The sequence below is a fragment of the Streptomyces rhizosphaerihabitans genome (assembly GCF_025399795.1).
GTDB classification, from domain to species: Bacteria; Actinomycetota; Actinomycetes; order Streptomycetales; family Streptomycetaceae; genus Streptomyces; species Streptomyces rhizosphaerihabitans.
Genome location: NZ_JAODTZ010000012.1, coordinates 115,344 through 210,149, shown reverse-complemented (window position 1 = coordinate 210,149; position 94,806 = coordinate 115,344). Strand labels below are relative to the sequence as shown.

Below are 94,806 nucleotides of genomic sequence, written 5' to 3'. Positions count from 1 at the left end.
AGACGGCCAAGCCGCAGGGAGCAGGCCGGGCGGGCCGGCGCGGGCGCCCGGTGCCGGGCCGCCTCACCGTCCGACCGCGTACCCCTGCATCCCGCGCGGATTGGCCCCCGCCGACAGGACACCCGTCGCGGGATTCCGGGCCACCGCGCACAGCCGTCCCTCGGACCAGGACTCGGCGACCGTGACGTCGTGGCCCCGGCGGCGCAGCTCCTCGACGACCATCTCGTCCGTGCGGGACTCGACGGTGAGGCTGCCGGGACGCATGCCGCGCGGGTGGAAGGAGCTGGGGAAGCTGTCGTTGTGCCAGTTCGGGGCGTCGATCGCGCCCTGGAGGTCGAGTCCGCCGCGCACCTGCGGGCGCAGCGCCACGGACAGGAAGAAGTGCGTCTGCCACTGGTCCTGCTGGTCGCCGCCGGGGGTGCCGAACGCCATGACCGGCACACCGTCGCGCAGCGCCAGGGAGGGTGTCAGCGTGGTGCGCGGGCGGCGGCCCGGGGTCAGGGAGTTGGGCAGTCCCTCCTCCAGCCAGGCCATCTGGAGCCGGGTGCCGAGCGGGAAGCCCAGTTCGGGGACGACCGGGTTGGACTGGAGCCAGCCGCCGCTGGGGGTGGCGGCGACCATGTTGCCCCAGCGGTCGACGACGTCCAGGTGGCAGGTGTCGCCCCGGGTGCCGCCGTCGGATGCCACCTCGGGTTCCGCCGCCGCGCGGGCCATGGTGGGCTCACCGGCGCCCGGCGCCGCGAGGGCGTCGAAGCCGGGCTCCCCGGTGGCCACCGCACGCGCGTGCCCGCTCAGCCGTGGATCACGGCCGCCCGGACTGCCGGGACGCAGCTCGTACGACGCCTTGTCCCCGACGAACGCCCGCCGGGCGGCGTTGTAGGGCTCCGAGAGCAGTTCGTCGAGTGGCACCTCGGCCGCGTCGCCGTACCAGGCCTCCCGGTCGGCCATGGCGAGCTTGCAGCCCTCGACGAGCAGGTGGACGTACTCGGCGGAACCGTAGCGGGGCAGTTCGGGCGGGAGCAGCGCCAGTTGCTGGAGCAGGACCGGGCCCTGGCTCCAGGGGCCCGCCTTGCACAGGGTCCAGCCCCGCCAGTCGTACGTCGCGGGGGCCTCGTAGGTCGCGGACCAGCCGGCCAGGTCGGCGGCCGTCAGGGTGCCGGTGTGACGCTCCCCGCTGGTGTCCATGGTGGGCCGCCGGGCCTGCCGGACCAGGGCCTCGGCGATGAAGCCGGAGCGCCACACCTCCCGTGCCGCGTCGATCTCGGCGACCCGGTCCCCGGCACCGGAGACCTCGTCGAGCAGCCGTCGCCAGGTCGCGGCGAGAGCCGGATTGCGGAACAGCTCGCCGGGACGCGGCGACCTGCCGTCCGGCAGATACACCTGGGCCGACGAGGTCCACTCCGTCTCGAACAGCGCCCGTACGGCGTCCACCGTCTCGCCGACGCGCTCCACGGGCGCGTGCCCGTCCTCGGCGTATCCGATGGCGTACTTCAGGACGTCCGCGAGCGGCTTGGTGCCGTGGTCGCGCAGCAGCATCATCCAGGCGTCGAACGCGCCCGGCACGGCGGCGGCGAGCGGGCCCGTGCCGGGTACGAGATCGAGACCGAGTCCCCTGTAGTGGGCGATCGTCGCTCCGGCGGGTGCGACGCCCTGTCCGCACAGCACCCGCACGGCACCGTCCGCGGGGGCGAGGATGATCGGGACCTCGCCCGCGGGTCCGTTGAGGTGGGGTTCGACGACGTGCAGGACGAATCCGGCCGCGACGGCGGCGTCGTAGGCGTTGCCGCCGTCCTCCAGGACGGCCATCGCGGACTGCGAGGCGAGCCAGTGCGTGGAGGACACCATGCCGAAGGTGCCCTGGAGGGTGGGTCGGGTCGTGAACATGCCTGCCACCTCACGGATATGGAGCGATCAACCTCGGTCCCGACTATGACATTCACCCGGGCCAGGGCGGCAGGGCGGGCGTGCGGTCCGGGGAGAGCCAGATGGAGGGGTGGGACCGAGCCGCCGTGCGGGTCTCGGAGCGGACCGGCCGACCGACCGGCGTTCAGGACGCGGGCGTCCAGGCCGTGGTCCCCAGCGTGTTCTCCGGACCGATGTCGAGGTAGTCCGGCAGCCGCAGGGTGACGGCGTCCTGCCCCTTCTGCGGTGCGACGCGCAGATACACGCCGTGCTGGGCAGCCATCCGCCAGTAGAGGGCCGCGTGTGCGCTGTCGCCCGGGTTCAGCGTGAAGGGCTCCGGACCGGGGTCGGCGGGCGCCATGGGCACCTTGTCCGTCCCCAGCACGCTGTGCACCCCGGTGATCGGGGCGCCCTCCTCGTCGAGGACCTGGGCGATGGCCGGGTAGCCGTTCACCTTGTACGGCCGCTTGCCGCAGTCGGTGAGGGTCAGTGTCACGGCACGCAGGCCCATGGCCGCGTCGACGAGTCCGGTGTCGAGTCGCAGGCCGGACGGCGGACAGCCGCGGTCCTGTTGCAGCGGCGGGGCTTTCGACGACCCGGGCACCACGATGACGAGAGGATCGCCGGTGGAGGTCCCGGCCGCGTGCGGGGCGTGGGAGGCGTCGGTCCCGACGACGCTCGGTACCGGGTCCGGGGCGGATGTCTGTCCAGGGTCGCGCTCACGGTCGATCTCGGCGGACAGCCCGCAGCCGCCGGTGGCCGTGGAGATCAGGCAGGCGAGGACGACCGGGCGGATCCACTTCGCACGGAGACCGACGGCCGGGCGCGTACGGCCACCGCGCGGAGGTACGGCGACGGCGGGGGCGCCGGACCGCCTCGGAAGCTCGGCGGCGGCTGCCGCGCCGGCCCGTTTCGGGCTTGTCGCGATCACGGGCCGATCATGGCACGGAAGCCCGGCGGAGGGCATCACCGCTCCCGCCCTCGTGCCGTCACCAGGCCCGACTCGTAGGCGAAGACGACGAGTTGGGCCCGGTCGCGAGCGGCCAGCTTCGTCATCGCGCGGCTGATGTGGGTCTTGGCCGTCAGGGGGCTGATGACCATGTGCGCGGCGATCTCCTCGTTGCTCAGGCCACGCGCGGCGAGCGCGGTGACCTCGCGTTCACGGCGGGTGAGGCCTTCGAGGCCCGGCGCCGTGGCCCGGTCGGGAGGCCGGGCCACGAACTCCCCGATGAGGGTTCGGGTCACCGAAGGCGACAGCAGCGCCTCGCCGTGGGCGACGACTTCGATGGCCTGGAGCAGATCGGCGGGCTCGGTGTCCTTGAGCAGAAACCCGCTCGCCCCGGCCCGCAGCGCCTCGAAGACGTACTCGTCCAGGCCGTAGTTGGTGAGGATGACGACGCGCACATCGGCGAGCTCCGGGTCGGCGGCGATACGACGGGTCGCCTCGATGCCCGTCATCACGGGCATCTGCACGTCGACCAGGGCGACATCCGGCAGTTCGGCGCGGACCAGGGCGAGCCCCTGTGCCCCGTCGGCCGCCTCGCCGACCACCTCGATGCCCTCCTCCGCGTCCAGCAGAGCGCGGAAACCGGCGCGCATGAGGGCCTGGTCGTCGACCAGGGCGACCCTGATCAGGCGGGCCGCCGCAGTCGGCGCGTCCGGGTCGCTCATCGCGCCTCTCCCGGCGCGTACAGGGGCAGTTCGGCCCGGACCGAGAAGCCGCCCTCCGCGCGCGGGGCGGCCCGCAGGGTGCCGCCGAGGGCGGTGACGCGTTCACGCATGCCGATGAGGCCGATGCCCGGGGTGGGCGGCCGGGACAGCCGAGCCATGCCGTCGTCGTACACGCCGATCGTCAACTCGTCGGATTGATATGCAAGTTCGACCGTCACCTTGGCGGGGCCCGCGTGCCGGGCGGCGTTCGTCAGGGCCTCCTGGACGATGCGGTACGCGGCACGGTCCACGGTCGCCGCGAGCGGGCGTTCCTCTCCGGTCACCCGCAGATCGACGGCGAGCCCGGCTGCTCGGGCCCTCTCGACCAGCAGCGCCGGCGTGCCGGTCGGCTCGTCGGTGCGCAACACCTCAAGCGTGGCGCGCAGTTCACGCATCGCCTCACCGCCGGCCTGCTGGATGGCGAGCAGTGCGGGCGGCACCTCCTCGCCGCGCTTGCGCGCCAGATGGACGGCGACTCCCGCCTGGAGCTTGACGATCGAGATGCTGTGCGTGAGCGAGTCGTGCAACTCACGTGCGATGCGCAGGCGTTCCTCGCCGGCGCGGCGCAACGCCACTTCCTCGCGGGTCCGTTCGGCCTCCAGGGCGCGCTGTTCGGTCTGACGCAGGTAGGCCCGCCAGTTGCGGTCGGCGAGGCCTGTGACCAGGGCGCACAGGAACCAGCCGGCGAGCAGCAGCGTCCGCTCCACCGCTTCCCTCGTCCCCGGGCCCGTCGCCACGAATCCGGCCAGGAACACGGCGCTCGCGAGCGCCGCGACGCCCCGGTGGCCGGCTCTGGCGGCCGTGTGCACCGCGCTCAGGACAGGAAGGGCGGACAGGGTGCCGGGATGGGCGTGCACGACGTAGCCCGTGGTGGTGGCGGTGGTGATCGCCAGTACGGCGCGCGGGGCTGCGCGGTGGGCAGCCAGCGTCAGCGAACCGAGGGCGATCAGGGTGTAGTCGAGGGCGGTGGCGCCGCCGCCGAACGCGGCCGCGGTCACCACGAGGCCGCCGACCACGACCGCGAGGGCCACGTCGGTCAGACGCCCGCGGACGACTGGGTCGAGCTGCATGTCCGGCACTCTATGCGGGCGTGCCGACCACCGCGTCAGCCCTGCGGACGGATGTCCGGCTACTCCCGTGGGAGTAGCCGGCGCCGGGCGCCGGGCCGACGACGGTAGCCCGGATCACCCTCGGCCGTACGACGCCCGCGACGCCTCCTCCGGGCCATCGTTGACCGTGGTCGCCGGCCGTCCGGCAACCACCCGGTCCACTCAGGAGGCACCCATGGCCATGTCCATCTCCACCCCCTTCCGGTACACCACCCCGCCCCCACGGAAGTCCGCCACCGGCGCGACCGCCGACGCCTACACCCAGCTGGCGTCGGACTTCGGCATGGAGCGTCCGGCCACCTTCGTCGTCCTCTCCTCCGCGCCCGAACTGCTCACCGCCACATGGGCGTTGACGCGGGAGTCGCTGATCGCGGGTGCAGGCGACCGGACCGGGAAGGAACTCGCCGCGCTCGGAGTGTCGTTGGCCAACCGGTGCCCCTTCTGCGTGGACGCGCACACGATGCTGCTGCACGCCACCGGGGACCATTCCCTCGCCGAGGCGATCGCGCGCGGGGAGACACCCTCGGACGAGCGGCAGGCACGCGTGCTGGCCTGGGGCCGGGCGAGCCGGACGCCCGGAGCACCGGAGTTGGCGCCGTATCCGTTCCCCGCCGCGCACGCTCCGGCGTACATCGGCACCATGCTCACCTTCCACTTCATCAACCGGATCGCGTCGGCGCTGCTGACGGAGAACCTCCTGCCGGGCAACGCGCAACGGTTCCGCGCGGTACGGAGTCTGGGTGGGCGATCGCTGGCCGGGACCGTGCGCCGCCGGCCCGCCCCGGGCGCGGGTCTCACGCTGCTCGACGCCCCGGGTCCGGGTCCCGACTGGGCACGGGACACCTCCGTCGGCCCCGCTTACGCCGCACTGCGCGACGCCGCCACCGCGGGCGGAGGACTGCTCGACGAGGCGGACCGTGCTCTCGTACGGGAAACGCTCCGGGGATGGGACGGCGCGCACCCGTCACTCGCGTGGGAGGGTCTCCCGGACCGTTCACGTCCGGGCGCGCGGCTGGCGCTGCTGGCCGCTCTCGCCCCGTACCGCATCACGGACGAGGACGTGACAGCATGGCGCAAACCCGACTATTCCGACCGCCACTTGGTGCGCCTCGTGGCCTACGGCGCGTTCGCGGCCGTCGACCGGGTCGAGCGGGGCCTCCCGGTCCACACCCCGAAGCGGTAGCCGTGACCGCGATGCGACGGAATGACGGAATGCAGAGCGGATAGCGATCATCGGGGCGAACAAAACAGGCATCTTGCCACAGGGTCAGTCAATCAACGCCAAGGTGAGTCACTGTCACTACACGGGCACAAGGTCGGTTGACCCTTCCGCACCACAGCGTCTCGTGTGACACTGGCGTCCCGTCCGCAGTGCGGACCATCTCCGCACCATCCCCCACGAGAAGTGCGCTTTGGGTTCTCTTCCTCTGCCGCTCGCGCTCGCCGCGCGCCTGCTGCCGGTCGCTTTGCTCGCCTCCGCGGGCTGGGCTCTGGCCGCGGGCCCGTCCGCAGCGACCCCCAACGCCGAGGACAAATCGTCACAGAAGCAGAAAAACGGCTCATCGTCGGCTCCTTCGGCGTCGGCTGCCGTCAAGACGTTCGCCGCGTCGCCCGCGCCCTGTGGCGGCATCCAGGTCTCGACGATCAAGTCTCTGGTCCCCGGCGCCAAGACAGCCGGCCAGGAAATCGCGTCGACCGACAAGGCGCTGCGCCGCACCTGCTCGTGGAACGCGCTGAAGGGCTTCGACTACCGCTGGCTCGACGTCTCGTACGAGATCAAGGACTCGGACGCCGCGGCACAGAAGGCCTACAAGGACCGCGTCGCCGACAAGCGCGGCGGCGGGGCGGTGCCGGGTGTCGGCGACTCCGCCTACTCCGTGGTCAACCTCAGTACCGAGGACAAGCAGCAGACCCGCGAGGGCGTGGTGATCGTCCAGGCGTCCAACGCTCTCGTGGTCGTCACCTACAACGGCAGTGACTTCGAGACCAAGAAGGCGCCCGGCACCGACGAGATCAACAAGGGTGCCATCAAGGCGGCCAAGGACGCGACGGCGGCGCTGAAGGCCGGCCAGAAGAGCTGAAGGACGGCCAGAAGAACTGGCCGTCCTCCGGTCGCCGCGGTCAGACCGTGGTTCTGCCCTTTCCGCGCAGCAGCATCAGGACCACGTACAGCGCCATCGACGTGCCGAGGCCGACCGCCCATCCGTAGTCGGCGAGCGATTCCAGCGCCGGGACGGGCCGTCCGTCGATCAGCGGGTGGAAGTCCGCGCCGCCGACGGCCAGGACGCCGCCGGTGACGAAGGCGACCACGGCCCGCCAGTTCCAGCCGCCGTCGTACCAGTAGCGGCCGCCCACCCGATACAGGTCGGCGAGGTCGAGCTTGGTGCGGCGCAGGATCCAGTAGTCGGCGATGAGGATGCCGGCAACCGTCCCGAGCAGACCGCCGACGAGACCGAGCCAGGTGAAGATGTAGCCCTGCGGGTCGGAGTACAGCTTCCACGGGAAGATCAGCACGCCGAGGACACAGGTGGCGAGCGCGCCGGTACGGAAGTTGATCTTCCGGGGTGCGATGTTGGAGAAGTCGAAGGCCGGCGAGACCAGGTTGGCCGCGATGTTCACGGACAGCGTCGCGACCAGCACGGTGACCAGCGCGAAGATGATGCCGACGACGTTGTCCGTCTTGGCCGCCAGTTGGACCGGGTCCCAGACGGCCTTGCCGTACACGGCCTGCGAGCCCGAGGTCACCATGACGGACAGGAAGGCGAAGAGCGTCATGGTGGTGGGAAGCCCGAGCGCCTGCCCCCAGGTCTGCGCCTTCTGGCTCTTGCCGTACCGGGTGAAGTCCGGGATGTTCAGCGACAGGGTGGACCAGAAGCCGATCATGCCCATCAGCGAGGGCCAGAACAGCTTCCAGAAGTCACCGCCCCAGCCGAGCTTCGACGGCTGGTCGAGCAGCGGCCCGAAGCCACCGGCCTTGCTGCTCATCCACCACAGCATCACGCCGGCGCCGACGAGCACGAAGGGCGCGGCCCAGTTCTCGAACCGGCGGATGGTCTCCATGCCCCGGTAGATGATCGCGACCTGGAGTACCCAGAAGATCGCGAAGGACAGCCACATCGTCCACGCGTAGCCGCCGATGTGCGAGGCGTTCGCCCAGCTGTCGCCGAAGAGCTTCCCGGCGAGGAAGTAGATCGCCTCGCCGCCGATCCAGGTCTGGATGCCGAACCAGCCGCATGCCACCAACGCCCGCACGACAGCGGGGAGGTTGGCCCCGCGGACGCCGAAGGAGGCACGGGCGAAGACCGGGAAGGGGATGCCGTACTTCGGTCCCGCATGCCCGGTGAGCAGCATCGGGACGAGCACGATCAGGTTGGCGAGGGCGATGGTGAGGACGGCCTGCTTCCAGTCCATGCCGACGGCTATCAGGCCCGAAGCCAGCGTCCAGGAAGCGGTGTTGTGGGCCATGCCGACCCACAGGGCCGAGAAGTTGTACGTGGTCCAGGTCCGCTTCTCGACCGGAACCGGCAGCAGGTCTTCGTTGGCGTAGGGGCCGGTCGGGGCGGGAGCGTCGGGCGCGATCTCCACCCGGCCGTCGGGGAGCGTGACTTGTCCGGCGGGCGGGCTGTCCGGGGGGACGGTTTCTGTCATGAGCAGGCCAATCAATGAGGAGTGACGGGAAAGGCCGTGCGGGGACGGACTGGGGGGTGCGCGGGGAGCGCCCTGATCCCCTTCCCGGGACGGCGGGAAGGGGAGAACGAGGAACGGGCCTTCGGTTACTGCCCGTTGATGCCGGGGATGACCCGCGTTCCGTACGCGTCGATGGTGGCCTCCTGGGCGTCGTGCATGTCGTAGACCGCGAACTGGTCGACGCCCAGCTCACGCAGCGCGTTCAGCTTCTCGATGTGCCGCTCGGGCGTGCCGATCAGACAGAACCGGTCGACGATCTCGTCGGGCACGAACGCCGTGTCGGGGTTGTCGGCCCGTCCGTGGTGGGAGTAGTCGTACCCCTCACGGGCCTTGATGTACTCGGTGAGTTCGTCGGGTACGGCGGCCGAGTGCTCGCCGTACTTGGAGACCAGGTCGGCGACGTGGTTGCCGACCATGCCGCCGAACCAGCGGCACTGCTCGCGGGCGTGGGCGAGCGCCTCGGGCGAGTCGTCCTCGGTGATGTACGCGGGCGCGGCCACGCAGATCTTCACCTCGGCGGGATCGCGCCCGGCCCCTGCCGCCGCGTCCTTGACGGCCTTGACCATGTACTCGGTGAGGTAGAGGTCGGCGAGCTGGAGGATGAAGCCGTCGGCCTCCTCGCCGGTCATCTTGAGGGCCTTCGGACCGTACGCGGCCATCCAGACGGGCAGTTCGGCACCCGGCTTGACCCAGGGGAACTTGATGACCGTGCCGCCGAGGTCGGCCTCGTCGCCCCGGCCGAGGGCGCGGATGACCTTCATCGCACCGCTTATGCGGGCGAGCGTGTTGGGCTTGCGTCCTGCGACGCGCATCGCCGAGTCGCCTCGCCCGATCCCGCACACCGTGCGGTTGCCGTACATGTCGTTGAGCGTCGCGAAGGTGGAGGCGGTGACCTCCCAGGTCCGGGTGCCCGGGTTGGTGACCATCGGGCCGACCGTCAGCTTCTCGGTGTTGGCGAGAATCTGGCTGTAGATCACGAAGGGTTCCTGCCAGAGCACGGCCGAGTCGAAGGTCCAGCCGTACGTGAAGCCGTTGGCCTCGGCCCGCTTCATCAGCTCGATGACGCGGGAGGCCGGGGGGTCTGTCTGCAGGACGAGTCCGAAGTCCATTGGCGCCACTCCTGGTCGCTCAGAGAAGGTACTGACAGGTGGAACGGGGGGTGTAGACACCGTGGCCCGCGCGTCCGGTGAACTCCCGCTCGGTGATGACCGGTTCGCCACGCGAGAGCACGGTGTCGACCCGTCCGGTGACGCGCTTGCCCTCGTACGCCGAGTAGTCGACGTTCATGTGGTGGGTCTCGACCGACATGATCTGCTCGGCGTGCGGGTCGTAGATGACGACGTCGGCGTCGGCACCGGGCGCGATGGTGCCCTTCTTCGGGTACAGGCCGAACATCCGTGCCGGGGTGGCACAGGCGATCTCGATCCAGCGGCGCCGGGAGATGTGTCCGTCGACGACGGCCTGGTGGAGCAGGTCCATGCGGTTCTCGACGCCGGGAAGGCCGTTGGGGATCTTCGAGAAGTCGCCGCGGCCGAGCTCCTTCTGGCCGGTGAAGCAGAACGGGCAGTGGTCCGTGGAGACGACCTGGAGGTCGTTGGTGCGCAGACCGCGCCAGAGGGCCGTCTGGTGCTCCTTGGGCCGAAGCGGCGTACTGCACACGTACTTCGCGCCCTCGAAGTCCGGTTCCGCGAGGTTGTCGGTCGACAGGAACAGGTACTGGGGGCAGGTCTCGCCGAAGACGTTCAGACCCTCGTCGCGCGCGCGGGCGATCTCGGCGACCGCTTCGGTGGCGGAGACGTGCACGACGTAGAGCGGGGCGCCGGCGACCTGGGCGAGCTTGATGGCGCGGTGGGTGGCCTCGGCCTCCAGGAGCGCCTTGCGCACCTCCCCGTGGTAGCGCGGGTCGGTCTCGCCGCGGGCCAGCGCCTGTTCGACGAGCACGTCGATCGCGATGCCGTTCTCGGCGTGCATCATGATGAGCCCGCCGTTCTCGGCGGAGCGCTGCATGGCGCGCAGGATCTGGCCGTCGTCGCTGTAGAAGACGCCCGGGTAGGCCATGAACTGCTTGAAGGAGGTGACGCCCTCCTCGACCAGCAGGTCCATCTCCTTGAGCGTCTCCTGGTTCACGTCGGAGACGATCATGTGGAAGCCGTAGTCGATGGCGCACTTGCCGTCGGCCTTGGCGTTCCACGCGTCGAGTCCCTCGCGCAGGGAGCGGCCGACGCTCTGGACCGCGAAGTCGATGATGGTGGTGGTGCCGCCCCAGGCGGCGGCCCGGGTGCCGGTCTCGAAGGTGTCGGAGGCGAAGGTGCCGCCGAAGGGCAGTTCCATGTGGGTGTGGGCGTCGACGCCGCCCGGGATCACGTACTTGCCGGTGGCGTCTATGGCGCGCTCGGCCGTCCACGACTCGGCCGCGGGCGTGCCGCTCGCGGCGAGGGCGGCGATCCGGCCGTCCTCGATCAGGACGTCGGCGTGGATCTCGTCGGACGCGGTGATGACGAGACCACCCCGGATGACGGTACGGCTCATGCTCCCTCTCCTTCCGGTCGTGCGTGCGCTGAGGGGGTTGAGAGGCTGTCAGGGACTGGGGTCGGCACTGTTTCCTGGCGAGAAGGCTCGTGAGGCGGTCCGCGAGCGGGACCGTGCGGACCGCCGTGCCGCGGGTTGCTCCGGGCGCCGCCGTCCGGCGCCCGGAGCCGGTCCGGGCCCGCGGCACGGGGAGGCCCTAGGGCGCGGTCAGCGGCCCGTAGGCACCCGGAGCGCGGTCGCGGTAGAACTGCCACCGGTCGCGGACCTCGCGGAGTTTGGCCATGTCCAGGTCGCGGACGACGAGTTCGGTCTCCTTGTCGCTCGCCACCTCGCCGACGAACTGCGCTTCGGGGTCCACGAAGTACGAGGTCCCGTAGAAGTCGTTGTCGCCGTACTCCTCGACGCCCACACGGTTGATCGCGCCCACGAAGTACTCGTTGGCGACGGCCGCGGCCGGCTGCTCCAGCTGCCAGAGGTAGCCGGACAGACCGCGTGAGGTGGCCGACGGGTTGAAGACGATCTCGGCACCCGCGAGGCCGAGCGCCCGCCAGCCTTCCGGGAAGTGCCGGTCGTAGCAGATGTAGACGCCGATCCGGCCGACGGCCGTGTCGAAGACCGACCAGCCGGAGTTCCCGGGACGGAAGTAGAACTTCTCCCAGAATCCGGGGACTTGGGGAATGTGGGTCTTGCGGTACTTGCCCAGGTAGGAGCCGTCGGCGTCGATCACGGCCGCGGTGTTGTACAGGACGCCGGGCTGTTCCTCCTCGTACATCGGCAGTACGAGGACGAGGCCCAGTTCCTTCGCCAGCGCCTGGAAGCGCCGCACGATCGGACCTTCGGGGATCTGCTCGGCGTACGCGTAGAACTCCTTGTCCTGGACCTGGCAGAAGTACGGTCCGTAGAACAGCTCTTGGAAGCACAGGACCTGGGCGCCCTGCGCGGCCGCGTCGCGGGCCGCCTGCTCGTGGACCTGGATCATCGATTCCTTGTCGCCGGTCCATGCGGTCTGGAAGACGGCGGCGCGGATCACTCTGCTCATCGGGACCTCCGGTCGCTCGGTGTGCGAGGAGCCTAGAAAGCCCGGACGGCCGCTTTGAGTTGCACCGTGTCACGTCTGAAGTGCTGTGCCGTTCCACGGTGTCACCTCCGCGTGGTCCCGTGTTTCACCTGAGTCGTCGTGTGTTTCACCGCTGTTGCCCATGAGGTCTTCACCGTTGCTGCCCATCGGGTCTTCACCGTTGTTGTGCGTCGTGCGCGAGCAGGGCGATATGGACGGAGGCGGCCTGTTCGAAGTCGTCGAGGTCGACGCCGAGGCGCGCCTGTATGACCTCCAGACGGCGGTAGAGCGCGGGCCGGCTGACGTGATGGAGCTGTGCGGTGCGGGACTTGTTGCGGCCGGTGGCGAGATAGGTCCGCAGGACGGGCAGCAGCCGCGGGTCCGCCTGTGCCCCGCAGAGCAGCCCGTCGAGTTCCCGTTCCGCGAAGGACTGGACGTGCGGGTCGTCCCGGAGCAGCCGGACAAGGCCGCGCAGGTGGACGTCACGCAGCCGCACCAGCGCGGGCCGGTCCTGGTCGACGGGTGTGTCGGCGGCGGCCTCGGCGACGTGCAGGGCTTCGCGCAGTCCGGCGGGGACGTCGTCCCAGGCGGTACGGGGTCCGGCGGCGGCCACGGTGGTGGGGACGCCGGTCTCGTGCCGCAGCCGCAGGGCGAAGTGCGCGGCCAGGGCGTCCGCGTCCTGGTCCCGGGCGAGGCTGAGCAGCAGGGCGGTGGCTCCGTCGGAGAGCTCGGCGACAAGCCCCGGCAGCCCCAGCAGCCTTAGTACACGGTCGAGTTGGGCGGGGTCGCCGTTGCACACCACCAGGGGGACGAAGGTGCGGCGGTTGACGGGCAGTCCGGCGGCCCGCGCTCGCGGCAGGAGCTGACGGGCCGGTACGACACCGCTCACCAGGTCGGTCAGCAGGCCCTGCGCGGACTCCTCCTCCCAGGTGTGGGCGGACCCGCCGAGCATGCGGTGCAGGACCAGGGCTTCGGCGGCGCGGTCGGCGAGCAGCCGTCCGGTCGCCGTGTCGCCCCGGTGGCCGCACAGCACGATGCGGCCCCATCTCTCTCCGCGTCCGCCCAGTTCGGCGCGGATCCATCCGTCGCCCTCGGTGCCGCCCGCCTGCCGGGCGATGCGGTCCCAGTCGCGCAGGACGTCGTCGACGGCGGAGCGTTCGCCGGCGGTGGCGAGGACCCGGTGGGCGAGGTTGGTGACGACGACGGGGCAGGCGGCGTGCACGGCGATCTCGTCGAGCATGCGCTGGAGCGGGGCACCGGTGGTGATGAGTCCGGTGAGCGCGGTGCGTACGGCCTCGGAGAGGCTCACGGCGGCGAACTTGCTCCGCACCAGCCGGGACTGGACCTCCTCCGTCAACTCGGCGAAGGGGAAGGGCCGGTGAAGGACGACCATCGGCAGTCCGCAGCGTTCGGCGGCCCGGCGCATCACGTCCGGGGGTGCGGGGAAGGCCCGGCCGAGTCCGAGGACGACGGCCGCGGCCTCGGCGCGGTGCAGCGAGCGGATGTACTCGGCCTGGGCGTCCGGGTCGCCCGCGAGCAACACCCCTGTGGTGAGGACCATTTCGCCGCCGCTGAGCATGACGCCCACGTCGGCGGCCTCGGCGACGTGCACCCAGCGGACGGACCGGTCGAGGTGGCCGGCGCCGGCCACCACCTCGGGTTCTCCGGCGAGCACCCGGTCCAGGGCGAGGACCTGACGTACCGACAGAGCGGGTTCCAAGGTGGTGGTCATGGCGGCGTTCCCCTTTTTCTGTGGCTCGGTTCGCCTCCGGAGCGCTGCGGCCGGTGTCGAGGACCCGACGCGTACCCGGTCCTTCGGGTCTTCGCGCGCCGGGGCTCTCGTCACCGCCCGCCCCTTCGGCTCACTCGCCCTTGCTCACGATCTGTTACTGGGCCCGCCTCAGAGCGCGTTCCAGGATCGCCGCGCCCTCCTCCGCCTCCGCGACGGTGAGCGAGAGCGGCGGTGCGATGCGCAGCACGCTGGTGTCGTGAGCGCCGCCCTTGCCGATCAACAGGCCTTCCTCGCGGGCCGCTTCGAGTACGGCCGCGGCTCCTTGGGGGTTCGCCCGGTCGGTGCCGGGCTCGACCAGTTCGACGCCGATCATCAGTCCGCGCCCGCGCACCTCGCGCACTCCGTCGAACTGCGCGGCGATCGCGCGGAGCCGTTCGATGAGCAGGCCGCCGACGCGCCGGGCGTTGCCCTGGAGGTCGTGTTCGAGGAGGTAGGTGAGGTTCGCCAGTCCCGCCGCCATCGTGACCGGTGAACCGCCGAAGGTCGAGATGGAGTTGGAGTCGAGGCTGTTCATGATCTCGGCGCGGGCGACGACACCGCCGATGGACGTGCCGTTGCCGATGCCCTTGGCGAAGGTGAGCATGTCGGGCGGTCCGGCGGCGGCGTGGGCCTGCCAGCCCCAGAAGTGCTCGCCGGTGCGGCCCCAGCCTGTCTGCACCTCGTCGGAGATCCAGAGGATGCCGTGCTCCTGGAGGACTTCGCGGAAGGCCGCGTACAGGCCGTCGGGCGGTGCGGTGAAGCCGCCGACGCCCTGGACGGGTTCGGCGATCAGCGCTGCCGGCGGGCGCACATGGCCGAGCAGGTCCTTGAGGTCCTCGACACAGGCGGCGATGAACTCCGCGTCGCCGAGGCCGGCGTACGGGCCACGCGTCCGGACGCCGCCGTGCACGTACAGCGTCTGGAGCGGTGACAGGGAGGTGGGTGACCAGCCCTTGTTGCCGGTGATCCCGACCGCGCTGAACGAGCGGCCGTGGTAGCTGTTGCGCATGGCCAGGATCTGGTTGCTCCGCCGGAGGGCGGTGGCGAGCAGCAGGGCGGTGTCGTTGGCCTCCGTGCCGGAGGTGGTGAAGAAGACGCGGGCGTCGGGGATGCCGGACAACTGGGCGATGCGCTCGGCGAGTTCGACCATCGGCCGGTTGAGGTAGAGCGTCGAGGAGTGGATGATCCGGCCGGCCTGCTCGCTGACCGCCTTCGTCACCTCGGGCAGGGCGTGGGCGGTCATCGTGGTGAGGATGCCGCCGAAGAAGTCGAGGTACTTGTTGCCCTTGGCGTCCCAGACGTGGCGGCCCTCACCGTGGGTGATCTCGATCGGGTCCTCGTAGTAGAGGGCGAGCCAGTCGGGCAGGACGGCCTGGTGGCGGGTGTACAGGTCGGTCATGGCTGCACCAGCCCTTCGTAGGCGTCGGGGCGCCGGTCGCGGTAGAACGCCCACTGCTGGCGTACTTCCTCGATGAGGCCGAAGTCCAGGTCCCGGACGATGAGTTCCTCGGCCTTGTCGCTCGCCGTCTCGCCGACGAACTGTCCGCGCGGGTCGACGAAGTACGAGGTTCCGTAGAAGTCGTTGTCGCCGTACTCCTCCTGACCGACCCGGTTGATCGCGGCGATGAAGTACTCGTTGGCGACGGCCGCAGCGGGCTGTTCCAGCTGCCAGAGGTGGGCGGAGAGGCCGCGGGAGGTGGCGGAGGGGTTGTACACGAGCTGGGCACCGTTCAGGCCGAGCTGCCGCCAGCCTTCGGGGAAGTGCCGGTCGTAGCAGATGTAGACGCCGATCCGGCCGACGGCCGTGTCGAAGACGGGCCAGCCGAGGTTGCCGGGCTTGAAGTAGTACTTCTCCCAGAAGCCCTTCACCTGCGGGATGTGGTGCTTGCGGTACTTGCCGAGATAGGTGCCGTCGGCGTCGATCACGGCCGCGGTGTTGTAGTAGAAGCCGGACTGCTCGACCTCGAACACGGGGACGACGATCACCATGCCGGTCTCGCGCGCGAGCTCCTTCATACGGGTGACGGTGGGCCCGTCGGGGACCGGTTCCGCCCAGCTGTAGTGCTCCGGCTCCTGGACCTGGCAGAAGTAGGGGGCGTTGAAGACTTCCTGGAATCCGATGACCTTGGCACCCTGCCGGGCTGCCTCGCGGGCGTGTTCCTCGTGCTTGGCGACCATGGATGCGGTGTCACCGGTCCAGGTGGCCTGGACCAGGGCGGCACGTACGACGTTGGCCATGAGCTGCTCCTTCGACGGGACGTCAGAGAGCCTCTACGCCCGTAGACAAAGGCTGTAGAGGCTCGAAAGTAAGCCCCCCGGACAGCCTTGCCAAGACCATCGTCGTTAACCCGCTGAGTCGATCACGTTTCTGACCCCCACGGGTGAGTGACGTGGCCGATGGGGCCGGACGGTGCGGCCGATCGGAGGACCGGACGGTCGCCCGCGCCCGCGCGCGCCCCGCCGTCCGCGGGCGGGGCGGGGGCGGCCGGACGGCGTGGCCGTCCTGCCGGGCGGGCGGTCACGCCGTGAAGCCTGCGACGCGCAGGGCATGGACCAGGTCCCATTGACATTCGTCGGACACGCTCCCGGCCGCCTTCAGGAGGAGCGGCACGAGGCGCTGCGGGTCCGTCTCGGCGCTGCGGGCGGCCTCCTCCGGGGTGCGTACGCGGACGTAGGCGTCCAGGAGGGCGCCGATCTCGCGTCCGCGGCCCTCGTCGGCGAGCCCGAGTACGGCGGCCCCGATCTCGGGTGCGGGCCGGGTGACGCCCTGGCGCAGCATCTGCCGGCCGTCGGCGGTGCGGCCGCTGGCGGTGAGCGCGTCGGCCGCGGCGACCAGCCGGTCGGCGGGCAGCGAGGCCGCCTCCCACAGCAGGGTGGCCCAGTCCGCGTCGAGGCCGGCGCGGTGGAGTTCGGCGGCGAGCAGGGGGAAGCGTGCGGGTGGCCAGTACGCCGCTTCCACGAGCAGGGCGTGCGCCTCGCCGCTGCGGCCCTCGCTCCGCAGCCGCGTGAGGGCCCCGACGATCTCCGCGGTGAGCTGTCGCGCGCCCTCGTCCGGCGACTCCGTCTCCGTCGTCGTCCGCGGGGGCGCGGGTTCCTCGGCGGCCCCCGCGAAGCGTGCGCCGCGGGGCGTACGCCCGCCCTGCGAGGGCGGGGCGGGCGACACCGGCGCCGTCTGTGGGGCGGCCGCTGGCGCCGGGTCGGGCGCCGTCATACCGGCGAAGCGGGCGCTGCCCCTGGGGCGCGGCGCACGCCTGCCGTGCGCGGGCGGTGCGGGCGGTGCGGGCGGCACCGGCGCCGTCTCCGGTACGGCCATGGGCGCCGACTCCGGCGCCGTCATGCCGGCGAAGCGGGCGCTGCCCCGGGGGCGGAGCTTGGAGCGTTGCTCCGGGGCGGGAGGCGCGGGGTGCTCCGGGGGAGGCGCGGGACGCTCAGGGGCGGGCCGGGAGCCGTCGGCGTGTCCGGCAGGCGCATAGGCGTCTTCAGGGCGCGTGGTCGGGTCGTACGCCCGCCCTTGCCGCCTTAAGACGCCCGGCGCGCCCCCGACTTCGCGCCCGGGGCCGCCACCTTCACGCCCGGCGTACGGTCCCTCGCGCCCGGCGTGCGTGGCGTACGCGTCCGCGCCGGAGCGCACGCCGGGAGTTCCCGCCTCCGGGCCGCGCCGGGCGCCTCCCGTTTCGGTCGGGCCCCCTGAGGACTGGTCCCATTCGGACGGATCCCCTTCGGACGGGCGTCCTTCGTACAGGCCTCCTTCGGGCGGGTCTCCTTCGGAGGGTTCCGCCCAGTTCTCCGGCTGACGCGGCCATACGGCGTCCCCGGTGGCGGGGGCCGGAAAGCTCAGCGCGCCCTGCGCGCGGGTGCGCAGGGCGCGCCGGTCGACGTCGTCCATGCGGTGACGCAGCTCGGTGCAGCGCGCGGTGGCGCGTTCGTGATCGTCCTGGGCCCAGGCGAGGTCCAGGCGGATCGCCTCGGCCTCTTCCCGGGAGGCGGCCGAGGGGAGCAGCCTGTTCAGTTCGGCCTGGCGTTCGGCGGCGTAGCGCTGTTCGCGGAGCATGACGTCGAGGCGGTCGCCGAGGGCGTCCCGGCCACCCGGACGGGCGTCGTACGCGGCCAGCGAGGCGCCGTGCAGGACGCGGGCCCGTCGGGTCTCCTGAGCGGCGGCACGCTCCCCGTACTCCGCGAGGACGTCCTGGAGGAGTGCCTCCACGACGTCCCAGGGCGGCACCTCCCAGCCTTCCAGGCACGCCCGCATACCGTCTGGGTCGCGTTGCCAGAAGACTCCGCACCAGCCGCCGCCGCGGTCGAGTCGGTCCACCAGCCCGTTCAGGTACCGCGCGAACTCCAGTACCTGTCCCGGGAGTTGTTCTACAGCCATCACCCAACTCCCCGCCCGACGTGAGTACTCCGACCCGATAGAAAACACCAGCCGTGTTACGGATCGACTACGGGGAGTTTTCGGCACGGACGCGGAGCTCTCGACGACGGACACATCGACGTGTTCCCGTACGGGCGCGCCGAGTGCGGGAGGGGACCCTGCACCCCTCCCCCGTCCGCCTGTCCCAGCCGAGCCACCAGGCACCTACCGCGCACTCCGCACACGCCCGCAGTGCCGGGCGCGTACGGACCGGCACCCGGCACGCCCGGACGCCGACGCCCGGCAGACCGGCAGACCGGCAGACCGGCAGACCGGCAGACCGGCAGCAGTGAAGGGTGCCGCACCGGAGGGAGTTCGTCCGAAGCCCTCGTACGTCCGCCGTACCGGCGGGAGTTCGGGCCGGGCCCTCGTACACGCGGGAGCGGCCCGACGCACGGCGGGCAGGGGCCCTCCCCCGTGCCGGACCCGCCCGAACTCCCGCCGGAGCGGTGGACGTTGCGGCGGCCTCAGACGCGGCACGCCTCCCCCGCGCCCGCGCGGGGCAGGACCAGCCGGATGAGGGCGGCGACGCCTTCGTCGTCGTTGCTGGGCAGCACGATGTCGGCTGCCCGCAGGGCGTCCTCGTGGGCGTTGGCGACGGCGGCGGCGAGGCCGGCCGCGCGCAGCATGGGGATGTCGTTGGGCATGTCACCGACGGCGGCGGTGTGTTCCAGCGGGAGTCCGCGCCGCTCGGCGAGCGACCGCAGCGCCTCCCCCTTGTCGACGCCGGGGGCGGACAGTTCGAGGAAGTCGCCGGTGGACCTCGTGATCACCACGCGGTCACCGACGACCGCGCCGAGCACGGCGGCCAGTTCATCCACGAGCAGCATCGGGTGGGCGACGAGGATCTTGACCACCGGGTCCCCGTCCACCGGCGCGGACCCGCCCTCCAGCGTCACGTGACACCAGGGGTTCGGCACCAGCCGCACGAAGGCCGCCTCCAGCCGGAGTCCGGACACGGAGTCGACGCCCACCGCGGCTCCGGGCACCGCGTCCCGTACCGCGCGCAGGATTCCCGCCGCGTCGCCGGGGCCGAACCCCCGGCAGTCCAGCAACCGCCCGGACGCGACGTCCACGGTCACCGCGCCGTTGCTGCACACCACGGGCCCCGTGAGCCCGTAGCGCCGGGCCAGGTCCAGGGTGTCCCGGACGGGCCGTCCCGTCACCCCCACCACCGCGACACCGGCCCGCCCCGCCTCCGCGAGCGTGCTCAGGGTGCGCTCGCGGATGGCGCCGGCCGAGTCGAGCAGGGTGCCGTCGAGGTCGGTGCAGACGAGCCGCACGACAGTGCGGGCGCGACGTCCGCGTCCGGCCGTGGGTTCCGTACGGGTGGAAAGCCGCGCCTCGCCGGGAGGCGGCTCCTGCGAAGTCGCCACGCCGGAGCGGGCGTTGGTGTTCGACATGGCCGGAGGCTAATGACTACGCGCGTAGACGACAAGGGGATATTCCATGAATTCAACAATCTCTTGATCATGCTCTTGATCACGCTCTCGATCACGCACGACCGTCGGCACGCGAGACCGGGGCGCGCGACCGCACCCACTCCTCCACCGAAACCGACCGAATGGGCCTCCGACCAGGCACGACCGCCCACCGAGCACCGCCCACCGGCAGGGGTGGCCGACCGGGACCAACATCGGGCGGTCAGGCCGCCGGTACCAACGCGCACCGCACGACGAGGTCGTCCATCGAGATTCCGAGGACCCGCGCCAGCGCGGCGACCGTGAAGAAGGCCGGCGTGGGCGCCCGCCCGGTCTCGATCTTGCGCAGTGTCTCCGCGGAAATCCCGGCCACCCCCGCGATGTCCGCCATGCTGCGGCCTCCACGGGCTTCGCGCAGCAACCGGCCGAGCCGCTCGCCGCGTTCGCGCTCTTCGGGGGTCAGGGGGGTTCGCACCATGACCCCATTCTAATACCGGTATAATAATTGGCATGGTGGAACTGAAGACGGACACGTCGATCGACGAGATGTACGCGGCCGGCCAGGTCGTTGGCAAGGCACTCACGGCGGTGCGGGAGGCGGCCGGTGTGGGTGTCTCCCTGCTGGAGCTGGACGAGGTGGCGCACCAGGTCCTGCGCGACGCGGGCGCGAAGTCGCCTTTCCTCGGCTATCGCCCCTCCTTCGCGCCCACGCCCTTCCCCGCGGTCATCTGCGCCTCCGTGAACGAGGCGATCGTGCACGGCATCCCGACGAAGCACCGGCTGCGCGACGGCGACCTGGTCTCCATCGACTTCGGCGCCGAACTGGGCGGCTGGGTGGGCGACTCGGCGATCAGCTTCATCGTCGGCAGGCCGCGCGCCGCCGACGTGCGGCTCGTGGAGACCGCCGAGCGGGCCCTGGCCGCGGGTATCGAGGCGGCCGTCGTCGGCAACCGCATCGGGGACATAGCGCACGCCGTCGGCACGGTGTGCCGCGGGGCGGGGTACGGAATTCCGGACGGTTTCGGCGGGCACGGCGTGGGCCGCCGGATGCACGAGGACCCGCCCGTCCCGAACGAGGGCCGCCCCGGCCGCGGCCTGCCCCTGCGGCACGGGATGGTCCTCGCCATCGAGCCCATGCTCATCGGCGGCGGCACGGACGGTTATCACGCGGCCCCCGACGGCTGGACGCTGCGCACCGACGACGGCTCCCGAGCAGCCCACGCGGAACACACGGTGGCCATCACGGACTCCGGCCCGCGCATCCTGACGGCGCGCTGACCGCCCGGGCGTCGACCGCCGCGAGGCGGAAGGGCGTTCCGGCCCCGCGGCACGAGCGCTACGGAGCGGGCCGCACGACCATGGCCGATCCTCCGCCCCGCCGGACCGTCTCCGCCGCGGCCAGCCACTTGCCGTTCGCGAGGCGCTGGACGCCCGTTGCCGCGCCGATCTCCGGGTTCACCTTGAAGGAGTGGCCGATGGCTTCGAGCTGCGCCCTCAACGGGCTGTCGTACAGGCCGGGTTCGAGCTCGGTCTGGGCGGCGTTGCGCTGGCTGGCGCGTGGCGTGGCGATCGCGTCGACCAGCGGGAGACCCCGGTCGACGAACTCGGTCAGTGTCTGCAGAACGGTCGTGATGATGCTCGCGCCGCCCGGCGAACCGAGCGCCACGACGGGCTTGCCGTACCGGTCGAGCACGATGGTCGGCGAGATCGACGAGCGCGGGCGCTTGCCGGGACCCGGCAGATTGGGGTCGTGCACGGCCGGGTTGGCCGGCGCGAGGGAGAAGTCCGTCAGCTCGTTGTTGAGGAGGAAGCCGCGTCCCGGGACGGTGATGCCGCTGCCGCCGGTCTGCTCGATGGTCAGTGTGTAGGCGACGACGTTGCCCCACTTGTCGGCCACCGTCAGATGGGTCGTGTTCTCGCCCTCGTACGTCGTCGGGGCGGCCGTCCCGGCGGTGGTGCAGGCGGCGGGACCGCTCGGGTCGCCGGGTGCGAGCGGGCTCGTCAGCACCGCGTCGTCCTTGATGAGGCAGGCCCGCCCGTCCGCGTACTTCTGCGAGAGAAGGCCCTTGGTGGGTACGTCCTCGAAGGCCGGGTCGCCCACCCAGCGGCCCCGGTCCGCGAACGCGATCCGGCTCGCCTCGATGTAGTGGTGCAGGTACTGCGCCTCGCTCGCCTTCGAAAGGTCCGTCTTCTCAAGGATGTTGAGCGCCTCGCCGACGGTCGTGCCGCCGGAGGAGGAGGGCGCGATCGAGTAGACGTTCAGTCCGCGGTACGAGGTCCTGGTGGGCGCCTGGCGCTTCGCCTCGTACGCCGCGAGGTCCTTCAGGGACAGCTTGCCTGGCCGGGCGTTGTAGCCGGACGCCGGGTCCACGGGCGGCTTGTCGACGGTGTCGACGATCTCCCGGCCGAGGTCACCGGCGTAGACCGCGCCCGTTCCCTTCCTGCCCAACTCCTCGTACGTGCGGGCCAGATCGGGGTTCTTGAAGGTCGATCCGACGACCGGCAGCGAGCCGCCGGGCAGAAAGAGCTTCGCGGTGTCGGGGAAGTTCTTGAAGCGGTCCTGGTTCAACTCGGTCTGCGAACGGAAGGTCGCGTCGACCGTGAATCCGGCGCGTGCGATGCGCTCGGCAGGCTTCAGGACGGCGCCCAGGCGTCTGCTGCCCCACGCGTCCAGCGCGGTCTGTCAGGTGGCGGGCGTGCCCGGTGTGCCCACGCTCAGCCCGCTGGTGACGGCGTCCGCGAAGGCGAGCGGCTTGCCGTTCTCCAGGAACAGCCCGGAGTCGGCGGTCAGGGGTGCCGTCTCGCGTCCGTCGACCGTATGCACCGTTCGGGACTTGGCGTCGTAGTAGACGAAGTAACCGCCCCCGCCGATGCCGGACGAGTAGGGCTCGGTGACGCCGAGGGCCGCCGCCGTGGCGACGGCCGCGTCGACGGCGTTGCCGCCCTTCCTCAGCACCTCGATGCCGGCGGCGGAGGCGTCCGCGTCGACGCTCGCGACGGCGCCTCCGTAGCCGACCGCGACGGGCACCTTCGCGACGGGCGTTCTCGCGAGCGTGCCCGCGGCCGGCGCCCCGGGTGGCGCCGCCGCACCGACCAGCACCGTCGCGGCCGAAACCGCCAAGACCGTCAGATTCCGCGCAAGAGGGCGTCGCATCCGTACCTCCAGTCAACAGCCGTCTGCGCAGCGTAACTGCACCGCCATGCCCGCGTCAGGCCCCCTCGAACACCGTTCCGTGGGCCCGCTAGCATGCGCGCACATGACTGACGACGTGCGCAACATCGTCCTCGGCGTCCTGGCGGCCGGCATCAGTGCCGCGCTCGGCTGGCTCGCCCGCACCTATCTGTGGAGGCGCAAGCTCCGCCGCAAGCAGGCGTTCTTCGGGCTGCCCGACAACTCCGAGTCGCTGCTGGTGGTGAACCGCGAGGCGGGCGGCCCCGAGCTCACGGTGATGCGCCACGACGTGTTCGCACTCCTCGAACTGTCCGCACTGATCAAGGACTGCGGCGCGCACGCCCAGGTCATCGCGCACGACGCGACCCAGCAGGGTTTCGGCGAGCGGACGGAGTTCTGTGTGGGCGGGCCGGCGTCGAACCGGCGCATGGCCGCGCATCTGCACTCCCTGCTGCCCGGCATACATGTCAACGTCGACTCCGAACCGGGGCCCGACCGGGGCGCCTTCCAGATCGGCAGCGAGCGCTACCGCCTGGAGTCGGGCAAGGCCGAGTACGTGATCCTCGCCCGGCTCACCGCCGGCCAGAGCCGTGACGTGAGACCGGTCTTCCTCTTCTGCGGCCAGCGCGCGATCACCAACCAGGCGGCGACCCGCTATCTCGCCCGCAACCACACGCGTCTCGCCCGCAAGCACGGCGGCAGCAGCTTCGTCCTGCTCCTGAAGGTCGTGAACTCCCAGGCGTACGGCCCCGACGTCGTCGAGGTCGTCGCGGACGTCACCCGCGCCGCCCAGACCCCGCTGCCGACGCCACCGGCACTGGACCCGGCATCGGACCCCAAGCCGGACGAGGAGTCGGCGGCGAAGCCGGCCACGCCCCGGCCGCGTCGGCGTACATGAGGCCTGGCGCGCCTGACGACCGGCACGCCCGACCTCCGGCCACCCTGGCACCGACGCTTTCCGGCCGTCCGTGCGAGCAGATACCGGCGAGGCTCCTGGTAATGAAATGAACACTTCAACAATCGTTACCCGCACGTAACTTACCGACGGGTTACTTCAAGTATGCCGCCGAGGTTACCGTCGGGTCACTTTGCACTGATCGAGTGAGGAGTGACCCGGTGGGACACGGTCGCAACCGCAACGCCCTGCGCACATCCGCCGTCGGTGCCGTCTCCGCGACGCTGATCGCCGCGGCGGGCCTGGGCCTCGCGCCCGCCGCCCAGGCAGCCACCGGCACGAACGGTGTCCGCTTCGTCGACATCTCCGGTGACGGCGGCACGGTCCTCAAAGCCAACGTCGTCACCCCCGCGGGAGCCGACGGCACCCGCGCCTACCCGCTCATCGTGCTGCCCACGAGCTGGGGCCTGCCGCAGGTCGAGTACCTCGCACAGGCCCAGAAGCTGGCGAACTCCGGCTATGTGGTGGTCAGTTACAACGTCCGCGGCTTCTGGCAGTCGGGCGGGGAGATCGACGTCGCGGGCCCCCGTGACACCGCCGACGTGTCCAAGGTGATCGACTGGGCGCTCGCCAACACCCCTGCCGACGCGGCGAAGGTCGGCGTGGCGGGCGTCTCGTACGGCGCCGGAATCAGCCTGCTCGCCGCCGCGCACGACAAGCGCATCAAGGCGGTCGCCGCGCTGAGCGGCTGGGGGGACCTGACCGAGTCCATCTACTCCGGCCGTACCGAACACGTCCAGGCGGCCGCCCTGTTGGACGGCGTCGGAAACATCGTCGGCCGTCCCAGCGCCGAGACCCAGCAGGTGTTCAAGGACTTCTTCGCCTCGAACCTGGCGAAGGAGCAGGATCTGATCGACTGGGGGAAGAAACGTTCCCCCGAGACCTACGTCGACCAGCTCAACAAGAACGGCGCCGCCGTCTTCATGGCCAACGCCTGGGGCGACACGGTCTTCTCGCCCAACCAGTACGCGAAGTTCTACGGGGAACTGACCGGGCCCAAGCGGCTGGAGCTCCGCCCGGGTGACCACGCCACCCCGGAGATCACCGGCCTGTTCGGACTCCCCAACGACGTGTGGACCGACACCGGTCGCTGGTTCGACCGCTATCTGGCGGGCAAGGACAACGGCGTCGACGGCGAACAGCCGGTACAGATCAAGTCCCGTTCCACGGGCGGCTACGAGGGCTACCCGGACTGGAAGTCGCTCGGCGCGACCACGAGGAAGATCGCCCTCGGGGGCACCACCAGGATCCACACGAACGTCGACTCGGGCGCGGACGGCGGGGTCATCTTCCTGTCCAGCATCCTCGACCAGCTCACGCGGATTCCGCCGATGGCCTCGATCCCGCTGCTGCCGCGCTACTGGGCCGCGGTGTGGCAGTCGGAGCGGTACGAGAGCGCCCAGCACATACGCGGCACCGTCAGGCTGCACACCACGGTCACCGGGACCAAGGAGAGCGGCACCCTCGTCGCCTACCTCTACGACGTGGGCCCGCTCGGCCTCGGCAAGCTGGTAAGCAACGCACCGTACACCTTCCACGGGCAGACGCCCGGCGAGCCGTTCGGTGTGGACCTGGACCTGTTCTCCACGGCCTACGACGTCCCGGCAGGGCATCGTCTCGCCCTGGTCGTCGACACGGTCGACCCGCTCTACATCGAGCACAACCCGTCCGGCGCGCAGCTGACCTTCTCCTCGCCGGAGCACGACCCGTCCTTCGTGTCGGTGCCCCTGCGCGAGCAGTGATCTCCGGCTGCCGCCGGCCGGGCCTGGCCCTGTGAGCTGCTGCTCCCCCTACAGTCTCGGGGCTGTGGGGGGTACCCCACCCGGCAGCAGCGTCCCTGGTTCGGCCGGAGCCACGTCCACGGCCTCGGTCTCGGGACTGCGCCGCTCCCACCCGTTCGCCCGCGGGGCGAACCAGGAGAGCAGCACACACATCCCGATACAGACCGGCGCGATGACCGTCACCACGGGGATGAACGGCAAATCGTAGTCCAGGATCGACGCGATCAGCTTCCCAGCGCCGAGGAAGTCTTCGTACGTGAAGGGCACGGCCCCCTGCCGCGTCCCCGGTACCAGGAGAATCACCACCGCAGGCACGGACATCAGTGGCTGCTCCCGGGCGGCCGGGCGCGGCGCGTCGTCCCCGCGTGGAGCACGATCGTCGTACGGTCGAGCCGACTTGCCACCGGCGGTGAGGCGTGCGCGCTCGCACGCCCACGGCCGGGCCGCACGCCGATTCCCGTGCCTCACTCGGCAGTTGAGAATCTGGACCCCGAGGGTCCCGTGATCACGACCACCTCTCGCTTGCCGACGGTGAGGTCGACGCCCTGCGGAACATGCGGCTCCCCGAAGTACGTGTTGACGTCGTGCGGCTCGATCAACGGATCGACGGCCATTGCGGACCTGCCCACTCTCAGCTGTGTCGGTCAGCGCAAACTATCGACGCAGATCAGCACTTGAGGGACGACACGCACACAGGGCAATTAACCGTATTTGAGGCCGGACGGCGAGCGGATCACGCTACTCCGGGAGATCCCCCCGATGCCGCTTCAGGCACTTCAGGCCTCCGCGGCCTCGGCATACATCTGGGACAGCTCGGGGACGCCCTGTACGGCCCAGTCGAGGCCTGCCTCGACGACCGGGATCTCACGGCCCGAGGGAAGCCGGACCGCCGGACTGCCACCGGGCCAGACATGCCAGGCGGCACCCGGCACCGTGCGCACCACGACCGTGCCGAGGTAGAGGCCCGCGTCGTTGCCGAGCCAGGGCAGCGCCTCGGGGTCGTCGCGCCACAGCGGCAGGAGCTGGTCGAGCGCCACCAACGAGGCCGGGGTGTCGTCCAGTTCGAGGCCGACGGCCGCGGCCTGGGAGCGGAGCAGTTCACACTCGGAGAGCAACTCGGCGACACCCGCCGGATCGTCCTCGAAGGCGGCGGCGAGGCCCCGTTCCCGCCGCACCGGATGCCGCTTGAGCCACTTGTCCAAGAAGGGGATGTTCATGACCGGCCTCTCCGTGGGGTGCGATCGCCGAAGCTCCGCGTTCCCGGCATGTGAACAAAATGTAGCTTGCGGCAGTTGATCACGGAATCGGGCGAATCATGATGCCCATCGGATCACCGCCCGGGCCTCACCACATTCCTTCCCCGACCGGGCGGGGCGCACCCTTGCCCACGGCTGAGGGCTGCGGGGCCGGCAGCGGCGGCTTGAGGCCGGGCCCCTTCTAGACGTCCAGGTCCACGACGACCGGTGCGTGGTCCGAGGCGCCCTTGCCCTTGCGCTCCTCGCGGTCGACGTACGCGTCCTTGACCGCCGTCGAGAACGCTTCGTTGCCGTAGACCAGGTCGATGCGCATGCCGCGGTTCTTCGGGAAGCAGAGCTGGCGGTAGTCCCAGTACGTGAACGGGTGCTCGTACTTGAGGGGGCGCGGGACCACGTCCGTCAGCCCCTCCTCGCGCAGGGCGGCCAGTGCGGCACGCTCGGCCGGAGTGACATGGGTCAGGCCCTCGAACGCGGCCACGTCGTAGACGTCGTCGTCCGTCGGCGCCACGTTGTAGTCCCCCAGCACCGCGAACGGCCGGCCGCCCGCCGCGTCCCCCGCCACCGCGGCCCGCAGGGCCTCGAACCACTGGAGCTTGTACGCGTAGTGGGCGTGGTCCACCTCACGGCCGTTCGGCACGTACACCGACCAGACGCGGACCGGTCCGCAGGTCGCGGAGACGGCCCGGGGTTCCTCCGCCCCCTCGTACGCGGGGCCGCCGGGCAGGCCCTTGACCACGTCCTCCAGGCCGACTCGGGAGATCACCGCCACGCCGTTCCACCGTCCCGTGGCGTGCACGGCCGCCTCGTAGCCCAGCTCGCGCAGCTGTTCGGTCGGGAACTGCTCGGCGGCGACCTTGGCCTCCTGGAGGCACAGCACGTCCGTGCCACTGCTCTCCAGCCAGGCCAGCACCCTCGGGAGACGGGCGGTGATCGAGTTCACGTTCCAGGTGGCGATGCGCATGTCTCACAACCTACCGGGCGGGTACGACAACGCGTCCGCCGAAGACACCTGGTCCGCCCCTCGCCGCCTGGCCGGCCTGCCGGGGCGAGCCGTTCGATCATGGAGACCCGGCGGGAGCAGCACGGGTTCACGCACGGGCGGCTCAGATCTCCGCCGACGCTCCCGGCGTGAGCCGCAGGTGCTCGGCGCCGCCGAGAGCGCCGATCTGACGGTCGTAGATCGGCCGGGCGAGGTCCGTGAGCAGGGCGTCGTGGATGTCGTACGCGCGTTGCGGCTTGACCTCACGGACGTACTCGATGACCTCGGAGATCTTGTTCCACGGGGCCATGACCGGGAGCATCAGCGTCTCGACCGGCTGGTCAGGGACGGTGAGGGCGTCGCCGGGGTGGAAGACGCGCCCGCCGTCGACGAGAAAGCCGACGTTGGTGATGCGCGGGATGTCCGGATGGATCACCGCGTGCAGCTCGCCGTGCGCCTGGACGTCGAAACCGGCGGCGGTGAACGTGTCACCGTGGCCGACGGTGTGCACCCGGCCGGGGAAGGCGGCGGAGACCTGCTCCGCCACCGACCGCAGCGTCCAGATCTCCGCCGCCGGGTTGGCCTCCATGCCGGCCCGAAGGCGGTCCTCGTTGAAGTGGTCGAGGTGCTCGTGCGTGACCAGGATCGCGTCCGCTCCGACGGCCGCGTCCTCCTCCGTGAAGGTCCCCGGGTCGATGACGAGCACACGCCCGTCCTTCTCGAGTCGAATGCAGGCATGCGACTTCTTCGTGAGCTTCATGGGTCCATCCTCCCCCTTCTCGGCGCCGGGGAGGGCTGCCGAGAGGGGTGCTCCCACTACCAGGCTCAAGATCACTCCTGGGGTGTGGTCTCCTCCCGGATGACCTGCTGCGCCACCTTGAAGGCGCTGTTGGCGGCCGGAACACCGCAGTACACGGCCGCCTGGAGCAGTACCTCCTTGATCTCCACCGGGGTGAGACCGTTGCGCAGGGCGGCACGGGTGTGGACGGCGAGCTCGTCGAGGTGGCCGCCCGCGACGAGGGCGGTCAGCGTGACGCAACTGCGCGAGCGCCGGTCGAGTCCGGGCCGGTCCCAGATCTCGCCCCACGCGTACCGCGTGATGAACTCCTGGAAGTCCCCGGAGAACTCGTCCGCCGAGGCCAGCGCCCGGTCGACGTGCGCGTCCCCCAGCACCTCGCGGCGCACCTTGATGCCGATCTCGTACGGATCCGGCCGCTCCAGGGTCTCGGGCGGTACCGGTGCCGGGCCGATCTCGGCGAAGGGCGCGACCGGCGGCGGGGCGGCCTGCACGGGGTAGGCCGGCGCGGCCTGGATCGCCATCTGGCCGGTGGACGAGTCGAAGGCGGGCTGCCAGGCGCCGGAGAAGTGCCGTACGAGCAGATCCGTGACGGCGGCGGGCTGCTCCACGGGAACCAGGTGCGAGGCACCAGGGACGACCGCGAGGCGGGCGTCCGGTATCCCGGCGACCAGTGTGCGCGCCTCCGCGGGCCCGGTGACCTGGTCGTCGGAGCCGGCCAGGACGAGGGTGGGCACACCCACCATGCCCAGTTCTGCCCGCACGTCGAAGGCGGCGAGCGCCTCGCAGGCCGCGATGTAGCAGCCGGGGTCGGTGGTGCGCACCATCTGCACGGCCCACTCGGTGATCGCGGGCTGGGCCGCGGCGAAGCCGCCTGTGAACCAGCGTTCGGGCGAGGTACGGGCGATCGGGTCGAGGCCGTTCGACCTCACGATCACTCCGCGCTGCCGGAACTCGTCGGGCGTGCCGAAGCGGGGCGAGGCCGCGATCAGGGCGAGGCAGGCGACCCGCTCCGGACGGCGCAGCGCCAGCTCGATCCCGAGGGCCCCGCCGAACGCACAGCCCGCGTACCCGAATCGCTGGATGCCGAGCCGGTCGAGCGTGGCGAGCAGCCGCCCGGCGAGTTCGGCCACCGATCCGGCCGGGTAGGCGGGGGCTCCGCCGTGTCCCGGCAGGTCGAAACGGAAGACCCGCCAGCTCTTCGCGAGCTCCGGGACCTGCCTGTCCCACATGTGCCATGTGGTGCCGAGCGAAGGTCCGAGTATGAGGACCGGGGCGTCTTCCGGGCCGTCGATGCGGTATTGAAGGGCAGGGGTCTTCGTCTCACTCACCGCCCCACGCTAGCTTCCGACCCCGTGCGGGCGGAAATGGGGCCCATTCGTCCACGTCGCCCACACGGGGTCGCCACACATGTCCACGCCGTAGTCGAACCGGTCGCGGCGGTTCCGCCGGTCTGGGCTCGGACCCGGCTCGGCATGGCTCGGACCGGCTCGGACCGACACGGCAATCCGGTCCGCTTCAGAACTCGCCCGGTGCGCCGAGGCCCGTCAGGGCGCCGACCGGGTCGAGGTCCGGGGTGCCGCGGGGCCACCAGTCTTCGTGGCCCGGCTCGGACTCGTAGGCGTACCACAAGCCGTTGCGGCCGAGGCGGAGCTGGGCGTGGCCGCGCGGGTGCGTGAGGTGGTTGCGCCAGGGCCGGAAGGCCGGGAAGTCTGCGGCCATCAGCAGCGGCCGGGCCCGGTCGAACCGGCCCGCCGGGGGGTCCCAGGGTTCTTCGAGCACGCTGAGCGCCTCGAACCCGCCCTGCCGCCAGGCCGCGACCGCCCGTGCCAGATCGGCCGGGGTACGGCCGGTCGCGGAGGCGAGCGAGGAGTAGAGGGAACGGGTGGTGGCCGTGAGACCCGATCCGGGGCGGGCCGCGGCGATGCGCACCGCGTCCTGCCAGAGCGTCAGTTCCGCTACGGGATCACGGCCCGAGGTGAGCAGTGCGTGCGCGCGGGCGGCCGCGTCCGTGGCCAACTGGTCCAGCGCGAACGGGTCAGGGCCGCCCGGCGCGCCCGGGTAGGTCGGCGGCTGCTCGGGATGCGCGGGCGGCGGCAGCGGAGCCGGGAGGGGTGGCAGCACGCGTCGCGCGAGGGCGTCGCGGGCGCGTACGCCGGGCAGCGGAGCCGGTTCCCGCTCCTGGGCCGCGCGGGCCGCGCGGGCGGCGTTGCGCCGGGACAGCGCGTCGAGCAGCTCGCGCTCGCCACGGCCGCGCAAGAGGAACAGGACGAACGGGTCCTGGTCCAGCAGCCGCGCCATCTGATAGCAGAGCGCGGCCGCGTGCTTGCAGGGGTGCCCGAAGTCGGGGCAGCTGCAGTGCGGTTCGAGTTCGCCGGGGCCGGGGAGCAGTTCGACACCGCAGTCCGCGAGCGACTTGGGCATCTCCTTGTCGAGCAGCGCGGCGATGTGTCCGGGCCGCTCCGCGGCGGCGTCGAGAAAGCGGTCCCAGTCGTCGTCGGACAGGGTCCACACCCTGACCTGGACGCGGTACGGCCGCGGTCGGCTCCCGTGCACATACGCGAGTACCAGGCCCGGGGTCACGGTGATGGCGTCGACGTACCCCTGCCCGGCATATGTCCGGCCGCGCGCCAGCCGCGCCGCGTCCAGCGCGCCTTCCTCCAGCGCGGTGACCCACGCGTTGCCCCACCACGTCTCAGCGAACCCACCGGTCTTCCGGACCCGCGCGGGGAAGGCGGGGAAGGTACGGCGCAACTCGCCGTCCCGGCCCGGGGATGCCATGGAACGAGGGAGCCGCCCGGCAAGGACCGGGGAGACCGGTTCCCTGGTGGTGCCGGTGGTGCCGGTCGGGTTGAGGGCATTGGTCGGCGAGTGGAGGGCGCGGGACTCCGGGTGGAGAGTCCCGGGGGTGAAGGACTCAACGGTCTCAAAGGACTCGGTGAAGGGTTCGGCGGTGAAGGGCACGGGGTCGGGCGAGGTGGGGGCGAAAGGCCCGGTGTCCGCCGGTGCCTCCCTCTCGGACACGCGGTGCGCGGGGTTCACCGGGTCCGCGGGTCGGCCGTGGTCCCGGTCGTGCACGGCCTCGCCGGTGTCGTCCGCCGGATGCGTCGGGTGGCCGGTGAGGGCGGCCACGTCGGGAGGCAACTGGAAAGCGCCCGCGAGCAGGTCGCGCAGGTCCCGCTCCTGGGATGCCCGATCCGTGTTCACAGGGTGCACGGGACTCCGGCTCCCGCGGGAGCCGGCGGGTGACGTCCTTGCGGACCGGCTCCTCGGGCCGATTCCCTTGCCCTCAGCCTCTGTTGTCCGGTTCCCGCTGCTGTCCGTCCCGTCGGACCGAAGCCGCTTCGCCTCGTCCCGCGCGGCGCGCAACGCCTCGCGGGCGATGTCACCGGGGCGTGCGCCTGCTGTGGTCTCCTCACCGGAACGGCCGGTCGTGGCGGGCTCCTTCGCCTCCGGACGCCCCTCCGAGATCCCCGCGGGGCGCTGCCCCGAGCCGGGCTCCGCCGCACCCTCGGATGCCGGAAGAGCCGCATCACGCGCGTCAGGCACACCACGCACACCGCTCACATCACGCACACGAGCACCGGCGTGGGTGTCCGAACCCGCATCCGCATCCGGAGGCACGTTCGCAATCGGCTGTGCACTGGCGCTCGCACCGACACCCTCGCGGTCACCGACACCGACACCGGCCCCGGCACCAGCACCAGCACCAGCACCAGCACCAGCGACCTTCGCCGCTGCGGTCGCCCGGCGCAGGGCCTCGCGGGCCGCGTCACTCGGCCTCGATCCCGGAGCGGACGCCCTTGGCGGCTCCTCGGGCACCCTGGGCGAAGGGGACGGTGCGGACGGCGCGGGCGTCGAACCCGTCGCAGCCTCCCCCTCAGCACCCGCAACGGCAACAGCATCCGCACCCGCACCCGAGTGCTCGTCGGCCGCCGCGGCCTCGCGCGCGGCGCGCAACGCCCGACGGGCCTCATCAGCGGGGCGGTCTCCGGTCACGGGACGAGGCCGATCGGCGCCGTCGGCCGGTTCGCCGCCTCCGGCCTCCGCCGCACGGGGCTCCTTCTCGGTCCCGCTCATGTCGGCCTCCGGAGCGACACGAGGTCCGACAGCTCGCGGTCGGTCAGCTCCGTCAGGGACGCCTCGCCGGAGCCGAGGATCGCGTCGGCGAGGGCTCGCTTCGCTTCGAGCATCTCCGCGATGCGGTCCTCCACCGTGCCCTCGGTGATGAGGCGATGGACCTGGACGGGCTGGGTCTGGCCGATACGGTAGGCGCGGTCGGTGGCCTGCTCCTCGACCGCGGGGTTCCACCAGCGGTCGAAGTGGACGACATGGCCCGCGCGTGTGAGGTTCAGACCGGTGCCGGCGGCCTTGAGGGACAGCACCAGGACCGGGGTCGCTCCGCTCTGGAAGCGGTCCACCATGTGTTCGCGGTCGGCGACGGGGGTGCCGCCGTGCAGGAGCTCCACCGGGACGGCGCGGGCGGTCAGGTGTGCCGTGATGAGACGGGCCATGCCCACGTACTGCGTGAAGACCAGCGCGGAGCCGTCCTCGGCGAGCAGGGTGTCCAGCAGCTCGTCGAGCAGGGCCAGTTTGCCCGAGCGGGCGGAGGTACCCTGCGCGACGGCCTGCGCGTCCTCCTTCAGGAACAGGGCCGGGTGGTTGCAGATCTGCTTGAGGGAGGTCAGGAGCTTGAGGACCAGTCCCCGGCGGGCGATGCCGTCGGTGGTCTCGATCGCCAGCATGGATTCGCGGACCACCGCCTCGTAGAGGGAGGCCTGTTCGCGGGTGAGCGGGACGGGGTGGTCCGTCTCCGTCTTGGGCGGCAGCTCGGGGACGATTCCGGGGTCGGACTTCTTGCGGCGGAGCAGGAACGGGCGGATCAGCCGGGCCAGTCGGGCCACGGCCTCCTCGTCCTCGCCGTTCTCCACGGCGCGCGCGTGCCGGGCGCGGAAGGACTTGAGGGGGCCGAGCAGTCCGGGGGTCGTCCAGTCCAGCAGGGCCCACAGTTCGGAGAGGTTGTTCTCCACGGGTGTGCCGGTGAGCGCGACGCGCGCGGGGGACGGGATCGTCCGCAGGGCCTTCGCCGTCGCGGAGTACGGGTTCTTGACGTGCTGCGCCTCGTCGGCGACGACCATGCCCCAGCGCTGGTCGGCGAGGTGGGCGGCGGCCGACCGCATCGTGCCGTAGGTGGTGAGGACGAAGCCGCCGTCGAGACCGTCGAGGGTGCGGTCGGGGCCGTGGAACCGGCGCACGGGGACGCCGGGCGCGAAGCGGGTGATCTCCCGCTGCCAGTTGCCGAGGAGCGACGCGGGGCAGATCACCAGGGTCGGTTCGCTGCGGGCCCGTCGCAGGTGGAGCGCGATGAGCGTGACGGTCTTGCCGAGTCCCATGTCGTCGGCGAGGCAGCCGCCGAGGCCCAGGGAGGTCATGAGGTCCAGCCAGGCGAGGCCGCGGAGTTGGTAGTCCCGCAGGCGGGCGTCCAGACCGGGCGGCGGCTCGACGGGCCTCACGCCCGCCGTGAGGCGGTCGCGCAGTGTGGCGAGGGCGCCGACCGGCACCGCCTCGACGGTCTCGCCGTCGACCTCGGCGGTTCCCGTGAGCGCGACGGACAGGGCGTCGACGGGGTCGAGCAGGCCCAGTTCGCGCTTGCGGGCCTTGCGGACGAGGGCGGGGTCGACCAGGACCCACTGGTCGCGCAGCCGGACGACCGGCCGGTGGGCCTCGGCCAGGGCGTCCATCTCGGCCTCGCTGAGCGGATCTCCGCCGAGGGCCAACTGCCAGCGGAACTGGAGGAGTTCCTCGCTCTCGAAGAATCCGGTCCCGTCGGTCGCCGATCCGGGCGCGGGGCGCACCACCGCGGCGGCGCTGAGGTCGTGCGCCAGATCCCGGGGCCAGTGCACGGCGACACCGGCCGCGCCGAGCCGGGTCGCCACGACACCGAGCAGATCCGACAGCTCGTCCTCCGAGAGGGCGAGCACATCGGGCACGTCCTGTTCGGACAGGCGGTCGAGAGGTGGCCAGACCCGGGCGGCGCGACGGACTGCGAGGGCGGCGTCGACGCGGGCGCGGGGTCCGAACACCGTGTCGGCGTCCCCCGCCCACAGGGCGGCCGCGTCGACGACGAGGGTGGGGTCGGCGAGGCTGTGCACCTGGACGACGGCGGCGCCCGCGCGCCGCGCCCCCTCGCCGTCGTCGAAGAGCTGGTGGGCGGACAGGTCCAGGCGCAGCGAGATCCGTACGCCCGCGTCCATGCCCGCGGCGACCTCGGCGGCCCAGTCGTGGGCGCCTGCCAGCCGCTGCGGCTCGCGCGCCGCGAAGGGTTTGCCGGAGGTGTGGGGCGCGGCCGGGGTGCGTGGCAGGGTGTCGGCGACCGCGTCCAGGAAGGACCGCATCAGCGCTTCCGGCTCGGGGAGCCGGATCGGTCCCTTGCCCGGCAGCGGTACGGCGTGTCCTTCGAACGGAAGGGCCCCCGCGATCGACCTCAGGTGGGCGATGTCGTCCTGGTCCAGCGGGCCCGCGCGCCAGGAGTCGAAGCCGTCGGGGGTGAGCCCCGGCAGCAGCCGCCCGCGGGCCACGAGGCGCAGCGCGTGCAGCGCGGCGGCGCCCCAGCAGGCGGTGGCGGGATGCGCCGCGGGGTTCCGCCGGGCCCCGGCCAGCAACGGCAGGGCTTCGGCGACGGAGAGGGTCAGTGCGGGGACGCCGCCTCTGCGGACTCCCGAGCCGTGCGGCCGTACGACCGTCAGTTCGGTGTGCTCGCGCGCGGACGCTGCCGCGCGGGGTGCGGCCGACGACGCGCCCTCGGGGTGCTCCCCCGTCGGCGCGCCCTCCCCGTGGTCTTCGGCATGGTCTTCGGCGGGCAGGGGTTCGCCGTCCGGGTCCCAGAACGCGATCCGTCCCTCGCGGGGCAGCGGCGCGGGCAGGAAGACGGCGGCGAGCCGCACGGAGGGCAGCTGATCGGGAAGCGGCTGCGCGGAGAGCTCGCGCGCCCGGGGATCCGCCGCGGACGCGGGGCGCACCCATGCCGAGGGCGCCCCCGCGGAAGGCACCCGCGCGGTCACCACGTCCGCCCCGTCCCGCATACGCCCGGTCACCTCCCGCCCTCGGTCGAATCAGTTGTCTTCGACTCTACGGGCGGGGTCTGACAATCGGCTCCCACGACCGCGCCGGGCGGACGCGGACCCGGTGGGCCGGGCTACGGGATCGTGCGCGAGACGACGTACACCATGGGGTGGCCGGGCACGGAACCGTTCACGACGATGTCCTGGGTGGGCGCGGGGTCCTTCTGGTCGTGGCCGAGTCCCCACCAGGGACCGGGGCCGGTGATTTCCCAGCCGACGACCTTCTGATTGCGCTCGCTGATGGTGATGTGGTCCCTCTTCAGGGCGGCGCGGGTGGTGCCGACGCCCTTGAAGAACTGGTCGAGACCTGCCTGGGTGGTGCTGAACTGGACGTACAGCCGGCTGGTCTTCCAGTTGTTCGTCTCGTAGTACGCGACGTCGGTGGCGTTGCCGGGGATGGGCACCTGGTAGAGACGGCGCTGGACGCGCGAGGGCCAGCCCGAGGTGAGGCCGGTCGCCGAGTACTTCGCCTCCTTGTCCTTGCCGCTGTTGCGGCTCTGGTCGGCGGAGATCACCAGGTAGCCGGCCGGTACGCCGATGAGCAGCACGATGATCAGCAGGGTCAGAGCGCGGCGGCGGAACTTGTGGCGCGGGTCCTCCGGCGGACGCCGCGGCTCGTCCGGAGACGACGACGCCTGACGCGGGAGCGAGGCCGTCACCGCGACTCCTGCTGCGTCGTGCGACGGGACTCGGCGTAGCGCTCGTACCGCTCGTAGCGCTCCACGCGGCGCCGCTTGGCACGCCGGAAACGGCGGGCGACGAGACGCGCGAGGTCGGCGGCGCCGACCATGCCCGCCTCGGGTCCGAGCTGGGCGCGCGCGATCCGCGCCTCGGGGCGGTAGCCGCGGCCCGTGAGGTGCCGGCGGAAGGCCTCTCGGGCGGGGCCGATCAGCAGGTCGTCGGCCGCGCTGACGCCGCCGCCGATGACGAAGCAGGAGGGGTCCAGGGCGGCGGCCAGGTTGGCGATGCCGACGCCGAGCCACTGACCGATGTCCTGGAGGAGTTCGACGCACATGGCGTCGCCCTCGCGGGCCAGCTCGGTGATCATCGGGCCGGTGATCTCCCCGATGTTGCCCTTGACGTGCTCGATGATCCCGTACGCCACCGGGGAGTCGGCCGCGGCGAGTTCGCGGGCCTCGCGGACCAGCGCGTTTCCGGAGCTGTACTGCTCCCAGCAGCCGCGGTTGCCGCACGGGCAGCGGTGTCCGCCGGGCACGACCTGCATATGGCCGAACTCGCCGGCGACACCGAACTTGCCGCGCTTGACCTGGCCGTCCTCCAGGATCGCGCCCCCGATACCGGTCCCGAGCGTGATCATCACGAGGTGGTCCTCGCCGCGCCCGGCGCCGAAGCGCCACTCGGCCCAGGCGGCGGCGTTGGCGTCGTTGTCGACCAGGACGGGCACCGCGAGCCGCCCGGCGAGGCGGTCGCGCAGCGGTTCGTTGCGCCAGGACAGGTGGGGGGCGAACAGGATGCGGCTGCGCTCGGCGTCGACCCAGCCGGCCGCGCCGATGCCGACGGCGTGCACGTCGTGCCGGTCGGAGAGGTCCAGCACCAGTTCGACGATGGTGTCCTCGACGACCCTGGGGCTCTTGGACTTGTCCGGCGTCTCGGCGCGGACCTTCTCCAGGATGTTGCCGTCGGCGTCCACGACGCCCGCCATCACCTTCGTGCCACCGATGTCGATGCCGACGGTGGGCACTCGGGGTGCCGTGAGATGGGAACGGCGCTCGCGTGTCCCCACGGTCCGCAGGACGGTGGCCCGCGCGGAGCCGATGGGGGTACCCCCTGCTCGAGCGGAGCCGAGAGCTCGGGGCAGCGCGTCGCGGTAGGTGCTCATCGCGCCGATTCTGCCCTACGCCGCACCGGGGCCGCACCGTGGAAGCGCCGGGACGTATGTGACCCGTGCGCCGCCTGTGGCCGGTCCCGGCCGGCCTGCGGAGCCGTACGGGTCACGACCCCGCGCCCCTCGCACGGCACGGTTCTCGAACTCGTACCGCAGGTCGTCCAGCTCGCTTCCGCCCGCCATCCGGCGGGTGAGCTCGTCCGGCGTGATCCCGTCCAGAGGGTCGCTGCCCGACATGGTGCCGCGCTTCAGCAGGACGAAACGATCTCCGACCCGGCAGACGTGATGCGGATTGTGGGTGATGAACACAACACCCAGTCCGGCTGCCCGTGCGGCGGCCACATACCGCGGTCGGCCGTCGAAGGGGCCGCGACAGGGTCGCAGGGAGATCAGGGTCGTACGAGGAGCTGGAACTCGAAGGAGTAGCGCGAGGCGCGGTAGATGTGGGAGCCGAACTCGACGGCGCGGCCGGTGTCGTCGAAGGTGGTGCGCTGCATGGTGAGCACGGGAGCCCCGGCCGGCTCACCGAGCCGCTCGCCCTCGTCCGCGCTGGCCGCGCGGGCACCGACGGACTGGCGGGCGCTGTGGAGGGTGATGCCGGCGCCGCGCATCAGCCGGTACAGGCCGGTGGCCTCCATACGGTCGCTGTCGAGCTCCAGCAGCTTGGGGGGCAGGAAGTTGCAGAGGTACGCCATCGGCTCACCGTGCGCGAGACGCAGCCGCTCGACACGGTGGACCTCGCTGCCCTCGGCCACCCCGAGGGCGGCCGCGACCTCGGTGGACGCCGGCTCGACGGTGTTGAGGACCACCTGGGTCGCGGGGCGCTGGCCCGCCGATTCCAGGTCGTCGTAGAGGCTGCTGAGTTCCAGGGGGCGCTTGACCTGGCTGTGCACGACCTGGGTGCCGACGCCTCGGCGCCGTACGAGCAGGCCCTTGTCGACGAGGGACTGGATGGCCTGGCGGACCGTGGGGCGGGACAGGCCGAGCCGCGCGGCGAGCTCGATCTCGTTGCCGAGGAGGCTGCCCGGGGTCAGTGCTCCGTGCTCGATGGCCGCCTCGAGTTGCTGCGACAGCTGGAAGTAGAGCGGGACCGGGCTGCTGCGGTCGACGCTGAGCTGGAGCGACACGGTCGGATCCACATCTGGTTTGGCCACGGCTCGAGCGTAGCTCCGGGAGATGTTGACGGGAAGTTGTGAAGTTCGATTGTCCGGACAAACCATTGACAGCATGATGGGTCGGCCTTCAGTTTGTTCCCATGCGCATCGGACTTATCGGAGCGGGTCGTATCGGCACATTTCATGCGACCACTCTCAGCCGTCACCGTGAGGTCGGCGGCTCTCTCATCGTCACGGACGCGGACCCCGCACGGGCCCAGCGACTGGCGGACCGGCTGGGCGCGACGGCGGCGCCCAGCGTGAACGAGATCTTCACCTGGGGTGTGGACGCGGTGGTCATCACCGCCGCCACTTCGGCGCACTCCGAACTGATCGGTCGGGCAGCACGCTCCGGACTCCCGGTCTTCTGCGAGAAGCCCATAGCCCTCGACCTGGCGGCGACGCTGTCCGCGCTCACCGAGGTCGACGCCGCCGGAACGGTTCTGCAGATGGGCTTCCAGCGTCGCTTCGACGTGGGCTACACGGCGGCCCGCGAGGCGGTGCGCTCGGGCCGGCTCGGCCGGCTGCACACCATACGCGCGATGACCTCGGACCAGGCGCCGCCCCCGGCCGGCTACCTCCCGCTCTCCGGCGGGCTCTACCGCGACTGTCTGATCCACGACTTCGACATGCTGCGCTGGGTCAGCGGCCGCGAGGTCGTCCAGGTGTACGCGACCGGCTCCGACGCCGGGCCCGCGATGTTCCGCGAGGCGGGTGACATCGACACCGGCGCGGCCGTCCTCACGTTCGACGACGGCATGCTCGCGACGGCGACCGCCACCCGGATGAACGGCGCGGGCTACGACGTCCGCATGGAGCTCTCCGGCGAACTGGACCAGATCGCCGTCGGCCTGGACGACCGTACGCCGATCGCCTCGACCGAACCGGCGGGACCGCCGCCCGCGGACAAGCCGTGGATGGGCTTCCTGGAACGTTTCGGCCCCGCCTACGAGGCGGAGCTCGCCGCCTTCGTCGAGGTGGTCCGCGGCGAGCGCGCCAACCCCTGCGACGGCCGTGAGGCACTGGAGGCGCTGCGCATCGCCGAGGCCTGCGAGCTGTCCCGGCGCGAGCGCCGCCCGGTCTCACCGGCGGAGATCCCGGGCGGCCGGCACTGAGACGGGGCGGGCACGGCGTCGGAAACACGGCCGCGAGGCCCCGGATCACGACCGGGTGCCCCACAACCAGGACTGGGCGGCCGAGTCGTACGACCCGGTGACCCACGAGTGCGGCCGGGCGGCCCGGTGATACGGCCGGGCTGCCCGGGAACGACACGGCCGGCAGCCGGCTGCAACCTCGGACCAGTCAGTCACGAACCCCCGGCCGCGCCGTCCCTCATCCGAGGAGCCGTACGGCCGGGGTCTCCGTGTCGACGCCGAGCAGCCGGTCGCAGTGCTTGCACGTCAGCCGGTACGGCCGCACCAGGTTGGTCTGGATGCTGTCGGTGCCCGACTCCTTCGCCTCCGGGCAGTGATAGGCGAGATACAACCGCACCCAGGGGTGGCTGGTGGGCGCGGCGGCCTTCCGGCCGTCCCGGGTATCGGTGAAGGGCGCCCACCAGAAGTCGACCAGGGCCCGGACCGCCAGCCGCTCGCGGCCGCTCGTCGTGTCGAACCCCGCGATCCTGGCGGCGGTGTGGTGGCGCTTGAATCCACTGCGGCTGCCGGAGCACAGTGCCTGTTCGGCCCCGCGCTCGAACACCGTCGTCCGACCGGTCCGTTCACAGATGAAGCAGTCGAGGCTGAACTCCAACCGGGAGCGCCAATAGAGCTGGTGGGAGTCCTCCAGGCCGGTCAGCTCCGCGGTGATCTCCGCCGTACGCAGCACGGTCGACGCTCCTCACGCGGCACCGGGCCGCTCACCAGCGCACCGGCATACGGCGCACGCCTCGCATCAGCATGCCGGGCAGCCAGCCGCTCGGCGGTCCGTCGAGCGCCAGGTCCGGGCACCGCTCCAGCAGTGAGCGGAGAGCCACTTGGGCTTCGAGCCGGGCCAGCGGCGCGCCCAGACAGTAGTGGATGCCGTGCCCGAAGGCGAGATGGCCGCGGGTCTCGCGCCGGATGTCGAAGCGGTCGGGCGCCGGATACCGCACGCCGTCACGGTCGGCCGCGGTGAGGCCGATCATCACCTCTTCCCCGGACGCGATCGCCGTGCCACCGATGTCCAGCGGCTCCAGGGCATAGCGGAAGGTCGCGTTCTCCACCGGCCCCTCGTAGCGCAGGGTTTCCTCGATGGCGCCGTCGAGGAGTGTCATGTCCGCCCGCACCGACGCGAGTTGGTCGGGGTGCCCGAGCAGGGCCCGGACCGCGCCGGAGATCAGGTTGACCGTCGTCTCGTGCCCGGCGACGAGGAGCAGGAACGCCATGCCGCGCAGTTCCTGCGACGAGAGCCGGTCACCGTCCTGCGCCGTGGTGCGGATGAGACTGCTGAGCAGGTCGTCCGTGGGACCCGCGCACCGCTTGTCCTCGATCAAGTCGCTCAGATAGGCGGCAAGTTGAACGAAGGCCTGGTACTCGTTCTCGGCGCTGGTGGGCGCGACCGTCTCCGTGGACAGCGCGCGGAAGGCGGCCCGGTCGGGCTCGGGCACCCCGAGCAGCTCGCAGATGACGGTCAGCGGGAGCGGATAGGCGAACGCCTCGACGAGGTCGGCGCGTCCGCTCGGCAGCATCGCATCGAGCAGCTCATCGGTGATCTCCTGGATCCGCGGGCGCAGTGCCGCGACCCGCCGGCCGGTGAACTCGCCCGCGATGAGCGTCCGCAGCCGGGTGTGCTGTGGCGGGTCGGCGACCAGCAGATGCTTGCCGATCAACTGTTCGTCGTAGAACGTGACCCCTATTTTGTCCGTGTCCTTGGCGAGCCTCGGGTCGGCGAGCGCGGCCCGCGCCTCCTCGTGACCGACGACGAGCCAGGTCTCGTGGGACGCGTCCGGCGGCGGCAACCGCACCCGGTGCACGGGACCGAGTGCGCGTAACTCGGCATAGACCGGATGCGGGTTCTCGTTGAACCGCGCTCCGTACTTCCCCAGATCGATCACGACTTCCCCTCCCGTTACCGATCGAACGCGCGAGGGTCCCGATCAGTGCCCGTCCCCCTCCAGCATTCCGGCGTCGTACGTCAGCAACGCGATCTGCACACGGTTGTTGAGGCCGAGCTTGGCGAGGATGCGGGAGACATGGGTCTTGACCGTGGCGACGCTCATGAACAGTTCGGCGGCGATCTCCGCGTTCGAACCGCCCCGGCCGACCGCGACGGCGACCTCGCGCTCACGCTCGTTCAGGACGGCCGTCCGTGAACGGGCGCCGGATCTGCGGGTGTCGAGGGCGGAACCCGCGGCGTGCTCCATCAACTGGCGGGTGACGGTGGGCGACAGCACCGGGTCTCCGGCCGCGACCCGGCGTACCGCCGCCAGGATCTCCGCGGGCGGTGTGTCCTTGAGGACGAATCCGGCCGCGCCCGCACGCAGCGCGCGCAGCACCTGCTCGTCGGCGTGAAAGGTCGTCAGGACCACGACCTGGGGCGCCTCCTCGCGTCGGCGCAGCCGCTCGGTGGCGGTCAGCCCGTCGACGCCCGGCATCCTGATGTCCATCAGGACGACGTCGGGCCGGGTGCGGTCGACGAGTTCCTCCACCTCACTGCCGTCGGCGGCCTCACCGACGATCTCGACATCCGCGGCGCCGCCCAACATGAGCGCCAGCCCGGCTCTCACCAAGGGATCGTCGTCGACGAGCAGCAGCCGAATCGCAGTCATGAACCCCACCCAACCAGCTCCCTCAGCAGTTCGTCGCCCCCGGCGCCCCTGCCCGGCCCACCCTGCGGCTCCGCCTCGAACCCGCCTCGGACCCGCTCGTCGAACTCCGGAGGGTCCGAGCGGGGCCCGCGGCCGCCCGCGCACCCGGGGGCCGCGACGAACCCGCACCCGAAGGCCGCACGCGAACTCTCACGCACCCCACGGCCGCACGCGAACCCTCACGCACCCCACGGCAACCACGCCCGAATCCGAAACCCCCCACCCGCCACCGCCCCGTGCTCAAGCCGCCCGCCCGCCAGCGTCGCCCGTTCCGTCAGCCCGATCAGCCCCTGTCCGGACCCCGGCACCTTCGGCACCGGACCGGGCGGCGCCGGATGGGCGACGGTCACGGTCAGGCCGTCTCCGGCGGCCCCCCGGAGCGTCACCGTGACCTCCGCTCCCGGCGCGTGCTTGCGGGCGTTCGTCAACCCCTCCTGGGCGATGCGGTACGCGGTGCGGCCGACGGACGCGGGCACGGCGGCCGGGTCGGTGACACGGTTGTCGAGAACGACCTTCGCGCCCGCCGAGCGTGACTCGGCGACCAGCCCGTCGAGCGCCGCGAGCGTCGGTTGCGGCCGCCCCGCGTCGTCGGATTCCCCGGCCCGCAGCACCCCGATGATCTCGCGCAGATCCTGCAAGGCCTCGTGCGCACTCTCCCGGATGACCCCCGCGGCCCTGGCGACCTCCTCCCGGGGAGCGTCGGGCCGGAACTCCAGTGCTCCCGCGTGCACGCTCAGCAGCGTGAGCCGGTGGGCGAGCACGTCGTGCATCTCGCGCGCGATCGCCTCACGGGCGAGCCGCTGCGCCTGCTCGGCCCGCAGCGCCGCTTCTGTCTCGGCCCGCCGCGCGCGGTCCCGCAGACTCAGCATGAGCTGGCGCTTGGACCGTACGAACATGCCCCAGCCGACCACCGCGGAGGTGAGCAGCGCGGTGACGGCGAGGGCGGCGAGGTACGGCAGGTCGGGGTCGGGCCGCAGCCAGAAGAACGCCGGGAGCAGCGCGAGCTGGATACCGGCGACGCAGGCCACGTACCGGAAGGGCCGGTGCACGGCGAGGGTGAAGAGGGCGACCAGACCCGCACCGCCCGCCGTGTTCGAGACCAGTCCGACCGGGATCATGGCGACGGCGAGGCCCAGCGGCCACCGTCGGCGCAGCCAGACCGCCGCGCAGGCGAGTGCGCCGAGCAGTTGGTCGGCGACGGCGAGGCCGTGCGGGATGTTCGGGTCGTCGGTCACGGTGTTCGCGGCCGCGACTCCGATGGCGACGGCCAGCAGGAAGCAGCCGAAGTCGACGACCCAGTCGCGCACGGTGCGCCGCGGCCGGCCGGAGGGCCCCGCGCGTTCGGCGTCGGGGTCGAGTTCCGCGGCCACGGCCGACGGCAGCAGCCAGCGCCTGCCGGGCAGGGGCGGCGCCGGAACGTCACGCGGCGCAGACGCCGGATTGTCACCACTCACGGTCGACAAATCTACGCAGCCGAACCCGCCGCCACCTCCCCGCGAGCCCCATCACCGACCAAAGTCGGGCCGCCTCGGACTTTCGTCGGCCGAGGGCGCGACGCCCGCGACTTCGGTCGGACATGCCTCGCCCCGCGGCCGATGTACTCGGGGGGTCCGCGGGGCGAGGGTCGTCGCATGAAGCAGTTGCTGGAGGTGCTCGGTTTCGTCGCCCTCGTTCAGGGCGTCCTCGGTCTGGTCCAGGAGATCACCGGCGAACCGCACGGGTGGGGACTCGGGCAGCGGCTCGGTTTCCTCGACGGTCACGAGATCTACGCGAGCGCCACGCTGCTCGTACTGGCGGTCGCGCTCTTCGCGGCCGCGGCGAGCCGGAGGCCCGGGTGAACCCGGACCGGCCCTCCGGCTGCCCCGGCCACCGTCCGATCACGACCGATCACGACCGATCGCGACGAACCCACAGCGGATTCACTTCGGTCACAACGGATCGCAGCACATCACGGCGGATCGCAGCGAAGCCGTTGATCACTCGCGGTTCAGCAACCGAAGTTGACCAGCTTGAACGTGACGTAGTGGTCCGAGGTGTAGTAGTCCTCCAGGGTCTTCTTGCCGGTCACGATGCGACGGGCACCACGCGTCGAGGATCCGGGCGTGATGACCGTGTACTCGTGGTAGTACCCGGTGGACTGGGAGGGCAGGACACCCTCCCGGTTCTGGAAGACCGCCCCGTCCTGCGAGTACGGGAAGGGACCTCCCGAGTCGATCAGGTCCAGCGTGTCGTACGCCTGGGACGGCAGCGCGCTGTAACAGATGCTGCCGACGGCGGTCGCCGCCGCGTTGGCCGGAGCCACGGCGGTGCCGCCGACGAGCAGGGCGGACATGAGGGCCACGAGGGCGCCGATGCGGGTGGTTCGTGGGGGGAATCTCATGGACTTAGAATGACGCGCGTAGACTATGACATGTCAATGTCAAGGACGTTGATTTCTCCCGCCGAGTCCGATGAATTTTCCGGGAGTTAACTTGTCGCGCGGCGCCCGCACACGGCCCCCACAAGCACCGCGACACCGCCCACCTGGCCCGTCGCCCGAGACGTTCACCGCCGGGTGCGATCCCTGCCGGAACGACCCACGGCGGCTCACTGCCGGGCGGCGGGCGGCGGGCAGCGGGCAGCGGGCAGCGGGCGGGCGATACGCCTAGTAGCTGCCGTACGTGGGGCGGCCTTCGCGCTCGTACGTGTGGATGGCGACGCCCGCGCCGGTGGTCGTGCCGCCGGCGTGCCGGAACGCGGTGGGCACGGCACCCTCGGCGAAGAGGCGGCGACCCGCGCCGAGCACGACCGGGAAGGTCATCAGGTGCAGGGTGTCGATCAGGTCGAGCGCGAACAGGGACTGGGCCAGCGCGGCACTGCCGTGGATCTGCACCTCACCCTCGGTGCGCTCCTTGAGGGCGGTGACCTCCTTGCCGAGGTCGCCGGTGATCACGGTCGTACCCTGCCAGGCGGGCTCCGTGAGCGTGGAGGAGGGGACGTACTTGGGCAGCGCGTTCAGCTTGGAGGCGATCAGGTTGTCCGGGTCGGTGATCTTCGGCCAGTAGCCCGCGAAGATCTCGTACGTGCGCCTGCCGAGCAGGAAGGCGTCCACGCGGGAGAAGCCGTCGGTGACGAAGCGCCCGAAGTCCTCGTCGCCGTAGGGAACGCTCCAGCCGCCGTGATCGAAGCCGCCGCTCTTGTCCTCCTCCGGACCGCCCGGCGCCTGGTGGACTCCGTCGAGAGTGACGAAAGCGGTGAGGGTGAGCTTGCCCATGACGGTGCCTGCTTCCTTGAGGTGGGGTCTGCTGTCATCAGGGCAGACCCCACCGGCGCCCGCAACTCATCGGTCCCGCGGCAGAGCCGCCCGGCGTCCGTTCAGCAGTCACGCGACCGGCTCACCCCGCGCCGGTCGAGAGTTCGCCACCGCGTCGGCCCACGAGTCGCCCCGCTTCGGCCGACCGACGGTTCACCCCTCGTTGGTCGAGAAGAGTCCGCCCGTCGGGCCCTGCTTGTCGCCTCCCTGGGCCTTTCTCAGGGCGTTGGCGAGGCTCTCGATGGTGAGGGACTGAAGGATCACCCGTCCGTTGCCCTCCAGGGTGGCCAGCGACAGGCCCTCGCCACCGAAGACCGCGTTCATCAGCCCCTGCCGGTTGAGGCCTCCGATGCGCTGGACGCCGTAATGAATGCCCTCCTCGAAGGCGACGACACAGCCCGTGTCGACCTCGATGCGACCGCCGAAGTCGGCCGGGTTCAGATCGATGAAGTTGCCCGCGCCCGCGATGATCACCGTGCCGTGCCCGGTGAACTTCTCCAGGACGAATCCCTCGCCGCCGCTGCGCCCGGTCCGGCCGCCCTGGAAGGCGATGCCGAACTGCACGGTCGATTCCGCCGCGACAAAGGCGTCCTTCTCGGCGAACCACGCGCGTGTGCCGTCGAGCTCCAGAGCGCGCATCTCACCGGGCAGCACACCCGCGAAACCGACGGTGCCCTCGCCGCCCGTCGACGTGAAGTACTGGAACGCCAGCGACTCGCCCGCGAGGGCGCGCTGGCCGGCCTGCATGGCGGTACCCACGGCCTGGCGCAGCATGCCGCCCATGCCGGCGCCACCGCCCTGCCGGGCGGCGCCGGCGCCGCCCGGCGGCCCGGACAGCCGCGTCTCCATGGTCACGTTGGTCGTCTTGAACAGGAACTTTCCCGCTTCGCAGTACACGGTCTGGCCGAGGCGCAGGTTGACGACCACCATCTGCATGGCGTTGCCGACGATTTCTTGCTGAAGAGTCACACCGAAAGAACGAGGGAGACGGAGCGAAGAGTTCCGGCCCGGCGGGTGACAGGTGGATCCCGGTGCGGCTCCGGGCGAGGGCGGTGCCCCTTGAGGATCTTGGCGGTGCGACGGAGGTGATGCCGGAGTTCCCCGACGCCGGCATTGTCTGCGCGGTCCAGGCGTTCCTGTGCCGGACCAGGGCTCAGCGGGTCCAGGCAGAGGGACTCGGTCTGGACGTCTGTTGCGCCGGGGAACTCGCACTCGCCGTCGCCACCGGCTTCCTGCCGGAGAAGATCGTGCTGCACGGCAACGCCAAGAACCCGAGGACCCCCGTACAGCCCTCCGGCTCGACGTCGGACGCATAGTCGTGGACAGCATCTCGGAGATCGCCCGGTCGGCAGCGATCATCCCCACCGAGAGCCGAGAGCCGCCAGCCGCCAGCCGCCAGCCGGTCATGGTCCGCGTGGTGCCCGGCATCACGCCCGGCGGGCACATCGAGGTCGCACGGGCGCCGACGACCAGAAGTTCGGCCGGTCGCTCACGGACGGCTCCGCGCGGCACGCCGTCACCCGGATTCTCGACCAGGCGCACCTCGAACTCGTCGGCCCGCACTGCCACATCGGCTCGCAGGTTGCCACCACCAAGCCGTAGGTGGCGGCGGTACGGGCGCATGACGAATGGTCATGCGCGTCCCTGCGGAAGCCATTTCGATGTGACTGTGGGCGTCACCATCCGACCGAGTCCGCGATGTCGGCTTGTTCTGGCGTCACTTGGGGCTTGCGGTTGGCCCGCGAGGCGCGCTTCTCCGCTGGGGCCTCATGGGTGCTCGCAGTCGAAGGTCGAGTGTCACCGCGTCGGACAAGCAGTCCGCCGCTCCCGACAAACCGACTTGACGATCCTTTGACCTTTGCCCCAGACTCCCCTGCAACTCCCCACCATCGAAGGAACTTTCGAAATAATGAAGAGATTCGCGCGGCCCCGTACCGGCGCCGCAGCGGTTGTGTCCGTTCTCTCCCTCGCCCTGGTCACCGGCTGCTCCGACAGCGGCTCCGGGTCGGGTTCTGACGACAAGGACAGCGGCAAGGGCTCGGCCTCCGCCACGAAGCCCCTCGGCGACAGCGAGCTGGGCAAACTGATCATCACGACGGCCGACGCCAAGGGCTTCAAGGTCAGCACGCCCGGCAAGGCCGACGCGTTCGCAGCCTCCAAGAAGGACGTCAAGGTCGTCGACGAGAAGTGCGCGCCTCTCGCGTACGTCCTCACCGGCCTCGCGCCGGGCGACTCGGCCTCCTACGTGAGCCGCATGGCCCATGAGGACCCGACAGCCAAGGCAAGCGCGTCACCCACCAAGGACATGAAGGACATGTCGCCGGAGGAGCTCGAGAAGGCACTGAGTCCCATCACGGACGCTCTCGGTTCGACGACGACCATCGTCTCGCTCTCCTCGTACGAGGGGGACGGCGCGAAGGAGACCATGTCGTCGGTCTCCGCGGCCATCGAGGCCTGTGGCGGCGGATTCACCGTCACGGCCGAGGACGAGCCGCAGAAGTTCTCGAAGGTCGTGGGGGAGAAGGCCTCCGGGAACGGTGACGAATCGGTGGCGTTCGCGGCGACCGGTGACGCGGAGGGATCCCCGCTGACCGTGCACGCCGAGGTCGCGCGTCACGGCAGCACCGTCGCGACGTACTACTCGCTCAACCTCGCGGCCCTGGCCGGCGACGGCAAGGCGGCCGCCTACAGCGTGCCGGCCGCGCTCATCGAGGCCCAGACCGCCAAGCTCGGCTGACCCGGAGCCCGGTGGGAGTGCGGGCGCCGTCGACCGGACGACCCGCCCTTCCGCCGGACCCCCGCGGTGGCCCTCGCGCCGCCCGCTGCAGGCCCGCATCGTGCCGCCCGCGGCCGTGGGGTCCCCGCCGCAGCCCTCGGCCGGGCTCCGGCGGGGACCCCACGGCCGGCGGACGTCCAGGTTCACCACGGCCGTCTTCGCGCCCTCGCGGCTCCGCTCGGTGAAGTCACCCTTGAACGGGTTCTTCGAGTGTGACCAGGAAGTGGGCCTGTGCGGCCTTGTCCCATCCTGCCTTCACAGGTGTCTCACGTGGGCATCTCGCCGGTTTGACAGAGGAGTTGGCCGCGCCGTGGCAGGCCCGGAGCGAATCAGCACAGGCGATAATGATCGCTGGCCGCCTGTGCGTATCACATGGGGAGGTCTTGTGAGTCCGAGTCCGCGCGAGGTGTTTCTCCGGCTTGTTCATGGGGTCGCCGACGGGAACTTGAACGAGTTGCCTGACCTGTACGGCGAGGTCACCGATGTCCGGCATCCGATGGCGACGCCGGAGTCCGAGCCGTTGACGAGTCGGCTTGCACTGCAGGAACACTTCACGGTGCCGCCGGAAGTCCGGGAGTCCTTGCCGAAGAGACGGGTCGTCGATGTCGTCGTTCACGAGACCGCCGATCCTGAAGTGATCGTCGCCGAGTTCGCCTATGAGTTCACGTTGCCGGACGACTCCATGGCCAAGGTGCCCTGCGTCTTCGTCATGCGTGTCCGGGACGGTCGGATCATCGAGTCACGCGACTACATCGACCCGATCCGCACGTACACGGCACGCGGAGATCTCGACCGCCTCATCGCGTCGTTGCGGAAGGAAGTCTCCTGAGGTCCTGGCGTCGCGCCTCCACTCACCAACGAGCCTGAAAGGCCGATGCCCACGCCCCACGTGAAGGTGCAACCCGGGCACGGCAGCCGCCAACGCAGATGCCCGTCCCGGCGGCTGCATGCGCAACGGGACGGCCCGAGCGGACACAGTCGACCAGCAGGCGCCTGCCGTTAACGGTCAGCCGGGCATTACCGTGGGACACGAAGTCGAGCCGAGCGACCGCGGGTTCGCCGTGCCGGCCGCAGGCCCGGTGGTCGAGCCCGATGAAGCACGGCGCGCCGGCGGACACGAGGATCACGTCGGCGGGAAGCCCATTCCTCGACCAGGTACGGGCTGTCGAGGACGGAGAGCCGCTCGGCCTCCGCGATCGCCTGGTCCGTCAGCGCCGGCTGGACGACAGCCTCGCCACCGTTGTCCCACAGGGAGCGCCAGAGATCTTCAAAGCGCGCCATGCCGGCATCGTACGAGCGAGGCGCGGGCGTTCGGTTTCCTCCCGCGGCTGACTGGCCCCAGGTCCGGACTCGTACGCGGCACGGGGGCACCGGCCTCCAGCACACCCGCACAGCGACGTTCGAACCAGTAGTGTCGCCGCCGCGCAGAGCAAACCAACACAGAGGGAGAGCGGGGCAGTGATGCACGTCCTGGAGCCGGGGGATCCGCGGCAGATCGGGGACTTCACGCTGATCGGCAGGCTGGGCGCCGGCGGTATGGGCCAGGTCTTCCTTGGACGTTCCGCGGGCGGGCGGGCCGCGGCGGTGAAGGTGGTCAAGGCGGAGCTGGCCGAAGAGCCCGAGTTCCGGGCCCGGTTCCGCCAGGAAGTCGCCGCGCTGCACCGGGTGGGCGGCGAATGGACGGCGCCGGTGCTCGGCGCCGACACCGAGGCCGCCGCACCCTGGGTGGCCACGGAGTACGTGCCCGGTCCCTCTCTGCAGCAGGTCGTCGACTCGGACTACGGGCCGCTGCCCGAGGCCACGCTGAATTCCCTGGCCGGGCGCCTCGCCCGGGCGTTGCGCGCCATCCACGGCGCCGGACTGGTGCACCGTGACCTCAAGCCGTCGAACATCCTGCTGACCGTCGACGGCCCGCGCGTCATCGACTTCGGCATCGCGCGGGCGCTCGACACCGTGGCGGGCAGTCTGCGCACCTCCACCGGGCTGGTGATCGGCTCCCCCGCTTTCATGTCGCCGGAGCAGGTGCGCGGGCAGCGGGTGACGCCTGCCTCGGACGTGTTCAGTCTCGGGTCGGTGCTGGTGTACGCGGCGACGGGGCGGCTGCCGTTCGGCTCCGCCGAAGTGGGCCTGCACGCACTGATGTTCCGTATCGCCGAGGAGGAACCGGACCTCACCGGGATGCCGCACACGCTGACCGGTCTGGTTGCCGCCTGTCTGGCCAAGGACCCGCAGCAGCGGCCCACCGCCGAGCAGATCGCCGCCCACACCCGCACCGACGCGGCCGACCCGTGGCTGCCCGCGGAACTGCTGGCCGATCTCGGCAGGCTCGCCGCCAGGCTGCTCACCGCGGAGACTCCGCCGCAAGGCTCACCGGTGCCGGCACGGCCCGGGCAGCGGTGGAAACCGTGGCTCGCAGGTGTGCTGGCACTCGCCGCGGTGGCCACGGGCACGGCGCTGACGCTGACGCTGCATTACGACGGCGACACGGATCCCGGGGCGGACGGGAAACCCTCCGCGCCCCGCTCGGGCGCCTCGGATTCCTCGGCCTCCGAAGCGGCGGGGTCGCGGAGTACCGGGCCGAGCGTCCCGAAGGACTTCCTCGGCGCCTGGGAGGGTGTACTCAAGGGCGATGTCGATTATCCGAGGCGGGTGCTGCGCCTGGACATCTCGACGGGCCGGCCGGGCGACAAGGTCGCCGCGTACATCGACACCGACGGCTATGCGCAGTGCACCGGGCGCGGCAAGCTGGTCTCCGCCGACGCCGACTCACTGGTCGTGGGCAAGGGCCAGGTGACCGCGGAGGTACCGCAGGGGCGTTGCAAGCCGCTGCCGCAGCAGACCCTCACGGTGCGGTCGCGGGACGTGCTGGTGTGGAAGTCCGGCGGCTTGACGGCCGAGCTCTACCGGTCGGCCGGGGGGCGGAAAGCGGTGCCGGACGAGTACGCCGGCGTCTGGGTGCCGGCGATCAAGGCTTACCGGGAGAAGGGGATGCTCCGGATCTCTCAGGGCCCGGTCGGCGGCCGCCTGGTGCAGATCTGGGCCACGGGTGCCGCGGAGGACGGCTCGGAGAACTGCGACAACGCCTTCGTCGTCGGCGCCGTGTCCCCCGTGCTGGCGCTGAGCCCGGCGATGTACGCCGCGGACGCGGGCAAGGACTGCCGTCAGCCCGACTCGATCTTCTTCATCGTCGACCGCAACGGTCATCTGCTGCAGTTCAGCATGGCCGTGGACGCCGAACCCGCAGAGTGGGTGCGGAAGTAGCGGCGGCCGTCCTGGGACGGTCTTCCAGGGCTTCCCGGACCGCTCGGGCAATCGCCTTCCGGACAGCGTTGCCGGTCGGCCGGCCCGGCCCCACGAGATCGGACCGCTGACAGGCTTTCAGACGCCCTCCGGTTCGGCCTGTGTGCGGCCCTGCACCGGAGATCGCTACGATGCGCCGGGGCCGCGCCCCAGGAGGCGCGGAAACGTTTCCGGAGGGGGATACCTGTGTTCGCGCTGTCCATCCTGCTGCTCATAGCTGCGGTAGTGCTCGTTCTCGTCAGCCGCGGCCGCACTGCCGCAGGCCACTGGAAGCTCGGGGCGGCGCTCAGCGCCGTGGCGGGCGTACTGGCAGGCACCTTCGCCTGTACCCATGTCGTGAGTGCCTACGAGGTCGGCGTGCCGGTGACCTTTGGCAGGATCGGCACGCCGCTGGTCCCGGGCATCCACTTCAAGTCACCGTTCACCGACGTCACGTCCTTCTCCACCCGCCCGGTGGACCTCGACCTCAACGGCAAGGACGTAGTCGAGGTCCGCTCCTCGCAGGGCGGTGTGCTCTATGCGGACGTCACCATCAAGTGGGCTGTTGCGCCGGCCAAGGCGGTCGCGCTGTACCGGCTGGCGGGCAGCGAGGAAGCCGTCCAGGAGCGGCTGGTGTTGCCGGACAGCCGCGAGATCATCCGCAATGTCTTCGCGAAGCACACCAGCGAGGAGGGTTACGCATCCGCCCGCGAGCAGATCAGCTCGGAGATCGCCGGCCTCGTCAAGGAGCGACTGGCGCCGCGCGGCATCGACGTCACTTCCGTCAACCTGCGCAATGTGAGGCCGTCGGAGAAGCTGCAGGACCAGATCGACAAGAAGATCCAGCAGGAGCAGGCCACCGAGCGGGCCACCGAGGCGGCGCGTACGGCCAAAGCGGAGGCGGAGCGCAAGCGGATCGAGGCGGAGGGCATCGCCCGTGCCAACAAGATCATCGGGCGGTCTCTGAGCGACAAGGTGCTGTACAACCAGTGCCTTGAGGCGTACAAGGAGGCTGCGAAGGCCCACCCGGTGTACGCGGTGCCGTGCGGTACGGACTCGAACGGCACGCCGGTCATCGTGGACAGCGGCAAGAACTGATGCCGCCGCAGGCAACGCTTGCCTCGTTCTGGGTGTGATGGGCGTGATGGGTGTCATGAGCCCCGCACAATCAGTGACGGCCCGGTCTGTCCTAAGTGCGGTCGGCAGCCCATGACGTCCGGCTCCTTCGTTCTCTCCGAGCGGGAGGGCGAAGGCCGGCGGACCTGCCGGTCACTGTGGAAGTGTGCCGGACGGCATGTCCGGCGGGGTTGGGCCGACCGGCCGGGACGAGCCGCTCCAGGTCTGCCCGTGCCGGAGCTGTTCCGCTGACATCAACGACCACAGACAGCGGTGACGACCGGCAGCCGCCCACGGCACCCGTGCGTGCGGTGAACCGCGATCCCACCGGGCCGAGATCGAATGCGGTTGGCACGCCCGCCTTCGGGCTCGCGTCTTGGTCGAGCTCATCGTCTGAAGGCTCTGCCCAGGTACTGGGGCAGAGCCTCCTCACTGCACGATCAGCAGGCTGCGGGGTGGCGTCCTGTCCTATGCGCTGACGGCGACCAGCTCCGGTTCGCCCGCTGCTCGGGCAGCAAGGTAACGCTCGGCGTCGAGGGCGGCTGCGCATCCGCCGGCTGCGGCGGTGATGGCCTGGCGGTAGGTGCGGTCGACGACGTCGCCGGCACCGTAGACCCCGGGGACGTCAGTACGGGTGGAAGGGGACTGGACCTTGAGACAGCCGTCGTCGTCCAAGTCGAGCCGGCCGTTGAACAGTTCGGCGCGCGGGTCGTGGCCGATGGCGATGACCTCGCGCATGCCGGTGCCCGTCACGGACGTCACGCCTCCCGCTTCGCGTCGATCTCGGCGATCAGCGCCTCGATGCGGGTCTTGATCTCGTCCCGGATCGGGCGCACCGACTCGACGCCCTTGCCGGCCGGGTCTTCGAGCGCCCAGTCGAGGTACTTCTTGCCGGGGAAGACGGGGCAGGCGTCGCCGCAGCCCATGGTGATGACGTAGTCGGAGGCCTGGACGGCCTCGGTGGTGAGGATCTTCGGCTTGGCGTCGGCGATGTCGACGCCGACTTCCTTCATGGCCTCGACGGCGGCGGGGTTGACCTGGTCGCCCGGGATCGAGCCGGCGGAGCGGACCTCGATCCGGTCGCCCGCGAGGTGGTTCAGGAATCCGGCGGCCATCTGCGAGCGCCCGGCGTTGTGGACACAGACGAACAGGACGGAGGCGAGCGGGCTGGAGGACATCGGTGCTTCCTTTGCGAGTGATCGAGCGGATGGTGCGGGTTGAGCGGATGGTGCGGGTTGAGCGGGTTGAGCGGGTTGAGCGGGTTGAGCGGATGGTGCGGGATGGGAAGTTCAGGTGATCCGCATGGAGTCGAGCAGTTCGGTGATACGGGTGTCGATCTCGTCGCGGATTCCGCGGACGACGGCGATCGGTGCGCCCTCGGGGTCCGTCACGGGCCAGTCCAGGTAGCGGCGGCCGGGCACGACCGGGCACGCGTCCCCGCACCCCATCGTGATGACGATGTCGGCGGCCCGCACGACCTCGTCGGTCAGCGGCTCGGGACAGGCGTCCGTGACGTCCGCTCCGGCCTCGGCCAGAACCTGCGCGACGACGGTCCCGACCTCGGTGGCAGGGTGCGTACCGGCTGAGGAGACGACGACATGGCCGCCGGCGCGGTGCGCGAGAAGGGCGGCGGCCATCTGCGAGCGGCCCGCGGTGGGGGTCCCCCGCGCGAGGTTGTTCGAACGTGGGGGAGGCTGCACACGAACAGCACACGGGGCAGACCGACACCAGGCGCCCCCTGCACGCGGGCGAGTGCGTCGAGCCTCTCGGCGGCGAGGTGCTCGGCCGGCACGACCAGGTGGGTACGGACGCGCGCGTGCTCGGCGAGGCGGTCGTAGGAGTCGATGACCAGGCGCTGGACGGTCTCGGGCGAGAAGCGCCCGCGGTAGCGGAGGGCGAGAGCGGAAATGCCGGCCGCGAGACGTTCGTCCGGCAGGACAGGGGGCGGGGGTGCGGTCATGGCAAACCCCTTTCGGAGCATGGGTCCCCACCTGCGTGGGGATGCGGGTCCCAAGAATCACTCCATGCTGGTATCAGCCTGGAGTGATGTGAAAGTATCAGTCCATGATGACGTCAGTCGACACTGATCTGATGCGGGTTCTCGCCGACCCGTTGCGGCTCCGGATCGTCACCCTGCTCGCCAGGGAGACGCTGTGCAGCACGCACCTGATCGAGGAGACGGGAGCCAAGCAGACCAACCTCTCCAACCATCTGAAGGTGCTGCGCGAGGCCGGGATCGTGGACACCGAGCCGTGCGGCCGGTTCACCTACTACCGGCTCAGGCCCGACGTCATCGCCTCCCTCGCGGGCCAGTTCGCCGACCTGGCGGAGACCGCGCGCACCACCGCCGAGAACAACATCAAGCGGTCCTGTCCCTGATCTCCGCACCCTGCGGAGACCTGCACCGAGGAGTCCTGTTGACCGCCACCGAGGCCACCGAGCACGACAGCACCGAGGGAACCGCCATGACTCCCGCCACTGTCGCACCCCAGCCCGCCCCCGGTGCCGCTCCGCCTCAGGCACCCCCGCTGATCGCCAAGGTGGCAGCCGAACTGGTGGGCACCGCGGCCCTGGTGGCCATCGTGGTCGGCTCCGGCATCCAGGCCACCGAGCTGACCAAGGATGTGGGCCTGCAACTGCTCGCCAACTCCACCGCCACCGTCTTCGGCCTCGGAGTCCTGATCCTTCTGCTCGGCCCGGTCTCCGGCGCGCACTTCAACCCGGCCGTCACCCTTGCCGAGTGGTGGACCGCCCGCCGCGGCGGCGCCGGAGTCACCCTGCGCGAGACCGTCTTCTACGTCCCCGCCCAGATCGTCGGCGCGATCGCCGGCGCCTTCCTGGCCGACGCGATGTTCGGTGCGCCGATGGTGAAATGGTCCACGCACAACCGTTCGGCGGGGTACCTGCTGCTGGGCGAGGTCGTCGCGACCGCCGGGCTGATCCTGCTGATCTTCGGCCTGGCCCGCACCGACCGGCTGCGCTTCGCGCCCGTCGCGGTCGCCTCCTACATCGGCGCCGCCTACTGGTTCACCTCGTCGACGTCCTTCGCCAACCCGGCGGTCACGATCGGCCGCGCGTTCACCGACACGTTCGCCGGCATCGCTCCCGGCTCGGTGCCCGGGTTCATCGCCATGCAGCTCGTCGGCGCAGTGGTGGGGTTGGCGCTGGTGGCGCTCATCTTCATGCCCGGCCGACGCGAGGCCGAGCAGCCCGCCGGATGACGCGGACAACCCAGGTCGTAGTGATCGGCGGCGGCCAGGCCGGACTCACCGCCGGTTACCACCTGCGTCGGCAGGGCACCGAGTTCGTCATACTCGATGCCCAGACCGCACCGGGCGGCGCCTGGCAGCACACGCGGGACTCGCTCCGCCGCTCGCTGCCATCCTGGCCGTGCTCTCCGCCGGAGCCTGGTGGCTCGGCCGGCGTCGCCGTTCCTGCTCCTGCTCCTGCTCCTGCTCCTGCTCGCCGAAGAGTGCAGGTGCGGGTGCATGCGGCCGCAAGGCGTCCGGTGACCGGCTGAAGATCACGGGCGCGGGCCGCCAGTAGGGTCAGCCGGTATGACCGTTGCTCGTTCCGTTGCCCTGTTCGTCGTCGCCGCCTTCTTCGAGATCGGCGGCGCCTGGTTGGTGTGGCAGGGCATCCGCGAGCACAAGGGCTGGGCCTGGGTCGGTGCCGGCGTCATCGCCCTTGGCCTCTACGGAGTAGTGGCGACCTTCCAGTCCGATGACAACTTCGGGCGCATCCTCGCCGCGTACGGCGGGATCTTCGTGGCCGGGTCGATCGCCTGGGGCATGGTCGCCGACGGATACCGCCCGGACCGCTACGACGTCATCGGAGCCCTGGTGTGCCTTGCGGGCATGTCCGTGATCATGTACGCGCCCCGCAGTCACTGACTCGGCCACGCCGAGGCCCGACCATGTCGGCTCGCAGGTCTCAAAGGTCATTGCGTTCATCGATGCCTGCCCGGCAGATCTCCGAGACCTGATCTGCGCACCCGGTGGGGCAGGGCACAGCACTCGCCCTCCGTCGGTGGTCGGGCTGGCCATGGTGAGGCTTCCTTGGCTTCCCGGCCACAGTCAGACCGCGGCCGGGGCAGTGCTCAGCAGCTTGCCCATCGCGGCCAGCACGGACGGCTCGACCCGGTAGTAGACCCAGGTGCCGCGACGCTCCGAGGTGAGCAGGCCTGCCTCCTTGAGCTTCTTCAGGTGGTGGGAGACCGTCGGCTGGGAGACACCGACGTCGGAGATGTCGCACACGCAGGCCTCGCCGCCCTCGTGCGAGGCCACTGCCGAGAACAGCCGCAGCCGCACCGGGTCACCCAGGGCCTTGAACATCCGTGCGGCCGTCTCGGCCTCCCCGGCGGTGAACGGGCGCTCGGTGAGCGGTGGACAGCACGGTTCCACAGCCTGGTCGGTGGGCTCCAGCAGCGGCAACAGCTCCATATTCGACATGCATCTATGTTGACACACATCTAACCAGCCCGCGAGGACCGGACCGGCCACCGAAACACTCCTCGCCCAGCCAAGATTAGATGATTATCTATGTTGACGCTTATCGAATCAGGTGCCATGCTGACCAGGCAAGCCATCGACGGATGTCGAAATACCGAGGAGTCGACCGTGAACGCGCCTGTCACCACCGATCTGCCCGTCGTCGTGATCGGAGCCGGCCCCGCCGGACTCGCTGCCGCCGCCCACCTGGTCGACCGCGGTCTCACGCCGCTGGTCCTGGAAGCCGGGCCGGTCGCCGGCGCGGCGGTGCGCGAGTGGGCACACGTGCGACTGTTCTCCACCTGGGGCGAGGTCACCGACCCGGCCGCAGAGAAGCTGCTCGCCCCCACGGGGTGGGTGAAGCCGGATGCCGCCACCTACCCCTCGGGCGGGGACTGGGCCGAGCAGTACCTCCAGCCGCTCGCCGACGTCCTCAGCGAGAAGGTGCGCTTCGGCGCCACCGTCACCGGCGTGTCCCGTGCGGGCCGGGACCGGATCGTGGACGCCGACCGGGAGGCTCAGCCGTTCGTCGTCCACGTCACCCACGCGGACGGCGGTGAGGAGCGGCTGTTCGCCCGCGCGGTGATCGACGCCTCCGGCACCTGGACCACCCCGGGCCCGGCCGGCGGCAGCGGCCTTCCGGCCCTCGGCGAGAAGGCCGCGTCCGACCGGATCACCTACCGCGTGCCCGACCTCAAGGATCCGGCCGTCCGCGCCCGGTACGCGGGCAAGCGCACTGCGGTCATCGGTTCCGGCGCCTCCGCGTTCACCGCGCTCGCCTACCTCGCCGACCTCGCCAAGTCCGACGACGGCACCGGCACCAAGGGCGTGTGGATCCTGCGCCGGGGCATCTCCGGCTCCACCTTCGGCGGCGGTACCTCCGACCAGCTTCCCGCCCGCGGAGCCCTGGGCCTCGCCGCCAAGGCCGCCGTCGACGAGGGCCACGCCGACGCGGTCACCGGCTTCCGCACCGACGCCGTCGAACGCGACACCGACGGCCGCCTGGTCCTCGTCGGCGAGGACGGCCGCCGCCTCGACCCGGTCGACGAGGTCATCGTCCTCACCGGCTTCCGCCCCGACCTGTCCTTCCTGTCCGAGCTCCGCCTCGGCCTCGACGAGCGCCTCCAGGCACCCACCGAGCTGGCCCCGCTCATCGACCCCAACCAGCACTCCTGCGGCACCGTCTACCCGCACGGAGTCAACGAACTGTCCCACCCGGAGAAGGACGTCTACCTGGTCGGCATGAAGTCCTACGGCCGCGCCCCCACGTTCCTCGCGATGACCGGCTACGAGCAGGTCCGCTCCATCGCCGCCGCGCTCGCGGGCGACCAGGAGGCCGCCGAGCGGGTCGAGTTGACCCTGCCGGAGACCGGAGTCTGCGGCGGCGCCGGCCTGTTCGACGACTCGGACGCCACGCAGGACAGCGCCAGCGGAGGATGCTGCGCGGCCCCGACCACTCTCCAGATCGGCATCGGCACTCCGGCCCCCTCCGGCGGCTGCTGACCACCACCCCACCCATCACCAGCAGGAGGCTCGCCATGTCCCGCGTCCAGCTCGCTCTCCGCGTCCCCGATCTCGCCGCGTCCATCGCCTTCTACACCAAGCTGTTCGGCACCGGGCCCGCCAAACTCCGCGACGGATACGCCAACTTCACCATCGCCGAGCCCCCGCTCAAGCTCGTCCTCGTCGAAGGCACCGCGGGAGAGGAAACCCGTATGGACCACCTCGGCGTCGAGGTCGACACGACAGAGGCGGTGCACGCAGCCACCCTCCGGCTCGCCGAAGCCGGGATGGCCACCGTCGAGGAGAACGACACCACCTGCTGCTATGCCCTCCAGGACAAGGTCTGGGTCCACGGCCCGGGACAGGAACCCTGGGAGGTCTACGTCGTCAAGGCCGACGCGGGCACCCTCGCAAAACAACAGGGCAGCGCCTGCTGCGCCGACCAGAGCGAGGAGACGCCGGACGAGTCGACGACCTCAGCGGCAGGCTGCTGCTGACCGTCGACGACCGACCTTCAGACCAGCGGGGCCGCGACCGGAACCGGGGACCGGTCGCGGCCCCGCGCCGCCCTGCCCGCCCTGTGCGTCACCCAGATCACCAGCTGGGGCATCGTCTACTACGCCTTCCCGGTCCTGAACCCCCGGATCACTGCTGCCGCCCGGTGGCCGGCCGGAGCGACCACCGCAGCGTTCTCTGCCGCCCTGCTCGTCTCCGCCCTTACCGGGATCCGCGTCGGCCGCATCATCGACCGCCACGACCCGCGAACCGTGATGACCGCCTGTCCTGGCGGCTCGACGTACTCGTCAACAACGTTGGGGTGGGAGTGCTCGGACCGTTGGACTCACTGTCCCCGGCGGAGGTCGAGCAGGTGCTCGCCGTCAACGTCCGGGGGGTGTTTCTGGCCTCCCGGTGGCCGCGCCGCACCTCGGGGCGGGAGGGCGGATCATCACGATCGGCAGTTGCATGACACAGCGGGTCCCCGGCCCCGGGGGGACGCTCTACGCCACGAGCAAGTCCGCGCTGATCGGCCTCACCAAGGCGCTGGCCCGGGAACTGGGCACCCGGGGGATCACCGCCAACATCGTCCATCCCGGCCCCATCGACACGGACATGAATCCGGCGGACGGCCCGTACGCACCGGGCCAGAGCGCGATGACCGCCCTCGGCCGCTTCGGCGCCCCCGACGAGGTCGCCTCGATGGTCGCGTATCTGGCGGGAAGCGAGGCGGGGTATGTGACGGGGGCGGAGTTCGCGGTGGACGGAGGCCACGCGGCGTAACGCGGCACGACACACCCCGCACCCGATACCCGGACCAGCAAGGGCCAGCAAGGGCCAGCAGAACTACCAGGACACGCGTGGTACCCGGCCCAAGGCGGACCACGGCCCGTGGGGGCGCACCGGCATCGGCGCGCCCCCACGACCCCCACGACCCCCACGACCCGCTCGACCCGCTCGACCACCAGACCGCTAGACCAGAGGACCGGGACCAGGACCGGGACCAGGGGGAGCGCCGCAGGCCCCACGGCTCCGGACGACGGATCCGGAAGGCTCAACCGCCCAGTTCCTGGTGGCGTGCCGTCAGGCGTGAGGTGCCCTCCTCCGTCAGGGAGCCGAAGAGGCGCAGGCGGGAGATGCCGCCGTCCGGGAAGATGTCCACGCGCGCGTGGGTGCCGACGACGGGTGCGGTGAGGGTGAAGCGGTGGTTGGTGTCGGGCTGAAGGCGGGTGCGGGGCAGGATCTCGGCCCACTCCCCCGCGTCGCCTTCGCCGTCTTCGCCGCCGTTCCTCACCGAAACCGAGGCCCATCCGGCGCTGTTGCCCTTCAGGTACGCCGTGTCGATCTCGATGGCGCGGATCTCGGACTGGGCGACGAGCCGGTAGCGGATCCAGTCGTTGCCGTTGTCGCGGCGCCGGCGGGTCTCCCACCCGTCGTCCATCTTGCGGGAGCGGCCCGGCTGGATCGTGTTGGTGGCGGGTGAGTAGAAGAGGTTGGAGGCGTCCTCGACCTGTCCGCCGTTCTCCAGGGCGACCACATCGAAGGTGCCGAGGACGGACAGCCAGCGCGGGTCGGGCACGACCTCGCCGTACACGCGCAGCCGCGCGATGCCCCCGTCGGGATGCTGGTTGACGCGCACGTGGGTGAAGCGCTGTTCGACGGAGACGGCGAATCCGTTGGCCGCGTGACCGCCGACCGGCGTGCGCGGTACGAGGGCCGTCCACTTCACGTCGTCCGCCAGAAGTTCCTCGGGAGAGGGCGAACCGGGCACCGACGCGCCCTCGACCGACACCGCCTGGGGATAGTTGCCGCGGAAGTGGGCCGTGTCGACGACGATCCCCCGGATCACGCCGGGGGCTCCGAGGCGTACCAGGGCCCAGTCGTGGTCCTCGGCGGTCGGCCACGGGTGCCCGGCCGAGGCGCCACGGCGCCGTCGGGTCTCCCAGCCGTCCATGATCTTGCCCTTGTGGCCGAAGTGCTCGGGGTCGAACGCGGCGGCCTCGGCCACGAGGAGGTTCTCACGCTGGGCGAAGAACTCGTCGTTGGCGGCGACGACCCCGGCGCCGAGCTGCCGGTCGGCGAGGTTGACGTACTGGGTGAACGGGAAGTCAGCGGTGCGGTAGTCCGCGTACGGGTCGCCGCCTCCGTAGGGGTTCGCGTCTCCGGTGAAGGTGGCCGGAACGATGGGGCGCTGCGCCGTCACGATGATCGATCTGCCTTTCGGGGGTTGGCCGTTGCGGGTGCGGATGCGGATGCGGAGCGTGTGCCGGAGTGCGGTGCGGCGGTCGGTGAACGGACCGGTGACGTGGATGGGTCGCGGATGGGTCGCGGGAATCGGTGACACGTATCAGAGTTGTGCGGATCGGCGGCGGGAAACGGCGGTGGGCTTACGGGTGGGGCGGGTGAGGAGAGATCCGGTGGACTTACGGGTGGCGGGTGAGGAGGCGTCCGGTGGGCTCGGTGAACTCGCCCTCGGCGACGATGCGTTCGCCGCGGAGCCAGGTCGACTTCACGACACCGCTGAGGGTCTTGCCCGCGTAGGCCGTCACCCGGTTGCGGTGCTGGAGCGCGGTGGGGTCGACGGTGAAGGTCTCGTCGGGCGCGAGCACCGCGAAGTCGGCGTCGCGGCCCGCCTCGATGGCACCCTTCCGGTCTCCGAGGCCGACCAGTTCGGCCGTACGGGAGGACATCCAGCGGACCACGTCCTCCAGGCCGTGGCCGCGCCTCCGGGCCTCGGTCCAGACGGCGGGCAGGCTCAGTTGGAGGCCGGAGATGCCGCCCCACGCGGTCGCGAAGTCGTCCGTCTTGAGGTCGGCGGTCGACGGCGAGTGGTCGGTGACCACGCAGTCGATCGTGCCGTCGGCCAGCGCCTGCCACAGCAGGTCCTGGTTGGCGGCCTCGCGGATGGGCGGGCAGCACTTGAACTCGCTGGCGCCGTCCGGGACTTCCTCGGCGGTCAGGGTGAGGTAGTGCGGGCAGGTCTCCACGGTGAGCCGGACGCCGTCGGCCTTCGCGGCGGCGATCAGCGGGAGCGCGTCGCTCGACGACAGGTGCAGCACGTGTACCCGTGCGTCGAGGCGCTCGGCCTGTGCGACGAGGCTCGCGATGGCGGTGTCCTCGGCGTCGCGGGGGCGCGAGGCGAGGAAGTCGGCGTACTTCCGGCCGCTCTTCTGCGGGGCGGCGGCCAGGTGGTGCGGGTCCTCGGCGTGCACGATCAGCAGGCCGCCGAAGCCGGCGATCTCGGCGAGGGACCGGGTGAGCTGCTCCTGGTCCAGTTCGGGGAACTCGTCCACCCCGGAGGGTGACAGGAACGCCTTGAACCCGAAGACACCGGCGTCGTACAGGGGGCGCAGGTCCTTGACGTTGCCGGGCAGCGCGCCGCCCCAGAAGCCGACGTCGATGTGCGCCTTGGAGCGGGCGACCTCCTTCTTCGTACGGAGGTTGTCGACCGTCGTCGTCGGGGGGAGGGAGTTGAGCGGCATGTCGATCAGGGTGGTGATACCGCCGGCGGCCGCGGCGCGCGTCGCGGTCCAGAAGCCCTCCCACTCGGTGCGGCCGGGGTCGTTCACATGGACGTGGGTGTCGACGAGGCCGGGCAGCAGGACATCGTCGCCGAAGTCCTCGAACCGGGCGCCGGGTGGTACCTCGGCATCGTGCGGCAGTACGGCCGTGATCTTCCCCGCGGCGACCGCGACCGAAGCGGCGCGCGTCCCCTCGGGAGTGATGACGCGCGTCGAGCGCAGCACCAGTTCGGCATCGGACACGCCGGACCCCTCTCTCCGCAGCCGTTGACTCCCGCTGTCGCCGGTTTACTTCCGCGTAACGGAATTCAACTTTCTGTTGAAGAAGTCTTCACTCCGGCCCTCCCGCCGTCAAGGGCTCGTTTCCCCACCCTGCCTCGCCGCGCCCCGCTTCCACCGCCGACCTGCTGAACTCTGGATGTTTCCACAAGGCGAAACAAAACTTCCGACAGGCAGAATGTGGTGACGCACAACCCGGGAGCCGATCGACTGCCGGGTAGGCTGCGTCTCTGCCCGCCCGCCACCCGCCGCCGCTCCACTCGAGACTCTTCGCGTCACCCCTCTCGATTCCGCGCCCCGAAAGGACCGCCGCCGTGCCGCCGTCCAGCGCCAGCACCACCGACGCCGCCAAAGCATCCGCTCCCAGTGGCGGCGTCCAGTCCCTCGAGCGCGCCTTCGATCTGCTGGAGCGCATGGCGGACGCCGGGGGCGAGGTCGGTCTGAGCGAGCTCTCCGCGAGCAGCGGGTTGCCACTGCCCACCATTCACCGGCTGATGCGCACCCTGGTGGTCTGCGGATACGTACGCCAGCAGACCAACCGCAGGTACGCCCTCGGTCCCCGTCTGATCCGCCTCGGCGAGTCCGCCTCCCGGCTGCTCGGTACCTGGGCCCGCCCCTATCTGGCGCGCCTGGTCGAGGAGACCGGCGAGACCGCGAACATGGCGCTGCTCGACGGGGACGAGATCGTCTACGTCGCCCAGGTGCCGTCCAAGCACTCCATGCGCATGTTCACCGAGGTGGGCCGCCGGGTGCTGCCGCACTCCACGGGCGTCGGCAAGGCGCTGCTGGCCCACACCCCGGACGACGAGGTGCGCGCGCTGCTCGCCCGTACCGGGATGCCCGCCGCGACGGAGAAGACGATCACCACGCCGGACGGCTTCCTCGCCGCGCTCGACGAGGTGCGCAGGACGGGCTACGCGGTCGACGACAACGAGCAGGAGATCGGCGTCCGCTGCCTGGCCGTCTCCGTGCCCGACTCCCCGACCGCCGCCGCGATCTCGATCTCCGGTCCGGCCGGCCGGGTCACCGAGGCCGCCACCGAGAAGATCGTGCCGGTGCTCCAGCAGGTCGCGGCCGAGCTGTCGGAGGCCCTGGCCAGCTCCGGTCCGGGCACCAACTGACCGAACCGACTCAGCCCGGGCCGGTCCAGGTCGGTCCCGCCCCGGTCCAGGTCAGCCCCGGCGCAGCCCAGGTCAGTCCTGCTTGCCCCGGAGCAGTCCAGGGCTTGCCCCGGAACAGTCCAGCCACGGCCGGCTCCGCTCCGGGCACCGGCTGACCGACTGACCGACATACCTGAGCCCCGCCCCTCCGTCCGCGCCCACCCCACCCACCCCACCCCGCCCCGTCTCAGTTGAGTCCCGGGGCTCCGACGGGTGCCTCCAGGCGCCCGTCCGTCATTTCCCGCACCGCGTCCGCCTCGCCGAGGTGGGCGCGGTCGTGTGTCACGAGGACGGTCGCCGTGGCGCGTTCACGGGTGAGCCGGACCAACAGGTCGAGCACCGCCGTGCCGCGTTCGTGGTCGAGGGCACTGGTCGGCTCGTCGACCAGGAGCACCGATGGGTCGTTGACCAGCGCGCGGGCGATGTTCACCCGCTGCCGCTGACCGCCGGAGAGCTGGTGGGGACGCCGGTGCGCCAGCTCTCCGAGTCCGACCGCGGCGAGCAACTCCCTCGCGCGGTCCGCCACTTGGCGGCGTCCGTCCAGGTGGCCCATCACCTGGAGCTGCTCCAGCGCGGTCAGCGAGGGCAGCAGGTTCGGCTGCTGGAACACGATCCCGATCTCGCGCCGTCGCAGGACGGCCCGCTCGGCGGAGGTCAGCGCCCCCGTCTCCGTACCGCCGACGAGAACGCGCCCGCGGTCCGGGGTGACCAGGGTGGCCGCGACCGCGAGGAGACTGGACTTGCCGGATCCGGAAGGACCGACGACGGCCGTCATTGTTCCGGCAGGCACCTGGAGACCGACACCGTCCAGGGCTGTCAGGCGGCCCTCGCCGTCCGGGTAGGTGAGGGTGATGTCGTCAAGCGTCAGGCTCATGGGGCACTCTCTCGTGGGTCGGTCCGGCGCTTCCACGCACCGTCATCAGTCACACCCGCGCGCGTGAGCGGGCGGACTCGGGTGTCTGGGAGGACGCGGGGACGGACCAGTCACACCCGCGCGCGTGAGCGGGCGCTTCCACACACCGTCATCAGGCACTCCCGGCGCCACCGTCGGACACTCCCGCGCACCGCCATCAGGCATCCCCGGCGCCCTCACCAGGCATTCCCGCGCGGCGTCATAGGGCACTCCCGCACGACACCATCAGGCACTCCCGGCGCCTTCTTCGGGCGCTCCTCGGTAACCTCATCAAGCACTCCCGGGCACCTCATCGGGCACTTCCCAGTGCGGTCAGCGGGTCGACGGAGGTGATCCGCCGGACGGACAGGCCCGCGCCGAGCGCCCCGAGGGCGACCATCACGGCGGCGGGTCCGAGTACGGTCGGCCCGTCCAGCACGAACGGCACGTCGCCGCCCCGCACGAGTGCGCCGGCTCCGGCGGCGAGCCCCGTACCGAGCAGTGTCCCGGCGGCCAGCATGAGAACCGCCTGGCCGAGCGCGTCCCGCAGCAGATACGGCGTGGAGGCGCCCAGCGCCTTCAGGACGGCGATGTCGGACGACCGCTGGATCGTCCAGACCGTGAAGAACGCCCCTATGACGAGCGCCGAGATGACGAAGAGGAATCCGCGCATGAGCTGGAGCGAGCCGTTCTCGGCCCGGTAGGAGCCGATGGCGGTGAGGGCGTCGTCCCTGGTGAGGGTCTTCGTCCCGGCCTCACGGTCGGCCGTCGGCAGGTCGGCGCCGTCGGTCCGCAGGGCGAGCACGGTGGCCGGCCCGGAGAGGTCGGTCCACACGACGGGTGTGTGGCTGTACGAGGCATGGCCCGCCACGGCCGCGACGGTCAGGTCGGCGCCGCCCAGCCGCACCCGGCCCCCGGGCCTGACGTCGAGCGCGGCGGCGGCCTTCTCGGACAGCACGACACGGCCGGGGGCGACCGCCGCCGGGGCGATCCCGGAGCCCGGCCGCACCGCGAAGGAGGACACCGCGGCCGTACGGTCCCCGGCGGCCGCGTTCAGGGTGCGGATGCCGATCGGCTCCGCCGAGGTGACGCCGGGCCGGTCGGCCCAGCTCCCCCGGGCGCGAGAGGGCAGCTCCGAACCGGTGAAGGACACCGACTGCCCCGCGGGTGGCGCGGCGAAGGCGAGGTGGTCGGCGGGCAGCCCGGTGACCGCCGAGGTGTTCTCCTCGGCGAGCCCGGCGGTCAGCCCGGACAGCAGCCCCACGAGCAGGGTGATCAGTACGACCACGGCCCCCATGAGGGTGAACCGCCCCTTGGCGAACCGTAGATCTCTCCATGCGACGAACATGCCTCCACCCTGCTGCCCGGACCGGGTCCGGGGCATCGCGCCACGGCATGGTTCACCCGCGCCGAAAGAGGGGTGTGCGCGTCACCGGGAGAAGGACCGGCCGGAACCGGAGGAACGAGGGCACACGGACAAGGGAGGGAAGCCGTGCGGACAAAGGCGGCAGCGCGCTTTCAATCTTTCGGTTGACCGGGGCCGGCCCCGACCCGCCTACCCTGGAACGACCATGAATGTCCGCCGCCGCTCCCCCGTCGTCGCCACCCTGCGTCTGTGCCTGTACGCCCTGCTCGCGGGGCTTCTGCTGCTGGCCGCCCTCCGTTCCGGGGACAACGGGCACCCGACGGCGGTCGTCGTGTCGGTTCTCGTGACCGGCGCGGTGCTCGCGGCGGGCGCGGTCGGCCCGGCGGTGCACCGCTCACGGCGCACGGCCGCGGTGTGGGTGGCCGCCCTGAGCGCGAGCTGGCTGGTGCTGGTCGCGTTCTCACCGGACGGTCTGTGGGTGGCTTTCCCGCTCTACTTCCTGCAGCTGCACCTGCTGCCGGTGCGCTGGAGCCTGCCCGCGGTCGCCCTGACCGCCGGAGCGGCCATCGCGAGCTTCGTGGCGCACGGCGCACCCCTCACCCCCGGCGCGTTCATCGGCCCGCCGCTCGGGGCGGCGGTCGCGGTCGCCACGGTCCTCGGATACGAGGCGCTGTACCGGGAGAGCGAGCGCCGTCGCGAGCTCATCGAGGAACTCATCGCCGCCCGCGCCGAACTCGCCGAGGCCGAGCGCGCCGCGGGCACGCTCGCCGAGCGGGAGCGGCTCGCCCGCGAGATCCACGACACGCTCGCGCAGGGCCTGTCCAGCATCCAGCTCCTGCTGCGCGCCGCCCAGCGCCTGCTGCCCGCTGACTCCCCGGCCGCCCCGCACCTGGAGCAGGCCCGCTCGACCGCACAGGACAACCTCGCCGAGGCCCGCCGCTTCGTGCGCGCGCTCACCCCTCCCGATCTGGAACACGGCTCGCTGGCCGCCGCGCTGGAGCGGCTGTGCCGTTCGGCCGCCGTGGACACGCCGAAGGTCCGCTTCTCGGTGAGCGGCCCGCCGGTCGAGCTGCCGACCCCGTACGAGGTGGCCCTGCTGCGGATCGCCCAGTCGGCCCTCGGCAACACGCTGCGCCACGCGCGCGCCGACCGCGCGGAGATCACGCTCAGCTTCATGGACACCGCGGTCGCCCTGGACGTGGTCGACGACGGCGTCGGCTTCACCCCCGGCGGCGTACGGCCGGCCGGGGACCGTACGGAAGCGGACCAGACGGAAGGGGACCGTACGGAAGGGGGCCAGACGGAAGGGGACCGTACGGAAGGGGGCCAGACGGACGGGGGCTTCGGTCTCCCCGCGATGCGCTCGCGGGCCGAGTCGCTGGGCGGGACGTTCACCGTCGAGTCGGCGCCCGGACAGGGCACGGCCGTGGCGGTCACGCTGCCGCTGCCTGTCACGGGGGAGCCACCGGAGACGGTGTCCCTGGACGCCGATCGCCTTCCGCTGCCGAGCGCCGCGGGGAGCCGGACATGACCGTCCGTCTGCTGCTCGCGGACGACCATCCCGTGGTCCGCGCCGGGCTGCGCGCCGTGCTGTCCGCCGAGCCGGACTTCGAGATCGTCGCGGAGGTGCCGACGGCGGAGGCCGCGGTGGAACGTGCCGGGGCGGGCGGCGTGGACGTCGTCCTCATGGACCTCCAGTTCGGTGCCGGGATGCACGGAGCGGAGGCCACGGCGGCCATCACGGCACGCCCCGGCGCGCCCCGGGTCCTCGTCCTCACCACCTACGACACCGACGCGGACATCCTCGCCGCGGTCGAGGCGGGCGCCTCCGGCTACCTCCTCAAGGACGCCCCGCCCGAAGAGCTCTCCGCCGCCGTGCGCACCGCCGCGTCGGGTCACTCGGCGCTCGCCCCGAAGGTCGCCGACCGCCTCATGGACCGCATGCGCACCCCCGCAGCCGCCCTCAGCCGTCGCGAACTGGAAGTCCTCGAACTGGTCAAGGACGGTCTCTCGAACCAGCAGATCAGCAAGAAGCTGTTCCTGAGCCAGGCGACCGTGAAGTCCCATCTGGTGCACATCTACGCGAAGTTGGGCGTGGACTCCCGCACCTCGGCGGTGGCGGCGGCCACCGAGCGGGGTGTCATCCGCAGACGGGGCTAGGCTCCCGGGCCGCACCGGGGGCCCGGCCGACGGCGCGGGTTCGTGTCAGGCCCGGCCCGGCAGAATCAGCCCGGCAGGGCGGGCCCTGCACCGGCCCGCGGTCATCGCAGGGTTCGGTGCGGGGGTCCTCCGAAGAGTTCGACCGCGTCGCGGACGTCCGCGAGGCGGGTCGCCAGGGCGCTCACCGAGCCGATCGCACCCGCGACCAGGAGGAGCGAGCGGCGCAGCCGGGGGATCTCCGGGATACCTCCGGCGGCCATCGCGGCGAGGGCCGCGAGCTCGTCCTCGGCGATGCCGCGGTCGGGGAACTCGGCCGGATGCGCGGCGAGTTCACGGCGCAGCCGGGAGACGGCCGTGCGTAACTCCGCCACCCTCGGATCCTCGTCGCTGCCGGTCACTGGCCTCTGCCCCAAGCTCCGCAACACAGCTCTCCCCCTCGCGCGCCGTTCTGCGTCGGTCCCTCTCATGGCGGCCTCAAGTCGGCCCGAACTCCCCGTGGCGGTGGTCGGGCGCCGGGGGACGCGGGCCAGTAAACGCCACCCGGTGCGCCGGGCGCCACTGCCCGGACCGAAATTCAGCCCCAGGAAACCGAGGTGACGGCCCGGGTTGCGGGGCGCGCTCCGGCCCGGTCGGGTATGCAGGGGACATGACGGAGAACAAGGACGAGGTGGCCGGGCTGTTGCTGGCGGCCGGTGGCGGCCGGCGCCTCGGGGGACGGCCCAAGGCGCTCCTGCCCCACCGGGGACGGCCCCTCGTCGAACACGCGGTCGGGGTGCTGCGCGCCGGCGGCTGCGCCCGCGTCCATGTCGTCCTCGGTGCGGGGGCCGACGCCGTACACGAGCAGGCGTCGCTGTCCGGGTGCGTGCTCGTGGACAACCCGCGGTGGGAGGAGGGCATGGGGTCCTCGCTGCGGGCGGGGCTCGACTCGCTGGCGGACTCGGGGGCGCGGGCCGCGCTGGTGTCACTGGTCGACCAGCCGGGGATCGGCCGGGAAGCGGTGGCCCGGGTGCTCGCCGCGTACGCCTCGCCGCTGACGCTCGCCGCGGCGGCCTACGACGGGGAACGCGGACATCCGGTGCTCTTCGGGGCCGGCCACTGGGCCGGGATCGCGGCGACCGCCACGGGCGACCGGGGGGCGCGCGCCTATCTGAAGGCCCACGAGGACACGGTCACCCTCGTCGAGTGCGGGGACGTGGCGCGGGCGTACGACATCGACACGGAGGCCGACCTGGTCCACCTTGAGTGAGCGGGGTGGCACCGAGCGCCACCTTCTGTCGGCCCGGAGAATCTCGACATCAACAAACCATTGAACTTCCACCATGAGGAAATTAGTATCCACTGCTCAGAAGCGCCCCGTCGTGTCGAGGGCGCCCGGCGCCGTCCCCGCGCGCCACGGCACCGGGTGCCAGGCGCGGTGACGCCGCCCATGGTTCGCTCGCATGACCCGTGTGCGGATCGCCCGCACGCGGTTCGTCGGCACGCGGTTCGTCCGTACGTAGCTCGCCCGCACGTAGCTCGCTGAAGGAAGTGACAGCTCATGTCCGCACCAGCGCCGTCCTCGCTGGCCATCGTCGACGCCGAGCCCCTGCCCCGGCAGGAGGAGGTCCTCACCGACGCGGCCCTCGCCTTCGTGGCCGAGCTGCACCGGCGGTTCACGCCCCGGCGTGACGAGCTCCTCGCCCGCCGCGCGGAGCGCCGCGCCGAGATCGCCCGCACCTCCACGCTCGACTTCCTCCCGGAGACCGCCGCGATCCGCGCGGACGACTCCTGGAGGGTGGCCCCCGCTCCGGCCGCGCTGAACGACCGCCGGGTCGAGATCACCGGACCCACCGACCGCAAGATGACCATCAACGCCCTCAACTCGGGCGCCAGGGTCTGGCTCGCGGACTTCGAGGACGCCTCGGCGCCCACCTGGGAGAACGTGGTCACGGGTCAGCTGAACCTGACCGACGCGTACGCCCGCCGCATCGACTTCACCGACCCGGCGTCCGGCAAGTCGTACGCCCTCAAGCCGGACGAGGAGCTCGCGACCGTCGTGATGCGCCCGCGCGGCTGGCATCTGAACGAGCGTCACCTCGTCGCCGCCGACGGCACGCCCGTGCCCGGCGCGCTGGTCGACTTCGGCCTGTACTTCTTCCACAACGCCCAGCGTCTGCTCGACCTCGGCAAGGGCCCGTACTTCTACCTGCCGAAGACGGAGTCCCACCTCGAAGCCCGCCTGTGGAACGACGTGTTCGTCTTCGCGCAGGACCACGTCGGCATCCCGCAGGGCACGGTCCGCGCGACCGTCCTGATCGAGACGATCACGGCCGCGTACGAAATGGACGAGATCCTCTACGAACTCCGTGACCACGCGGCCGGGTTGAACGCCGGACGCTGGGACTATCTGTTCTCCATCGTCAAGAACTTCCGTGACGGCGGCACCAAGTTCGTCCTGCCGGACCGCAACGCGGTGACGATGACGGCCCCGTTCATGCGGGCGTACACCGAACTCCTCGTCCGCACCTGCCACAAGCGCGGCGCGCACGCGATCGGCGGCATGGCCGCGTTCATCCCCTCGCGGCGCGACGAGGAGGTCAACAAGGTCGCCTTCGAGAAGGTCAAGGCCGACAAGGACCGTGAGGCGGGCGACGGCTTCGACGGCTCGTGGGTGGCCCACCCCGACCTCGTCCCGATCGCGATGGCCTCCTTCGACGCCGTCCTCGGCGACCGGCCGAACCAGAAGGAACGGCTGCGCGAGGACGTGTCGGTCGCGCCCGGCGACCTCATCGCCGTCGACTCGCTCGACGCCCGGCCGACGTACGACGGTCTGGTCAACGCCGTGCAGGTCGGCATCCGTTACATCGAGGCCTGGCTGCGCGGCCTGGGCGCGGTCGCGATCTTCAACCTCATGGAGGACGCCGCCACCGCCGAGATCTCGCGCTCGCAGATCTGGCAGTGGATCAACGCCGGTGTCGTCTTCGAGCACGACGGCCGGACCGTGGCGGCCACCCCGGAGCTGACCCGTGAGATCGCCGCGCGGGAACTCGCGGACATCCGCGCCGAGATCGGTGAGGAGGCCTTCGCGGCCGGCCGCTGGCAGCAGGCGCACGACCTGCTCCTGAAGGTCGCGCTGGACGAGGACTACGCGGACTTCCTGACGCTGCCCGCGTACGAGCAGCTGACCGGCTGACCCGGCAACGGCCGACCCGACGGCCCCGTCCCGCCCGGCCGGTGCATCCAGCCTCGGTCCGTCGGCGCTTTCGGCACCGGTCCGCCAGTCCGTCAGGTGTCAGTCCGCCGGTCCGTCCGAGTGGCCCAGGGATCTCTCCGGGGCCACTCGGTCGCGTACCAGGCGCTTGACCGCCGTGGGCTCGGGAAAGCCCTGCTCACGGCGGTCCCAGATCACCTCGTCGTTGACCCGGACGACGAAGACGCCACCGGTACCGGGCTTCAGGGACAGCTCGTCGAGCTCCGTCTCGAAGGTGGTGAGCAGTTCCTGGGCCAGCCAGGCCGCGCGGGGCAGCCAGCGGCACTGGGTGCAGTACTCGATCTGGACCCGCTGGACGTCCGTCATCCGAGATGCACCGACCAATCCTGTTCAGCCGCCGGTTTGCCGTGCAGGTCAGGCACCCGTTTGAGCCAGTCCGGCCGCCCGCGCTGAGTGCGCTCCGCGCGGTCGGCGTCCTCGGCGGCGAGCTGCTCCCGGGTCGGGAAGTCCGTGGGGAGCCAGGCGGCGGAGGCCCGGACCCGGGCGAGGAGATAGCCGACGTACGCCTCACGGACCGCGTCGGGGCTCGCGAAGCCGGGCTCGTCCGTGAGCCAGGCGTCGGGCACCTCGGCCAGCACCGCGCGCAGCAGATCCTCGGTCACCCGGGGCGCGAGTTCGGCGTCGGCCGCGCGGGTGTCCGGGTGGTGGCCGCCGAGCGCGTGGCGCCGGAAGTCGTACGCCTTCTCCGGCGACGAGGCGTCCCAGCGGTGGTGGAAGACGAGGGCGGCGCCGTGGTCGATCAGCCAGAGCCGGGGCGGCGCAATGCCGAGGGTGGGCCAGACCATCAGGTTCGAGCTGTGCACCGTGCGGTCCACGTTGACCGTGAGGGCGTCCAGCCAGATCACCCGGCCCGCCTCCAGCGGGTCGACGGGGAAGGTCCTCGCGATCTCCGGGGTGAAATCCTTCGCGCCCGGCAGATAGTCCATGCCGAGGTTGAGCCCGGCGCTGGCCCGCAGCAGGTCCTGGACCTCCTGGTGGGGCTCGTGCCCGCCGACGGCCGGGTCGAAGTGGACGAGGACCAGTTCGGGGAACCGCAGCCCGAGGGCGCGGGCCAGCTCACCGACGACGATCTCGGCGACCAGCGCCTTGTGGCCCTGGGCGGCACCGGTGAACTTCACGACGTAGGTCCCCAGGTCGTCGGCCTCGACGACCCCGGGCACTGAGCCGCCGGAGTGCAGGGGTGCGACATAGCGGATTGCGGCGACCTCTTTCAGCATTTTCACAGGCCACCAACCCCTTCAACCTTGCAATCCATGGTCGACTCCGGAGGTGTCAAACAGCAGGATTTTCCCGTCGCCAGCCCTGGGGAGAATCTGGGGAGTTTCGACCGGCATGCAGATCCCCCTGCCTCCCCAACAGGCCGGAAGCAATGGCCGTCCGGTCCTTGCTGCCGGTCTCCGGCATGAAGTGAGCATAGTAACCGAGGGTGATCGCGGGCGAAGAGTGCCCGAGCCACCGTGCCACGGTCACCACGGACTCTCCCGCCTCCAGCATGATCGAGGCGTAGGTATGCCGCAGCATGTGGACCGAGGGCCGCGACGTGTGGTGGCACGACATCGTCGGACGGCAGTCGGCCGAGCACACACCGGAGGCCTTCGACGCCGAGCACCCGCTGTTCATCCTCTACACGTCCGGGACCACCGGGAAGCCGAAGGGCATCCTGCACACCTCGGGCGGCTACCTCACACAGGCCTCGTACACGCACAACGCCGTCTTCGACCTCAAGCCCGAGACCGACGTGTACTGGTGCACGGCCGACATCGGCTACGCGACGACCCACAGCGCCGGCCGGACCGACACGGCACACAACCCCGGTGCTGCGGCGGCCGCGGCCCGCACACCCGCGATCCACCGCGACCTGGCTCCGCTGACCCCCGTGAACTCGAGGTGCCGGCCCTGATGGGCCGGGACCTGTCGAACACCGAGCTCGCCACGGCTCTCACCCTCACCGAGTCCACCGTGAAGACCCGCGTCGCCCGGATCTTCGCCAATCTCGCCTTCCGCGACCGCGCCCAGGCCGTCGTTCTCGCCTACGAGACAGGCCTGATCGCGCCCGGCGACCTCACCGCCGACTGACACCACGTCCACGGCACGCTGCACAGGCCCCGCCCGGGCCGTGGACCCCGAGCTTCGCCACACGTCCATGGACGCTGATGACGGTGAATCATCTACGGCGCCTGGGCCGTGCGGCGCGGACAGGGGCGGTGGGCGCAGGACTGCACGGCACCGGCACCGGCACCGGCACCGGCTGCGCACTGCTACAGCCCGGCGCTGCCCAGCCGTCCGGGTGATCACCCGTCATCGCCCGCGTGTGCGAGCAGTTCCTCGGGTGACCAGGCCAGGCGTCCGTCCGCGAAGTCGGCCAGCACGCCCCGGACCCACGCCAGTTCCGCCGCCGTCATCGTGCGCATGTACCCCAACTCCAGCGTCGCGATCCGCGGCAGCCCGCTCTCCGCCTCCCGGGCGAGGTCCGCCTCGTGTCGGGCGAGCGCCGCCTCCAAGGCCTCGGCGCGGCGGCCGAGCGCGTCCCGCAGCGCCTCCGGCGTCAGCATCATGAGCAGCGACAGCGCGGCGGGAAACTCCGGGAACTCCTGCTTCGGTGTGGAGAGCATCTCGTCGAGCCAGCGGTGCGCCGTCTCGCTGCCCGCGTCGGTGACCTCGTAGACCGTGCGCTCCGGGTACTGCGCGTCCCGGCCCGTCTCGCGGACGGCGATCAGCCCGGCGGCGAGCAGGCGGTCCATGGTCCGGTACAGGCCGGCCCGCTGGCCGACGTTGACGACCTGGTCCTTGCCCCATTCCTTCAGCAGACGTTGGACGCCGTAGGGATGCAGTGGCTTGTAGTGCAGCAGGGCCAGGACGGTCAGGGCGAGGGGGGAACTCCGGGGCGCAGTGCTCATGGCTCGATGCTACCCACGGCCGAACTAGTTGACTAGAGACTAGTCACAGTGCAACTATCCATTCATGACGAACTCGACTGGCACGACGAACGGCAAGGTTCGCTCCGCACTGGTCATCGGTGGCGGTATCGCCGGTACCGTGACCGCGATGGCACTGCAGCGGGCGGGCGTCGAGGCGACGATCTTCGAGGCGTACGACGGCCCGGCCGACGAGGTCGGCGGCGGCATGGGCCTGGCGCCGAACGGATTCCAGGCGTTCGACGCGATCGGCGTGGGCGACGCGATCCGCGCGGTCAGCACCGAGATGAACGGCATCGTGCTGCAGAGCTGGAACGGCAAGAAGCTGGCCGAGTTCGGCACGCTGCCCGATATCGACCCGACGCGCTTCGTGATCCGCGCTGAGCTGTTTCGCACCTTGCGTGAGGCGGCCGAGGAGCGGGGCGTGACCACCGTCCACGGCAAGCGCATCGTCGACGCGAGCGAGGACGCCGACGGTGTCACCGCGCGCTTCGAGGACGGCGGCACGGCGACCGCCGACGTGCTGATCGGCGCGGACGGGCTGCGCTCCACGGTCCGCCGCCTGATCGACCCGACCGCCCCCGCGCCGCAGTTCGCGGGCACGGCCGGGTTCGGCGCGATGGTCGCCGACGCCGGTGTCGCGCCCACTGACGGCATGATGCACATGACCTTCGGCAAGCGGTGCTTCTTTGCCTGGCAGGTCTTCGCCGACGGCACGGGCATCTGGTTCATCAACCTGCCGGTGGCGCAGCCGCTCCCGGTCAACGAGCAGCGCGAGCGCGGTGGCGCCTACTGGCTGGGGCACCTCGCGAAGGTCTGCGAGGGCGACGCCACCCCGGCGAAGCGGATGCTCGCGGCCACCGACCCGAAGGCGATGCTCTTCGCAGGCAGCACCGAGAACATGCCGCGGTCGGTGCGCTGGAGCCGCGGCCGGATGGTCCTCACCGGAGACGCGGCCCACGCGCCCTCCTCCAGCTCCGGCCAGGGCGCCTCGCTCGCCGCGGAGAGCTCCGTCGAACTCGCCCGCTGCCTGCGCGACCTGCCCCTGCCCCAGGCGCTGGCCCGCTACGAGGAGCTGCGCCGGCCCCGGGTGGAGCGGATCATCAAGGAGACCGCCCGCACCAACGCCCGCAAGGCCGCAGGCCCGGTCGCGCGGGTGATCCGCGACGCGCTGCTGCCGATGATGTTCAAGTTGATGAAGCCCGAGAAGAACGCCTGGCAGTTCCAGTACCCGATCGACTTCGACGCCCCGGTGGCGTGACAGCCGGTCGACCGGCCCCCGGGCCTCACCCGTCGGCCGGTGGGTGTCACCCCCGGGCTGGGTGTCACGTGTCGGCCAGCGGGTTCGGCAGCGGCACATAGCGCGCGTCGGCGCCGTCCGCGTCCGTCCAGCGGAGCAGCAGATTGGTCTTGCCCGGGAGGGTGGGCGAGGAGAGCAGCGCGGCGATCTCGGGGAGGCCGTGGTCCGAGCCGTGGCGGTGGAGCTCCTGCCGTACGGCGGGCCAGGGGTCCGTGCCCGGGAACCGTTCGGCGAGGAGGGCGGCCAGCTCGGCGAGGTGGTTGACGACCAGGCAGTACACGAGCCGTTCCCAGCCGGCCGCGCGGGTCACCCCCGGCAGCAGTTTCACGCCTTCCGCGTCCCGGTACAGGGCCTGGACGGGCATGCCGTCCCCGTCCACGGCCACCAGCGTGTTCTGCAGATGGGCCTCGACGACGACTCCGTGGCGGGCGAACGCCTCCAGCACGGGGGGAACCGCCTGGCGGAGGTACGCGGCCCACCAGGCGGCGGGGTCGGTGAGCCTGTCGAGCGGGCTGCCGTCGAAGCCCTCCACGAGGGCGGCGGCGAGCAGCGGGGTCGCGCCGGGGACGAGGTGGTCGCGCAGTCCGTCGCGGACCAGGACGGCGAGTTCCTCGAAGGCGAAGTCGGCGGTGCGGTAGCCGCGGTCGCTCAGCCAGGCGGCGGGCCCCGGCCGCGCGGCGAAGGCGGCGGAGGTCGCCGCGTCGGTGGTGCGCATCTTGAGCAGGTCGTGCTTCCACAGCCGGCGGATGTCGTTGGTGATGCGGACATCGAGGCTGAACTTGACGAACAGGTCGTCCTCGGGGTCGTAGAGCGTGCGGACGGCCGCCGTCGGCCAGTACGGGCGGCCGGTGGGCCCGAGGCGTACGAGCCGGCCGTCCGCGAAGGCGTCCCGGATCGCCGGGCGGGTGCCGGTCAGGCGGAGTTGCCAGGGGTGGGCGGGCAGCAGCCGGTAACCGGGCGGGGCCTCGCCCAGCGCGTCCAGCGCCGTCGTGTCGCCCTCCTCGACGACCGCGTCCTCGCGCACCGCGAGCAGCTCCAGCGGGAAGCGGGTGTGCGCCTCGGGGGCGTACGGCAGCCAGTCGGTGACCGGGCCGCCGCCGCGGGTCTTGGGCGCCGGGTGGTACGGGTGCCCCATGATCAGGGACTGTTCGGAGCGCAGGTACGGGTCCTCGGGCGGCGTCGTGCGGGCGCGGGCCCGCAGGAGGGCCGCCACGACGTCCCGGCTGTCGGTCATCTCCGCGGGCAGCCCGGAGTCGACCACGCCGGTGAACCGGCGGAGTTCCTCGGCGGCGAGTGCGACCAGTTCCGGGTGGGTGAGCCGATGCCAGGCCCCGTCGGCGTGCACCTCGGGCCGGAAGGGGCGCCGCGTCCCCCGCACACGCAGCAGCCGGCCGCTCGCGCGCAGCCGGTGGACGTCCGGTTCCCCGGTGGGCTCCGCCAGTTCGCGAAGGAGACAATTGAGCAACGGCGCGGCGGCGTACGCGTCGGCGGCCTCGTCCATGTCGCCCCGGGTGAGCTGGGGGAACACGGTCGGCTTGAAGTCCACGCGATCCATCCGGTTCATTCGATCCATGCGGTGCACTGGTGATCAGTATGTCTGCCGCGGCGGACGATCACGATGCAGTCCCGTACTCAAGGAGTCCGCCTGTGCGACGTCCCTCCACGCCCGACACCGAGGCCGCGTTCGCCGGGGAGTTGAGCGCCGTACGCCCCGATCTGTCGGCGCGGTACGCGGAGGCGCTGCCCGGCGCTCGGGCCGCCGTGCTGACCCGGCTGTGGCGCGCGCTGGCGTACGAGCCGCTGCCGTGGATCGCCCGCCGCGACACGGACCGCGACGGCCTGACGGTCCGCCTCGCCGACGGCCGCCGGCTGCGCGGACCGCACCCCGACCCGTACGCCACGTCCGCGTATGTCACCGAAGTGCGGCTCGGCGGGCGGACGTATGACCGTCCGGAGCTGCTCGTCGGCGCCCTCGGCGTGCCGCACGGTCCCGCCTTCGCCGCCGAACTCGCCGACAGCGTGGCCTCGTTGGCGCTGTCGCGGGCGGACCAGGCGTCCGACGGCGCTCCTGGAACGTCCGAGGCGAGCTGGCGGTGGGAGCAGCGGATCGTCGACGGGCATCCGTATCACCCCAACTGCCGTGCGCGGCCGGGGTTCTCGGTGGCCGAGCAGCTCGCGTACGGGCCGGAGCACCGGCCGTCGGTGGAGCTGGGTCTGGTGGCGGTGGACGACGCTCTCGTCACGGGCGAGTGGCCCAAGTGGCTGCGGGACGGGGAGCGTGTGCTGATCCCGGTGCATCCGTGGCAGGGCGACCATGTACTGGACGCACCGGTACAGGAAGGCTTCGCCGCCCGCCCGTTGATGTCGCTGCGCACCCTCGCGGTGCCGGACGGGCCCCATGTGAAGACCGCGTTGAGCGCCCGGCTGACCTCCTCGGTGCGGGACATCTCGGTGTACTCGGTGGAGACGGCGGACAGAGTCTCGGCGTTCATGGAGGAGATGGCGGCACGCTTGGACGCGCCGCTCCACATCACCCGCACCCTCGGGGCGGCCACCGCCGGTTTTCCCGATCTCGCCGCGGTGGTGCGGGAGTCGCCGGACGGGTACGCGGGTGCGGGCGAGCGGTGTGTCCCGGTGGCCGCCCTTCCGCTGACCCGACTGCCCGAAAAGCCCTCTTGGCTGGCCGAGTTCACCCGCCTCGTCCTCACCGTGGGGCTGCGGCTGCTGGAGTTCGGGGTGGCCCTGGAGGCGCACGGCCAGAACCTGCTCGTGATCCTCGACCCTGCGGGCTCCCCCGTCCGGCTCGTCTACCGCGACCTGGCCGACATCCGGGTGAGCCCGGCCCGCCTCGCCCGCCACGGCATCCCGGTCCCACGGCTGTCCGGACGTATCGTGACCGACGACGAGACCGCGCTGCGCCGCAAGCTCTTCGGTTCCCTCGTCGGCGGCGCGCTGGGCGCGACGGCGGGCTCGACGGCCGCTCTCCGTGCGGCCCTCGAGAAGGTCGCGCCGGATCTTCCGCACACCGCGGACCTCCCGGCGCTCCTCGGCGAGAAGCTCCCCACCAAGGCGCTGACCTTGATGCGGCTGTCCCCCGACACCCCCGGCGACCTGTGGACACGGCTCCCTCAGCCGCTCGTCGGACCCGGCTCGTCGTGACGCGGGACACCTCTCGTTTTTACGCGCGGCACCTTTGATCAATAGGATCCGCCGATGATCACAAGACAACGGCTGGCGGCGGGCGTCTGCGCCCTGCTCGCCGCCCTGGCCGCCGGGATCGCCTTCCCGGCCGGAGCGGTCGCCGACGAAACCACGGCCACCGCTCCCAAGGTCGAACTCCTGCTGGACGTCAGCGGTTCGATGCGTGCCCGGGACATCGACGGCGAGTCGCGGATGTCCGCGGCCAAGCAGGCGTTCAACGAAGTGCTCGACGCGACACCGCAGGAGGTGCAGCTCGGCATCCGCACCCTCGGCGCCAACTATCCGGGGAACGACCGTAAGACGGGTTGCAAGGACACGGCCCAGCTGTACCCGGTGGGGACCCTGGACCGCACCGAGGCCAAGACGGCCGTCGCGACCCTCAACCCGACCGGCTGGACCCCGATAGGTCCCGCCCTGCTCAAGGCGGCCGACGACCTCAAAGGCGGTGAGGGCACCCGTCGCATCGTGCTCATCAGCGACGGCGAGGACACCTGTCAGCCGCTCGACCCGTGCCAGGTGGCCCGCGAGATCGCGGCCAAGGGCATCGGCCTGACCATCGACACCCTGGGGCTGGTCCCCGACGTCAAGGTGAGCAAGCAGCTGAGCTGCATCGCCGAGGCCACCGGGGGCTCGTACACCTCGGTGGAGCACAAGGAGCAGCTCAGCGACCGCGTCAACCAGTTGGTGGACCGCGCCGCCGATCCGGTGGTGAAGCCGGTGGCCGTGGAGGGTACCGACTCGTGCACCGGGGCGCCCGCCGTCAAGTCGGGTCTCTACACCGACCGCGAGGAGTTCGCGCAGCACCGCTGGTACCGCGTGGAGGTCGCGCCGGGCAAGGAGCTGCGCGCCTCGGTGAGCATCGCGGCCGACCGCCAGGTCAACCCCGACTACGGGGTGTTGCTGCGGGCCGTCACCGTGCACGGCCGGGAGATCGTGCGCGGCGAGGCGGCCGGGAACGGCCGCACCGACGTCGTCTCGACCGGTCTGCGCTATCCGAAGGCCGAGAGCGACGACGACAACGCGCCCGCCGAGGTCGTGTGTCTGCAGGTGTCCAACTCCTTCTCGGCCGCGTCCGGCGTGAAGGTCACGCCCGGACTGCCGCTCGAACTGACCGTCGACGTCGTCGACGGCCCCGACCAGGCGGGTGACGTGGCCTCGTTCGGCCTCGGGCGCGGCTGGTGGCTGCTCGGCACCCTGGTGCTCGTCGGCTTCCTCGCGGGTGTGCTGTGGGGCTGGATCTCTCGCTGGCGGTTCTCGGTCTGGAGGACCAACTGATGCGTATCCGACGTGTGCTGAGCACCGCCGTCCTTCTCGCGGGGGTCGCCGCGGCGCCCGCGCTGCTCGGTGCGGCCGCTTCCCCGGCCTTCGCCGACGCCTCGCCTTCCGCGAGTCCCTCGGGTGACGCCGCCGCGCCCACCGAGGCCGGTACGTCGTTCCGTACGGCGACCGAGATCGAGCAGGGCGCGCAGGCCACCGCCGGCGCCTCCACGGGCGACTACCTGTACTGGCAGTTCCCCGCGGACGCCGGGCAGCGGCCCACCGTGAAGGCGACGGTGAAGCTGCCCGAGGCGTCCAAGCGCGCCTCCTCCGAGACCTGGCAGATCGACGTGTACGACGGTCTGCGGCGCCGTCAGGCCTGCCAGTACGGGGCGCAGACCCGGACGGCGACGGCGGACGTGTCCTCCGTGGAGCTGTCCTGCACCCTGCGCACCGTCCGTGCCTGGTCGGAGACCTGGGCCAACGACCCGCTGCCGGGCACGTACTACATCCGGCTCACCGCCACCGGTCTCGGGGCGGCCGATCTGGGTCTGCCGATGAGCACGGAACTCCAGGTGGACTCCAAGGACATCGGCGGTTCGGCGGCGGTCGACGGCTCGCTCGCCAAGCCGTTGGTCCCGGGCATCGCCACCACGGCGTCCGAGAATCCCGAGGAGGACGGTTCCGGCGACACCTCCGGATCCAAGACGGCGGTGCTGTCCTCTCTCCGGCCCGACGGCTCCGGCTGGTGGTCCGACCGCTGGGTGTGGACCGCGATCGGCGGCATCCTCGCGGCCCTCGCGGGCATCGGCGGGTACGCGCTGACGCGGGGCAGGGGACGCCCGTCCCGGATTCCGCCGGGCGCCTGACCCGTAGGCCGCAGGCCGAGGCCCGCCGCGCTCCCCGCCGGGGAGCGTGGCGGGCCTCTGTCCTGCGGTCCCAGCGGCCGCTCAGGTGCCTCCAGCGGCCCGCCAGGCCCCTCCGGCGGGCGGCGGGTGACACGGCACCCGCCCCGCGTCGTCACGCCTCACGGAGGGCCTTGGCCAGGGTTCCGTCGCCCGTCACGTCGACGCTCCGTTCGCGCAGCGCGTCGAGCAGGGTGGAGGTCCCCCGGTTCAGGGCCTCGCACGTCCGCGTGTCCAGCGTCAGCCGGGCGTCCGGTTCACCCGGAGCGGGCCCGTCCCCGTAGAGCGGCCCTTCCGCGGCACCCAGCCGCACATGGAACCGGCCCTCGTCCAGGTGCACTTCGACCAGCCCCTCGCCCGCCCCGGCGGCTTCCAGCCCCCGCAGCAGCGGCAGCGCGAACCAGTGCGCCCGTACGGCGTCGGTGGGCCGCCGCTCGCCCAGCGCCGGCGCGCCCCACTCCCCGAGCGCCTGGAGCACGGGCAGCAACTCCTGCCCGCGTGCCGTGAGTTCGTAGACGTAGGCCGCCCCCGGAGGCGGCAGGCGGCGCCGGGTGGTCAGACCGTCGCGTTCCATGTCCTTGAGCCGGGAGGCGAGGACGTCGGTGCTGACGCCCGGCAGATCGGCGTGCAGATCGGTGTAGCGGCGCGGTCCGCCGAGCAGTTCGCGGACGATCAGGAGGGTCCACCGGTCCCCGACTGCGTCGAGGGCACGGGCGGCGGAACAGTACTGGTCGTAGCTTCGGCGCGGTGACATGCGACGCAGTCTAGCTATCTTGTTGGACTTTCCAAGCTCCCACTTGGTAAAACCAAGCAACACCACAACCGGAGGGCGCAGCGCATGGAGTTCCGGCAGTCGAGCAAGCTCAGCGAGGTCTGTTACGAGATCCGCGGCCCGGTGATCGAGCACGCCGACGCACTGGAGGCGGCGGGCCACAGCGTGCTGCGCCTCAACACCGGCAACCCCGCCCTCTTCGGGTTCGAGGCCCCGGAGGAGATCCTCCAGGACATGATCCGGATGCTGCCCAGGGCGCACGGCTACACCGACTCGCGCGGCGTCCTGTCCGCCCGCCGGGCCGTCGCCCAGCGCTACCAGGACCGGGGCCTGGAGGTCGGCGTGGACGACGTCTTCCTCGGCAACGGCGTGTCCGAGCTCGTATCCATGGCCGTACAGGCCCTGATCGAGGACGGCGACGAAGTCCTCATCCCGGCACCGGACTTCCCGCTCTGGACAGCCGTCACGACGCTCGCCGGGGGCAAGGCCGTTCACTACCTCTGCGACGAACAGTCCGAGTGGTACCCGGACCTGGACGACATGGCGGCGAAGATCACCGACCGGACCCGCGCGGTCGTCATCATCAACCCCAACAACCCGACGGGCGCGGTCTATCCGAGGGAGATCGTCGAGGGCATCCTCGACCTCGCCCGCCGGCACGGCCTGATGGTGTTCGCGGACGAGATCTACGACCAGATCCTGTACGACGACGAGGTGCACCACTCGGCCGCCGCCCTCGCCCCCGACCTGGTCGTCCTCACCTTCTGCGGCCTGTCGAAGACCTACCGCGTCGCCGGCTTCCGTTCCGGCTGGCTGGTCGTCACCGGCCCCAAGCAGCATGCCCGCAGCTATCTGGAGGGACTGACGATGCTGGCCTCCATGCGGCTGTGCGCCAACGCTCCGGCGCAGTACGCCATCCAGGCCGCGCTCGGCGGCCGCCAGTCGATCCACGAGCTGACCGGGCCCGGCGGCCGGCTCCGCGAGCAGCGCGACCGCGCCTGGGAGAAGCTGAACGAGATCCCCGGCGTCTCGTGCGTGAAACCCAAGGGCGCGCTGTACGCGTTCCCGCGCATCGACCCCGCGGTGCACCCCATCCACGACGACGAGAAGTTCGTCCTGGACCTGCTGCTGCGCGAGAAGATCCAGGTCGTCCAGGGCACCGGCTTCAACTGGCCGCGCCCCGACCACTTCCGCATTCTCACCCTCCCGCACGCCGACGACCTGGACGCGGCGATCAGCCGGATCGGGCGGTTCCTTAGCGGGTACCGGCAGTAGCGAACCGGGGGCGGGAGCGGACGGGGTGCGGCCGGTCGGAGGAGCCGGTGCTGCGCCCCGGCCCGGCCGGTGTCACCGTACGAGGGACAGCAGCTGGCGCAGGGACGGAAAGGGCGCGGCGATGGGTGACCTCCTCCTCGTACGGCACGGTGAGACCGAATGGTCGATGTCCGGGCGGCACACGGGGTCGACCGATGTCCCGCTGACCGACAACGGCCGCGAGCAGGCGCGGCGGCTCGGTCCGCTGATCGCGCGGCACCACATCGCGGCGGCGTTCGTCAGCCCGATGCGCCGGGCGCGGGAGACGGCCGAGCTGGCCGGGGTCGTCGGCGCACGCGTCGACGCCGACCTCCGCGAGTGGGACTACGGCGGGTACGAAGGGGTCACGACCCTCGAGATCCACCGGGAGCGGCCCGACTGGTTCCTGTTCACGGACGGCGTCGCGGCCGGGCCGCCCGAGCACCCCGGGGAGAGCCCGGACGAGGTGGGGGCGCGCGCCGAGCGGGCCCTGGCCAGGATCGACGCGGCGCTGGCCGAGTCGGAGGGCAGCGTGGTCGTCGTCTCGCACGGCCACTTCCTGCGGGTGCTGACCGCGCGGCGGCTCGGGCTGACCGCCCAGTCCGGTGCCCTCTTCCAGCTCGGCACCGGGACGATGAGCCGGCTGAGCACGGAGCACCGGCGGCATGTGGTGGCCGGCTGGAATGTCAGACCCGACGCGTACTGTTCCCATGGACCGCTCGCCCCGGCGGGAGAGGGGTCGGAGGAACACTGAGCCGTGGCCGGGCAGGAGCGCCGCGGCACCACCCGGTGGTGGAGGGAGCGCGCCGTGACACGACCGCCGAGCGCCGCGCAGCGGCGCCTCATCGACAGCGCCGACCCCGTGACCGGGCGGCTGAAGGGCACCGATGCCCAGCTCGCCGCCCTGGTGAAGCGAGGGCTCGCCTTCCGCCATCCGCGTCCCCCGCGCGACCACTTCCTCACACCGGCCGGGCATCGACTGCGCGAGGCCCCCGGGACTCCCGAGCCGGCCGTCGCCGCCGAGGAGTCCGCTCCGGCGGCGTCCGGCGTGTTCGCCGCGCGCATCGGCGGCGAGGAGGGGCCCGCGGCGGGCCCCTCCCGGCTGAGAGAGGTGCACAGCGCATGGCAGGGGCTCCTTGAGCTGCGCCGGATGACCCGTCCGGACGGTGCCACCGACCTTCCGTGCGCCTGGGAGCGTACGCATCTGGTGCAGGCCGCCGCGCTCGCGCTGGAGGCGGCGGGACACCGGCCCGCCGGAGCGGAGGGCGGCGGCTACCGGATACGGGCGACACCGCAGCCGGAGGCCGTCGCCGTGCGCGAGCCGGACCCCGAGGCACTGCGCGCCTGCGCGGCCACCCTGGAGAAGGCGGGCTGGCAGGTCGGCGAGCACACGGAACCGCGCACGGGCGCCCGCTACGCACTGGCCTCGCCCCGGCGGACGTGAGGGGCGGTGCGCCGGCAGAACCCCCAAGAGAGCGGGGCAGTTGCGGTCTTGTCGCCGTCGCATTCGGGCAGGCACGCAGGCACGCAGGCACGCAGGCAGTTGCAGTCTTGCCGCCGTCGGCGTCGGGTAGGCAGTTGCAAGTCGGACCGGCAGTCGCAGTCGTGGAAGCAGTCGCAGTCGTCGAAGGGAAAGTCGTGGCAGAGCCGTTTTTCGTCCCCGTGACCGTTCGCGGATACGAGACCGACGTGCAGGGGCATCTGAACCAGAGCGTGTATCTGCAATACGCCGAGCACGCCCGCTGGTCGTTGCTGCACGCGGCGGGGATCAGCCAGCCGGAGCTGGCGGACCGGCGCGTGGGCCCGGTCGTGCTGGAGACGACCATCCGCTATCGGCGCGAGCTGCTCGCCGGCGACGAGGTCGAGGTGACGTGCGCCTTCATCTGGGGTGAGGGCAAGAGTTTCCGCATGGAGCAGACCATCCGGAAGGCCGACGGCACGGTGTCCGCCGAGATCACGGCGGTCTGCGGTCTGATGGACCTCACGGAACGCCGGCTCCTGCCGGGCCCCCGGGATGTCTTCAAGTCCCTGGCCACCGACCCCAGTTATTTCGAGTCCTGACCTCTGCGGACCACGCCGCCGGGCGGCCTACGCGTCGACCGGCTCCGGCCGGTGCTCGGCGTCGTAGGCCGCGCGGGATTCGGCGATCGTGACACGGTGCCGCTCGGCCCAGTCGGTCAGGGAGAGCAGCGTCGCATGCAACTCACGGGCCACCGGGGTGAGTTCGTACTCGACCTTCGGCGGTACGGTCGGATGCACGGTGCGTGTGACGAGGCCGTCGCGCTCAAGGTTGCGCAGGGTCAGGGTCAGCATGCGGCGGCTGATCCCCTCGACGCTGCGCTCCAGTTCGGTGAAGCGGATCGGGCCGTGCGCGGCGGCCACGATGATCAGCACGCTCCATTTTCCGGCGACCCTGTCAAGAACCTCGCGGACCGGGCACGCCTGCGCGAGCACTGCCTGCGAGGTAACACCGGTGTTCCCCTGGGACATCGAAGTACCTCCTTACGCCGATCTCCATGGTCACTGACGATGTACCCCGTTACAAGTCGTGCACCAAGGGAGAACGTCCGTGGAACCGACGCGGTCCATATCGACGCGGTCCATGGAGAACACGGAGGTCATCGTCATGCTGTCCCGGACCGAACCGGCAAGGCCGTCGACACCACGAACGTACTCCCGGTGGGCCTCGCTCGTCGTCCTGTGCGCCGGCACGCTGATGACGATCCTGGACGGGAACATCGTCACCGTAGCCATGCCCGCCATCCAGGGCGACCTCGGCTTCTCCGCCCCCGGGCTCGCCTGGGTCGTGAACGCGTATCTGATCCCGTTCGGGGGGCTGTTGCTGCTCGTGGGCAGGCTCGGCGACCTGGTGGGCCGCAAGCGGATGTTCACCACCGGGCTCGCCGTGTTCACCGCGGCGTCCGTACTGTGCGGGGTCGCCGACGGGCAGGGCATGCTGGTCGCGGCCCGCGCCCTCCAGGGGGTCGGCGGGGCCATGACCTCGGCCGTGGTCCTCGGCATGCTGGTGGCGCTCTTCCCCGAGCCCCGCGAACAGGGCCGCGCCATCGCGGTGTTCAGCGCGGTCGGCGCAGCGGGCGGGGCCCTCGGCACCTTCCTCGGCGGCGCGCTGACGCAGGCCCTCGACTGGCACTGGATCTTTCTGATCAACCTCCCGATCGGCGTACTGGCCCTGGTTGCCGCACTGCGGATCCTCACCGCGGACAACGGAGCCGGCCTCGGCAGCGGCGCCGACTATCCGGGCGCGGCCCTGGTCACCAGCGCCCTGATGCTGACGGTGTACGCGATCGTCGGCGCCGGGGAGCGCGGCCTCGGCGGCACACTCGCCCTCGGCCTGCTCGCGCTCGCCCTCTTCGCCGGCTTCACCCTGCGCCAGGCGCGGGCCGCCCGCCCCCTGCTGCGGCTGCGGCTGCTCCGCTCCCGGACCCTGACGAGCGCGAACGGTGTGCAGATCCTGATGATCGCCGGGATGTACGGCTTCCAGTACATCGGCGCGCTCTACCTCCAACGCGTCCTCGGCTACAGCGAGTTGCTCACCGGCACGGCGTTCCTGCCCGCGCCGATCACCATCGGCGTACTGATGCTGAGCCTGTCGGCGCGCACGATCGCCCGCTTCGGCCCGTACCGCGTCCTGCTCGCCGGACTCGCCCTCATCACGGCGGGCCTCGCCCTGCTCAGCCGGGCCCCGGTCGAAGGGGCGTACGTCACCGACGTGCTGCCCCCGCTGCTCCTGCTCTCCGCGGGATTCGCGGCCGCGATGCCCGCGGTGACCGGGCTCGCCATGTCCGGCGCCCGCGCGGAGGACGCCGGCCTGGCCTCCGGACTCTTCAACACCACGCAGGTGGTGGGCGGTTCACTGGGCCTTGCCGTGCTGACGACACTGGCGGCGAGCCGCACCGAGCGGCTGACCGGCGCGGGCGAGCACGTCGTCGCGGCGACGGCAAACGGCTACCGGCTGGCGTTCACGGTGGCCACGGTCATCGCGGCCACGGCCCTGACCCTGGCCGCCGCCCTGCTGCGCCCTGACCGAACCTCCTCAACCGCATCCGCGGAGGAAGTACCTCCTCACACGCCCTCTTCTGCCGACCCGGCCGTCCCGGGCGAACGGATCGGCACCGGCACCTGATTGAAGCCGTAGTAGACCGCGAGCAGCCCGTGCGCGGCCAGGGTCAGCGGCGCCGAGACGAACGAAAGCGCGACCGTCGCCGGATAGGCGAGGGAGCCGAGGGCGAAGCGGACGCGGGTGCGCCGGGCGCCCTCGACGTCGACGCGGCTGTCGAGAAGGCGCCCGGTCCGGGTGAGGTGCCACCACACGGCCTGGAACGCGAGGGCCATGGCCACCATGACCAAGCTGTAGACGGCGGCGGCGACATGGGACGCCCTGCCCTCGCGCAGGTACTCCGCGAGCATCGCCGTGGGCCAGGGAATCGCGGCCACCACCATCAGCAGGAGCAGGTTCAGGAACATCAGGGTGCGGTCGACCCGGGCGACGTAACTGAACACCTGATGGTGGTTGATCCACATGATGCCGATCACCAGGAAACTGACGACGTAGGCGGCGTACGAGGGCCACTGCTGTCCGAGCGCGTGCCACAGTCCGCCGTGCTCACCGGCCTCGGGGACCTTGATCTCCAGGATCAGCAGCGTGATGGCGATGGCGAAGACACCGTCGCTGAAGGCCTCCACACGGCCCGACTCGTTCATGACCGACTCTCCCCGTTGTGACGCGTCCGCACATGTTTTCCGCGCGGAGTCTGCCGCGCGGCCCGTGCGCCGTCCGTGCGCCGTCCGTGCCATTCGTACCGTCCGCACGGCCCGTGCCGCTCGTGCCGTTCGTGCCGTTCATCCGCTCAGACCGTAGCCCAACGCGGTTCGCCTTCGGCTCCGCATCCCCAACTCGCCCTCCCCTGACGGGTATACGCCGCCTCCAATCTCTGGTAGGAAACTTTCCTAACAGTACGCGACAGCACCACTCCCCCATCGGAGGTACCGTGCACACCCCCCACATAGGCACTTCGCGTCGCACCCTGCTCACCCTGATCGGAGCCTCATTGGTGGCAGGCCCGCTGGTCGCCACCCAGACCGCGACCGCCGCGCCGGTCGGCCTGGACGACCCGGCGAAGAAGGAGATCGCCATGAAGCTGGTCTCCAGCGCGGAGAACTCCTCGCTGGACTGGAAGGCGCAGTACAAGTACATCGAGGACATCGGCGACGGGCGCGGCTACACCGCCGGGATCATCGGATTCTGCTCGGGCACCCACGACATGCTCGACCTCGTCGAGCTGTACACGCAGCGCAAGCCCGGCAACGTCCTGGCCAAGTACCTGCCCGCGCTGCGCGAGGTCGACGGCAGCGACTCCCACGAGGGCCTGGACCCCGGCTTCCCGGCCGACTGGCGCAGGGCCGCGCAGGACTCGGCGTTCCAGCAGGCCCAGAACAACGAGCGCGACCGCGTCTACTTCAACCCCGCCGTAGGGCAGGGCAAGTCCGACGGTATCGGTGCCCTCGGCCAGTTCACGTACTACGACGCCATCGTGATGCACGGCGACGGCGGCGACAGCACCAGCTTCAGCAACATCCGGCGGCGCGCCCTGGCGAAGGCCAAGCCGCCGGCCCAGGGCGGCGACGAGGTGACGTATCTGAACGCCTTCCTCGACGCCCGGGTGTGGGCCATGAAGCAGGAGGAGGCCCACTCCGACACCACCCGGGTCGATACCGAGCAACGGGTCTTCGTACGCAACCGGAACCTGAACCTCAACACACCGCTGGACTGGAAGGTCTACGGCGACAGCTACCACATCGGCTGACGGGCGCGGCACGGCGGAGGGCGCGGCACGGTTCTCGTGCCGCGCCCTCCGTGTGCCCGGTCAGCCTCCGTAAGTCCGGTCAGCCTCCGTAAGTCCGTTCACCCTTCGGACCGTTCGGTCCCCTCAGTGCGCCGGTACCGCCTTGAGGTCCTCGCCCGCCTCCATGGGGTGGGTCACCTCGCCCGCGTTCTCGCGTCCCCCGCCGAGGTGGTTGAAGACGAGGTTGAGGACGACGGCCGCGACACAGCCCGTCGAGATGCCGGAGTCGAGGACGATCCGTACGGTCTCCGGGAACGCGTGGTAGAACCCGGGCGCGGTGATCGGGATGATGCCGACCGCGAGGGAGACGGCCACGATCAGCACGTTGTTGTCCTTCTCCAGACCCGCCCTGACCAGCGTCTGGATGCCGCTGGCCGCGACCGAGCCGAAGAGGACGACACCCGCCCCGCCGAGCACCGGGCGCGGTACGACGGCGATCAGTGACGCGGCCATCGGGCACAACCCCATCAGCACCAGGAAGCCGCCGCCGGTGGCGACGACGTACCGGCTGCGGATCCTCGTCATCGCGACGAGGCCGATGTTCTGGGCGAAGGCGCTGCACATGAAGCCGTTGAAGAGCGGGCTCAGCGCCGAGCCGAGGGTGTCGGCGCGCAGTCCGGCCGCGATGGTCCGCTCGTCGGCGGGGCGCTCCACGATCTCGCCCAACGCCAGCATGTCCGCGGTCGATTCGGTCATCGAGACGACCATCACCACGCAGAGCGAGAGGATCGCGGCGAGGTGGAACTGCGGGGCGCCGAAGTGGAACGGCGTCGGGAAGCCGACCACGTCCGCGTCGGCCACCGGCCCGAAGTCCGTTACGCCGAAGGGGATCGCCACGAGCGTACCGATGACCAGGCCGAGCAGGACCGCGATCTGTTTGACGAAGCCGCGGGTGAAGCGGCGCAGCAGCAGGACGATGACGAGGGTCACCGCCGCGAGTCCCAGGTAGGTCCGTGAACCGTAGTCGTCCGCCGCGGGATTCGGGCCCTGCGCCCAGCCGAAGGCGACGGGCAGCAGCGATACGCCGATGAGCGTGATCACGCTGCCGGTGACGACGGGTGGGAAGAAGCGGACGGCCTTGCTGAAGTAGGGGGCCGCGATGAATCCGAGGACACCGGCGACGACGACCGCGCCGAAGATGATCGGCAGGGCGTCGCTCTTGTCCTCGGCGGAGGCGACGACGGCGGTCATCGGGGCGACACCGGCGAAGGTGACGCCGTTGACGAAGGGCAGCCGCGCTCCGATCTTCCAGAAGCCGAGGGTCTGCAGGAAGGTGGCGAGACCCGCGGTGAACAGGCAGGCGCCGGTGAGGAAGGTGAGTTCACCGGCGGAGAGACCGGCCGCGGCGCCGACGATCAGGGGTGGGGCGACGACTCCGGCGTACATGGCGGCCACGTGCTGCAGGCCGCTGGCCGCCATCTTCAGGGCAGGCAGTCTCTCGTCAACCGGGTGCACCGACGGGCCTGTTGATCCAGGCGATCCCGTTGATCCGGGCGATCCCGATACTGCGGGCGATCCCGGTGCTGCGGTTGATCCGGTGGTTCCGGTGGTTCCACTTGCTTCGGTCGATCCGGCCGATCCGGTTGCTTCGGTCGATCCGGTTGCTTCGGCCGGTCCGGTGATTCCGGTTGCTTCGGCTGTTTCGGTTGGTCGTGCATCGGTGCTGGGCTGGGCGGCCACGGCGGCTCCTCCGGTCGGGTACACGTCGCCGTCGACGTGGGTGTCAGGGAGGTGATGCGCGGTCGTGCGGGACCGGGACGATGACCACCGCGCGGACACGGCGTCCGCACGGCGGGGACCGTTCCGGGGCGCGCACGTCCATGCACGCCCCGGCTACGGCCGCCGTGGACCCCGCTCGGGTCCACGGCTACCGGCCGAGGGCCGTCCCCCTCCGCCGGAGTTCTGTGGTGGTCAGGCCTGCGCGGCGATCCGCGCCAGGCGCTGTGCCTCGTCCCGCGTGGAGCGGGCGATGGCGTCCTCGTCGACGTGCAGCAGGTGGCTGTCCTCGACGACCGGCCTGCCGTTCACGAGAGAGAGGGTGACCGGGGCGGCGGCGCCGAAGACGAGCGCTGTCACCGGGTCGGCGATCGAGGCGTGCGCCAGGGTGTCCAGTTTCCACAGCACGAGGTCGGCGAGCTTGCCCGCCTCCAGAGAGCCGATCTGGCTCGCGCGGCCGAGGACCTGGGCCCCGCCGAAGGTGCCCAGGCGCAGCGCCTGACGGGCGTTCAGGGCGGCCTCGCGGTGAGCGCCGAGCCGGTTGATGAGCAGGGCGTTGCGCAGCTCGGTGTGGAGTTCGCCGGACTCGTTCGACGCGGTGCCGTCGACGCCGAGGCCGACCGGAACGCCGGCCGCCAGCATGTCGGGGACCCGGGCGATGCCCGCGGCCAGCCGGGCGTTGGAGGACGGGCAGTGCGCGACACCCGTCTTCGTGCGGGCGAAGGCGGCGATGTCGGAGTCGTTCATATGGACGCAGTGCGCCATCCACACGTCCTCGCCGAGCCAGCCGGTCGACTCGAAGTAGTCGGTCGGACCCATGCCGAACAGTTCCTTGCAGAACTGCTCCTCCTCCACGGTCTCCGAACCGTGCGTGTGCAGCCGTACCCCCTTGCGGCGGGCCAACTCAGCGCCCTGCTTCATGAGTTCGGTGGAGACGGAGAAGGGCGAGCAGGGTGCGACGGCGACCTGGGTCATGCTGTCGAAGGAGGCGTCGTGGTGCTCGTCGACGGTCGCCTCGGTGGCGGCCAGCGCTCCTTCGAGAGTCTCCACGGCGAAGTCCGGCGGCAGCCCGCCGTCCTTCTCGCTGCGGTCCATGGAGCCGCGGGCGAGGGTGAAGCGGACGCCGGTCTCGCGGGCGGCCCGGATGATGGCGCCGGACAGGTCGCCGGAGCCCTTGGGGAAGACGTAGTGGTGGTCCATGGCTGTGGTGACGCCGCCGCGGGCCATCATGGCGAGGGAGCCCTGGGCGGCCGCGTAGGCCATCCGCTCGTCGATGCGCGCCCAGGTCGGGTAGAGCGCGACGAGCCAGTTGAAGAGGTTGTGGTCCGTGGCCAGGCCGCGGGTGATCCACTGGTAGAAGTGGTGGTGGGTGTTCACCAGACCGGGCGTGGCCAGATGCCCGGTGCCGTCGACGCGGCGGACCACGTTCTCCAGGTTCTCGGGGGCCTTTCCGGCGCCCACCGACTCGATTTTGTTGTCGGCGACGACGATGTGGCCCGAGGCGTACTCGGTGTCGCCCGCGTCCACGGTCGCGATGGCGCAGTTCTCGATGACGATGCGCTGGACTGCCACGGCGGTTCCTCGTTCTTCCCATTGGCGGACGGACCCGGGGGCCGAGCGGGGTGACGACCGGGTCCGTGGTGCTGTGGTTGCGCAGATGCCCCCGCTCTCCCCTGGGACGTGACGCCGGCGCCCGCGTCGGGGGTACAGCGGCAGTACCGCGGAGGCGGTCCGGGTGGACCGCCGGGTGCGGTCCTACAGGTTGGTGAGGTCCACCGGGATGCGGGGCTCGCAGCCGTCGCGCAGGACGGTGCCCTCGATGAGCCCGTACGGACGGTCGGCCGCGAAGTAGACAGCTCCGTCAGCGGTGTCGTTCTCGAGGCCGAACGGCGTCAGGTCCACCAGGAAGTGGTGCTTGTTCGGGAGCGAGAAGCGGACCTCGTCGATCTCGCCGCGGTGGTCGATGATCCTGGCGCCCATTTGGTGCAGGGTCTGCTGGAGCGAGAGGGAGTAGGTCTCCGCGAAGGCCTGGAGCATGTGCTTCCTGACCTGGTCGTAGGATTTGTCCCAGTCGGGCATCTTCTGCTCGTCGCCGGTCCAGTTGAAGCGCCAGCGGCTGGAGACCTGGGTGGCCAGGATGCGGTCGTACGCCTCCTGGAGCGTCGTGTACTTGTCCTTGACGTAGCCCCAGAACTCGGAGTTCGTCGAGTTCATCACGACGAGGTCCTTCAGGCCCGAGACGACCTCCCATGTGTCACCGTCGTAGGTGATCTGGGTGACGCGCGTCTCCTGGCCCTTGCGTACGAACGAGTGCTTGCCCTCGTCCGCGCCGACGCCCCGGGAGCCCGCGTCCGAGGCCTCGATCCGCTCCCAGGCGTACTCCTCGATGCGGATGCGCGCCCGCTTGATCGGCTCCTGGCTGGTGACGAAGTGCCGGGCCAGATGGATGCCGAACTGCTCGGCGGACTCGATGCCGTGCTCCTTGGCGAACGCGTACACCGTGTTCTTGGTGGTGTCCGTCGGCAGGACGTTCGCGTTGGAGCCCGAGAGGTGGACCTCCTGCATGTCGCCGCTCAGCGCGACGGACACGTTCAGGTCCTTGATGTGGTGGGTGTCGCCGTCGCGGGTGATCTTGACGACGCGGTTCTCGGCCTTGCCGTACTGGTTCTGGCCCAGGAGCACAGGGCGGCCGTGGTGGGAAGGGTCGGTGCCGCGGTGGGAAGGGTCGGTCATGTCTGCTAGCTCCCTCGGTAAACGGAGTAGCCGAACGGGTTGAGCAGCAGCGGTACGTGGTAGTGCTCGCCCGGCCTGACGGCGAAGGTGATCGTCACCTCGGGGAAGAACGTCTCGCTGTCCCGATTCGCGGGGGCGTCCTGCTGCGCATCGGCTTGCTGTGTCGCTGAATCCGACTCGAAGTACTGCTCGACCGCGAAGTCGAGCCGCACGTGGGTCGTGCCCTCCGGCAGCGCCGGAAGGTCCTTGCACCGGCCGTCCGCGTCGGTCGCGGAACCGCCGAGCGCCCGCCAGTCGCCCTCGCGCCCGGCGCGGGCGGCGAGTTGGACGGCGACGCCCTCGGCGGGGCGGCCCACGCTGGTGTCCAGGATGTGGGTGGACACGGAGGCCGTGGTGTCGGTGCTCATGCCTCTTCTTCCTGTACGGGACCGCCGGGCTCTTCGTGTACAAGTCCGCCGGACTCTCCCTGTACGAGACCGCCGGGGTCCTCCTGCACGAGACCGGCGAGCCGGATGCGGTTGATCTTCCCCAGTTCGACGCGGACGATCTCGCGCTCCCGCTCGGCCGGGTTGCCGATCCGCTCCCTGACCGCGTCGCGCATCTGCTCGCCGGTCCGGCCGGTGGCGCAGATGAGGAAGACATGGCCGAACTTCTCCTGGTAGGCCAGGTTCAGTTCGAGCATCTCCTCCTTGAGCTCCGCGGAGGCGCCGGCCATGCCGCGCTGCTCACGGGAGGAGGTCGGGTCGCCGGGCTTCGGCCGCCCGATGGGCGGGTGCCCGGCCATCGCCTCCGCCAGATCCGCCGTGGTGAGTTCGGCCGTGGCGGCGTCG

The 94,806-nt window shown here is 71.3% G+C and carries 81 protein-coding genes and 14 pseudogenes (1 of these 95 cut by a window edge); 37 read left to right on the top strand and 58 right to left on the bottom strand.

Annotated features, from left to right (window positions below; all coding sequences use genetic code 11):
• Positions 1-63: 63 nt before the first annotated feature.
• The 4 genes from N4G66_RS15220 to N4G66_RS15205 all read right to left on the bottom strand — a co-directional run bounded on the left by N4G66_RS15220 (position 64) and on the right by N4G66_RS15205 (position 4,682).
• A complete protein-coding gene (locus N4G66_RS15220) occupies positions 64-1,884 on the bottom strand; it encodes a gamma-glutamyltransferase family protein (RefSeq protein ID WP_261704615.1) in 1,821 nt (606 codons plus the stop codon).
• Positions 1,885-2,047: 163 nt separating this feature from the next.
• Positions 2,048-2,833 carry a DUF4232 domain-containing protein gene (locus N4G66_RS15215; RefSeq protein WP_261704614.1) on the bottom strand — a complete coding sequence of 262 codons (786 nt, stop codon included), beginning with the start codon at positions 2,831-2,833 and terminating at the stop codon, positions 2,048-2,050.
• Between the two features lie 35 nt (positions 2,834-2,868).
• Positions 2,869-3,573 (bottom strand): response regulator, encoded by a 705-nt coding sequence (locus N4G66_RS15210; RefSeq protein WP_261704613.1) that lies wholly within the window; start codon positions 3,571-3,573, stop codon positions 2,869-2,871.
• Entirely contained in the window at positions 3,570-4,682 is a 1,113-nt protein-coding gene (locus N4G66_RS15205; protein WP_261704612.1) for a sensor histidine kinase, read from the bottom strand. Before N4G66_RS15205 ends, N4G66_RS15210 begins: the two co-directional genes overlap by 4 nt.
• A gap of 226 nt (positions 4,683-4,908) precedes the next feature.
• Here N4G66_RS15205 and N4G66_RS15200 point away from each other — a divergent pair, with 226 nt between their 5' ends.
• Positions 4,909-5,904, top strand: coding sequence for a carboxymuconolactone decarboxylase family protein (locus tag N4G66_RS15200; RefSeq protein ID WP_261704628.1), 996 nt, complete (start codon positions 4,909-4,911; stop codon positions 5,902-5,904).
• Positions 5,905-6,133: 229 nt separating this feature from the next.
• A complete protein-coding gene (locus tag N4G66_RS15195; protein ID WP_261704611.1) occupies positions 6,134-6,802 on the top strand; it encodes a hypothetical protein in 669 nt (222 codons plus the stop codon).
• A gap of 40 nt (positions 6,803-6,842) precedes the next feature.
• On the opposite strand, the gene N4G66_RS15190 is transcribed toward N4G66_RS15195, so the two are convergent.
• The 10 genes from N4G66_RS15190 to N4G66_RS15145 all read right to left on the bottom strand — a co-directional run bounded on the left by N4G66_RS15190 (position 6,843) and on the right by N4G66_RS15145 (position 20,075).
• A complete protein-coding gene (locus N4G66_RS15190; RefSeq protein WP_261704610.1) occupies positions 6,843-8,369 on the bottom strand; it encodes an NCS1 family nucleobase:cation symporter-1 in 1,527 nt (508 codons plus the stop codon).
• 125 nt (positions 8,370-8,494) lie between these two features.
• Positions 8,495-9,517: a TIGR03842 family LLM class F420-dependent oxidoreductase gene (locus N4G66_RS15185; protein ID WP_261704609.1), complete on the bottom strand. Its 1,023-nt coding sequence runs from the start codon at positions 9,515-9,517 to the stop codon at positions 8,495-8,497.
• Positions 9,518-9,536: 19 nt separating this feature from the next.
• Positions 9,537-10,937, bottom strand: coding sequence for a dihydropyrimidinase (hydA, locus tag N4G66_RS15180; RefSeq protein WP_261704608.1), 1,401 nt, complete (start codon positions 10,935-10,937; stop codon positions 9,537-9,539).
• 196 nt (positions 10,938-11,133) lie between these two features.
• Entirely contained in the window at positions 11,134-11,976 is an 843-nt protein-coding gene (locus N4G66_RS15175) for a nitrilase-related carbon-nitrogen hydrolase (RefSeq protein ID WP_261704607.1), read from the bottom strand.
• 193 nt (positions 11,977-12,169) lie between these two features.
• Positions 12,170-13,726 (bottom strand): PucR family transcriptional regulator, encoded by a 1,557-nt coding sequence (locus N4G66_RS15170; protein ID WP_261704606.1) that lies wholly within the window; start codon positions 13,724-13,726, stop codon positions 12,170-12,172.
• A 154-nt stretch (positions 13,727-13,880) separates the two neighbouring features.
• Positions 13,881-15,164: an aspartate aminotransferase family protein gene (locus tag N4G66_RS15165; RefSeq protein ID WP_261704605.1), complete on the bottom strand. Its 1,284-nt coding sequence runs from the start codon at positions 15,162-15,164 to the stop codon at positions 13,881-13,883.
• Positions 15,161-16,003, bottom strand: a complete 843-nt coding sequence (locus N4G66_RS15160; protein WP_261704604.1) for a nitrilase-related carbon-nitrogen hydrolase — start codon at positions 16,001-16,003, stop codon at positions 15,161-15,163. Before N4G66_RS15160 ends, N4G66_RS15165 begins: the two co-directional genes overlap by 4 nt.
• A gap of 280 nt (positions 16,004-16,283) precedes the next feature.
• Entirely contained in the window at positions 16,284-18,137 is a 1,854-nt protein-coding gene (locus N4G66_RS15155) for a hypothetical protein (protein ID WP_261704603.1), read from the bottom strand.
• Between the two features lie 506 nt (positions 18,138-18,643).
• The gene (locus N4G66_RS15150; protein ID WP_261704602.1) at positions 18,644-19,579 is read right to left on the bottom strand and encodes an HAD family hydrolase; all 936 of its coding nucleotides are present in this window, start codon (positions 19,577-19,579) and stop codon (positions 18,644-18,646) included.
• A 241-nt stretch (positions 19,580-19,820) separates the two neighbouring features.
• Positions 19,821-20,075, bottom strand: a complete 255-nt coding sequence (locus tag N4G66_RS15145) for a helix-turn-helix domain-containing protein (RefSeq protein WP_261704601.1) — start codon at positions 20,073-20,075, stop codon at positions 19,821-19,823.
• A gap of 32 nt (positions 20,076-20,107) precedes the next feature.
• On the opposite strand from N4G66_RS15145, the gene map reads away from it, so the two are divergent.
• Positions 20,108-20,875 (top strand): type I methionyl aminopeptidase, encoded by a 768-nt coding sequence (map, locus tag N4G66_RS15140; protein ID WP_261704600.1) that lies wholly within the window; start codon positions 20,108-20,110, stop codon positions 20,873-20,875.
• Between the two features lie 58 nt (positions 20,876-20,933).
• On the opposite strand, the pseudogene ggt reads toward map, so the two are convergent.
• A pseudogene (gene ggt, locus N4G66_RS15135) lies at positions 20,934-22,751 on the bottom strand (gamma-glutamyltransferase).
• A gap of 103 nt (positions 22,752-22,854) precedes the next feature.
• Here ggt and N4G66_RS15130 point away from each other — a divergent pair.
• Both N4G66_RS15130 and N4G66_RS15125 read left to right on the top strand, forming a co-directional pair.
• Positions 22,855-23,667: a hypothetical protein gene (locus tag N4G66_RS15130; RefSeq protein ID WP_261704599.1), complete on the top strand. Its 813-nt coding sequence runs from the start codon at positions 22,855-22,857 to the stop codon at positions 23,665-23,667.
• A 218-nt stretch (positions 23,668-23,885) separates the two neighbouring features.
• Positions 23,886-25,466 (top strand): alpha/beta fold hydrolase, encoded by a 1,581-nt coding sequence (locus tag N4G66_RS15125; protein WP_261704598.1) that lies wholly within the window; start codon positions 23,886-23,888, stop codon positions 25,464-25,466.
• A gap of 48 nt (positions 25,467-25,514) precedes the next feature.
• Here N4G66_RS15125 and N4G66_RS15120 read toward each other — a convergent pair.
• From N4G66_RS15120 to N4G66_RS15065, 12 genes and pseudogenes are all read right to left on the bottom strand, one after another.
• A pseudogene (locus N4G66_RS15120) lies at positions 25,515-25,763 on the bottom strand (amino acid ABC transporter permease); the annotation flags it as partial.
• Between the two features lie 215 nt (positions 25,764-25,978).
• A pseudogene (locus tag N4G66_RS15115) lies at positions 25,979-26,119 on the bottom strand (amino acid ABC transporter ATP-binding protein); the annotation flags it as partial.
• Positions 26,120-26,281: 162 nt separating this feature from the next.
• Positions 26,282-26,722 carry a DUF6278 family protein gene (locus tag N4G66_RS15110; protein WP_261704597.1) on the bottom strand — a complete coding sequence of 147 codons (441 nt, stop codon included), beginning with the start codon at positions 26,720-26,722 and terminating at the stop codon, positions 26,282-26,284.
• Between the two features lie 220 nt (positions 26,723-26,942).
• A complete protein-coding gene (locus N4G66_RS15105; RefSeq protein ID WP_261704596.1) occupies positions 26,943-27,722 on the bottom strand; it encodes an exodeoxyribonuclease III in 780 nt (259 codons plus the stop codon).
• A gap of 142 nt (positions 27,723-27,864) precedes the next feature.
• Positions 27,865-28,500: an MBL fold metallo-hydrolase gene (locus N4G66_RS15100; protein ID WP_261704595.1), complete on the bottom strand. Its 636-nt coding sequence runs from the start codon at positions 28,498-28,500 to the stop codon at positions 27,865-27,867.
• A 71-nt stretch (positions 28,501-28,571) separates the two neighbouring features.
• Entirely contained in the window at positions 28,572-29,867 is a 1,296-nt protein-coding gene (gene pcaDC, locus N4G66_RS15095) for a bifunctional 3-oxoadipate enol-lactonase/4-carboxymuconolactone decarboxylase PcaDC (protein ID WP_261704594.1), read from the bottom strand.
• Positions 29,868-30,054: 187 nt separating this feature from the next.
• Positions 30,055-31,743 carry an SWIM zinc finger family protein gene (locus N4G66_RS15090; RefSeq protein WP_391858819.1) on the bottom strand — a complete coding sequence of 563 codons (1,689 nt, stop codon included), beginning with the start codon at positions 31,741-31,743 and terminating at the stop codon, positions 30,055-30,057.
• An 869-nt stretch (positions 31,744-32,612) separates the two neighbouring features.
• On the bottom strand, positions 32,613-35,618 hold the full coding sequence (locus tag N4G66_RS15085) for a DEAD/DEAH box helicase (RefSeq protein ID WP_261704593.1): 3,006 nt from the start codon (positions 35,616-35,618) through the stop codon (positions 32,613-32,615).
• 113 nt (positions 35,619-35,731) lie between these two features.
• Positions 35,732-36,316 (bottom strand): sugar kinase, encoded by a 585-nt coding sequence (locus N4G66_RS15080; protein WP_261704592.1) that lies wholly within the window; start codon positions 36,314-36,316, stop codon positions 35,732-35,734.
• Positions 36,313-37,497 (bottom strand): ROK family glucokinase, encoded by a 1,185-nt coding sequence (locus N4G66_RS15075; RefSeq protein WP_261704591.1) that lies wholly within the window; start codon positions 37,495-37,497, stop codon positions 36,313-36,315. Before N4G66_RS15075 ends, N4G66_RS15080 begins: the two co-directional genes overlap by 4 nt.
• Before the next feature lie 15 nt (positions 37,498-37,512).
• A pseudogene (locus N4G66_RS15070) lies at positions 37,513-37,851 on the bottom strand (hypothetical protein); the annotation flags it as partial.
• A gap of 41 nt (positions 37,852-37,892) precedes the next feature.
• Positions 37,893-38,630: a GntR family transcriptional regulator gene (locus N4G66_RS15065; RefSeq protein ID WP_261704626.1), complete on the bottom strand. Its 738-nt coding sequence runs from the start codon at positions 38,628-38,630 to the stop codon at positions 37,893-37,895.
• Between the two features lie 128 nt (positions 38,631-38,758).
• Here N4G66_RS15065 and N4G66_RS15060 point away from each other — a divergent pair, with 128 nt between their 5' ends.
• Positions 38,759-39,772: a Gfo/Idh/MocA family protein gene (locus N4G66_RS15060; RefSeq protein WP_261704590.1), complete on the top strand. Its 1,014-nt coding sequence runs from the start codon at positions 38,759-38,761 to the stop codon at positions 39,770-39,772.
• A 217-nt stretch (positions 39,773-39,989) separates the two neighbouring features.
• Here the strand turns inward: N4G66_RS15060 and N4G66_RS15055 are convergent, their stop codons facing one another.
• From N4G66_RS15055 to N4G66_RS15040, 4 genes are all read right to left on the bottom strand, one after another.
• A complete protein-coding gene (locus N4G66_RS15055) occupies positions 39,990-40,481 on the bottom strand; it encodes a hypothetical protein (RefSeq protein WP_261704589.1) in 492 nt (163 codons plus the stop codon).
• A 31-nt stretch (positions 40,482-40,512) separates the two neighbouring features.
• Positions 40,513-41,688, bottom strand: coding sequence for a cytochrome P450 family protein (locus N4G66_RS15050; protein WP_261704588.1), 1,176 nt, complete (start codon positions 41,686-41,688; stop codon positions 40,513-40,515).
• A 42-nt stretch (positions 41,689-41,730) separates the two neighbouring features.
• Positions 41,731-42,402, bottom strand: coding sequence for a response regulator (locus N4G66_RS15045; protein ID WP_261704587.1), 672 nt, complete (start codon positions 42,400-42,402; stop codon positions 41,731-41,733).
• Positions 42,403-42,620: 218 nt separating this feature from the next.
• Positions 42,621-43,895 carry a sensor histidine kinase gene (locus N4G66_RS15040; protein WP_261704586.1) on the bottom strand — a complete coding sequence of 425 codons (1,275 nt, stop codon included), beginning with the start codon at positions 43,893-43,895 and terminating at the stop codon, positions 42,621-42,623.
• A 177-nt stretch (positions 43,896-44,072) separates the two neighbouring features.
• On the opposite strand from N4G66_RS15040, the gene N4G66_RS15035 reads away from it, so the two are divergent.
• Positions 44,073-44,279, top strand: coding sequence for a hypothetical protein (locus N4G66_RS15035; RefSeq protein WP_261704585.1), 207 nt, complete (start codon positions 44,073-44,075; stop codon positions 44,277-44,279).
• Between the two features lie 149 nt (positions 44,280-44,428).
• Here N4G66_RS15035 and N4G66_RS15030 read toward each other — a convergent pair whose 3' ends face one another.
• The 3 genes from N4G66_RS15030 to N4G66_RS15020 form a co-directional block, all read right to left on the bottom strand.
• Positions 44,429-44,821, bottom strand: a complete 393-nt coding sequence (locus N4G66_RS15030) for a ribonuclease domain-containing protein (protein ID WP_261704584.1) — start codon at positions 44,819-44,821, stop codon at positions 44,429-44,431.
• Positions 44,822-45,085: 264 nt separating this feature from the next.
• Positions 45,086-45,694, bottom strand: coding sequence for a dihydrofolate reductase family protein (locus N4G66_RS15025; RefSeq protein WP_261704583.1), 609 nt, complete (start codon positions 45,692-45,694; stop codon positions 45,086-45,088).
• Between the two features lie 192 nt (positions 45,695-45,886).
• The gene (locus N4G66_RS15020; protein ID WP_261704582.1) at positions 45,887-46,702 is read right to left on the bottom strand and encodes an AIM24 family protein; all 816 of its coding nucleotides are present in this window, start codon (positions 46,700-46,702) and stop codon (positions 45,887-45,889) included.
• Positions 46,703-46,830: 128 nt separating this feature from the next.
• Here N4G66_RS15020 and N4G66_RS15015 point away from each other — a divergent pair.
• The 3 genes and pseudogenes from N4G66_RS15015 to N4G66_RS15005 all read left to right on the top strand — a co-directional run.
• Positions 46,831-47,332: pseudogene (locus N4G66_RS15015) on the top strand (diaminopimelate decarboxylase); the annotation flags it as partial.
• 310 nt (positions 47,333-47,642) lie between these two features.
• Positions 47,643-48,470: a hypothetical protein gene (locus tag N4G66_RS15010; protein WP_261704581.1), complete on the top strand. Its 828-nt coding sequence runs from the start codon at positions 47,643-47,645 to the stop codon at positions 48,468-48,470.
• Positions 48,471-48,819: 349 nt separating this feature from the next.
• Positions 48,820-49,338, top strand: a complete 519-nt coding sequence (locus tag N4G66_RS15005; RefSeq protein WP_261704580.1) for a nuclear transport factor 2 family protein — start codon at positions 48,820-48,822, stop codon at positions 49,336-49,338.
• Positions 49,339-49,435: 97 nt separating this feature from the next.
• Here the strand turns inward: N4G66_RS15005 and N4G66_RS15000 are convergent.
• Positions 49,436-49,540 (bottom strand): annotated as a pseudogene (locus N4G66_RS15000) (IS481 family transposase); the annotation flags it as partial.
• 430 nt (positions 49,541-49,970) lie between these two features.
• Here N4G66_RS15000 and N4G66_RS14995 point away from each other — a divergent pair.
• Both N4G66_RS14995 and N4G66_RS14990 read left to right on the top strand, forming a co-directional pair.
• Positions 49,971-51,770 carry a serine/threonine-protein kinase gene (locus tag N4G66_RS14995; RefSeq protein WP_261704579.1) on the top strand — a complete coding sequence of 600 codons (1,800 nt, stop codon included), beginning with the start codon at positions 49,971-49,973 and terminating at the stop codon, positions 51,768-51,770.
• A 225-nt stretch (positions 51,771-51,995) separates the two neighbouring features.
• Positions 51,996-52,886, top strand: coding sequence for a prohibitin family protein (locus N4G66_RS14990; protein ID WP_261704578.1), 891 nt, complete (start codon positions 51,996-51,998; stop codon positions 52,884-52,886).
• A 486-nt stretch (positions 52,887-53,372) separates the two neighbouring features.
• On the opposite strand, the pseudogene N4G66_RS14985 reads toward N4G66_RS14990, so the two are convergent.
• The 4 genes and pseudogenes from N4G66_RS14985 to N4G66_RS45905 all read right to left on the bottom strand — a co-directional run.
• Positions 53,373-53,630 (bottom strand): annotated as a pseudogene (locus tag N4G66_RS14985) (FAD-dependent oxidoreductase); the annotation flags it as partial.
• 32 nt (positions 53,631-53,662) lie between these two features.
• Positions 53,663-54,082: an arsenate reductase ArsC gene (locus N4G66_RS14980; protein WP_261704577.1), complete on the bottom strand. Its 420-nt coding sequence runs from the start codon at positions 54,080-54,082 to the stop codon at positions 53,663-53,665.
• A gap of 111 nt (positions 54,083-54,193) precedes the next feature.
• The gene (locus tag N4G66_RS14975) at positions 54,194-54,604 is read right to left on the bottom strand and encodes an arsenate-mycothiol transferase ArsC (protein ID WP_261704576.1); all 411 of its coding nucleotides are present in this window, start codon (positions 54,602-54,604) and stop codon (positions 54,194-54,196) included.
• A 107-nt stretch (positions 54,605-54,711) separates the two neighbouring features.
• Positions 54,712-54,864: pseudogene (locus tag N4G66_RS45905) on the bottom strand (arsenate reductase ArsC); the annotation flags it as partial.
• Between the two features lie 104 nt (positions 54,865-54,968).
• Between N4G66_RS45905 and N4G66_RS14970 the strand changes: the two are divergent.
• The 4 genes and pseudogenes from N4G66_RS14970 to N4G66_RS14955 all read left to right on the top strand — a co-directional run bounded on the left by N4G66_RS14970 (position 54,969) and on the right by N4G66_RS14955 (position 56,797).
• Complete coding sequence (locus tag N4G66_RS14970) at positions 54,969-55,283, top strand: ArsR/SmtB family transcription factor (RefSeq protein WP_261704575.1); 315 nt, start codon at positions 54,969-54,971, stop codon at positions 55,281-55,283.
• A 38-nt stretch (positions 55,284-55,321) separates the two neighbouring features.
• Complete coding sequence (locus tag N4G66_RS14965) at positions 55,322-56,125, top strand: aquaporin (RefSeq protein WP_391858818.1); 804 nt, start codon at positions 55,322-55,324, stop codon at positions 56,123-56,125.
• Positions 56,122-56,307, top strand: a pseudogene (locus N4G66_RS14960) (FAD-dependent oxidoreductase); the annotation flags it as partial. The gene N4G66_RS14965 and the pseudogene N4G66_RS14960, both read left to right, overlap by 4 nt.
• Before the next feature lie 154 nt (positions 56,308-56,461).
• A complete protein-coding gene (locus N4G66_RS14955) occupies positions 56,462-56,797 on the top strand; it encodes a YnfA family protein (protein ID WP_261704574.1) in 336 nt (111 codons plus the stop codon).
• Between the two features lie 183 nt (positions 56,798-56,980).
• Here N4G66_RS14955 and N4G66_RS14950 read toward each other — a convergent pair whose 3' ends face one another.
• Positions 56,981-57,355 carry an ArsR/SmtB family transcription factor gene (locus N4G66_RS14950; protein ID WP_261704573.1) on the bottom strand — a complete coding sequence of 125 codons (375 nt, stop codon included), beginning with the start codon at positions 57,353-57,355 and terminating at the stop codon, positions 56,981-56,983.
• 168 nt (positions 57,356-57,523) lie between these two features.
• Between N4G66_RS14950 and N4G66_RS14945 the strand changes: the two genes are divergently transcribed.
• The 4 genes and pseudogenes from N4G66_RS14945 to N4G66_RS14930 form a co-directional block, all read left to right on the top strand.
• Positions 57,524-58,897 (top strand): NAD(P)-binding domain-containing protein, encoded by a 1,374-nt coding sequence (locus tag N4G66_RS14945; protein WP_261704572.1) that lies wholly within the window; start codon positions 57,524-57,526, stop codon positions 58,895-58,897.
• Between the two features lie 35 nt (positions 58,898-58,932).
• The gene (locus N4G66_RS14940; RefSeq protein WP_261704571.1) at positions 58,933-59,394 is read left to right on the top strand and encodes an ArsI/CadI family heavy metal resistance metalloenzyme; all 462 of its coding nucleotides are present in this window, start codon (positions 58,933-58,935) and stop codon (positions 59,392-59,394) included.
• A 9-nt stretch (positions 59,395-59,403) separates the two neighbouring features.
• A pseudogene (locus N4G66_RS14935) lies at positions 59,404-59,676 on the top strand (MFS transporter); the annotation flags it as partial.
• Positions 59,677-59,684: 8 nt separating this feature from the next.
• A pseudogene (locus N4G66_RS14930) lies at positions 59,685-60,175 on the top strand (SDR family oxidoreductase); the annotation flags it as partial.
• Positions 60,176-60,446: 271 nt separating this feature from the next.
• Here the strand turns inward: N4G66_RS14930 and alc are convergent.
• Positions 60,447-61,577 (bottom strand): allantoicase, encoded by a 1,131-nt coding sequence (gene alc, locus N4G66_RS14925; RefSeq protein WP_391858820.1) that lies wholly within the window; start codon positions 61,575-61,577, stop codon positions 60,447-60,449.
• A gap of 238 nt (positions 61,578-61,815) precedes the next feature.
• On the bottom strand, positions 61,816-63,156 hold the full coding sequence (allB, locus tag N4G66_RS14920) for an allantoinase AllB (protein WP_261704570.1): 1,341 nt from the start codon (positions 63,154-63,156) through the stop codon (positions 61,816-61,818).
• A gap of 350 nt (positions 63,157-63,506) precedes the next feature.
• Between allB and N4G66_RS14915 the strand changes: the two genes are divergently transcribed.
• Positions 63,507-64,313, top strand: coding sequence for an IclR family transcriptional regulator (locus N4G66_RS14915; RefSeq protein WP_261704569.1), 807 nt, complete (start codon positions 63,507-63,509; stop codon positions 64,311-64,313).
• A 226-nt stretch (positions 64,314-64,539) separates the two neighbouring features.
• Here the strand turns inward: N4G66_RS14915 and N4G66_RS14910 are convergent, their stop codons facing one another.
• Together N4G66_RS14910 and N4G66_RS14905 are read right to left on the bottom strand one after the other, a co-directional pair.
• A complete protein-coding gene (locus tag N4G66_RS14910; RefSeq protein WP_261704568.1) occupies positions 64,540-65,226 on the bottom strand; it encodes an ABC transporter ATP-binding protein in 687 nt (228 codons plus the stop codon).
• Positions 65,227-65,554: 328 nt separating this feature from the next.
• Positions 65,555-66,592 (bottom strand): ABC transporter permease, encoded by a 1,038-nt coding sequence (locus tag N4G66_RS14905; RefSeq protein ID WP_261704567.1) that lies wholly within the window; start codon positions 66,590-66,592, stop codon positions 65,555-65,557.
• A gap of 223 nt (positions 66,593-66,815) precedes the next feature.
• Here N4G66_RS14905 and N4G66_RS14900 point away from each other — a divergent pair, with 223 nt between their 5' ends.
• Together N4G66_RS14900 and N4G66_RS14895 are read left to right on the top strand one after the other, a co-directional pair.
• On the top strand, positions 66,816-68,141 hold the full coding sequence (locus N4G66_RS14900) for a sensor histidine kinase (protein ID WP_261704566.1): 1,326 nt from the start codon (positions 66,816-66,818) through the stop codon (positions 68,139-68,141).
• Positions 68,138-68,770, top strand: coding sequence for a response regulator (locus tag N4G66_RS14895; protein ID WP_261704565.1), 633 nt, complete (start codon positions 68,138-68,140; stop codon positions 68,768-68,770). Before N4G66_RS14900 ends, N4G66_RS14895 begins: the two co-directional genes overlap by 4 nt.
• Positions 68,771-68,871: 101 nt before the next feature.
• On the opposite strand, the gene N4G66_RS14890 is transcribed toward N4G66_RS14895, so the two are convergent.
• Entirely contained in the window at positions 68,872-69,168 is a 297-nt protein-coding gene (locus N4G66_RS14890) for a DUF5955 family protein (RefSeq protein ID WP_261704623.1), read from the bottom strand.
• A gap of 248 nt (positions 69,169-69,416) precedes the next feature.
• Here N4G66_RS14890 and N4G66_RS14885 point away from each other — a divergent pair, with 248 nt between their 5' ends.
• Both N4G66_RS14885 and aceB read left to right on the top strand, forming a co-directional pair.
• On the top strand, positions 69,417-70,016 hold the full coding sequence (locus tag N4G66_RS14885; protein WP_261704564.1) for a nucleotidyltransferase family protein: 600 nt from the start codon (positions 69,417-69,419) through the stop codon (positions 70,014-70,016).
• 291 nt (positions 70,017-70,307) lie between these two features.
• Positions 70,308-71,942, top strand: coding sequence for a malate synthase A (gene aceB / locus N4G66_RS14880; RefSeq protein WP_261704563.1), 1,635 nt, complete (start codon positions 70,308-70,310; stop codon positions 71,940-71,942).
• A gap of 99 nt (positions 71,943-72,041) precedes the next feature.
• Here the strand turns inward: aceB and N4G66_RS14875 are convergent, their stop codons facing one another.
• From N4G66_RS14875 to N4G66_RS14865, 3 genes and pseudogenes are all read right to left on the bottom strand, one after another.
• Positions 72,042-72,326, bottom strand: a complete 285-nt coding sequence (locus tag N4G66_RS14875; protein ID WP_261704562.1) for a SelT/SelW/SelH family protein — start codon at positions 72,324-72,326, stop codon at positions 72,042-72,044.
• Positions 72,323-73,237 carry a HipA family kinase gene (locus N4G66_RS14870; protein WP_261704622.1) on the bottom strand — a complete coding sequence of 305 codons (915 nt, stop codon included), beginning with the start codon at positions 73,235-73,237 and terminating at the stop codon, positions 72,323-72,325. The genes N4G66_RS14875 and N4G66_RS14870 overlap by 4 nt, the downstream gene beginning before the upstream one ends.
• A 55-nt stretch (positions 73,238-73,292) precedes the next feature.
• Positions 73,293-73,544, bottom strand: a pseudogene (locus N4G66_RS14865) (tyrosine-type recombinase/integrase); the annotation flags it as partial.
• Between N4G66_RS14865 and N4G66_RS14860 the strand changes: the two are divergent.
• Positions 73,543-73,803: pseudogene (locus N4G66_RS14860) on the top strand (AMP-binding protein); the annotation flags it as partial. The pseudogenes N4G66_RS14865 and N4G66_RS14860 overlap by 2 nt on opposite strands.
• A 54-nt stretch (positions 73,804-73,857) precedes the next feature.
• Positions 73,858-74,096: pseudogene (locus N4G66_RS14855) on the top strand (response regulator transcription factor); the annotation flags it as partial.
• A 215-nt stretch (positions 74,097-74,311) separates the two neighbouring features.
• Here the strand turns inward: N4G66_RS14855 and N4G66_RS14850 are convergent.
• The gene (locus tag N4G66_RS14850) at positions 74,312-74,917 is read right to left on the bottom strand and encodes a PadR family transcriptional regulator (protein ID WP_261704561.1); all 606 of its coding nucleotides are present in this window, start codon (positions 74,915-74,917) and stop codon (positions 74,312-74,314) included.
• 64 nt (positions 74,918-74,981) lie between these two features.
• On the opposite strand from N4G66_RS14850, the gene N4G66_RS14845 reads away from it, so the two are divergent.
• Entirely contained in the window at positions 74,982-76,196 is a 1,215-nt protein-coding gene (locus N4G66_RS14845; protein WP_261704560.1) for an FAD-dependent oxidoreductase, read from the top strand.
• Between the two features lie 64 nt (positions 76,197-76,260).
• On the opposite strand, the gene N4G66_RS14840 is transcribed toward N4G66_RS14845, so the two are convergent.
• Complete coding sequence (locus tag N4G66_RS14840; RefSeq protein WP_391858817.1) at positions 76,261-77,790, bottom strand: IucA/IucC family protein; 1,530 nt, start codon at positions 77,788-77,790, stop codon at positions 76,261-76,263.
• Between the two features lie 92 nt (positions 77,791-77,882).
• On the opposite strand from N4G66_RS14840, the gene N4G66_RS14835 reads away from it, so the two are divergent.
• From N4G66_RS14835 to N4G66_RS14825, 3 genes are read left to right on the top strand one after another with little or no spacing between them, the layout of a single operon-like run.
• The gene (locus tag N4G66_RS14835) at positions 77,883-79,394 is read left to right on the top strand and encodes an IucA/IucC family siderophore biosynthesis protein (protein WP_261704559.1); all 1,512 of its coding nucleotides are present in this window, start codon (positions 77,883-77,885) and stop codon (positions 79,392-79,394) included.
• Between the two features lie 54 nt (positions 79,395-79,448).
• Positions 79,449-80,711, top strand: a complete 1,263-nt coding sequence (locus N4G66_RS14830; protein ID WP_261704558.1) for a VWA domain-containing protein — start codon at positions 79,449-79,451, stop codon at positions 80,709-80,711.
• Positions 80,711-81,562 (top strand): hypothetical protein, encoded by an 852-nt coding sequence (locus N4G66_RS14825; RefSeq protein WP_261704557.1) that lies wholly within the window; start codon positions 80,711-80,713, stop codon positions 81,560-81,562. The genes N4G66_RS14830 and N4G66_RS14825 overlap by 1 nt, the downstream gene beginning before the upstream one ends.
• 151 nt (positions 81,563-81,713) lie before the next feature.
• Here N4G66_RS14825 and N4G66_RS14820 read toward each other — a convergent pair whose 3' ends face one another.
• The gene (locus N4G66_RS14820; protein WP_261704556.1) at positions 81,714-82,352 is read right to left on the bottom strand and encodes a winged helix-turn-helix transcriptional regulator; all 639 of its coding nucleotides are present in this window, start codon (positions 82,350-82,352) and stop codon (positions 81,714-81,716) included.
• An 84-nt stretch (positions 82,353-82,436) separates the two neighbouring features.
• On the opposite strand from N4G66_RS14820, the gene N4G66_RS14815 reads away from it, so the two are divergent.
• The 4 genes from N4G66_RS14815 (at position 82,437) to N4G66_RS14800 (ending at position 85,724) form a co-directional block, all read left to right on the top strand.
• Positions 82,437-83,645, top strand: coding sequence for a pyridoxal phosphate-dependent aminotransferase (locus N4G66_RS14815; protein WP_261704555.1), 1,209 nt, complete (start codon positions 82,437-82,439; stop codon positions 83,643-83,645).
• A 121-nt stretch (positions 83,646-83,766) separates the two neighbouring features.
• Positions 83,767-84,417: a histidine phosphatase family protein gene (locus tag N4G66_RS14810; RefSeq protein WP_261704554.1), complete on the top strand. Its 651-nt coding sequence runs from the start codon at positions 83,767-83,769 to the stop codon at positions 84,415-84,417.
• A gap of 54 nt (positions 84,418-84,471) precedes the next feature.
• Positions 84,472-85,107 carry a hypothetical protein gene (locus N4G66_RS14805; protein WP_261704553.1) on the top strand — a complete coding sequence of 212 codons (636 nt, stop codon included), beginning with the start codon at positions 84,472-84,474 and terminating at the stop codon, positions 85,105-85,107.
• A 194-nt stretch (positions 85,108-85,301) separates the two neighbouring features.
• Entirely contained in the window at positions 85,302-85,724 is a 423-nt protein-coding gene (locus N4G66_RS14800; RefSeq protein WP_261704552.1) for an acyl-CoA thioesterase, read from the top strand.
• 27 nt (positions 85,725-85,751) lie between these two features.
• Here the strand turns inward: N4G66_RS14800 and N4G66_RS14795 are convergent, their stop codons facing one another.
• Positions 85,752-86,153: a winged helix-turn-helix transcriptional regulator gene (locus N4G66_RS14795; protein ID WP_261704551.1), complete on the bottom strand. Its 402-nt coding sequence runs from the start codon at positions 86,151-86,153 to the stop codon at positions 85,752-85,754.
• A gap of 226 nt (positions 86,154-86,379) precedes the next feature.
• Here N4G66_RS14795 and N4G66_RS14790 point away from each other — a divergent pair, with 226 nt between their 5' ends.
• The gene (locus tag N4G66_RS14790) at positions 86,380-87,807 is read left to right on the top strand and encodes an MFS transporter (protein WP_261704620.1); all 1,428 of its coding nucleotides are present in this window, start codon (positions 86,380-86,382) and stop codon (positions 87,805-87,807) included.
• Here the strand turns inward: N4G66_RS14790 and N4G66_RS14785 are convergent.
• On the bottom strand, positions 87,747-88,385 hold the full coding sequence (locus tag N4G66_RS14785) for a TMEM175 family protein (RefSeq protein ID WP_261704550.1): 639 nt from the start codon (positions 88,383-88,385) through the stop codon (positions 87,747-87,749). The two genes, N4G66_RS14790 and N4G66_RS14785, sit on opposite strands and share 61 nt — an antisense overlap.
• 287 nt (positions 88,386-88,672) lie before the next feature.
• Between N4G66_RS14785 and N4G66_RS14780 the strand changes: the two genes are divergently transcribed.
• Positions 88,673-89,488: a chitosanase gene (locus N4G66_RS14780; RefSeq protein WP_261704549.1), complete on the top strand. Its 816-nt coding sequence runs from the start codon at positions 88,673-88,675 to the stop codon at positions 89,486-89,488.
• A gap of 123 nt (positions 89,489-89,611) precedes the next feature.
• Here the strand turns inward: N4G66_RS14780 and N4G66_RS14775 are convergent, their stop codons facing one another.
• The 5 genes from N4G66_RS14775 to uraD all read right to left on the bottom strand — a co-directional run.
• A complete protein-coding gene (locus N4G66_RS14775) occupies positions 89,612-90,946 on the bottom strand; it encodes a nucleobase:cation symporter-2 family protein (protein WP_261704548.1) in 1,335 nt (444 codons plus the stop codon).
• Positions 90,947-91,438: 492 nt separating this feature from the next.
• On the bottom strand, positions 91,439-92,815 hold the full coding sequence (locus N4G66_RS14770) for an 8-oxoguanine deaminase (RefSeq protein WP_261704547.1): 1,377 nt from the start codon (positions 92,813-92,815) through the stop codon (positions 91,439-91,441).
• Positions 92,816-92,998: 183 nt separating this feature from the next.
• The gene (gene pucL / locus N4G66_RS14765; protein WP_261704546.1) at positions 92,999-93,976 is read right to left on the bottom strand and encodes a factor-independent urate hydroxylase; all 978 of its coding nucleotides are present in this window, start codon (positions 93,974-93,976) and stop codon (positions 92,999-93,001) included.
• 5 nt (positions 93,977-93,981) lie between these two features.
• Positions 93,982-94,383, bottom strand: a complete 402-nt coding sequence (uraH, locus tag N4G66_RS14760; RefSeq protein ID WP_261704545.1) for a hydroxyisourate hydrolase — start codon at positions 94,381-94,383, stop codon at positions 93,982-93,984.
• Positions 94,380-94,806, bottom strand: partial view of a 2-oxo-4-hydroxy-4-carboxy-5-ureidoimidazoline decarboxylase gene (uraD, locus tag N4G66_RS14755; protein WP_261704544.1) — the 3' portion only. 161 nt of this gene lie beyond the right edge of the window; only the last 427 of its 588 coding nucleotides appear in the window; the start codon falls outside the window, past its right edge; the stop codon is at positions 94,380-94,382. Before uraD ends, uraH begins: the two co-directional genes overlap by 4 nt.

Excerpts from the sequence above, each read along its gene's own strand:
- N4G66_RS15035 (WP_261704585.1), top strand. The coding sequence starts at position 44,073 with ATGAAGCAGTTGCTGGAGGTGCTCGGTTTCGTCGCCCTCGTTCAGGGC.
- map (WP_261704600.1), top strand. The coding sequence starts at position 20,108 with ATGGTGGAACTGAAGACGGACACGTCGATCGACGAGATGTACGCGGCC.
- N4G66_RS14910 (WP_261704568.1), bottom strand. The coding sequence starts at position 65,226 with ATGAGCCTGACGCTTGACGACATCACCCTCACCTACCCGGACGGCGAG.
- aceB (WP_261704563.1), top strand. The coding sequence starts at position 70,308 with ATGTCCGCACCAGCGCCGTCCTCGCTGGCCATCGTCGACGCCGAGCCC.
- N4G66_RS14825 (WP_261704557.1), top strand. The coding sequence starts at position 80,711 with ATGCGTATCCGACGTGTGCTGAGCACCGCCGTCCTTCTCGCGGGGGTC.
- N4G66_RS15165 (WP_261704605.1), bottom strand. The coding sequence starts at position 15,164 with ATGACCGACCTGTACACCCGCCACCAGGCCGTCCTGCCCGACTGGCTC.
- N4G66_RS15190 (WP_261704610.1), bottom strand. The coding sequence starts at position 8,369 with ATGACAGAAACCGTCCCCCCGGACAGCCCGCCCGCCGGACAAGTCACG.
- pucL (WP_261704546.1), bottom strand. The coding sequence starts at position 93,976 with ATGACCGACCCTTCCCACCGCGGCACCGACCCTTCCCACCACGGCCGC.
- N4G66_RS15210 (WP_261704613.1), bottom strand. The coding sequence starts at position 3,573 with ATGAGCGACCCGGACGCGCCGACTGCGGCGGCCCGCCTGATCAGGGTC.
- N4G66_RS15085 (WP_261704593.1), bottom strand. The coding sequence starts at position 35,618 with ATGCGGGACGGGGCGGACGTGGTGACCGCGCGGGTGCCTTCCGCGGGG.
- N4G66_RS15045 (WP_261704587.1), bottom strand. The coding sequence starts at position 42,402 with ATGACTGCGATTCGGCTGCTGCTCGTCGACGACGATCCCTTGGTGAGA.
- N4G66_RS15010 (WP_261704581.1), top strand. The coding sequence starts at position 47,643 with ATGAAGAGATTCGCGCGGCCCCGTACCGGCGCCGCAGCGGTTGTGTCC.
- N4G66_RS14940 (WP_261704571.1), top strand. The coding sequence starts at position 58,933 with ATGTCCCGCGTCCAGCTCGCTCTCCGCGTCCCCGATCTCGCCGCGTCC.
- N4G66_RS14820 (WP_261704556.1), bottom strand. The coding sequence starts at position 82,352 with ATGTCACCGCGCCGAAGCTACGACCAGTACTGTTCCGCCGCCCGTGCC.
- hydA (WP_261704608.1), bottom strand. The coding sequence starts at position 10,937 with ATGAGCCGTACCGTCATCCGGGGTGGTCTCGTCATCACCGCGTCCGAC.
- N4G66_RS14905 (WP_261704567.1), bottom strand. The coding sequence starts at position 66,592 with ATGTTCGTCGCATGGAGAGATCTACGGTTCGCCAAGGGGCGGTTCACC.
- N4G66_RS15150 (WP_261704602.1), bottom strand. The coding sequence starts at position 19,579 with ATGTCGAACACCAACGCCCGCTCCGGCGTGGCGACTTCGCAGGAGCCG.
- N4G66_RS15220 (WP_261704615.1), bottom strand. The coding sequence starts at position 1,884 with ATGTTCACGACCCGACCCACCCTCCAGGGCACCTTCGGCATGGTGTCC.
- N4G66_RS14950 (WP_261704573.1), bottom strand. The coding sequence starts at position 57,355 with ATGTCGAATATGGAGCTGTTGCCGCTGCTGGAGCCCACCGACCAGGCT.
- N4G66_RS15145 (WP_261704601.1), bottom strand. The coding sequence starts at position 20,075 with ATGGTGCGAACCCCCCTGACCCCCGAAGAGCGCGAACGCGGCGAGCGG.
- N4G66_RS14895 (WP_261704565.1), top strand. The coding sequence starts at position 68,138 with ATGACCGTCCGTCTGCTGCTCGCGGACGACCATCCCGTGGTCCGCGCC.
- N4G66_RS14955 (WP_261704574.1), top strand. The coding sequence starts at position 56,462 with ATGACCGTTGCTCGTTCCGTTGCCCTGTTCGTCGTCGCCGCCTTCTTC.
- N4G66_RS15185 (WP_261704609.1), bottom strand. The coding sequence starts at position 9,517 with ATGGACTTCGGACTCGTCCTGCAGACAGACCCCCCGGCCTCCCGCGTC.
- N4G66_RS14790 (WP_261704620.1), top strand. The coding sequence starts at position 86,380 with ATGACGATCCTGGACGGGAACATCGTCACCGTAGCCATGCCCGCCATC.
- N4G66_RS14870 (WP_261704622.1), bottom strand. The coding sequence starts at position 73,237 with ATGCTGAAAGAGGTCGCCGCAATCCGCTATGTCGCACCCCTGCACTCC.
- N4G66_RS15025 (WP_261704583.1), bottom strand. The coding sequence starts at position 45,694 with ATGGGCAAGCTCACCCTCACCGCTTTCGTCACTCTCGACGGAGTCCAC.
- N4G66_RS14845 (WP_261704560.1), top strand. The coding sequence starts at position 74,982 with ATGACGAACTCGACTGGCACGACGAACGGCAAGGTTCGCTCCGCACTG.
- N4G66_RS15030 (WP_261704584.1), bottom strand. The coding sequence starts at position 44,821 with ATGAGATTCCCCCCACGAACCACCCGCATCGGCGCCCTCGTGGCCCTC.
- N4G66_RS14840 (WP_391858817.1), bottom strand. The coding sequence starts at position 77,790 with ATGGATCGCGTGGACTTCAAGCCGACCGTGTTCCCCCAGCTCACCCGG.
- N4G66_RS14795 (WP_261704551.1), bottom strand. The coding sequence starts at position 86,153 with ATGTCCCAGGGGAACACCGGTGTTACCTCGCAGGCAGTGCTCGCGCAG.
- N4G66_RS14785 (WP_261704550.1), bottom strand. The coding sequence starts at position 88,385 with ATGAACGAGTCGGGCCGTGTGGAGGCCTTCAGCGACGGTGTCTTCGCC.
- N4G66_RS14850 (WP_261704561.1), bottom strand. The coding sequence starts at position 74,917 with ATGAGCACTGCGCCCCGGAGTTCCCCCCTCGCCCTGACCGTCCTGGCC.
- N4G66_RS15060 (WP_261704590.1), top strand. The coding sequence starts at position 38,759 with ATGCGCATCGGACTTATCGGAGCGGGTCGTATCGGCACATTTCATGCG.
- N4G66_RS15075 (WP_261704591.1), bottom strand. The coding sequence starts at position 37,497 with ATGAGCACCTACCGCGACGCGCTGCCCCGAGCTCTCGGCTCCGCTCGA.
- N4G66_RS15205 (WP_261704612.1), bottom strand. The coding sequence starts at position 4,682 with ATGCAGCTCGACCCAGTCGTCCGCGGGCGTCTGACCGACGTGGCCCTC.
- N4G66_RS14995 (WP_261704579.1), top strand. The coding sequence starts at position 49,971 with ATGCACGTCCTGGAGCCGGGGGATCCGCGGCAGATCGGGGACTTCACG.
- N4G66_RS15155 (WP_261704603.1), bottom strand. The coding sequence starts at position 18,137 with ATGGCTGTAGAACAACTCCCGGGACAGGTACTGGAGTTCGCGCGGTAC.
- N4G66_RS14980 (WP_261704577.1), bottom strand. The coding sequence starts at position 54,082 with ATGTCCTCCAGCCCGCTCGCCTCCGTCCTGTTCGTCTGTGTCCACAAC.
- N4G66_RS14970 (WP_261704575.1), top strand. The coding sequence starts at position 54,969 with ATGATGACGTCAGTCGACACTGATCTGATGCGGGTTCTCGCCGACCCG.
- N4G66_RS14830 (WP_261704558.1), top strand. The coding sequence starts at position 79,449 with ATGATCACAAGACAACGGCTGGCGGCGGGCGTCTGCGCCCTGCTCGCC.
- N4G66_RS15130 (WP_261704599.1), top strand. The coding sequence starts at position 22,855 with ATGACTGACGACGTGCGCAACATCGTCCTCGGCGTCCTGGCGGCCGGC.
- N4G66_RS14775 (WP_261704548.1), bottom strand. The coding sequence starts at position 90,946 with ATGGCGGCCAGCGGCCTGCAGCACGTGGCCGCCATGTACGCCGGAGTC.
- N4G66_RS14815 (WP_261704555.1), top strand. The coding sequence starts at position 82,437 with ATGGAGTTCCGGCAGTCGAGCAAGCTCAGCGAGGTCTGTTACGAGATC.
- N4G66_RS15105 (WP_261704596.1), bottom strand. The coding sequence starts at position 27,722 with ATGCGCATCGCCACCTGGAACGTGAACTCGATCACCGCCCGTCTCCCG.
- N4G66_RS15100 (WP_261704595.1), bottom strand. The coding sequence starts at position 28,500 with ATGAAGCTCACGAAGAAGTCGCATGCCTGCATTCGACTCGAGAAGGAC.
- N4G66_RS15175 (WP_261704607.1), bottom strand. The coding sequence starts at position 11,976 with ATGAGCAGAGTGATCCGCGCCGCCGTCTTCCAGACCGCATGGACCGGC.
- N4G66_RS15110 (WP_261704597.1), bottom strand. The coding sequence starts at position 26,722 with ATGAACATCCCCTTCTTGGACAAGTGGCTCAAGCGGCATCCGGTGCGG.
- N4G66_RS14885 (WP_261704564.1), top strand. The coding sequence starts at position 69,417 with ATGACGGAGAACAAGGACGAGGTGGCCGGGCTGTTGCTGGCGGCCGGT.
- N4G66_RS15170 (WP_261704606.1), bottom strand. The coding sequence starts at position 13,726 with ATGACCACCACCTTGGAACCCGCTCTGTCGGTACGTCAGGTCCTCGCC.
- N4G66_RS14900 (WP_261704566.1), top strand. The coding sequence starts at position 66,816 with ATGAATGTCCGCCGCCGCTCCCCCGTCGTCGCCACCCTGCGTCTGTGC.
- N4G66_RS15160 (WP_261704604.1), bottom strand. The coding sequence starts at position 16,003 with ATGGCCAACGTCGTACGTGCCGCCCTGGTCCAGGCCACCTGGACCGGT.
- N4G66_RS14875 (WP_261704562.1), bottom strand. The coding sequence starts at position 72,326 with ATGACGGACGTCCAGCGGGTCCAGATCGAGTACTGCACCCAGTGCCGC.
- uraH (WP_261704545.1), bottom strand. The coding sequence starts at position 94,383 with ATGAGCACCGACACCACGGCCTCCGTGTCCACCCACATCCTGGACACC.
- N4G66_RS14810 (WP_261704554.1), top strand. The coding sequence starts at position 83,767 with ATGGGTGACCTCCTCCTCGTACGGCACGGTGAGACCGAATGGTCGATG.